81 protein-coding genes, 1 tRNA gene and 5 pseudogenes are annotated in these 94,789 nt (G+C 62.3%); 50 read left to right on the plus strand and 37 right to left on the minus strand.

Going from position 1 to position 94,789, the window contains the following annotated elements:
* Nucleotides 1-48: 48 nt before the first annotated feature.
* From coaE to X751_RS139130, 4 genes and pseudogenes are all read right to left on the minus strand, one after another.
* Nucleotides 49-633 carry a dephospho-CoA kinase gene (gene coaE / locus X751_RS1000000166110; protein ID WP_084558319.1) on the minus strand — a complete coding sequence of 195 codons (585 nt, stop codon included), beginning with the start codon at nucleotides 631-633 and terminating at the stop codon, nucleotides 49-51.
* Nucleotides 634-669: 36 nt separating this feature from the next.
* Nucleotides 670-1,488 (minus strand): annotated as a pseudogene (locus X751_RS0134100) (shikimate dehydrogenase); the annotation flags it as partial.
* Nucleotides 1,481-2,080 (minus strand): Maf-like protein, encoded by a 600-nt coding sequence (locus X751_RS139135; RefSeq protein WP_023745902.1) that lies wholly within the window; start codon nucleotides 2,078-2,080, stop codon nucleotides 1,481-1,483. The pseudogene X751_RS0134100 and the gene X751_RS139135, both read right to left, overlap by 8 nt.
* 58 nt (nucleotides 2,081-2,138) lie before the next feature.
* On the minus strand, nucleotides 2,139-2,960 hold the full coding sequence (locus X751_RS139130; RefSeq protein ID WP_023726727.1) for a pyruvate, water dikinase regulatory protein: 822 nt from the start codon (nucleotides 2,958-2,960) through the stop codon (nucleotides 2,139-2,141).
* Between the two features lie 400 nt (nucleotides 2,961-3,360).
* Between X751_RS139130 and hemE the strand changes: the two genes are divergently transcribed.
* The 4 genes from hemE (at nucleotide 3,361) to X751_RS139110 (ending at nucleotide 7,563) form a co-directional block, all read left to right on the plus strand.
* Complete coding sequence (gene hemE, locus X751_RS139125; protein ID WP_023745903.1) at nucleotides 3,361-4,392, plus strand: uroporphyrinogen decarboxylase; 1,032 nt, start codon at nucleotides 3,361-3,363, stop codon at nucleotides 4,390-4,392.
* Nucleotides 4,392-4,934 carry a protoporphyrinogen oxidase HemJ gene (gene hemJ / locus X751_RS139120; RefSeq protein ID WP_023745904.1) on the plus strand — a complete coding sequence of 181 codons (543 nt, stop codon included), beginning with the start codon at nucleotides 4,392-4,394 and terminating at the stop codon, nucleotides 4,932-4,934. The genes hemE and hemJ overlap by 1 nt, the downstream gene beginning before the upstream one ends.
* Nucleotides 4,935-5,097: 163 nt before the next feature.
* Nucleotides 5,098-6,363, plus strand: coding sequence for a transcription termination factor Rho (rho, locus tag X751_RS139115; RefSeq protein WP_023672113.1), 1,266 nt, complete (start codon nucleotides 5,098-5,100; stop codon nucleotides 6,361-6,363).
* 273 nt (nucleotides 6,364-6,636) lie between these two features.
* Complete coding sequence (locus tag X751_RS139110) at nucleotides 6,637-7,563, plus strand: EamA family transporter (RefSeq protein WP_023745905.1); 927 nt, start codon at nucleotides 6,637-6,639, stop codon at nucleotides 7,561-7,563.
* A gap of 342 nt (nucleotides 7,564-7,905) precedes the next feature.
* Here the strand turns inward: X751_RS139110 and X751_RS1000000168645 are convergent, their stop codons facing one another.
* On the minus strand, nucleotides 7,906-7,974 hold the full coding sequence (locus tag X751_RS1000000168645) for a DUF255 domain-containing protein (RefSeq protein WP_084026271.1): 69 nt from the start codon (nucleotides 7,972-7,974) through the stop codon (nucleotides 7,906-7,908).
* A 59-nt stretch (nucleotides 7,975-8,033) separates the two neighbouring features.
* On the opposite strand from X751_RS1000000168645, the gene mnmE reads away from it, so the two are divergent.
* From mnmE to X751_RS139085, 5 genes are all read left to right on the plus strand, one after another.
* The gene (gene mnmE, locus X751_RS139105) at nucleotides 8,034-9,356 is read left to right on the plus strand and encodes a tRNA uridine-5-carboxymethylaminomethyl(34) synthesis GTPase MnmE (RefSeq protein ID WP_023702447.1); all 1,323 of its coding nucleotides are present in this window, start codon (nucleotides 8,034-8,036) and stop codon (nucleotides 9,354-9,356) included.
* Nucleotides 9,357-9,777: 421 nt separating this feature from the next.
* A complete protein-coding gene (mnmG, locus tag X751_RS139100; protein WP_023702448.1) occupies nucleotides 9,778-11,652 on the plus strand; it encodes a tRNA uridine-5-carboxymethylaminomethyl(34) synthesis enzyme MnmG in 1,875 nt (624 codons plus the stop codon).
* Nucleotides 11,649-12,281, plus strand: coding sequence for a 16S rRNA (guanine(527)-N(7))-methyltransferase RsmG (gene rsmG / locus X751_RS139095; protein ID WP_023702449.1), 633 nt, complete (start codon nucleotides 11,649-11,651; stop codon nucleotides 12,279-12,281). The genes mnmG and rsmG overlap by 4 nt, the downstream gene beginning before the upstream one ends.
* Nucleotides 12,282-12,346: 65 nt before the next feature.
* The gene (locus X751_RS139090; RefSeq protein ID WP_023672118.1) at nucleotides 12,347-13,144 is read left to right on the plus strand and encodes a ParA family protein; all 798 of its coding nucleotides are present in this window, start codon (nucleotides 12,347-12,349) and stop codon (nucleotides 13,142-13,144) included.
* A gap of 61 nt (nucleotides 13,145-13,205) precedes the next feature.
* Complete coding sequence (locus tag X751_RS139085) at nucleotides 13,206-14,096, plus strand: ParB/RepB/Spo0J family partition protein (protein WP_023692912.1); 891 nt, start codon at nucleotides 13,206-13,208, stop codon at nucleotides 14,094-14,096.
* A 271-nt stretch (nucleotides 14,097-14,367) separates the two neighbouring features.
* On the opposite strand, the gene holA is transcribed toward X751_RS139085, so the two are convergent.
* Nucleotides 14,368-15,411, minus strand: a complete 1,044-nt coding sequence (holA, locus tag X751_RS139080) for a DNA polymerase III subunit delta (protein WP_023706774.1) — start codon at nucleotides 15,409-15,411, stop codon at nucleotides 14,368-14,370.
* 790 nt (nucleotides 15,412-16,201) lie between these two features.
* On the opposite strand from holA, the gene X751_RS139075 reads away from it, so the two are divergent.
* From X751_RS139075 to X751_RS139055, 5 genes are all read left to right on the plus strand, one after another.
* Entirely contained in the window at nucleotides 16,202-17,434 is a 1,233-nt protein-coding gene (locus X751_RS139075) for a 3-methyl-2-oxobutanoate dehydrogenase (2-methylpropanoyl-transferring) subunit alpha (RefSeq protein WP_023672172.1), read from the plus strand.
* Between the two features lie 2 nt (nucleotides 17,435-17,436).
* Entirely contained in the window at nucleotides 17,437-18,450 is a 1,014-nt protein-coding gene (locus X751_RS139070; RefSeq protein WP_023745906.1) for an alpha-ketoacid dehydrogenase subunit beta, read from the plus strand.
* Nucleotides 18,451-18,452: 2 nt separating this feature from the next.
* Entirely contained in the window at nucleotides 18,453-19,856 is a 1,404-nt protein-coding gene (locus X751_RS139065; RefSeq protein ID WP_023745907.1) for a dihydrolipoamide acetyltransferase family protein, read from the plus strand.
* Nucleotides 19,857-20,091: 235 nt separating this feature from the next.
* Complete coding sequence (lpdA, locus tag X751_RS139060; RefSeq protein WP_023710314.1) at nucleotides 20,092-21,480, plus strand: dihydrolipoyl dehydrogenase; 1,389 nt, start codon at nucleotides 20,092-20,094, stop codon at nucleotides 21,478-21,480.
* Between the two features lie 206 nt (nucleotides 21,481-21,686).
* Nucleotides 21,687-22,553 carry a glycosyltransferase gene (locus tag X751_RS139055; RefSeq protein ID WP_023702534.1) on the plus strand — a complete coding sequence of 289 codons (867 nt, stop codon included), beginning with the start codon at nucleotides 21,687-21,689 and terminating at the stop codon, nucleotides 22,551-22,553.
* Between the two features lie 161 nt (nucleotides 22,554-22,714).
* Here X751_RS139055 and X751_RS139050 read toward each other — a convergent pair whose 3' ends face one another.
* On the minus strand, nucleotides 22,715-23,818 hold the full coding sequence (locus tag X751_RS139050; protein WP_023745908.1) for a saccharopine dehydrogenase family protein: 1,104 nt from the start codon (nucleotides 23,816-23,818) through the stop codon (nucleotides 22,715-22,717).
* A gap of 150 nt (nucleotides 23,819-23,968) precedes the next feature.
* On the opposite strand from X751_RS139050, the gene X751_RS139045 reads away from it, so the two are divergent.
* Entirely contained in the window at nucleotides 23,969-24,397 is a 429-nt protein-coding gene (locus tag X751_RS139045; RefSeq protein WP_023672167.1) for an Lrp/AsnC family transcriptional regulator, read from the plus strand.
* A 178-nt stretch (nucleotides 24,398-24,575) separates the two neighbouring features.
* On the opposite strand, the gene X751_RS139040 is transcribed toward X751_RS139045, so the two are convergent.
* The 5 genes from X751_RS139040 to X751_RS139020 all read right to left on the minus strand — a co-directional run bounded on the left by X751_RS139040 (nucleotide 24,576) and on the right by X751_RS139020 (nucleotide 30,997).
* Nucleotides 24,576-26,609: an aldo/keto reductase gene (locus X751_RS139040; RefSeq protein ID WP_023698108.1), complete on the minus strand. Its 2,034-nt coding sequence runs from the start codon at nucleotides 26,607-26,609 to the stop codon at nucleotides 24,576-24,578.
* Between the two features lie 29 nt (nucleotides 26,610-26,638).
* Nucleotides 26,639-27,718, minus strand: coding sequence for a sn-glycerol-3-phosphate ABC transporter ATP-binding protein UgpC (gene ugpC, locus X751_RS139035; protein WP_023745909.1), 1,080 nt, complete (start codon nucleotides 27,716-27,718; stop codon nucleotides 26,639-26,641).
* Nucleotides 27,719-27,731: 13 nt separating this feature from the next.
* On the minus strand, nucleotides 27,732-28,568 hold the full coding sequence (locus X751_RS139030) for a carbohydrate ABC transporter permease (protein ID WP_023745910.1): 837 nt from the start codon (nucleotides 28,566-28,568) through the stop codon (nucleotides 27,732-27,734).
* A gap of 13 nt (nucleotides 28,569-28,581) precedes the next feature.
* Complete coding sequence (locus X751_RS139025) at nucleotides 28,582-29,442, minus strand: sugar ABC transporter permease (protein ID WP_023745911.1); 861 nt, start codon at nucleotides 29,440-29,442, stop codon at nucleotides 28,582-28,584.
* A gap of 286 nt (nucleotides 29,443-29,728) precedes the next feature.
* The gene (locus X751_RS139020) at nucleotides 29,729-30,997 is read right to left on the minus strand and encodes an ABC transporter substrate-binding protein (RefSeq protein WP_023685055.1); all 1,269 of its coding nucleotides are present in this window, start codon (nucleotides 30,995-30,997) and stop codon (nucleotides 29,729-29,731) included.
* Between the two features lie 106 nt (nucleotides 30,998-31,103).
* Here X751_RS139020 and X751_RS139015 point away from each other — a divergent pair, with 106 nt between their 5' ends.
* Nucleotides 31,104-31,973, plus strand: a complete 870-nt coding sequence (locus X751_RS139015; protein ID WP_023672161.1) for a helix-turn-helix domain-containing protein — start codon at nucleotides 31,104-31,106, stop codon at nucleotides 31,971-31,973.
* A 192-nt stretch (nucleotides 31,974-32,165) separates the two neighbouring features.
* On the opposite strand, the pseudogene X751_RS01000000164170 reads toward X751_RS139015, so the two are convergent.
* The 3 genes and pseudogenes from X751_RS01000000164170 to X751_RS1000000168650 all read right to left on the minus strand — a co-directional run.
* Nucleotides 32,166-33,630, minus strand: a pseudogene (locus X751_RS01000000164170) (ATP-binding protein).
* A gap of 56 nt (nucleotides 33,631-33,686) precedes the next feature.
* Nucleotides 33,687-34,358 (minus strand): winged helix-turn-helix domain-containing protein, encoded by a 672-nt coding sequence (locus tag X751_RS139010; RefSeq protein WP_023672160.1) that lies wholly within the window; start codon nucleotides 34,356-34,358, stop codon nucleotides 33,687-33,689.
* 120 nt (nucleotides 34,359-34,478) lie between these two features.
* Nucleotides 34,479-34,848, minus strand: a pseudogene (locus X751_RS1000000168650) (hypothetical protein); the annotation flags it as partial.
* A gap of 56 nt (nucleotides 34,849-34,904) precedes the next feature.
* Here X751_RS1000000168650 and X751_RS139000 point away from each other — a divergent pair.
* A complete protein-coding gene (locus X751_RS139000; protein WP_023687613.1) occupies nucleotides 34,905-35,537 on the plus strand; it encodes an isoprenylcysteine carboxylmethyltransferase family protein in 633 nt (210 codons plus the stop codon).
* Here the strand turns inward: X751_RS139000 and X751_RS138995 are convergent.
* Together X751_RS138995 and X751_RS138990 are read right to left on the minus strand one after the other, a co-directional pair.
* Complete coding sequence (locus tag X751_RS138995; RefSeq protein WP_023672157.1) at nucleotides 35,531-35,746, minus strand: hypothetical protein; 216 nt, start codon at nucleotides 35,744-35,746, stop codon at nucleotides 35,531-35,533. The two genes, X751_RS139000 and X751_RS138995, sit on opposite strands and share 7 nt — an antisense overlap.
* A complete protein-coding gene (locus X751_RS138990; RefSeq protein WP_023745913.1) occupies nucleotides 35,743-36,498 on the minus strand; it encodes a COG4280 domain-containing protein in 756 nt (251 codons plus the stop codon). Before X751_RS138990 ends, X751_RS138995 begins: the two co-directional genes overlap by 4 nt.
* A 137-nt stretch (nucleotides 36,499-36,635) precedes the next feature.
* Between X751_RS138990 and X751_RS1000000167160 the strand changes: the two are divergent.
* Both X751_RS1000000167160 and X751_RS138985 read left to right on the plus strand, forming a co-directional pair.
* A pseudogene (locus X751_RS1000000167160) lies at nucleotides 36,636-36,743 on the plus strand (ABC transporter permease); the annotation flags it as partial.
* A gap of 90 nt (nucleotides 36,744-36,833) precedes the next feature.
* Nucleotides 36,834-37,835 carry a LacI family DNA-binding transcriptional regulator gene (locus X751_RS138985; protein ID WP_023745914.1) on the plus strand — a complete coding sequence of 334 codons (1,002 nt, stop codon included), beginning with the start codon at nucleotides 36,834-36,836 and terminating at the stop codon, nucleotides 37,833-37,835.
* A gap of 6 nt (nucleotides 37,836-37,841) precedes the next feature.
* Here the strand turns inward: X751_RS138985 and X751_RS138980 are convergent, their stop codons facing one another.
* Together X751_RS138980 and rocF are read right to left on the minus strand one after the other, a co-directional pair.
* The gene (locus X751_RS138980) at nucleotides 37,842-38,903 is read right to left on the minus strand and encodes an ornithine cyclodeaminase (RefSeq protein ID WP_023745915.1); all 1,062 of its coding nucleotides are present in this window, start codon (nucleotides 38,901-38,903) and stop codon (nucleotides 37,842-37,844) included.
* Nucleotides 38,900-39,835 (minus strand): arginase, encoded by a 936-nt coding sequence (gene rocF, locus X751_RS138975; RefSeq protein WP_023745916.1) that lies wholly within the window; start codon nucleotides 39,833-39,835, stop codon nucleotides 38,900-38,902. Before rocF ends, X751_RS138980 begins: the two co-directional genes overlap by 4 nt.
* A 146-nt stretch (nucleotides 39,836-39,981) precedes the next feature.
* Between rocF and X751_RS138970 the strand changes: the two genes are divergently transcribed.
* The 4 genes from X751_RS138970 (at nucleotide 39,982) to X751_RS138955 (ending at nucleotide 44,618) form a co-directional block, all read left to right on the plus strand.
* The gene (locus X751_RS138970; protein WP_023745917.1) at nucleotides 39,982-40,422 is read left to right on the plus strand and encodes an Lrp/AsnC family transcriptional regulator; all 441 of its coding nucleotides are present in this window, start codon (nucleotides 39,982-39,984) and stop codon (nucleotides 40,420-40,422) included.
* Nucleotides 40,423-41,012: 590 nt separating this feature from the next.
* Nucleotides 41,013-42,227 carry a glycosyltransferase family protein gene (locus X751_RS138965; protein WP_023745918.1) on the plus strand — a complete coding sequence of 405 codons (1,215 nt, stop codon included), beginning with the start codon at nucleotides 41,013-41,015 and terminating at the stop codon, nucleotides 42,225-42,227.
* A 1-nt stretch (nucleotide 42,228) separates the two neighbouring features.
* Nucleotides 42,229-43,473 (plus strand): glycosyltransferase, encoded by a 1,245-nt coding sequence (locus tag X751_RS138960; protein ID WP_023698114.1) that lies wholly within the window; start codon nucleotides 42,229-42,231, stop codon nucleotides 43,471-43,473.
* Nucleotides 43,470-44,618 carry a glycosyltransferase family protein gene (locus X751_RS138955; protein WP_023745919.1) on the plus strand — a complete coding sequence of 383 codons (1,149 nt, stop codon included), beginning with the start codon at nucleotides 43,470-43,472 and terminating at the stop codon, nucleotides 44,616-44,618. The genes X751_RS138960 and X751_RS138955 overlap by 4 nt, the downstream gene beginning before the upstream one ends.
* On the opposite strand, the gene X751_RS138950 is transcribed toward X751_RS138955, so the two are convergent.
* Nucleotides 44,596-45,267: a class I SAM-dependent methyltransferase gene (locus tag X751_RS138950; RefSeq protein WP_084558320.1), complete on the minus strand. Its 672-nt coding sequence runs from the start codon at nucleotides 45,265-45,267 to the stop codon at nucleotides 44,596-44,598. The genes X751_RS138955 and X751_RS138950 overlap by 23 nt on opposite strands.
* Nucleotides 45,268-45,533: 266 nt before the next feature.
* Here X751_RS138950 and X751_RS138945 point away from each other — a divergent pair, with 266 nt between their 5' ends.
* From X751_RS138945 to X751_RS138935, 3 genes are all read left to right on the plus strand, one after another.
* Nucleotides 45,534-48,248, plus strand: coding sequence for an ABC transporter ATP-binding protein (locus tag X751_RS138945; RefSeq protein WP_023706793.1), 2,715 nt, complete (start codon nucleotides 45,534-45,536; stop codon nucleotides 48,246-48,248).
* A gap of 34 nt (nucleotides 48,249-48,282) precedes the next feature.
* Entirely contained in the window at nucleotides 48,283-48,750 is a 468-nt protein-coding gene (locus tag X751_RS138940) for a cyclic nucleotide-binding domain-containing protein (RefSeq protein ID WP_023672144.1), read from the plus strand.
* Nucleotides 48,751-48,861: 111 nt separating this feature from the next.
* Nucleotides 48,862-49,716 carry an MBL fold metallo-hydrolase gene (locus tag X751_RS138935; protein WP_023692895.1) on the plus strand — a complete coding sequence of 285 codons (855 nt, stop codon included), beginning with the start codon at nucleotides 48,862-48,864 and terminating at the stop codon, nucleotides 49,714-49,716.
* A gap of 1 nt (nucleotide 49,717) precedes the next feature.
* On the opposite strand, the gene X751_RS138930 is transcribed toward X751_RS138935, so the two are convergent.
* Nucleotides 49,718-50,476 carry a polysaccharide deacetylase family protein gene (locus X751_RS138930; RefSeq protein WP_023685073.1) on the minus strand — a complete coding sequence of 253 codons (759 nt, stop codon included), beginning with the start codon at nucleotides 50,474-50,476 and terminating at the stop codon, nucleotides 49,718-49,720.
* Nucleotides 50,473-51,561: a glycosyltransferase family 4 protein gene (locus X751_RS138925; RefSeq protein ID WP_023685074.1), complete on the minus strand. Its 1,089-nt coding sequence runs from the start codon at nucleotides 51,559-51,561 to the stop codon at nucleotides 50,473-50,475. The genes X751_RS138930 and X751_RS138925 overlap by 4 nt, the downstream gene beginning before the upstream one ends.
* Before the next feature lie 74 nt (nucleotides 51,562-51,635).
* Here X751_RS138925 and X751_RS138920 point away from each other — a divergent pair, with 74 nt between their 5' ends.
* The 7 genes from X751_RS138920 (at nucleotide 51,636) to X751_RS138890 (ending at nucleotide 61,206) form a co-directional block, all read left to right on the plus strand.
* On the plus strand, nucleotides 51,636-52,814 hold the full coding sequence (locus X751_RS138920; RefSeq protein WP_031196755.1) for a DUF3095 domain-containing protein: 1,179 nt from the start codon (nucleotides 51,636-51,638) through the stop codon (nucleotides 52,812-52,814).
* A 303-nt stretch (nucleotides 52,815-53,117) separates the two neighbouring features.
* On the plus strand, nucleotides 53,118-54,458 hold the full coding sequence (locus X751_RS138915; protein ID WP_023672139.1) for an adenylate/guanylate cyclase domain-containing protein: 1,341 nt from the start codon (nucleotides 53,118-53,120) through the stop codon (nucleotides 54,456-54,458).
* A 151-nt stretch (nucleotides 54,459-54,609) separates the two neighbouring features.
* Nucleotides 54,610-56,505 carry an ABC transporter ATP-binding protein gene (locus tag X751_RS138910; protein ID WP_023745921.1) on the plus strand — a complete coding sequence of 632 codons (1,896 nt, stop codon included), beginning with the start codon at nucleotides 54,610-54,612 and terminating at the stop codon, nucleotides 56,503-56,505.
* Nucleotides 56,502-58,400: an ABC transporter substrate-binding protein gene (locus tag X751_RS138905; RefSeq protein ID WP_023740137.1), complete on the plus strand. Its 1,899-nt coding sequence runs from the start codon at nucleotides 56,502-56,504 to the stop codon at nucleotides 58,398-58,400. The genes X751_RS138910 and X751_RS138905 overlap by 4 nt, the downstream gene beginning before the upstream one ends.
* A 2-nt stretch (nucleotides 58,401-58,402) precedes the next feature.
* Nucleotides 58,403-59,401: an ABC transporter permease gene (locus tag X751_RS138900; RefSeq protein ID WP_023672136.1), complete on the plus strand. Its 999-nt coding sequence runs from the start codon at nucleotides 58,403-58,405 to the stop codon at nucleotides 59,399-59,401.
* Nucleotides 59,398-60,579, plus strand: coding sequence for an ABC transporter permease (locus X751_RS138895; RefSeq protein WP_031193182.1), 1,182 nt, complete (start codon nucleotides 59,398-59,400; stop codon nucleotides 60,577-60,579). Before X751_RS138900 ends, X751_RS138895 begins: the two co-directional genes overlap by 4 nt.
* A gap of 147 nt (nucleotides 60,580-60,726) precedes the next feature.
* A complete protein-coding gene (locus X751_RS138890; protein ID WP_023672134.1) occupies nucleotides 60,727-61,206 on the plus strand; it encodes a class I SAM-dependent methyltransferase in 480 nt (159 codons plus the stop codon).
* A gap of 15 nt (nucleotides 61,207-61,221) precedes the next feature.
* Here the strand turns inward: X751_RS138890 and X751_RS138885 are convergent, their stop codons facing one another.
* Nucleotides 61,222-62,637, minus strand: coding sequence for an adenylate/guanylate cyclase domain-containing protein (locus tag X751_RS138885; protein ID WP_023685078.1), 1,416 nt, complete (start codon nucleotides 62,635-62,637; stop codon nucleotides 61,222-61,224).
* A 301-nt stretch (nucleotides 62,638-62,938) separates the two neighbouring features.
* Between X751_RS138885 and X751_RS138880 the strand changes: the two genes are divergently transcribed.
* The 3 genes from X751_RS138880 (at nucleotide 62,939) to X751_RS138870 (ending at nucleotide 65,788) form a co-directional block, all read left to right on the plus strand.
* Nucleotides 62,939-63,760: a hypothetical protein gene (locus X751_RS138880; protein WP_023745922.1), complete on the plus strand. Its 822-nt coding sequence runs from the start codon at nucleotides 62,939-62,941 to the stop codon at nucleotides 63,758-63,760.
* Nucleotides 63,761-63,896: 136 nt separating this feature from the next.
* A complete protein-coding gene (locus X751_RS138875; protein WP_023672131.1) occupies nucleotides 63,897-64,415 on the plus strand; it encodes a GNAT family N-acetyltransferase in 519 nt (172 codons plus the stop codon).
* Nucleotides 64,415-65,788 carry a hypothetical protein gene (locus tag X751_RS138870; RefSeq protein ID WP_031193181.1) on the plus strand — a complete coding sequence of 458 codons (1,374 nt, stop codon included), beginning with the start codon at nucleotides 64,415-64,417 and terminating at the stop codon, nucleotides 65,786-65,788. Before X751_RS138875 ends, X751_RS138870 begins: the two co-directional genes overlap by 1 nt.
* Before the next feature lie 20 nt (nucleotides 65,789-65,808).
* On the opposite strand, the gene X751_RS138865 is transcribed toward X751_RS138870, so the two are convergent.
* Nucleotides 65,809-67,572: an adenylate/guanylate cyclase domain-containing protein gene (locus tag X751_RS138865; protein ID WP_023745924.1), complete on the minus strand. Its 1,764-nt coding sequence runs from the start codon at nucleotides 67,570-67,572 to the stop codon at nucleotides 65,809-65,811.
* 290 nt (nucleotides 67,573-67,862) lie between these two features.
* On the opposite strand from X751_RS138865, the gene X751_RS138860 reads away from it, so the two are divergent.
* Entirely contained in the window at nucleotides 67,863-71,147 is a 3,285-nt protein-coding gene (locus X751_RS138860; RefSeq protein ID WP_023745925.1) for an adenylate/guanylate cyclase domain-containing protein, read from the plus strand.
* A gap of 19 nt (nucleotides 71,148-71,166) precedes the next feature.
* Nucleotides 71,167-71,847 carry a redoxin domain-containing protein gene (locus X751_RS138855; protein ID WP_023672127.1) on the plus strand — a complete coding sequence of 227 codons (681 nt, stop codon included), beginning with the start codon at nucleotides 71,167-71,169 and terminating at the stop codon, nucleotides 71,845-71,847.
* Nucleotides 71,848-71,867: 20 nt separating this feature from the next.
* On the opposite strand, the gene X751_RS1000000164855 is transcribed toward X751_RS138855, so the two are convergent.
* Entirely contained in the window at nucleotides 71,868-73,877 is a 2,010-nt protein-coding gene (locus X751_RS1000000164855) for an SAM-dependent methyltransferase (RefSeq protein WP_245265824.1), read from the minus strand.
* Between the two features lie 471 nt (nucleotides 73,878-74,348).
* On the opposite strand from X751_RS1000000164855, the gene X751_RS138850 reads away from it, so the two are divergent.
* The 3 genes from X751_RS138850 (at nucleotide 74,349) to X751_RS138840 (ending at nucleotide 75,628) form a co-directional block, all read left to right on the plus strand.
* Complete coding sequence (locus X751_RS138850; protein WP_023745927.1) at nucleotides 74,349-74,675, plus strand: hypothetical protein; 327 nt, start codon at nucleotides 74,349-74,351, stop codon at nucleotides 74,673-74,675.
* A gap of 73 nt (nucleotides 74,676-74,748) precedes the next feature.
* The gene (locus X751_RS138845; protein ID WP_023745928.1) at nucleotides 74,749-75,405 is read left to right on the plus strand and encodes a hypothetical protein; all 657 of its coding nucleotides are present in this window, start codon (nucleotides 74,749-74,751) and stop codon (nucleotides 75,403-75,405) included.
* Between the two features lie 13 nt (nucleotides 75,406-75,418).
* Nucleotides 75,419-75,628 carry a hypothetical protein gene (locus X751_RS138840; protein WP_023745929.1) on the plus strand — a complete coding sequence of 70 codons (210 nt, stop codon included), beginning with the start codon at nucleotides 75,419-75,421 and terminating at the stop codon, nucleotides 75,626-75,628.
* Here X751_RS138840 and X751_RS138835 read toward each other — a convergent pair.
* Complete coding sequence (locus tag X751_RS138835; RefSeq protein ID WP_023745930.1) at nucleotides 75,621-76,745, minus strand: acyltransferase; 1,125 nt, start codon at nucleotides 76,743-76,745, stop codon at nucleotides 75,621-75,623. The two genes, X751_RS138840 and X751_RS138835, sit on opposite strands and share 8 nt — an antisense overlap.
* Nucleotides 76,746-77,011: 266 nt before the next feature.
* The gene (locus X751_RS1000000168080) at nucleotides 77,012-77,341 is read right to left on the minus strand and encodes a hypothetical protein (protein ID WP_023745931.1); all 330 of its coding nucleotides are present in this window, start codon (nucleotides 77,339-77,341) and stop codon (nucleotides 77,012-77,014) included.
* Nucleotides 77,342-77,469: 128 nt separating this feature from the next.
* Between X751_RS1000000168080 and X751_RS1000000164860 the strand changes: the two genes are divergently transcribed.
* Both X751_RS1000000164860 and X751_RS1000000168085 read left to right on the plus strand, forming a co-directional pair.
* Nucleotides 77,470-78,066 (plus strand): Stf0 family sulfotransferase, encoded by a 597-nt coding sequence (locus X751_RS1000000164860; protein ID WP_023745932.1) that lies wholly within the window; start codon nucleotides 77,470-77,472, stop codon nucleotides 78,064-78,066.
* 118 nt (nucleotides 78,067-78,184) lie between these two features.
* A complete protein-coding gene (locus tag X751_RS1000000168085) occupies nucleotides 78,185-78,382 on the plus strand; it encodes a hypothetical protein (protein WP_245265825.1) in 198 nt (65 codons plus the stop codon).
* 461 nt (nucleotides 78,383-78,843) lie between these two features.
* Here the strand turns inward: X751_RS1000000168085 and X751_RS138830 are convergent, their stop codons facing one another.
* From X751_RS138830 to X751_RS138815, 5 genes and pseudogenes are all read right to left on the minus strand, one after another.
* Nucleotides 78,844-79,098, minus strand: a complete 255-nt coding sequence (locus tag X751_RS138830; protein ID WP_245265826.1) for a hypothetical protein — start codon at nucleotides 79,096-79,098, stop codon at nucleotides 78,844-78,846.
* Nucleotides 79,099-79,447: 349 nt separating this feature from the next.
* Nucleotides 79,448-80,304 (minus strand): annotated as a pseudogene (locus X751_RS01000000164185) (ATP-dependent DNA ligase).
* A 196-nt stretch (nucleotides 80,305-80,500) separates the two neighbouring features.
* On the minus strand, nucleotides 80,501-81,022 hold the full coding sequence (locus X751_RS138825) for a MerR family transcriptional regulator (RefSeq protein ID WP_023745936.1): 522 nt from the start codon (nucleotides 81,020-81,022) through the stop codon (nucleotides 80,501-80,503).
* A gap of 290 nt (nucleotides 81,023-81,312) precedes the next feature.
* Nucleotides 81,313-83,034, minus strand: a complete 1,722-nt coding sequence (locus tag X751_RS138820) for an ATP-binding protein (protein ID WP_023745937.1) — start codon at nucleotides 83,032-83,034, stop codon at nucleotides 81,313-81,315.
* 280 nt (nucleotides 83,035-83,314) lie between these two features.
* Nucleotides 83,315-83,389, minus strand: a tRNA-Gly gene (locus tag X751_RS138815).
* 218 nt (nucleotides 83,390-83,607) lie between these two features.
* On the opposite strand from X751_RS138815, the gene X751_RS138810 reads away from it, so the two are divergent.
* From X751_RS138810 to X751_RS138795, 4 genes are all read left to right on the plus strand, one after another.
* Entirely contained in the window at nucleotides 83,608-84,105 is a 498-nt protein-coding gene (locus X751_RS138810; RefSeq protein ID WP_023710270.1) for a prolyl-tRNA synthetase associated domain-containing protein, read from the plus strand.
* Between the two features lie 80 nt (nucleotides 84,106-84,185).
* Nucleotides 84,186-85,193: a thioredoxin gene (trxA, locus tag X751_RS138805; RefSeq protein ID WP_023745938.1), complete on the plus strand. Its 1,008-nt coding sequence runs from the start codon at nucleotides 84,186-84,188 to the stop codon at nucleotides 85,191-85,193.
* Between the two features lie 110 nt (nucleotides 85,194-85,303).
* Nucleotides 85,304-85,975, plus strand: coding sequence for an LON peptidase substrate-binding domain-containing protein (locus X751_RS138800; protein ID WP_023745939.1), 672 nt, complete (start codon nucleotides 85,304-85,306; stop codon nucleotides 85,973-85,975).
* 30 nt (nucleotides 85,976-86,005) lie between these two features.
* Nucleotides 86,006-86,248: a Trm112 family protein gene (locus X751_RS138795; RefSeq protein WP_023672122.1), complete on the plus strand. Its 243-nt coding sequence runs from the start codon at nucleotides 86,006-86,008 to the stop codon at nucleotides 86,246-86,248.
* A gap of 119 nt (nucleotides 86,249-86,367) precedes the next feature.
* On the opposite strand, the gene X751_RS138790 is transcribed toward X751_RS138795, so the two are convergent.
* From X751_RS138790 to X751_RS1000000168090, 3 genes are read right to left on the minus strand one after another with little or no spacing between them, the layout of a single operon-like run.
* Nucleotides 86,368-89,640, minus strand: a complete 3,273-nt coding sequence (locus X751_RS138790) for an error-prone DNA polymerase (protein ID WP_023745940.1) — start codon at nucleotides 89,638-89,640, stop codon at nucleotides 86,368-86,370.
* Nucleotides 89,637-91,115, minus strand: a complete 1,479-nt coding sequence (locus tag X751_RS138785; RefSeq protein ID WP_023745941.1) for a DUF6504 family protein — start codon at nucleotides 91,113-91,115, stop codon at nucleotides 89,637-89,639. The genes X751_RS138790 and X751_RS138785 overlap by 4 nt, the downstream gene beginning before the upstream one ends.
* Nucleotides 91,057-92,109 carry a hypothetical protein gene (locus X751_RS1000000168090; protein WP_023745942.1) on the minus strand — a complete coding sequence of 351 codons (1,053 nt, stop codon included), beginning with the start codon at nucleotides 92,107-92,109 and terminating at the stop codon, nucleotides 91,057-91,059. The genes X751_RS138785 and X751_RS1000000168090 overlap by 59 nt, the downstream gene beginning before the upstream one ends.
* 229 nt (nucleotides 92,110-92,338) lie before the next feature.
* On the opposite strand from X751_RS1000000168090, the gene X751_RS138775 reads away from it, so the two are divergent.
* The 3 genes from X751_RS138775 (at nucleotide 92,339) to X751_RS138765 (ending at nucleotide 93,438) form a co-directional block, all read left to right on the plus strand.
* On the plus strand, nucleotides 92,339-92,761 hold the full coding sequence (locus X751_RS138775; protein ID WP_023673918.1) for a metallopeptidase family protein: 423 nt from the start codon (nucleotides 92,339-92,341) through the stop codon (nucleotides 92,759-92,761).
* 65 nt (nucleotides 92,762-92,826) lie between these two features.
* Complete coding sequence (locus X751_RS138770) at nucleotides 92,827-93,147, plus strand: type II toxin-antitoxin system RelE/ParE family toxin (protein WP_023673919.1); 321 nt, start codon at nucleotides 92,827-92,829, stop codon at nucleotides 93,145-93,147.
* 9 nt (nucleotides 93,148-93,156) lie between these two features.
* The gene (locus X751_RS138765) at nucleotides 93,157-93,438 is read left to right on the plus strand and encodes an XRE family transcriptional regulator (RefSeq protein ID WP_023673920.1); all 282 of its coding nucleotides are present in this window, start codon (nucleotides 93,157-93,159) and stop codon (nucleotides 93,436-93,438) included.
* A 30-nt stretch (nucleotides 93,439-93,468) separates the two neighbouring features.
* Here the strand turns inward: X751_RS138765 and X751_RS138760 are convergent, their stop codons facing one another.
* Nucleotides 93,469-93,675, minus strand: coding sequence for a DUF1737 domain-containing protein (locus X751_RS138760; protein ID WP_023673921.1), 207 nt, complete (start codon nucleotides 93,673-93,675; stop codon nucleotides 93,469-93,471).
* A 39-nt stretch (nucleotides 93,676-93,714) separates the two neighbouring features.
* Nucleotides 93,715-94,596, minus strand: coding sequence for a CoA ester lyase (locus X751_RS138755; protein ID WP_023745943.1), 882 nt, complete (start codon nucleotides 94,594-94,596; stop codon nucleotides 93,715-93,717).
* Nucleotides 94,597-94,789: the final 193 nt, after the last annotated feature.

Here is a 94,789-nt window from a genome sequence, read left to right on the forward strand (position 1 = left end):
CAGGAGCCTGATGGGCGCGACTTATCCCCCAGGAGTTAGCAGGCGAGTTCAGCGCCCTGAGAGCTCGGCAATGATCGCGCCGACCGCGGTGCGGGCGGCGTCCATGCCTTCACCGGTGTCGATGACGAAATCGGCCTGCCGGCGTTTTTCGGCATCGGGCACCTGCTTGGCCAGGATGGCCGCCAGCTTTTCCTCGCTCATGTCAGGACGCGCCAGCACACGGGCGCGCTGGATATCGGCCGGCGCGGTGACGACGACGACCTTGTCGACACGGTTGCGGCCGCCGGTTTCGAACAGCAGCGGAATGTCGAGCACAACGAGCGGCGCGGCGGCGGCGCGGTGCCTTGCCAGAAAGGCGTCGGCATCGGCCCGCACCAGCGGATGAACGATCGCCTCCAATGTCTTCAGCGCGGCGGCGTTGCCGATCACCCGTGCACCCAGTTTTGTACGGTCGACCACGCCGGACACGGTTGTGCCGGGAAAGGCCGCTTCGACGAGAGGTGCTGCCTTGCCGGCATAGAGGCGATGCACGGTCTCGTCGGAATCATGCACCGGCACGCCGGCGTCGACGAACATCTTCGCCGTCGTCGACTTGCCCATGCCGATCGATCCGGTGAGGCCAAGCACGATCATCATTTGGCGCCCATCATTTGCGACCTTTCGTTTGGCGAGGATGTCGGCGACGATCATCTGCCGCAGTTCGGCAGTGATCTCCGGCCTCTTGCCGAACCAGCGTTCGAATCCGGGCACAGCCTGGTGCAACAGCATGCCGAGCCCGTCGACCGTCTTCAAATTTCTCGCGCGAGCAGCGGCAAGCAGCGGTGTTTCCAGCGGCACATAGACGATGTCGGCGACGATGGCGTGAGCTGGCAGGCAGGCCGGATCGGCGGCCAGCGTCTCATCGCCGTGCATGCCGAGCGCCGTGGTGTTGATCAGCAAGCCGGCATCGCCAAGCAAGTCGCCGACCGCGCCATGCGCCGAGACGCCGGCGCCGAAGCGGCCGGCGAGTTCCTGCGCCCGCGCCAAGGTGCGGTTGACGATGCGGATATCGTTGATGCCGCGCACTTTAAGCGCGTGGATGACCGCGCGCGACGCGCCACCGGCGCCGAGCACCACGGCCGGACTATTCCTGTCCCAACCCGGGGCATGCTCGTCGAGGTTGCCGGCAAAGCCGATCCAGTCCGAATTGCCGCCCCACAGCACGCCGTCGTCCAGCCACAGCATGTTGACCGCGCCGATCATCTCCGCCGCCTCGTCGCGGCGCTCGACCCGGGCGAAGGCGACTTCCTTGTGCGGGATGGTGACGTTGCCGCCCTGATAGCCATTGGCCTGGAGGGAAGAGAGGAACTCGGGAAAATCGGCCGGCGCGACATCGATCGCATGATAGCTGCCGTCGATGCCGTATGTGTTCAGCCAATAGCCGTGGATCTTCGGCGAGCGCGAATGCGCGATCGGATGGCCGGTGACGAAAGCTTTTTTCTCAACCATCGATGGCTCCGAGCGCACGCAATTCCGCCAGCACCGGTAACAGCGGCAGGCCGACAATGGTGAAATAATCGCCTTCGATCTTTTCGAACAGCTGGATGCCTTCGCCCTCGATCTGGTAGGCGCCGACGCTCGACAACGCCTTGGCGCCGACGCGGGCCAGGTGCCGGCCGACGAAGGCCGGATCGAGCTTGCGCATGGTAAGGCTGGCGATGCCGACATGGCGCCACAGCACCTTGCCGTTGCGGCAGAGCACGGCGGCGCTGTTCAGCTGATGCGTCTTGCCTGACAGCGCCAACAGATGGCGGCGGGCGCCTTCCATGTCGGCCGGCTTGTGGAACACTTCATCTCCCAGTGACAAAGTCTGGTCGCAGCCGAGCACCAGGGCGCCCGGTCTGCGTTCGCTGACCTCGGTCGCCTTGGCTTCGGCGAGTATCAGGGCGACATCTTCCGGCGACACACCGCTGTCCTGCAACGGCGCCTCGAGCGCACGCTCGTCGACATCGGCAGGCAGCGCTTCGATGCCGAGCCCGGCATTGATGAGCATTGCTTTGCGGAACGGGCTGCCGGAGGCGAGGATGATTTTTTCGGTCATGGGTTCTGGGCCTGGTCGATAGTGGTTGATTGGGGCAGGAGGTCGCGTTGCCATCCCATCATCTATTCTTCCCCCGCAGGGCAACAATGGCTGCCGCGGTCTCTTCGATCGAGCGGCGGCTGACGTCTATCATCGGCCAATTGTGGCGGGTGCAGATCTGGCGGGCATAGGCGAGCTCTTCGGCGATCGAGGCACGGTCGACATAATCGGTCGCTTCGTAGGTGCTGCTGTTGCCGAGCACGCGGTTCTGCCGGACATGCGAGATGCGTTCGGCGGTGGCGATCAGCCCGACGATCAGCGGCTTGGTGGCAGCGACCAGGCTTTCGGGCACCGGCACGCCGAGCACGATCGGGATGTTGGCGGTCTTGATACCGCGGTTGGCGAGATAGATGCTGGTCGGCGTCTTCGATGTCCTGGAAATGCCGATCAGCACCACATCCGCGTCGTCCATATTGAGCGGCAGCTGGCCGTCATCATGCTCCATGGTGAAATTGAGTGCGTCGATACGGTGGAAATAATCGGCGTCGAGCACATGCTGGGCGCCGACGCGGCGGCCGGCCGGCGTGCCGAGATAGGACTGGAAGACGGTGAGGACCGGCTCCAGCACCGAAACACAGGGCAGCCCCATGGCGGCGCAGCGCTCGTCAATACCGCGCGCCAGCTTCTGGTCGACGACGGTGTAGAGGATGATGCCCGGTTCCTCTTCTATGTCCTCGAAGACTTTCGCCACCTGCTTTTCGGTGCGGATGAGCGGATAGATATGCTCGATGGCGCGCGCATCCTTGTATTGCGCCGAGGCGGCTCGGCCGGCCGCCAGCAGCGTCTCGCCGGTGGCGTCGGAAATCAGGTGCAGGTGAAAGAAGCTCTGGGGTTTGTTCACAGGGGGCGCCTCAGGCTGTGGGCTTGTGTGGATAAACCGGGGCCGCAAAGGCGACCGGCTGGAGGCGACTGTATCAGAAGGCCAGTTGTCCACAATTCGATGCGCTGTCAGCTTCACTGTGCGGTTGGGGACAAATCTGGGGACGGGCGTTTTTGCCAGCGCTTCATCCACAGAGGCGGTTTTTCAGCGGCTACGTCAAACCATTGACTCCAGTGATGGAATCCTGGTCATCCACACTCTTTGCCAATCCCGCGGAAGAAACACGCGACAAAATGCTGGCTGGCCTTTTCCAGGGCAAAGCGGGACAGGTGACAACCACCGATACCAACAGACTCTTAGAATCAGAAGATTCTAGAAATAGACTATTTAATTATAGAGAAGGCAGGGAAGAGAGCGCTCAATGCCCGAGAACCGCATCGTGCTGGACGTGCTGAGAGGCGAGGCAGTGTTTCCGCCGCCGCTCTGGATGATGCGCCAGGCCGGGCGCTATCTGCCGGAGTACCGCGAGACCAGAAAGCGGGCCGGGTCCTTTCTCGATCTTTGCTACAATCCTGATCTGGCCGTCGAAGTGACGCTGCAGCCGATCGAGCGCTTCGGCTTCGATGCCTCGATCCTGTTCTCGGACATTCTGGTCGTGCCGAATGCGCTGGGACGCGATGTCCGCTTCGAGGAGGGCCGCGGGCCGCTGCTGACGCCAATCACTGCAGCTGAGATTTCGGCTCTCAACAGTGAAACGTTTCACGTGAATCTCGAACCGGTCTACGAGACGGTTCGCCGGCTGCGGGCAAGATTGCCTGACGAGACCACGCTGATCGGCTTCTGCGGCGCGCCATGGACGGTGGCGACCTACATGATCGCTGGCCACGGCACACCCGACCAAGCGCCGGCGCGGCTGTTTGCCTATCGCGAACCGACGGCCTTCAAGCATCTCCTGAAAGTGCTCGCCGATCACTCCGCGGCCTATTTGATCCGCCAGATCGAAGCCGGTGCCGACGTGGTGCAGATTTTCGATTCCTGGTCCGGCGTGCTTGATGATGCGTCTTTCGATCAGTTCTGCGTGCAACCGGTGGCGGAGATCGTCAGGCAGGTTCGTGCGGTTCATCGCGATGTTCCGATCATAGGCTTTCCCAAGGGCGCCGGCGCCCGCTACGAGACCTATCGTGAGAAGACCGGGGTGACGGGGCTGGGGATCGACTGGACCGTGCCCCTGTCGGCTGCGAACGAACTGCAGCATTCAGGGGCGGTCCAGGGCAATCTCGATCCCTTGCGGCTCGTGGCTGGCGGCAAAGCCCTGTCGGACGGCGTCGATGCGATCCTCAAGGCGCTGAGCGACGGACCGCTGATCTTCAATCTCGGCCATGGCATCACGCCGGAGACGCCGGTGGCACATGTCGAGGCGATGGTGAAGCAGGTGCGGAGCGCGACACGCTGATGGCTCAATCGGATAATACGCGCGGCAACGGCACTCGTGGGGCGATGATGCGGATGACCATCGGCATCGGAGTGCTGGTTGTTCTCACCGCACTTTTGTTTTTCTTTGCGCCTGAGGGTTTCTATCCCTGGGCGAAGGCAATCCATATCCTGGCCGTCATCTCCTGGATGGCCGGCATGCTCTATCTGCCGCGATTGCTGGTCTACCACGCCGACGCCGAGAAGGGGTCCGTCCAGTCGGAGACCTTCAAGGTGATGGAGCGGCGTCTGCTGCGCGGCATCATCAATCCGGCGATGATCGTCACCTGGGTGTTCGGGCTTTGGCTTGCCTGGAAAGTGTTTGGCTTTCACGGCGGCTGGCTGCACGCCAAGATAGGCTTGGTGCTGTTGCTGTCGGGCGTGCATGGCTATCTGGCCGGTGCTGTCAGGAAATTCGCCGAGGACCGCAATGAAAAACCGGCGCGGCACTGGCGAATCGTCAACGAGATCCCCACATTGCTGATGATCGCCATCGTCATCCTGGTTGTCGTCAAGCCGTTCTAGGCCCATTTCGGTCGACAAAACGCAGCTTGCTCTTTCCCCCGACCGACGATAAAAGACGGGTCTTCCTTCCCGTCATGCGCCGCCCTTGATTGCTTTCGGCCGCGCCCGGCATTTATCGCATCCAGCCGATATATTTTCCCCAAAGCAGATTCAGAGTCCGTCTATGCAAGAAATGAAACTCGCAGAGTTCAAGAACAAGAAGCCGCCAGAGCTGATCGCCTATGCCGAATCGCTCGAAGTGGAAAACGCCAGCGTCATGCGCAAGCAGGAGTTGATGTTTGCCATCCTGAAGAAACTGGCCGCCCAGGACGTCGAGATCATCGGCGACGGCGTGGTCGAGTTGCTGCAGGACGGTTTCGGCTTCCTGCGCTCAGCCAACGCCAATTATCTGCCAGGTCCCGACGATATCTACATCTCGCCCTCGCAGATCCGCCGCTTCTCCTTGAAGACCGGCGATACCGTCGAAGGGCCGATCCGCAGCCCAAAAGAGGGCGAGCGCTATTTCGCCCTTCTCAAGGTCAACACGATCAATTTCGACGATCCCGAAAAGATCCGTCACAAGATCCATTTCGACAATCTGACGCCGCTCTATCCGACCAAGCGGCTGAAGATGGAGATCGACAATCCGACCGGCAAGGACATCTCGTCGCGCGTGATCGACCTGGTGGCGCCGATCGGCAAGGGACAGCGCGCGCTCATCAACGCGCAGCCGCGTACCGGCAAAACGGTGCTGATGCAGAATATCGCCCACTCGATCACGGCCAATCATCCGGAATGCTATCTGATCGTACTTCTGATCGACGAACGGCCAGAAGAAGTGACCGACATGCAGCGTTCGGTGAAGGGCGAGGTCGTGTCCTCGACCTTTGACGAACCGGCGGTGCGCCACGTCCAGGTCGCCGAAATGGTCATCGAAAAGGCCAAGCGCCTGGTCGAGCATGGCCGCGACGTCGTTATTCTGCTCGATTCGATCACCCGCCTCGGCCGTGCCTACAACACCGTTGTGCCGTCCTCCGGCAAGGTGCTGACCGGCGGTGTCGACGCCAACGCGCTGCAGCGGCCGAAGCGCTTCTTCGGCGCGGCCCGCAACATCGAGGAAGGCGGCTCGCTGACCATCATCGCCACCGCGCTGATCGACACCGGCAGCCGCATGGACGAAGTCATCTTCGAAGAGTTCAAGGGCACCGGCAACTGCGAAATCCAGCTCGACCGCAAGGTCGCCGACAAGCGCATCTACCCGGCCATGGACATTTTGAAGTCCGGCACCCGCAAGGAAGACCTGCTGGTCTCCAAGCAGGATCTGCAGAAGATCTTCGTCCTGCGCCGCATCCTGGCGCCGATGGGAACCACGGATGCGATCGAGTTCCTGATCGACAAGCTGAAGCAGACCAAGACCAACGCCGATTTCTTCGATTCGATGAACACGTAAGCTTCTCGTCGGACCATCGGTTCGCATTGAAGCCCCGTTCCGGGAACTGGGACGGGGCTTTTTGCTGGGCGGGTCGCATTCCCGATATCGAACGGCCGCTTGCGGCAGCGTGGGGCACCGCCTTTATGCGAATACTCACGCATGTCGCTCAAGTGACCCCGTGACCCCGGTTTTGAGAGAACGACATGCATAAAAACAAAGACCTAAAGCGTGTCGCCTGAGTCCGTTCAAATGCGACGCGCTTTCGGTGTTTCGGGGCTGGGAACGTGCGACGTGAAGAAAACCATTCCGACCCTGATCGGCTTCTCGGCCATTCTGACATGGTCGTTCCTGGCGCTGCTTTCGACTGCGGCTGGACCGATTCCGCCCTTTCAGCTGGCGGCGATGACGTTTCTGCTTGGCGGGTTGGTCGGCGCGTCGAGCTGGCTTGTCCGTCCGGCGGCGATCAAGCCGCTGCGCCAGCCGTGGCAGGTCTGGGCGCTCGGCACAGCGGGGCTGTGCATCTATCACTGCGCCTATTTCTTCGCCATCCAGTCGGCGCCGCCGGTCGAGGTCAGCCTGATCGCCTATCTCTGGCCGTTGCTGATCGTCGTCTTTGCCGCCTTCCTGCCTGGAGAAAAGCTTAGGGGCCACCACATCGCCGGCGTCGTGCTCGGCCTTGCCGGCGCCATTGTGGTGATCACCAAGGGCGGCACGATCGGACTGGCCAATGGTGTGATGAAGGGGCATGTCATCGCGCTGTTCTGCGCTTTCATCTGGGCCGGCTATTCGGTTTTATCGCGCCGCTTTGGCAAGGTGCCGACCGATGTGGTCGTCGGTTACTGCTTCATCACTGCTGCGGTCGCCTTGGTGCTGCACCTCACCCTTGAGACCACCGTCTGGCCACAGACGGCGACGGAGTGGAGCGCCATCGTCATCTTGGGCGTAATACCGCTAGGCGCCGGCTTTTACGCCTGGGACTATGGCTGCAAGCACGGGGACATCATGATCCTCGGCGCCCTCTCCTATGCCGCGCCCCTCTTCTCGGTCATCGTGCTTCTGCTGGCAGGCTTTGGTGTGTTTCACTGGTCGGTGGCTGTTGCTTGCATCCTGATCACGGTCGGAGCGGTGGTCGCGGCCAAGGATTTGCTGTTCGGGCCGCGGTCGCCATCCATTGATGCGACGCCGCTTCCTTCGGCGTTGGACGGAAACACCGGTTGACCTGCCGTCGCAATAGCGGCTCGGTTCCTACGGATCCGGCGCCACGGGCAGGATAGCCGGCGCATAGCTCCGGTCTGCCGGTTGGCGGCCGGATGCCACTGGCCAATGTTCGATCGATTCGCATGCGTTCCGATCGGGGCGGCAATATCGGCGTGACGCGGGTCGGGATTCTGATTCGCAGCCGGAACGAAGCTTGCCTGTCGGGGGCGAAGGATCCAGCTTCACGGCTCGGGGCCAGGCACAAGCGTTAACGATGCGGCCTGCGTAGGGCTTGCTGGCCCGCCCAGAACTGCTTGGCGTCGGAATTAGGACCCGCCTGCTCGCACATGGATGACAAGGCGGCTATACAGATTTGGTAATGTCCGGCCGCTCCTCGCGATCGACCTTGATATTGACGAACAGCCGGTTCATGACGGCCGCATACTGTGGGATTGTTGACCGGACAGCTAGGCGACCGGTGAGACGGGCAAATGATTTCAGGCGATTCGATTGTTGCGCTGTCCAGCGGCCGCCTGCCTGCCGGCATCGCTGTCATCCGCATCTCCGGACCAAGAACTCGATTCGCTGTCGAAACGGTTGCCGACGGCATGATCAAGGACCGGGTTGCGACCCTGCGCAAGCTCCGAACAGTGGACGGGTCGCTTATCGACAACGGCCTGGTGCTGTTTTTTCCGGGGCCGAACAGTTTTACCGGCGAGGATGTCGCCGAGTTCCACGTCCATGGCGGCCGCGCCGTCGCCAGCAAGATGCTGGAGATCATTGCCGGGTTTGACGGCGTGCGTCATGCGGAACCTGGTGAATTTACGCGCCGGGCTCTTCTCAACGGCAAGCTGGATCTGGTCGAGACGGAGGCGTTGGCCGATCTGGTCAACGCCGAAACCGAAGCGCAGCGGCGCTTTGCCGTGCAGAATGCCGAAGGAGTGCAAAGCGAACTCTATCTTGGCTGGCGCCGTCGGCTGATCCATGCACGGGCGATGATCGAGGCGGAAATCGACTTCGCCGACGAAGACGACGTGCCCGGTTCGGTTTCGGACACGGTTTGGTCCGATGTGCGCGCAATGGTGGGCGAGATCGGCCGGCATGTCGATGGCTTCCATGCCGCCGAGATCATCCGTGACGGGTTTGAGGTTGTCATCCTCGGTGCACCGAACGCCGGCAAATCCAGCCTGTTCAACGCGCTGGCCAGGCGTGAGGCGGCGATTGTTACCGACGAGCCCGGCACGACGCGGGACTTGCTCGAAGTGGTGCTGGATCTCCACGGAGTGCGGGTCAGGGTAACCGACACCGCGGGCCTGCGCGAGTCGCCCGGCAAGATCGAAGCGATCGGTATCGAAAAGGCGCGGGCCAAGGCGCACACGGCTGACCTGGTGCTGTTGCTGGAAGATCTGGCGGACCCTACTGCGATCGGCAACATGCCTGTTGACGCACCGGCTTTGAGAATCGGCACCAAGGTCGATCTCTTGAAAGGTTCGCCGCGATTGGAGGCGTATGATGCGTTGATCTCGACGGTGGACGGCACTGGGTTGGCTGAACTCCTGGCCGAGATCGGCAGGCGCGCCGCGGCTGCTATCGGCGATGCCGGTGACATCCTGCCGTCTCGGTTGCGGCATGTGGAGCTGCTCAATGAGACCAGGCGCTTTCTGATCTCGGCTTTGTCGGGGCAAGAGCGCGGCCAGGAGCTGCGGGCGGAGGAGCTGCGTCTTGCGGCGGACCGGCTCGGCCGGATTGTCGGCGCGGTGGATGTCGAGGACCTGCTGGACGTAATCTTTTCGCAGTTTTGCATTGGAAAGTGACTCACGTGAAACAGGGGGGCGCGCCGTGTGAGTGACTCACGTGAAACACAGGGGGCCGCCCTAGTGCGTGTTTCACGTGAAATGAGGAGTTTGGCAAAACGGCAAGTGCCGAAGGCCGGCCCCGCCCCTCATTGTCCTCCCGGGCATTTCTCACGTGCAGTGACGGGGAGAAAGATACTGTTATCCGGGATTTCGCCGAAGCGCGCCAGCGCTTGAGCTCCTCCTTGTTCACCGGGAGAAGATGCCGGCAGGCAGATGAGGGGCAGCGCCAGCCGAGGTAATTGTCGCCGCTTCCCTGACTCACGTGAAACACTCTGCGGCTTTCAGCACTCCGTTCCCCGTGAACGAATCAACCTGCAATCCTTGACAGCGTCCTCTCGTGGGGACATGTGTCGGGAAATCTCTGAATCTGGAAGGGACAATGATCGATCACTATGATGTGGTTGTGGTGGGCGGTGGCCATGCCGGGTGCGAGGCTGCGAGCGCTGCCGCGCGCGCCGGTGCCAGGACCGCGCTGATCACGCTGCGCTTCGACACGATCGGTGTCATGTCCTGCAATCCGGCGATCGGCGGCCTCGGGAAGGGCCATCTGGTGCGTGAGATCGACGCCATGGACGGGCTGATGGGCCGCATCGCCGATGCTGCCGGCATCCAATTCCGCCTGCTTAATCGCCGCAAAGGCCCTGCCGTGCGCGGGCCGCGCACGCAGGCCGACCGCAAGCTTTACCGGCTGGCCATGCAGGAAGCGATTCGGCAGCAGAACGGTCTCGACGTCGTCGAAGGCGAAGTCTTGGATTTCGAGATCGAAGAAGGACGGATCGCCGCTGTGCTCCTGGCCGACGGGCGCCGGTTGGCGTGCGGTGCAGTCGTCCTGACCACCGGCACTTTTCTTCGCGGCCTCATCCACATTGGCGACAGGAAGATTGTCGCCGGGCGGATGAACGAGCAGGCGAGCCTTGGCCTGTCGGCGACGATGAGCCGCGCCGGTTTCGCGCTTGGACGGCTGAAGACCGGCACGCCGCCGCGGCTCGATGGCCGCACCATCGACTGGGCGTCGCTGGAAAGCCAGGCGGCCGACGAACATCCAGTGCCGTTCTCGCTGCTCACCGACACAATCAAGAATCCGCAAATCCATTGCGGCATCACGCGTACGACACCGGCGACGCACGAGCTGATCCGCGCCAATCTCGGCCGCTCCGCCATGTATTCCGGCTCGATAGAGGGGGTCGGACCACGCTATTGCCCGTCGATCGAAGACAAGATCGTCAAGTTCGGCGATCGCGAAGGCCACCAGATTTTCCTCGAGCCGGAAGGGTTGGACGACGACACGGTCTACCCCAATGGCATTTCGACCTCCCTGCCCGAGGATGTGCAACTCGACATTCTCAAAACTATACCCGGGCTATTGCGGGCGACCATGCTGCAGCCCGGCTACGCCATCGAATACGACCATGTCGATCCGCGCGAGTTGGAGCCGACGCTTGAGGCCAAACGTATTGCGGGGCTTTTCCTAGCCGGTCAGATCAACGGCACCACCGGTTATGAAGAAGCCGGAGCGCAGGGCCTGCTCGCCGGGCTCAACGCCGCGCGCAAGGCGGCGGCCGACGACCAAATCGTGCTCAGCCGCACCGAAGCCTACATCGGTGTGATGGTGGACGACCTCACCAGCCGCGGCATTGCCGAGCCCTACCGCATGTTCACTTCGCGGGCGGAGTTTCGCCTATCGCTGCGCGCCGACAATGCCGATGAAAGGCTTACGCCTCTGGCAAATCGGCTTGGTATCGTGTCGCCGGAGCGGATGCAGCGGTTCAATCAAGTCACACAGGATCTTGATAGGGCGCGCGAACTCGCAGTTGCGACGACGATGACGCCCAACGAAGCGGCGCGGCATGGGCTGGAGATCAACAGGGACGGCGTGCGCCGCTCCGCTTATGAATTGCTCGCTCATCCCGGCGTCGATATAGCCTGGCTGGCCCGTGTTGCGCCGGCCTTTGGCGCAATCGACGTCAAAACCGCTGAGCGGCTCGAAACGGAAGCGAAATATTCGGTTTACCTTGATCGCCAGCAGGCGGATGTCGGACAGATCCGCCGCGAGGAAAGCCGGCTGATCCCGGCGTCGGTGGATTTCGCCGATGTTCCTGGCCTGTCCAATGAGCTGAAGCAGAAGATGCTAACGCGTCAGCCACGGTCGATCGCTGACGCGCAGCGTATGGAAGGCATGACGCCGGCGGCGCTGGCCATCATCGTCGCGCACGTCCGCAACGCCGAATCGGCCGCCCAAAGGGCCGTTGCGTGAGCGCTGCCTCATGGGCGAGCCTGCAAGAGGCCGCGGGACCGGTTTCACGTGAAACATTCGATCGGTTGGTGACGTTCGAACAGTTGTTCCTGAAATGGAACCGCAGCATCAATCTGGCCGCGCCGTCGACGCTGGACGATGTCTGGGGCCGCCATATTCTGGACAGCGCGCAGCTGGCCCGAATCGCCCCCCAGGCCAAACGCTGGGCCGATCTCGGTTCGGGCGGCGGTTTTCCGGGCCTGGTAATGGCCTTCCTGCTGGGCGAGCGTGACGGCGCGTCGATCGATCTGGTCGAGAGCAACCGCAAGAAAGCATCGTTTTTGCAGGCGGTCATTGGCCAGTTCGGTTTGCCGGCACGGGTCGTCGCCCGGCGCATCGACGACAGCTATGCGCTTGTTTCCGCACCGGAAATCATCACGGCGCGGGCGCTTGCCCCGCTGCCGGCGCTGCTCGATCTGTCGGCGCCGTGGTTGACCAAGGGATCGCGGGCGCTGTTCCACAAAGGCCGGGATTACCGCTCCGAGGTGGAAGAAAGCACTCACCGCTGGGCTTTCGATCTGGTAGAACATCCGAGCATGACCGACGCCCATGGCGTCATCCTCGAAGTGACCGATCTGCGGACGGCGTAAGCTCTCCTTCGCAACCTTGGCGACGCAATGAATACCTGGCCCACATGAATACCTGGCACGGACCCATGAAAACCGGACCTCGCATCATCACCGTCGCCAACCAGAAGGGCGGCGTCGGCAAGACTACCACCGCCATCAATCTGGCCACGGCGCTGGCCGCGATCGGCGAAAAGGTGCTGATCGTCGATCTCGACCCGCAAGGCAATGCCTCGACGGGTCTCGGTATCGACCGCAAGGACCGCACCGTCTCCTCCTACGATGTGCTGACCGGCGAACTCGGCCTGGAAGAGGCCGCCATTCCAACGGCGGTGCCCGGCCTGTCGATCGTGCCGTCGACGCTCGATCTGCTCGGCATCGAGATGGAAATCGCCTCGGCGCCGGATCGCGTGCTTAAGCTGCGCAACGCGCTGCGCGCCGCCACCGAGCGCGGTGCGCCGTTCGGCTATGTGCTGATCGACTGCCCGCCCTCGCTCAACCTTTTGACTTTGAATTCAATGGCGGCAGCCGATTCTGTTCTTGTGCCGCTGCAGTGCGAGTTCTTCGCGCTGGAAGGGCTAAGCCAACTCCTGGAAACGGTGGAGCAGGTGCGCCGTTCGATCAATCCGGACTTGATCATCCAGGGCATCGTGCTGACCATGTATGACGGCCGCAACAACCTCGCCAACCAGGTGGTGCAGGACGTGCGGGCACATATGGGCGACAAGGTCTACGAGACCATCATTCCTAGGAATGTGCGAGTGTCCGAGGCGCCCTCCTATGGCAAGCCGGCGATCCTCTATGACCTGAAATGCTCCGGCAGCCAAGCCTATCTGCAATTGGCATCCGAAGTGATCCGCCGCGAGCGAAAATTGCGCGCTGCATGATTAGGCAGGGTCGATAAACAAAGCGATCCGGCACCGAAACGATCAAGAATCTGGAATTGAGATGAGCGAAGACCTTTCGAGAAAGAGACTGGGGCGTGGACTGGCGGCGCTGATCGGGGAGATCGACCGCCCGGTGGCAGCGGCCGAAAAGCCAGGCCTGAATGCCGACGGCAAGGTGCCGATCGAGTTTCTGAGCCCGAACCCGAAAAACCCGCGCCGGCATTTCGGCGACGCCGATCTGACGGATCTCGCGCAATCGATCCGCGAACATGGCGTCGTGCAGCCGGTAGTGGCGCGGCCTTCGCCGACGCAGGCCGGGCGCTACGAGATCATCGCCGGCGAGCGCCGCTGGCGGGCGGCGCAGCGCGCCGGGCTGACCGAGATCCCGATCATCGTGCGCGACGTCAACGACCGCACAGCGCTGGAACTGGCGATCATAGAAAACGTCCAGCGCACCGATCTCAACCCGGTCGAGGAGGCGCTCGGCTACCAGCAGTTGATCGACGACCACGGCTACACACAGGCCGACCTCGGCAATGTCATCGGCAAGAGCCGCAGCCACGTCGCCAACACGCTCAGGCTGTTGAAGCTGCCCGACGTAATCCGCGACATGCTGGTCGACGGCGTGCTGTCGGCCGGCCATGCCCGGACGCTGGTGACGGCGCAGGATCCCGCCGGGCTAGCCAAGCAGATCGTCGAAGAAGGGCTTTCGGTGCGCCAGGCTGAGGCGCTGGCGCAGATGCCGGCGGGCGGCACGCCGCCCAAGGCAAAACCAGCACACGGCGCATCGGGCAAGGATGCCGACACGCTGGCGCTGGAAAGGCTGATGACCAACACGATCGGCATGATCGTGACCATCGAGCACAAGGGCAAAGGCGGCGCGATCCGCGTGGACTACCGCAGTCTGGAGCAGCTCGACGAGCTATGCCGGCGGTTGAAGGATGAGCGGTAGAGGGTTGGGGCTGCGCCATATTTAGCCGGCGAATGAAGTTCTGGCTTAGGATGAAGAAAGGGCTTGGCGGTTGCCGGCCCTTCTTTTTTATTGGCGATTGCCGAAGGGATCGAACTGCTGATCTCCCCCCTGGGGGAGATGGCCGGCAGGCCAGAAGGGGTCGTCTCCCATCAAGCGCCGACCTCGTTTGTCGTTGCGAAAGGCGCCAGCGCTCCACGCGCCGCGACCCCCTCTGTCGCCTTTGGCGACATCTCCCCCTCAAGGGGAGAGATCACCGCTGCGCCAGCCTCGCGCTCTCCACCGCAATGCCGAGCAGCGCCTGCCGCGCCAGCGCTTCCGACAAATCCGGCCTGCGCCTGGTCTGCAGCACGGCCGATTGCAGCCGGTTCAGCGCGCGGCTGAGCGCCTCGACGTTCCAGCGCTCCAGCGCCTTCTCCACCAGCTTGCGCCGCGAGAAAAACACCGGCGGACGGGCGCCGGCCACTGCCGAGGCGGCGTTGCGGCCGGCGGTGTCCATCTGGCCGCGCATGACCTGAAGCTGCTGCAGCTGCCGCATCGCCGAGGACAGTACCAGGAAAGGATGGCCGCCGGACAGGCAGTGGCGGGTGAAGGCGGTGTCGAAGTCACCGATCCTGCCCTCCAGCACAGCATCGACCGCGTCGTCGAAGGAGGCGCCGGAGACGTCGCCGGACATCGCCCTTACGTCGTCGAGGCTGATGTCCTTCTGGCCGTGGGCATAAAGCACCAGTTTTTCGATCTCACCGCGTGAGGCCAACCGGTCGCCGCCGAGATTGCGGCGCAGCGCCTGGCGTGCGTCGAGCGCCATCGACATGCCGGCCTTGCGCAACTCGTCGTCGATGACGCTGTCGATGTCGCGGGCTTCATCGGCGTAGCAAGGCAGCGCCATGGCGGTGTCGGCGGCCTCGACGATCGCGCGCAGTCCGACGCCCTTTTTCAGGTCGCCGGCCTCGATGAGAATGATGGCGTCGCGCGCGGGCTCCGCGGTCAGCGCCTTGACGTCGTCGGCCAGGGCCTTCTGGCCGCTGGCATTTCGCACCCACAGAAGCCGCCGGTCGGAGAACATCGGCACGGTGCGGGCTTCGTCGAGCAGCCGGCCCTGGTCGCGATCGACCTCCGCGCCATCGAGCCGGACGACTGAGAACGGATCGTCGAGCGACAGGCCGGTTTTCGCGGCAAAGGCTTTGGCCCGCTCGGCGACCAAGCCGCGGTCGGGACCGTAAAGCAGGACGATCGATATGCGCGCGTCAGGCTTCGCCAGCCACGAATCGACCTCGTATCCTTTTTTCTGCGCCATGGAGGGTGGTTAGCATGATGCGGTCGCTGAGTGAACGTTCTCCAAAGCGTTCGAGACCTTGGCGCCCTTCCTCTCCCTCCGGAGGGGGGAGAGGTGGCTCGGCGAAGCCGAGACGGAGTGGGGGAACCACCTGGCAATCGCCGCGAACGGACAAAGGAAGGGCACTATCTCAAGCGTTGCCTAGCGCCCAAGGGTCGACCCCCACTCCGTCGAGCTTCGCTCGACACCTCTCCCCCGATCGACGGGGGAGAGGAAAGCGCCAGTTCNCTCCGGCGGACAAGAAAACTGTCACCCATGCTATCGGTCCATTCTGTTACCTATCTATCCGGTTCGGACAGGGGCTCCTTTCCTCTCCCTCCGGAGGGGGGAGAGGTGGCTCGGCGAAGCCGAGACGGAGTGGGGGAACCACCTGGCAATCGCCGCGAACGGACAAAGGAACGGCACTGAGCGCATTGCTCGCTTGCGCTCAAGGGTCGACCCCCCACTCCGTCGAGCTTCGCTCGACACCTCTCCCCCGATCGACGGGGGAGAGGAAAGCGCCAGTTCGCCGACCTTGGTGCTTCATCCCTCCCGGAAGCCGTGAAGTGACTATCTGCTGGAAATCCTGCAAAACTTTGCGCCTAATTGCGCGCCGCTCCCCAACATCGACAAGAAATTTCGCCGACATATCTGCATCTTGCGGTCGCCTGCCGGCCGTGACGCCGGATGGGTTGCGGCGCCCCATGAATTGGCGCTGTGCCGGGCGCGCGGATGTGCAAATATCACCGCAGCAAATGGGAGGACCATGGTCATGACCGATGCTGGGATGTTGCGGTTTCATGTGCCGGAGCCGGAAGTGCGGCCGGGCGGAACGCCCGACTTCTCCAACGTGCCTATCCCCAAGGCGGGCTCGGTGCCGCGACCGGACATCGATGTCGATCCGCGCACAATCCGCGACATGGCGTTTTCCATCATCCGTGTGCTCAACCGCACCGGTGAGGCGGTCGGGCCGTGGGCCGGGCTGCTCACCGACGAGGAGCTGCTCGAGGGGTTGCGCCACATGATGACGCTGCGCAGCTTCGATGCGCGCATGCAGATGGCGCAGCGCCAGGGCAAGACCTCGTTCTACATGCAGCATCTGGGCGAAGAGGCGGTGAGCTGCGCTTTCCGCAAGGCGCTGGCGCCAGGCGACATGAATTTCCCGACCTATCGGCAAGCCGGCCTGCTCATCGCCGACGGCTATCCGATGGTCACGATGATGAACCAGATCTATTCCAACGAGGCCGATCCGCTCAAAGGGCGGCAGCTGCCGATCATGTATTCGTCGAAGGAGCATGGCTTCTTCTCGATCTCCGGCAATCTGGCGACGCAATACATCCAGGCGGTCGGCTGGGCGATGGCTTCCGCTATCAGCAACGATTCGAAAATCGCGGCGGCGTGGATCGGCGACGGCTCGACGGCCGAATCCGATTTCCATTCCGCACTGGTGTTCGCCTCGACGTACAAGGCGCCGGTCATCCTCAACGTCGTCAACAACCAGTGGGCGATCTCGACGTTTCAAGGCATTGCGCGTGGCGGCTCCGGCACCTTTGCCGCGCGCGGCCTCGGCTTCGGTATTCCGGCGTTGCGCGTCGACGGCAACGACTATCTCGCCGTTCATGCCGTGGCCAAATGGGCCGCGGAGCGGGCGCGGCAGAACCTCGGGCCGACGCTGATCGAATATGTCACCTACCGTGCCGGCGCGCATTCGAGCTCGGACGATCCGTCGGCCTACCGGCCGAAAACCGAATCCGACGCCTGGCCGCTCGGTGATCCGGTGATGCGGCTGAAGAACCATCTGATCCTGCGCGGGGTCTGGTCGGATGAGCGCCATGCCCAGGCGGAAGCCGAAATCCTCGACACGGTGATCGCGGCGCAGAAGGAAGCTGAAGGCCACGGCACGCTGCATGCCGGCGGCAAGCCGTCGACGCGCGAGATGTTCGAGGGCGTGTTTGCCGAGATGCCGCCGCATCTCAGGCGCCAGCGCCAGCAGGCGGGAGTCTGACCATGCCGAGACGGACCATGATCGAGGCGATCCGCGACGCCATGGACGTGTCGATGGCGCGCGACGAACGCGTCATCGTCTATGGCGAGGATGTCGGCTTCTTCGGGGGTGTCTTCCGCTGCACGGCAGGCCTGCAAGCGAAGTACGGCAAGAGCCGCTGCTTCGATGCGCCGATCAACGAATCCGGTATTGTCGGCTCGGCCATCGGCATGGCCGCCTACGGGCTGAAGCCATGCGTGGAAATTCAGTTTGCCGACTACATGTACCCGGCGTACGACCAGCTGACGCAGGAAGCAGCACGCCTGCGCTACCGCTCGAACGGCGATTTCACCTGCCCGATCGTTGTCCGCATGCCGACCGGCGGCGGCATCTTTGGCGGCCAGACGCACAGCCAGAGCCCGGAAGCGCTGTTCACCCATGTGTCGGGGCTGAAGACGGTGGTGCCGTCCAATCCGCACGACGCCAAGGGACTGCTGATCGCGGCGATCGAGGATCCCGATCCGGTGATTTTTCTGGAGCCGAAGCGGCTCTATAACGGACCGTTCGATGGCCATCACGACCGACCGGTGACGCCATGGTCGAAGCATGAACTGGGCGAGGTCGCCGACGGCCATTACACGGTGCCGCTCGGCACGGCGGCGATCCGCCGGGCGGGCTCGGCCGTCACCGTGCTCGCCTACGGCACCATGGTCTATGTCGCGCAGGCGGCTGTGGAAGAAACCGGCATCGATGCCGAGATCATCGATTTGCGGACCCTGCTGCCGCTCGATCTCGACGCGATAGTCGCTTCGGTGAAGAAGACCGGACGCTGCGTCGTCGTGCACGAGGCGACACTGACCTCCGGCTTCGGCGCCGAGCTGTCGGCGCTGGTGCAGGAAAATTGTTTCTACCATCTGGAAGCGCCGGTGGCGCGCGTCACCGGTTGGGACACGCCCTACCCGCATGCGCAGGAATGGGACTATTTCCCGGGGCCGGCCCGTGTCGGCCGCGCGCTTCTCGAAACCATGGGAGCCTAGGGATGGGCGAACACATCATCAAGCTGCCGGATGTCGGCGAAGGCGTCGCCGAGGCCGAACTTGTGGAGTGGCACGTCAAGGTCGGCGACCTCGTGCGCGAGGACTCGGTGCTTGCCGCCGTGATGACCGACAAGGCGACGGTGGAAATACCTTCGCCGGTCGATGGCGAGATCCTGTGGCTGGGCGCGGAGATCGGCGACACGGTGGCGATCGGCTCGCCGATCGTGCGGCTGAAAGTGGCGGGGGAGGGCAATGTCGGCGAAGGCTCGAAATCGTCAGAGGTCACGGCGGCACCGACCCCCACCCCTGCCGGGGCGAGCCACGGGTCTCGCCCGTCCTCCGGACCCCCACAAGAGGGAGGCGTTTCGGCCACGAAATCCGACGCCAAGTCGCCACCACCTGCACCAGCAGCCAAAAGCGCACGGGCAGCTGAGACTGAATCCCCCTCCCCCTTGTGGGGAGGGGCCAGGGGTGGGGGTACTGCGCCGACATCTAAAGGTGCGGCACCCACCGGCGCGCCGCGCCCGGAGGGCGAAAAGCCCCTGGCGTCGCCCGCCATCCGGCTCAGGGCGAAGGAGGCGGGGATCGATCTGCGCCAGGTGTCGGGTACCGGCCCTGCCGGCCGCATCAGCCACGAAGATATCGAGGCATTCCTGGCACGCGGACCGCAGGTAGCGAAGGCGTCGGGTCTGGCGCGCAATGACAGCGTCGAGGATATCAAGGTCATCGGACTGCGGCGCAAGATCGCCGAAAAAATGTCGCTGGCGAAGTCACGCATCCCGCACATCACCTATGTCGAGGAGATCGACGTCACAGCACTCGAGGAGTTGCGCGCGGCGCTCAACAAGGAAAAGCGCAAGGGTGTGGAGAGGCCGAAGCTGACGCTGCTGCCGTTCCTGATGCGGGCGATGGTCAAGGCGATTGCCGACCAGCCCAACATCAACGCGCTGTTCGACGACGAGGCCGGCATCATCCATCAGCATGGCGGCGTCCATATCGGCATTGCCGCGCAGACGCCGTCGGGCCTGGTGGTGCCGGTGGTCAAGCACGCCGAGGCGCGCGACCTCTGGGATTGCGCGGCCGAGCTCAACCGCCTGGCCGAAGCGGCGAAGTCCGGCACGGCCAGCCGCGACGAGCTGTCGGGATCGACCATCACCATTACCTCGCTCGGCGCCATGGGCGGCGTGGCGACGACGCCGGTCATCAATCATCCTGAGGTGGCGATCGTCGGCGTCAACAAGATGATGGTGCGGCCGGTCTGGGACGGCACCAAGTTCATCCCGCGCAAGATGATGAACCTGTCGTCGAGCTTCGATCACCGGGTGGTCGACGGCTGGGATGCGGCGGTGTTTGTGCAGCGGATCAAGGCGCTGATTGAGACGCCAGCGCTGATATTTGTGGATTGAGGGGCGGAACGACCGAGATGACGGCGGGACAGCGCCCCCCTCTGCCTTACCAGCCATCTCCCCCACAAGGGGGGAGATTGGACGTCACGCAGGGTTTCGCCAATCTCCATCGTTGCAGGAATGAGCGAAGCGAAGAAGCTGCTGATCTCCCCCCTCGTGGGGGAGATGTCCGGCAGGACAGAGGGGGGCGCGAAGGATCGCGACGGAACATTCCCTCGCATCAAAGGGTCACGCCATGAAAGAAATCTCCTGCAAGCTGCTGGTCATCGGCGCCGGGCCCGGCGGCTACGTCTGCGCTATCCGTGCCGGCCAGCTCGGCATCGATACGGTGATCGTTGAAGCCGGCAAACCGGGCGGCACCTGTCTCAATGTCGGCTGCATCCCGTCCAAGGCGATGATCCATGCGGCGGAAGAGTTCGAGAAGGTCGCGCATATGGCCGGCGGCAGCAGTCCGCTCGGCATCTCGGTAGCAGCGCCCGTGCTCGATCTCGGCAAGACGGTTGCGTGGAAGGACGGCATTGTTAGCCGGCTGACCGGGGGCGTTGCCGGGCTACTGAAGAAGGCCAAGGTCAAGACCGTCTATGGCTGGGCGACGTTCCGCGACGGCAAGACCGTCGCGGTCGAGACCGAGACCGGCACCCAGATCATCCGCGCCGAAACGGTTGTGATCGCCACCGGCTCGGCGACGGTGGAACTGCCGTTCCTGCCGTTCGGCGGCCCGGTGATTTCATCCACAGAAGCGCTGGCTCTCGGCGAGGTGCCGAAAAAGCTCGCCGTGGTCGGCGGCGGCTATATCGGGCTGGAACTCGGCATGGCGTTCGCCAAAATGGGCGCCGCGGTGACCGTGGTCGAGGCGCTGCCGCGCGTGCTGGCGCAGTATGATGCGGAACTGACCCGGCCGGTGGTGAAACGGCTGGCCCAGATCGGCGTCGAGGTGATGCTTGGCGCCAAGGCCAAGGGGGTCAAGGGCGACGCGCTGCTGGTCGAGACCGCGGACGGCAAGAGCACCAAAATCGCGGCAGACAAGATCCTGGTCACGGTCGGCCGCAAGCCGGTGACGGAGGGCTGGGGCCTCGATCAGATCGATCTCGACGTGGCCGGCAAGTTCATCAAGATCGACGACCAGTGCCGCAGCTCGATGCGCGGCATCTATGCCATTGGCGACGTCACCGGCGAGCCGATGCTGGCGCACCGGGCGATGGCGCAAGGCGAAATGGTGGCCGAGATCGTCGCCGGCCACAAGCGCAGCTGGGACAAGCGCTCGATCCCGGCCGTCTGCTTCACCGATCCGGAGCTGGTGACGGCAGGGCTAACGCCGGAGGAGGCGAAGGCTTCAGGCGAAATCAAGATCGGCCAGTTCCCCTTCGCCGCCAACGGCCGGGCGATGACGAAACTCGGCGAGGACGGGTTTGTTCGTGTTGTCGCCCGCGCGGACAACCATCTGGTGCTGGGCATCCAGGCGGTCGGGCAAGGCGTGTCGGAACTGGCGGCGGCGTTCGGCCTGGCGCTGGAAATGGGCGCGCGGCTGGAGGATATCGCCGGGACCATCCATGCGCATCCGACGCAAGGCGAAGGCTTCCAGGAAGCGGCGCTGAAGGCGCTGGGCCACGCGCTGCATATTTGAAGTGCGCTTACCCTCCCCCTTGTGGGGAGGGTCGATCCGCGTAGCGGAGCGGGGTGGGGGTCCTCGCCGACCGTCAGCGCTCACCCCCACCCCGTCTCGCCATCTCCGCTTCGCTCCGACCGCGAGCCGACCCTCCCCACAAGGGGGAGGGTGGCCGCCCAGCCGTTGGTTGTCGCAGATCAGCGGAATGTACTAAGTGTCGGTCCATGGACACCGGCCTGAAGAAATACATCGCCATACGCTACAACATCGCCGCTGGCTTCAAGCCAAGCCAGTGGGACGGAAAGGGCCGCGCCAATCTCGACCCGGTCTGGCTGGTCGAGCGCCTGGCGTTGTTCGACACCTATTGCGCGTCGTCGCTCGAAGGCCAGTCGCTGAAGGATTTTACCGTCCTTGTGGCGTTCGATGCCGATACGCACGAGAACTATATTCGCACCGTGTGCAGCTGCGTGGCCGGTGTCGACGTCAGGCCGATCCTTGTCGAGGCCGGCGACGATTACAACAATCGCTTCAATGCTTTCGTCCACGACGACAGCGATGCCGAGTATGTCTCGCTAACGCGGCTCGACAGCGACGACGCGCTGGCGCCGACCTTCATGGAGCGCGTCGACCACTACGCGCGCCGGGAGATCGAAAAGCGTGTGGTGGACCTGCAGCCGCTCTACATTGCCTTTCCGGACGGCCAGAATTTCGAGACGGCAAGCGGACGCTACACGCACCACGACTATGTCACGTCGGCGTTCGGCACGCTGGTCGAAAGGAGATCGCCGGCGATGAGCGGCGTCTACAGCGAGCACCACGCAAAAATGGCGACGCGCTTCAACACCGTCGTGGCGGCATCGAAGGGCGCGCAATGGTGCATCGTCATCCATGACAACAACGCCGCCAACGTGTTGAGGGGGAAGCCGGTCTCGGGGCCCTCCTTCACGGTGGGCCGACCGGGTGTCGAACCCAAGGTGCCAGCGCGAAGGCAAAGCGCGCCACGACAGGCGACGCAGCCCCGCATGGCGCCGCGGACCGCGGGCAACTTCATCCGGTTTCTGCTCGGACGACCGATGGCTCTGCGGAAGTAGCGGGCGCTTTACCCTCCCCCTTGTGGGGAGGGTCGATCGCGGAGCGGAGCAGGGTGGGGGTCCTCGCCAACCGTCGGCGCTCACCCCCCACCCCGTCTCGCCATCTCCGCTTCGCTCCGATTGCGCGCCGACCCTCCCCACAAGGGGGAGGGTGAAGTAGCTCAGCTCGCCAGCCGGCTCACCATCTCGTGCTGCGCATAAGCGCGCCCAAAACGATTGGCGAGAAACGCATCCAGCGCGATGTCTTCCTGCTTGACGAAACCGGTCGCCGGCAAGGTGCCGTCGGCCAGCATGTCGAGCACGGCGCAGATGCCTGAGGCAGTGGTGATCTGGATTGCGCTGCGCACCTGGCTGCCAATGCGCTGCGAATAGATCTTGTTGGCGTAGGTTTCCTGCAGCAGGCGGCCATTGCGGCGGCCCGAGACGGTGACGAAGACGATGACCACGTCCTGCAGCGTTGCCGGCAGGGCGCTCTCGAAAATGTCCTTCAGCACGTCGCGGCGGTGGCGCAGGCCGAGATCGTTGAGCAGCGCCTTCATGATCGCCGCGTGGCCGGAATAGCGGATGGTGCGGTAGTTCAGCGTGCGCACCTTGCCCTTCAGCGTCTCGGCCAGCGTGCCGAGACCGCCAGAGGTGTTGAAGGCCTCATAGGTGACGCCGTCGAGCGAGAACTCTTCGCGCTCCTCCAGCGGCGGCACCTCGATCAGCTCGCCCTCGACGATCGCCTCGCAGGGTTCGCAATATTCGTTGATGACGCCGTCGGTGCTCCAGGTCAGATTGTAGTTCAGCGCATTGGACGGGTATTGCGGCAGCGCGCCGACGCGCATGCGAACGCTTTCCAGCGTGTCGAAGCGGCTGGCGAGATCGTTGGCGACGATCGAGATGAAGCCCGGCGCCAGGCCACATTGCGGAATGAAGGCGCTGTTGCCCGACTTGGCCAGCTCCTTGACGCGGCGGGTCGAGACGACATCCTCGGTCAAATCGAGATAGTGCACGCCGGTGGCGGCGGCCGCTTCGGCGATGCGCGTGGTCAAATGGAAGGGGGCGGCGCTCAGCACGGCGAAGGCGCCGGCAAGGGCGGCCTCGAGTGCGCCCGGCGCTGCGATATCGAGCTCCAGCCCCTCGACGCCGGCGGGAAGTTCGGCCGCGGCAAGCTGCGCCGCCGCGCGGTCGATAACGGTGACGTGGTAGTCGCCGCTGTCGGCGAGCATGCCTGCAATGGTGGAGCCGATCTTGCCGGCGCCGACGACGATGATTTTCTTCATGACCTTGCCCCTCGTGAAAACTCTTTGGCCCAGACCGCCGCGCGGTGGACGCGATGCCTTCAAGAATCGCAGCTTGCCTGTCGAAAGGAAGCGTGGGATCGTTCGAAATGAACCCTGCAATTGAACGATACGCCGACGAGGTTCGTCGAAATGCTCAGTGACGCCGAACAAAAACTGCTTTCCCTGCTGCGCGCCAATGCCCGCGCGTCGACCACTGAGCTGGCGCGCCAGCTCGGCGTTTCGCGCACGACGGTGCAGAGCCGGATCGAGCGGCTGGAACAGCGCGGCATCATCACCGGCTATGGCGTGCGGATGGCGCCGGACTACGAGCAGGGGCTTGTGCGGGCGCATGTGCTGCTCACCGTCACGCCCAAGCTCGCCGACAAGGTGGTGCGGGCGCTGCAGGCGCTGCCGCCGGTACGGACGCTGCACTCGGTGAGCGGCAATTTCGACATGATCGTCATCGTCGACGCGCCGTCGATCAGGGATCTGGATGCGTTGCTGGACGAGATCGGGGCGATGGACGGGGTCGAGCGGACGTCGTCGTCGATTATTTTGTCGACACGGATCGATCGGTAGGTGGAACGCATGAGCTGCTAATCTCCCCCCTTGCGGGGGAGATGGCCGGCAGGCCAGAGGGGGTCGTTCGACTGGGCTCGGCCTACCTGCCGCTGCAGAAGGAGGTTAGCGCTCCACGCGAGGCGACCCCCTCTGTCGCCTTCGGCGACATCTCCCCCTCAAGGGGGGAGATTAGCTGCTAAGCCCGCCGCCTTTCCGGCCCGCTATCCAGCCACGCCACATCCTCCGCCGACAGCTTGATATCCAGCGCCTTCAAACTGTCCTCCAACTCGTCCAGCGTGCGCGGGCCGATCAACGGCACCGACGGAAAAGGCTGCGCCAGCACATAGGCGAGCGCGATGTGGATCGGACTTTTGCCCAGGCGCTGCGCCAGCTCGATGGCGCGGTCGCGGCGGCCGAAATTCTTCTCCGAATACCAGACCCGCACCAGCTCCTCATTGTCCTGCTTGTCGCGGCCGGCGCGGTCGGTGAAGAAGCCGCGGCCCTGGCTCGACCAGGCGAAGTTGGGCATCTGCCTTTTCGTCAGCCAGGATTTCCAGTCGTCGGTGGACGAGGTGATGCAGCCGGCCCAGATCGGCTCCAGCATCTCGGCCAGCGAGAAATTGTTGGAGAGCACGCCGGGCTTCTGCTTGCCGGTGCGCTCGGCATAGGCAATCGCCTCGTCCATGCGCGCCATCGTCCAGTTCGAGCCGCCGAACGGGCCACGGATGCGGCCGGCCTTGACCTCGGCGTCCATCGCATCGACGAATTCGCCGACCGGCACATCGGGGTTGTCGCGGTGCATGAAATAGAGGTCGACATGGTCGGTCTGCAGCCGGTCCAACGACTGGGCGAGCTGCTTGCCGATGACATCGGGATAACAGAGCGGCGAGTGCGCGCCCTTGGCGATGATCACCGACTGCTCGCGCACGCCGCGATTCCTGAGCCACTGGCCAAGCAGCGTTTCGGTGTAGCCGGCGCCGTAGACATAGCCGGTGTCGAACAGATTGCCGCCGGCCTCGAAGAAGGCGTCGAGCAGGATTGCGCCCGACGAGAAGGTGCGGAAATCCTCGAAGCCGAGCGCCACCACGGAGGCCGGCTTCGACAGGCCCGGAATCTTGCGCTTGCCGATGGCGGTGCCGCCGGTGCGCAGCGGCCGGCCCGAAAGGGTGTTGGTTCGCTTAGCCGGCTTTTCGATTTCATATTCGAGCCCTACGGCAGCGCGCCATTTGTCGAGCACACGCAGCGTGCCGAGACTGTCGGCCCAGCCCATGCCCGGCCAGGCGAATTCCTGTTTGCCGGCCAGGATCGCCTCGCCGGCGGCGTCGACCTCAAAGGAATAGAGATGGCGGGTTTCGTTGAGGCTGATGGTCTCGCGCGTGTCGTCGGCGAGAATTACATCGATCCGGCCAGGGCCGCCATCGCGGTTGCCGCCGCCGGCGAACCAGAAATCCGGCACCTCGATGCGGCCCTTGGTGCCGAGGATGCGCAGGACATTGTCCTGTTTGAGCGAGATGCTGCAGGATACCTCGGCAACGATTCCACCGGGAAAATGCAGCAGCGCCGAGGCCCATTCGTCGACGCCGGACTTGCCGAGATGGGCGGTGCCGACAACCTTGTCCGGCTCGGCGAAGGGTTTGCCTGTGGCAGCGCCCGCGATCAGCCGCACCATGGAGACGGGATAGCCGCCGACGTCGAGAATGCCGCCACCGGCGAGATCGTTGGCGTAGAGCCGGTGCTCGGGCATGAAGCCCGGCATGGCGAAGCCGAAGCTCGACTTGATCAGCCTGACATCGCCAATGACGCCCGACTGGATCACCTCGACCAGCTTCGCCGTCTGCGGGTGCAGGCGGTACATGAAGGCTTCGCCGAGGAAGGTGCCGGCCTTGCGCGCGGCATGGATCATGGCGTCGGCCTCGAAGGCGGTCAGCGCCAGCGGCTTTTCGCACAGCACATGCTTGCCGGCTTCCGCCGCCTTGATTCCCCATTCGGCATGGCCGGGATGCGGGATGGCGATATAGACGGCGTCGACCTCGGGGTCGGCGAGCAGCGCGTCGTAACCGTCGAGGATGCGGGCGCCGGGAAACGTCTCGGCCAGGCCTGCCTTGCCGGGATTGCGGGCGCCGAGCGCCACGATCGTGCCGGTGCGCGAGCCTGCCACGCCGCGGGCGAACGCTTTGGCGATGTCGCCGGGCCCAAGTATCCCCCAGCGGAGGGGCGCGGTTGCAGTCATGATCATTCTCCTTGCAAGGCTGGAAGCGCTCAGCGCAGCCGCTGGCCGTCTTCATCGAACAGATAGGATTTGCGGATGGACACGGTGATCTCCTGGGTGTCGGGGACCTTTGCCGCGTCGCGCTGGATCACCAGGTCTTCGCCATGGGCGGTCCTGGCATAGATGAAGCTGGTGCCGCCGAGATGCTCGACCACGTCGATGCCGACGGTGAGGTCGGCTTCGCCTTCGCCGCCATTGCCGAAATGTTCGGGCCGCACGCCGACAATGACCTTGGCTCCTGTTTCTGGCACGGCGCCGGTCAACGGTTGCATAATGCGGGTCTTTTCCTCGCCTACCAGCTCGACGGTGACGCTGCTCGTGTTGCGCCCGACGACGCGGCCCTTGATGAAATTCATCTTCGGCGAGCCTACAAAGCCGGCGACGAACTGGTTGTCGGGATTGTCGTAGAGATCGAGCGGCCGGCCGATCTGCTCGACATGGCCGCCGCGCAGCACGACGATCCGGTCGGCCAGCGTCATCGCTTCGGTCTGGTCGTGGGTGACATAGATCATCGTCGTGCCGAGCTCCTTGTGCAGGCGCGAGATCTCGACCCGCATCTGGACGCGCAGCTCGGCGTCGAGATTGCTCAACGGCTCGTCGAACAGGAAGACTTGCGGTTCGCGCACGATGGCGCGGCCAATGGCGACGCGCTGGCGCTGGCCGCCGGACAATTGCCTCGGCCGCCGCGCCATCAACTCTGTGATGCGCAGGATTTCGGAGGCCCGCTTCACCCGCCGCTCGGTGTCCTCCTTGGGGTTGCCGGTCATCCTGAGGCCAAAGCTCAGATTCTGCTCGACACTCATGTGCGGGTAGAGCGCGTAGGACTGGAACACCATGGCGATGCCGCGCTCGGCCGGCTCGACATCGTTCATCACCTTGCCGCCAATGGCGATCTCGCCGCCGCTGATATCCTCCAGCCCGGCGATCATCCTGAGCAGCGTCGATTTTCCACAACCCGACGGGCCTACGAAGACGACGAACTCGCCATCGGCGATATCGATGTTGGCGTCATGGATAATCTCATAGACGCCGAAGCGTTTTACGACATTGGTGAGGGTGACTGCCGCCATATCGCTGTTGTCCCTACTTGACGGCGCCGGCGGCGATGCCGGCGATGAAATGGCGCTGCAGCAGCACGAAGACGACCAGCATCGGTACGGTCAGCATGACGGCGCCGGCCATGATGCCCCCCCATGAGACCTTGGTCAGGCCGATCAGCGTGCCGAGCGCCACAGGGGCCGTCATCGCGCCGGGCTGGCTGTTGATCAAAAGCGGCCAGAGATAATTGTTCCACGAGGCGAGGAACAGAATGATGGCGAGCGCCGCCAGCATCGGCCGCGCCAGCGGCAAAGCGACGAACAGGAAGATACGCCATTCCTTGACGCCTTCGACTCGCGCGGCGTCGAAAAGGTCGGCCGGCATCATCGAGAAAGCCTGGCGCATGAACAGCACGCCCAGCGAATTGAACAAGGGTGGCACGATCAACGCAATCCAGGTGTTGGCGAGCTGGAAGTCGCGCGCCACCATGATGAATTGCGGGATCAGCACCACCGCATAGGGCAGCGTGATGGTGCCGAGGATGATCGCCACCACCGCGCCCTTGCCGAAGAACTGATAGCGGGCGAGCGCCCAGCCGGCCATCGAGGTCAGCAGCACCGAGAAGAAGGTGTAGGTCACCGCCACCGCCACCGAAATACCGATAGCGCCGATGAAATTGGTGTCGCGCTGCAGGTTGTTGAAATTGTCGACGAAATTGCCGTGCGGCAGAAGCTCGATGCCGGGGCTGAAAATGCCGTTATCGGGCATGGTCGAAAACACCACCATCATCCATAGCGGAAACAGCCAGATCACCGCCAGCGGCGTCAGGACCAGATGCAGCAGGACGCTGCGGCCGAGCCGGCGTTGCGAGAGCGAACTCATTTCGGCGCCCCTCTCATTTCGGCTCTCGTGTCAGCCACAGCTGCACCAGCGTGATGGCGATTGCCAAGCCCGCCATGGTGTAGGCGACGGCCGAGGCATAGCCGAAATTGAGCGAACGGAAGCCCTGGCGGTAAAGCAAGAGGCCGAGCGTCTCGGTGCCGCCGCCGGGACCGCCGCGCTCGGTGATCAGGAACGGTTCGGTGAAAAGCTGCATGGTGCCGATGATCGACAGCACGGCGCAAAACACGATGACCGGCTTGAGCAGCGGCAGCGTTATGTAGAAGAACTGCTTGAGCTTGCTGACGCGGTCGAGCGTCGCCGCCTCATAGACATCCTCGGGGATCGACTGCAGGCCGGCGAGCAGGATGATGGCGTTGTAGCCGGCCCAGCGCCAGGTCACCGCGATCATGATCAGCGCCATGGCCGGTGTGACGTTGGAGAACCAGTCGATCTTGGACAGGCCGACGCCGGCGAGCAATTTGTTGATGATGCCGAAATCGAGATTGAACATCAGCCGGAACACGGCGGAATAGGCGACCTCGCCGACCACCACCGGAGCGAAGAAGGCGAAGCGGTAGAGGCCACGTGCTTTCAGCAGCGGCGAGTTCAGCAGCACCGCCATGACGATCGCCAGCGAGATCATCACCGGCACCTGGATCACGAGGATGAGCAGCGTGTTCTTCAGCGCGTTGAAGAAAGCGGGGTCGCCGATCAGGCGGCCCCAGTTGAACGTCGGCGCAAAGCGCCAGGGCACCGTGCGCGTCGCCTGGAAGGAAATCATGAACGAGGAGATGATCGGCCACACCCAGAAGATGGCGAAGATCAGGAGGTAGGGCGTGAGGAAGCGATAGGCCGTGGCGTTCTGGTAGCGCATAGTTCCTCCTCCTTCCTCTTTCCCGGCTGATATCCGGCGTGTTGTTAGCCGGCGTCAATTATTAAGGCTTGGCGCCGCCCCTCATCCCCCTGCCGGGACCTTCTCCCCGTATAGTGACGGGGAGAAGGGGCTTGTTGGGACGCCGCCGGCGATTGGCGAAGTGTTGGGCGAGAGCGTCCCCCTCTCCGTCACTATACGGGGAGAGGATGCCGGCAGGCAGGTGAGGGGCAGCGCCAACGGTCCGGCAAATTGCCCTATATCTGGCCCGCCATAATCACCGCCTTGGTCACTTGATCGGCAGTCCCGTCGCCGAAGCGATCTGGCTGGCGGCGTCGTCGAGGGCGGCCTTGGCATCGGGATAGCCGCCGCCGAGATATTTGGTCTGCACGGCGCGCATGATGATTTCGGCGTCGCTCTGGAACGGCGTGCCGCGGCTCGGCACCACCTTGGGCAGCGTGGCGAGAATGTCCTTCCACACTGCCTGGCCGCCCCAATAGGGCAGGCCCTGCGAGACGTAGGGGTCGTCGAGGGCCGAGATCAGTGACGGCACCAGGCCGAAATCCCTGAGCATGGTGATCTGGCCTTCATTGGTCTCGAGCGTGTATTTCAGATAGGCGTAGGCGGCCTCCTTGTTCTTCGAGGCTGAGGTGATGGCGAGCGACGAGCCTCCGAGATTGGCGGCGCGCGGGCCGTCGGCGGTCAGGCTCGGCATCAGATAGACACCCCATTTGCCGTTTTCGCCGGCGGATTCGGTGCGGATGGTGCCCTCATACCAGCCGCCATAGACCTGGGTGGCGACGGTGCCGGCGGTGTTGTTGGTGATCTTGGTGCCCCAGTCGGCCGACGAGATGATGCCGGCGTCCTTCATGTCCTTGATCTTGGCCAGCGTGTCGACGCATTTCGGCTGGTTGACGGTGATCGACTGCCCATCGGCGGCGAAATAGCCGCAGCCCTGTTCGTTGGAAATCATGCGGAAGAATTCGGTGTCGCCGTTGAAATCGGCATTGGTCATGGTGACGCCGGGATTGGCGGCCTGGACCTTCTTGCCGGCGGCGATGAAATCGTCCCAGGTCTTGATCGAGGCCGGATCGACGCCGGCCTTCTCGTAGAAGTCGCGGCGGTAGAAGGCGGCGACTGGGCCGGAATCCCACGGCATGGCATAGGCCTTGTCGCCGACCTCCAATTCGGTGCGCTTGAAATCCGGGAATTTCTTCTGGTCGTCGGCGGTGTAGCCCAGCGTGTGCAAATCGACGAAGCAATCGGGGAACTGGCTCCAGTAGTTCTCGGCCTCGCCGTTTTCGATCGAGACGATATCGGGCAGGCCGACGCCGCCGGCCGCACAGCCGGCGATCGACTTGTCATAGGTCGGCTGGTTGCCGAGATCCTGAACGGTGACCTTGACGTCGGGATGCTGTTTGTTGAAGCCGGCCACCGTCGCCTTCAGCGACGAAGCGGCGATATTCCAGCTCCAGATCGTGATTTCGCCGGACTGCGCCAAAGCCGGGGTTGAGCCCAGGCCAAGCGCCAGCGCGGCACAGATCAGTGTCGTGCGCATTGAAATCCTCCCATTTCATTTGCTCTCTCTTCGCGAGCATGGCTAGACTAGGCGGCGCGGAAGGCTTGTCCCTGACAACGGGAATAAAAGATGGGCGGAAAGTAAGATGCCGGAACGGCCGTTTTACCAGCCTGGCGCCAGCAGCGTCGAAGGCCTGCCGATGGCTTTGCAGATGTTTCACAACCATCCGCTGGTGATGCTGAAGCCGCACTGGCATGCCCAGGTCGAGGTCAATTTCATCGTCCGCGGCAGCGTGCATTACCGCATGAACGAGCACGAGATCTCGCTGTCGGCCGGCGACATGTGCCTGTTCTGGGGCGGGCTGCCGCACCAGATGGACGATCTCTCCGACGACGCCATCTATGCCGGCGCGCATCTGCCGCTGGTGCATTTCTTCCGCCTGCATCTGCCGACGGATGTCCGCCACAGGCTGATGACCGGCGCCACGCTGGTGACATCGGCGACCGACCAGGCCGACCATCACAATTTCGAGCGCTGGAACCGCTATTTCCGCTCGGGCGATGCGGCGATAACCGAGCACGCCGTGAACGAGCTGCTGCTGCGGTTGGAGCGGGTGCGCTTCGAGCCCTACCGGCTGGTGCCGGAAACCGCCATCGGCCAGGAACCCGGCGGCCCGTTCGACCAGCAATCGTTGCGCAATGTCGGTCGCATGTGCGACTTCATCGCCGAGAATTTCCTCTACGACATAGACTGCGTCGACATCGCGGCGGCGGCCGACATCCATCCCAAATACGCCATGAGCATTTTCAAGAAATCGACCGGCATGACGCTCAACGAATATATGAATCTGCTGCGGCTGAGCTACGCGCAGGCGCTGCTGATGCATGAAGACGCCAATGTGCTGCGCGTCGCCATGGATTCAGGCTTCGGCTCGCTCAGCGCCTTCAACAAATCCTTCCGCAAGCTGGCAGGGATGTCGCCCTCGGATTTTCGCCGGGGTGCGGTGGGCCGATAGGTTCAACGGTCATCTTGATCAACCCGCAGCCGTTCCGGGTGGAAACATGTGCAAGGCTAATCGCGACCGCCTTTGTCGGATGCGATCATCAACTTGGAGAAAGTTGTCAGCGACTTGGCGTTTCATGAGCGCCTTCCCCCACTCCGTCGCTGCTTCGCTCGACGGAGTGGGGTCGACCTGGCTCTGGCGTTGTCATTTCAAGCCGGGACCGGTGCCCTCCGCCCGAGGAAACCCGACAATTACCGCCAGCCCAGGCCGGCGATCCTCCAGCGCAATCGTTGCACCATGCAGGTCGGCGATGGCCCGCACAAGGCTGAGGCCCAGGCCGCTGCCGGGCGTGGTGCGGCTGGAGTCCAGCCGGTAGAGCCGCTGGAACACTTTTTCGCGCTCCTGCGCCGGGATGCCGGGGCCATTGTCGGCGACCTCAGCCAGAATGCGGTCGCCTTGCCGCCNCTTTTTCGCGCTCCTGCGCCGGGATGCCGGGGCCATTGTCGGCGACCTCAGCCAGAATGCGGTCGCCTTGCCGCCGCACCGATAGAAGGATCGCCGTGCCATCGGGGCAATGCCGCAGCGCGTTCTCAACCAGATTGGCAAACAATTGCGTCAGCAGGTCGCGGTCGCCGTGGACCAGGCATGGGGTGCCGTGGACGATCGTGGCCGACAGCGACTTGCCGTCATCCTCGGCGACACCGGCGTAGATTTCGGCAATGGCATCGATGACGCCGGTGAGGTCGAGATCGACAAAGCGCGACTTGCGGGCGCCGGCCTCGATCTGGGCAATACGCAACAGCGCATCGAAAGTATCGTTGATCTGCAGGCTTTCCCCACGTGCCTCCGCCAGCTCATCGGCAACGGCCTCACCCCGCGCGGTCCTGTCGGCCGCAGCTTCCAAAATCATCTGCAGCCGGTTGAGCGGCGTCTTCAGATCATGCGCGATGTCGGCGCTGACCTGGCGCATGCCGTCCACCAGCGCCGCCAGCCGCTCCAGCGCGGCGTTGACCTGGCGCGAGACGCCGTCAATGTCGTCGCCATTGCCGAGCAGTGGAATGCGGGCGTCGAGCCGGCCGTTGGAGACATCGTCCATGGTGGTGGCAATGCCGTCGAGGCGACGCTGCACACGCGACGCCAGCAAGGCGCCGCCAGCCACCGCCAGCCCTGAAATGATCAGGGTGGCCCAGCCGAAGCTCATCAAAACGATGTTTTCCAACTCCCTTATCTCAGACAGCGAGAAGGCGACGGTCAGGCTGTTCGGCCCGACCGAGCCGGACCAGGCGCGGTACATGGTGCCGGGCGTCACATCGGGCAGGGACGCTGCAAAATCCGAAAAGCCATCGGGAAGGTCGGCGGCGGTGAAATTCCCGGCCAGGCGATTGCCGGCGGGATCGGTGAGCGAGAACAGCTGTTCCTTGCTCGGGCTGAGCGCGGCGTGGCTGTCGACTGCCGAAACCAGATCCTCCCGGTCGTTTCCGGCATAGGTCACCGCCACGACCGAATAGGTCTCCTTGACCGACTGGTCGAGCTGCTCGGCAAGATCCGCGCTCATCAGCTGGTAGACGATGGCGCCTGACAGGATGAAGGCGAGCACGAACAGCAAGGCGAAGGTCAGGGCCAGCCGAAACGGCGTGCTGCGCAGCAGGCGAGAGCCTGTCTCAGTCATAGTGCGTTTCAGTCATGGCAAGCTTCAGTCATGGCAAGTTTCTGTCATGCCGCGCCTCAGTCGTGAACACTGTAGCCAGTGTTGCGCACGGTGTGGATCAACGCGGTTTCGAACGGCCTGTCGATCTTGGCGCGCAGCCGGCTGATATGGGTTTCGACGACGCTGGTCTTGGGGTCGAAGTGAAAATCCCAGACCCGTTCCAGAAGCATGGTGCGGGTGATGACGCGGCCCTCGCCGCGCATCAGCACTTCGAGCAGGCTGAATTCGCGCGGCTGCAGGTCGATCGCCTGGCCCTGCCTGGTGACGCGGCGCTGGATCAGGTCCATTTCGAGGTCTGCGATGCGCAGCGTCGTCTTCAGCTCCTGCACCGCAGGGCGACGGCCGAGCGCGTTGATGCGGGCGAGCAGTTCGGAAAAGGCGAATGGCTTGACGAGATAGTCGTCGCCGCCGGCCTCGAGCCCTTCAACCCTGTCGTCGACGCCGCCGACCGAGGTCAGAAAGATCGCCGGCGTGCGCACGCCCGCCGCCCGCACCGCCTTGATCATCGACAGGCCGTCGAGGCCGGGCAGCATGCGGTCGACGACGATCACGTCATAGGCGTCGCGTGTCGCGGCAAACAGCGCGTCATGCCCGTCGCGCAGCAGATCGCAGACATGCCCGGCTTCGCTCAGACCCTTGACGACATAGTCTGCGGTCCTGGGGTCATCCTCAACAAGGAGAAGTCGCATCTCTGTTCCGGTCTGTTGCCGAGGCTTTGCCAGAGCGGCATGCTAGCACCGGCGGCGGTCCGTTCCTAGAATATCCGCCGGCGCCTGGTCGCTCGTGGTCGTTGCACATGTCCATAAGTGTCATCCGACCGGATCGCGCGCAGGGACAAGCATCCTGCGCAGCACGGCGTCTTTCAGAATAAAATGATGGAAGAGTGCCGCACCGGAATGAATGCAGATCAGAACGATGAATACCGGCTTTGCCCAAGTATGGACATCGCCCAAGGCAATCGTGGTGGTTTGCAGACGGACGCCCAAATTGTCGACCAGATTGTCGGTGATCAAGGTGCCGACGACGCTGATCAGCACCACCGCCAGCCAATAGGCATGGCACATAACGCTTCTGCGCGAATTGCAGCGCCAGCGCGACGACAAGGATGCCGGTCATGATCAGCGAGGTGACGGTCAGTCCGAAGCCAAGATTGACGGCCAGATAGTCGGCCGCCGTCTCGCTAGTGGGTGGCGAGACACCGGCGCTATGAGCCCTGCCGGGGTGCAGGAACTATGATGAGCTACGCTCCCCCCAAGCCGGCAGCGAAGGCGTTCGACCAGCACAAGCGCCTGCTCGTCATACAAGTGGCGGCAGCCCTCGCCGTCATGCTGTTGCTGTTCACCAAGCCCTTTCTCGTCGAAGGCTCGGACGGGCACGGATACATTGAGGCGCTGGGCATCGGCTTCGTGCTGGTCTGCTTCCTTGGCCGTCTGTGGAGCATTCTCTATGTCGGCGGAAGGAAGAACGACGAGCTGGTCACCATCGGCCCGTTCTCGATGAGCCGGAACCCGCTCTACTTCTTTTCCACGGTCGGCGCGGCGGGCGTCGGGTTGATGTACGGCTCGGTGCTGGTGGCGGCGGCGCTGGCTCTGGTGAGCTACCTGGTGTTCCGGGTGACGGTGCGCAAGGAAGCCGAGTTCCTGTTTGGAAAGTTCGGCCCCGCCTACAGCGTCTATGCCGAACGCACGCCGCCTTTCTGGCCGAACCCGCTGCTGTTTCACGATCAAGCCGAACGCCGGTTCTCGACAAAGGCGTTGCGGCGGACATTCACGGACGGGCTCTATTTCCTGGCGCTGTTCCCGGCCATCGAGACGATTGAGCAGTTGCGGATCAGCGGCATGCTGCCGGTGTTTTTCACCCTCTACTGACCGGAGCGCCGTGCCGCGCGGCGCACGCTGTAGAGCAGGATGACGAGGCAGCCGGGCAGAAGCAGGACGCCGCCGGCAAGCGGCGGCAACGCCAGCAGCTTCACTGCCGCGGCAATCGCTACGATCAACAGCAGCGCCAGCGTCGCAAGGCTGCCGTCGTCGATGAACATGCCGACGAGCTCCTTTAGAATGAGGCGGACGACGTTCATCGAGCAACTCCTTGTGCAGCCTTGGGGTAGCTGGCGCGCAACCAGCGCACCATGGCGAAGCACGCGACGGCGATGATTGCGAAGATGGCCAGCAGCGCCAGATCGGCGCCCGGCCAGTGGGTGCCCAGGCCTTCGCCGGTCCAGAAAATGCCGAAGCTTGTCAACATCAGGCCGACGGCGAATTTGAGCGCGTTTTCCGGCACCCGCGCCAGCGGCCTGTGCACCGCAAGGCCGATGATCGTTACCAGGACGAAGGCTGCCAACGCGCCAAGGCTGGCATAGAAGGTCTGTGCATGCGCGGCGCCGACGGCAATGACGATGAACACCACCTCGACACCTTCGAGCAGCACCGCCTTGAAGGCCGCGAGCCCGGCCAGATAATCGGCGCGGCGGTCATTGGCCTGCTGCTGCAAAGCGGCGGTTTCCCTTGAAAAGGCCGCGTCCTCGTCATGCAGGGCGATGACGCCGACACTGCGCAAAATGGCCTTTCTCAACCAGCGCATGCCAAACAGGACTAGGAGCACGCCGACGACGAACTGCAGCACCGCAATGGGAATCAGCGCCAGCAGCGGTCCGAAGGCCAGCACCAGAGCCGCCAGCACCGCCAGCGCCAGCGCCGCGCCTGTCAGCGCTGGCCGCCAGCTGCGGGTGACGCCTACCGCCAGCACGATTGTGAAGGCCTCGACCACTTCGACGAAGGAGGCAAGGAACGAGGCGGTCACGGTGGAAAGTATGGGCGTCAGGCCGTTCATGAAGGTTTCCTGTCTGCGGGAATCACTAGCCTGAGAAGGATACAGCGCTCCGGCGGAAGGGAGAACGCGCCGGCATCGTCGCCATGGTCTATCTGTTGCGTCAACATCGGTGGCCCGGTCGCCGGCGTCGCTACGAGCTGCTCGGCGTCGGCGACAATTTCAAGCCGATCGTGCTAGGCCTTGTCATTGTGCTCGCCGTCATTCTGGATGCCTATCGGGAAAAGCTGTTGAGGGTGATCCGATAAAGCGCGTCGCGCTTTTTGGTTTTTGTTTTATGGATGTCATTTTCCCAGATCCGCCGGACACTCCGGGCGACATGCACTAGGGGACAAGAAATGACGACGATTGCCGATGTCGCGCGCCATGCCGGAGTGTCGGTCGCAACCGTCTCGCATGTGATGAACCGCACGCGCCATGTCGAGCCGGAGACGGCCGAGCGCGTGCATTCTGCCATCGCCGCCTTGCGCTACAGCCCGAACACGCTGGCGCGCAGCCTTAGGCGCGGCGAGACCAAGACCATCGGCCTGCTGCTGCCGGACAATTCCAACCCGTTCTTCGCCGGCGTGGCGCGCCAGATCGAGGATGCCGGCTTCCTTGCCGGCTATACGGTGATCTTGTGCAACTCCGACGGCAGCGCCGAGAAGGAGGAGCGCTATCTCCAGGTGCTGATGGCCAAGCAGATCGACGGGCTGATCTTCGCCGGCTCGTCGGATCATGCGCGGGTGTTCTCCAGCCTTCTGCCCGGCGTGCCGGCGGTGCTGATCGACCGCGAGATCCATTCGGTCAATGTCGATTCCGTTCTGGTCGATCACGATCATGGCGGCTATCTCGCCGGCCGCTATCTGGCCGGGCTCGGCCACGAGAAGATCGGCGTCATCGGCGGCCCGCGCGATTCCAGCTCCAGCCCGGCCCGCCTGCGCGGCTTCGCCAGGGCGCTGCAGGAAGCCGGCCTCGACCTGCCGGTGGCCTCGGTGGTGGATTCCGACTATCACTTCGCCGGCGGCCGCACGGCGATGGAGCGGCTGATGGCGCAGGCGCCTGGGATCACGGCGCTGTTTGCCTGCAACGATCTGATGGCCATGGGCGCGCTAACGGTGCTGCACGGGCGCGGACTGCGGGTCCCCGACTACATATCGATGATCGGCTTCGACGACATCCCCTATGCCGTCACCACCTGGCCGCCGCTGACGACGATCGCACAGCCGGTCGAGAAGATCGGCACCCGCGCCGTCAGCCTGCTGCTCGAGCGGGTTGCCGAGCCGGCGGCGCATTCGCGCCGCGAAGTGCTCACTCCTGTGCTCGTCGAGCGGGAGAGCTGCGCGCCGTTGCGCGGCTGAAGCCCCTCAGGCGGCGGCCGGCTGCAGCGCTGCCCTGAGCAGCATGCCGAAGAGGTCGCGCGGCTCGTCGGGATCGGCGAGCAGGTCGAGCTCCTCGTAGAGGCCGGTGGCCTGAAGCTGGTCTCTGATATAGCGCAGCGCGGAAAAATCCTCGGTGGCGAAGCCGACGGAATCGAACAGGGTGATCTGTTCCGCCGTCTTGCGGCCTTCCGCCTTGCCGGTCATCACCTGCCACAACTCGGTCACCGGATGGTCGGCGTGGAGCTGCTGGATTTCGCCCTCGATGCGCGTCTGCGGCGGGAACTCGACGAAGATGTCGGAGCGCAAAAGGATGTCGCGGTGCAGTTCCGTCTTGCCGGGGCAGTCGCCGCCGACCGCGTTGATGTGCACGCCGGAGCCGACCATGTTGTCGGTGAGGATGGTGGCGCACTGCTTGTCGGCGGTCACCGTGGTGATGATGTCGACGCCTTCGACAGCATCCTGGCCCGTTGTGCAGATGGTGATGTCAAAGCCCTTGCCGGCGAGGTTGCGGGCGCATTTCTCGGAAGCCGAGCGGTCGATGTCGTAGAGCCGCAGCCGGTCGATGCCGAGCAGCGCTTTGAAGGCGACAGCCTGGAATTCGGACTGGGCGCCATTGCCGATGATGGCCATCGAGCGCGCGCCTTTCGGCGCCAGATATTTGGCCGCGACCGCGGAGGTGGCCGCGGTGCGCAGCGCCGTCAGGATCGTCATTTCGGTCAGCAGCATCGGATAGCCGGAACCGACATCGGCGAGCACGCCGAAGGCGGTGACGGTCTGGCGCCCCTCGCGCATGTTCTTGGGATGGCCGTTGACATATTTGAAGCCGTATAGCCGGCCGTCGCTGGTCGGCATCAGTTCGATGACGCCGTCATGGCTGTGCGAGGCGATGCGCGGCGTCTTGTCGAACAGCTCCCAGCGGCGAAAATCCTCCTCGATATAGGCGGCGAGTTCGGTGAGGAACCGCTCGACGCCGATGGTCAGCACCAGCTTCATCATGCGGTCGACGCTGACGAAGGGGACGATGGCAAGGCGGGAAGGCTGGGTCATGCAATGCTTCCGGAATGGCTGCGGGTCGGGCGGTCCATGATGCGCCGGCCCATCAGGCTGGCGGCGAGGTCGACAATCAGCGTGGCGGTGCGGCCGCGCTCGTCGAGGAACGGGTTGAGCTCGACCAGATCAAGGCTGGAGACCAGGCCGCTGTCGGACAGCATCTCCATCACCAGATGCGCCTCGCGGAAGGTGGCGCCGCCGGGCACGGTGGTGCCGACGGCCGGCGCGATGGAGGGGTCGAGGAAGTCGACGTCGAGGCTGACATGCAGCAGGCCGTTTGCCTTTTCGACGATGGTCAGGAAGGCGCGCAGCAAAGGTGCGACGCCGTGCTCGTCAATGGTGCGCATGTCGTGCACGGTAACCCCCGCTTCGCTCAGCGCCCGGCGCTCCGCCGGATCGACGCTGCGCAGGCCCATGACGCAGATGTGGGCAGGGTCGACGGCGACAGGCAGGTCCGGGAAATAACCGTTGAAGCCCGGTCGGCCGCTGGCATAGGCGAGCGGCACGCCGTGCAGATTGCCGCTGACGGTGGTATCGAGCGTGTGGAAATCCGGATGCGCGTCGAGCCACAGCACGAAGAGCGGCCGGCCGCGTTCGGCGGCGCGGCGGGCTATGCCCGACACCGTGCCGGCCGATATCGCGTGGTCGCCGCCAAGGAAGATCGGCATGGCGTCCCGCGAAGCCGCATAGGCGGTCTCGGCAATTGCCGCCGTCCAGGCGGAAATCTCCGGCAGGGCCTTCAGCGCGAGATTGCCATGGACGATAGCGCGCACTGCGGCCGGTTGCACCGCGCCCCAGTCCTCGACCTCGTGGCCGAGTTCCGACAACACCGAGACAAGCCCGGCCGTGCGCAGCGCGCTCGGCCCCATCTCGCATCCCATCCTGCCGGCGCCGTCCTGCACCGGCGCGCCAACGATCCTGCAGCGCATGGTTCTTGTTGTCCTTGTAAATTGATTGGGCGATTGATGCGTGGAATGAACCATCTCGGCCTGGCAGTATGAACAGGCGAAATTGGCATTTCGAGAAGAATGATTTATCATTCCGATAAGTCAGTTTGGTCAAAGTGGATAGAATCATGGACTTGCTCGATGAAAGGCTGGTCACGCTGCTCAGGCATGATGCCCGGCGCAGCATCTCCGATCTCGCGGTCGATCTCGGGGTGTCGCGCGCCACGGTCAGGGCGCGCATGGAGCGGCTGGAAAAGTCGGGTGAGATCATCGGCTACACGGTGGTGCTGCGCGCCGACGCGGTCGACCAGCGGATACGCGGCGTGATGATGATCGAGATCGAGGGCCATGCCGCCGACCGCGTGGTCCGGGCGCTCGGCGGCCTCGCCGAGGTTTCGACCATTCACACCACCAATGGCCGCTGGGACCTGGTGGTCGAACTCGGAACGGCGTCGCTCACCGATTTCGACGCGGTGCTTAGGCGGATACGGCTCATCCCGGGGATAACCGGCAGCGAGACAAGTCTGCTGCTGGCAACGCCGAGGACGACAAGGGCAAGGTTGGCGTAGCCGTCCTTCCGGCCGGCGTGTTCACGCAAAGCTTTGTGACGGATCTGGCGAATGGGTCGCCTGGCTGACGAATCTCATTGGGGCCGCAGCTATCCTCCACATGACGGAGCAAGCCGGATGACGCGAGATTGCACCAGCTTGAACGGTGCAAGGACCGGACGCTTGCCACAGGCCAAGGCTGATGGCAGGATAAAAGGCCGCAACGTGCGGCCTCTGGCGGCCGTTGTGTTTCGATGGATTATGAAGCATTTTCCCAAGGTGCGGGTTCTCCTCACAATGTGCGGCAGCCTCGTTTCGCCTTGGTCGCCCTTGATTTTTCGCAATGTGCGCTTTGCCTGCCTCAGGCCGCAGGGCATTTAATTCCACGGGGTCAAGCCTCATGACAGAGATTTGTGCTCGGGCCGTCTATCGTCGGCGAAGACAAGGCATGGCGCCACAATCAGCGCCCCCTGGCATTCGTGACCAGGTGAAGAATGCCGTTGCGTACCTCTCGCCCCCATGTTTCAAAACAGGTCGATAGACCCGCGAGAATGGTTTCGAAGCCTGCGGGGTTGCCCACGGTCCGGCGAGAATTCTAAAAGACGTTCACAATGACACAGCACGCAAAAGACGCACGAATTCTCATGTACAGCCACGACACGTTCGGGCTCGGCCATTTGCAGCGTTGCCGAACGATCGCTCATTCGCTGGTCGGGGATTTCCGCGGACTTCAGGTGCTAATCATTTCGGGCGCCACCATCGCCGGCGCCTTCGACTACCGCGCCCGCGTCGACTTCGTGAAGATCCCCAGCGTCATCAAGCTGCGCAACGGCGAATACACCTCGCTGGAAAAGGACATCGATCTGCACGAGACGCTAAGGATGCGGCAGTCGATTATCCGCCACACGGCCGAGAGCTTCCGGCCGGATATCTTCATCGTCGACAAGGAACCGCTGGGGCTGCGCGGTGAGATCGAGGATACGCTGTCCTACCTCAAGACGCGGGGCACCACGCTCGTGCTTGGCCTGCGCGAGGTGATGGACGCGCCGCATTTGCTCGAAGCGGAGTGGGCACGCAGGGATGTGATTCGTAAGATCGGCCTGTTCTACGACAAGGTCTGGGTCTATGGCCCGCCGGATTTCTACGATCCGTTGACCGGCCTGGACGTGCCGCCGGCGGTCAGGGCAAAGATGAAGTTCGTCGGTTTCCTGCAACGGAGCCTGCAGCAGAACCAGTTGCCCGGCCACCGGCCCGAGGGCGACTATATCCTGGTTACCACCGGTGGCGGCGGTGACGGCGCCGACCTGATCCACAACGTCATCGAGGCCTATCAGCAGGATCCGCGATTGCAGCACCGGGCGCTGATCGTGCTTGGGCCCTACATGCCGGCGCGCAAGCGCAACAAGCTGGTCCGGAAGGGGGCCAAGATCCCCTATGTCAAGATCATCGAATTCGACAACCGGATGGAAGAGCTGATTGCCGGCGCCAAGGCGGTGGTGGCGATGGGCGGTTACAACACCTATTGCGAGATACTGTCTTTCGACAAGCCGGCGCTGATCGTGCCGCGCGTCACGCCGCGCGAGGAACAGCTGATCCGGGCACGGCGCGCAGCCGAACTCGGCCTCATCGAGATGCTTTTGCCCGAGGAGGCCGAGGATGCCCAGCGGTTTGCCGATGCGCTGCAGGTTTTGCCGGGCCGGCCGCGCCCATCGCAGAGCAATGCGCATCTGACGCTGGAAGGGCTGCCTCATATTTCCGAAATCGTCGCGGAACTGCTCGACCGGCGGGCCGGCCATCACCTTTCGGTCATTGAAGGCATGAACTGAGTTGCAACACCGCAAGATCGTCGTGGTTCTGAAGGGCTACCCGCGGCTGTCGGAAACCTTCATCGCGCAGGAGCTGCTCGGTCTGGAGCGTGCGGGGTTCGACCTGATACTTTTCGCGCTCAGGCGGCCGACCGACGCAAAACGTCATCCCGTGCATGACGAGATCAAGGCCCCCGTCCATTATCTGCCGGAATATCTGCACAGAGAGCCGCTGCGCGTGCTTCGGTCGCTGTTTGCCTGTCTGCCGCGGCCTGGCTTCTGGCGCGCGCTCAAATCGCTCGCTGCCGATATCCGCCGCGACTTTACCCGCAATCGCGCGCGGCGCTTCGGGCAAGCGCTGGTGCTGGCGGCCGAATGGCCGCAAGATGCCGGATGGCTGCATGCCCATTTCGCGCACACGCCGGCATCGGTGACGCGCTATGCCAGCCAGCTTCGTGGCTTGCCCTGGAGCTGCTCAGCCCATGCCAAGGACATCTGGACGTCGGCGGACTGGGATCTGGCCGGCAAGCTTTCCTCGGCGCGCTGGACGGTCACGTGCACGAAAACCGGCTTCGACCATCTGAAAAAACTCGCCAACGGCAGTTCGTCCGTGCATCTGAGCTATCATGGGCTCGACCTTGACCGCTTCGGCAGTTTCGGCGAGGCGCGAAAACAGCGTGACGGCTCGGCGCCGGCCGAACCTGTCATCATCCTGAGTGTCGGACGCGCCGTTGAAAAGAAAGGCTATGATACGTTGCTGGAGGCTCTTGCCCTCTTGCCTGGCGATCTGGCGTGGTGTTTCGAGCATATCGGTGGCGGCGAGGAACTGAAACGGCTGAAGGCGCTGGCGCAAAGGCTCGGACTGGAGGGGCGCGTCTCCTGGAAAGGCGCGCTGGCGCAGGAGGAGGTGCTTGAGCACTACCGCAGCGCCGACATCTTCGCTTTGGCCTGCAGGATCACCGCGGATGGCGACCGGGACGGCCTGCCGAATGTTCTGGTGGAGGCGGCCAGCCAGCGGCTTGCCTGCGTGTCGACCGATATTTCCGGCGTGCCGGAGCTTTTATCGTCGGATGAAACCGGGCTGCTGATTCCCTCGGAAAACCCGACTGCCCTGGCACAGGCGCTGGAGCGCCTGATCCGCGATCCCGTCCTGCGCGCCCGCCTCGGCGACGCCGCGGAGCGGCGCGTGCGAAGCAATTTCGACCATGTGGCAGGCATTGGACAGCTCAAGGAACTGTTCGAGCGGGAGTGGCGGGCCGCCGAATGAAGCGGCTGCGCGCTTTCTTCTATGTTCAGCACCTGCTCGGCATCGGCCATCTCGCGCGCGCCAGCCGCATTGCGGCGGCTCTGGTCGATGACGGGTTCGACGTCACCGTCGTGACCGGCGGAGCGCCGATCGCGGGATTTCCGGGATCGGGTGTAAAATCCGTGACCCTGCCGCCTGTCACCTCCGGTGACGAAGGATTTTCCGGACTTGTCGACCTGCAGGGCAAAGCCATCGACGATGATTTCAAGAGGCGGCGCTCAGAGATGCTGCTGCAGGCTTTCCGGGATTACAGGCCCGACATCGTCATTATCGAGGCGTTTCCCTTTGGACGCCGGCAGATGCGTTTCGAACTCTTGCCACTGATCGAGGCCATCGAAGCGACATCGCCCAGACCGCTGCTGGCGGCGTCCGTCCGCGACATCCTTCAGGAGCGCGTGAAGCCGAGCCGAAACGAAGAAACGGTCGATCTCGTCAACAGGCATTTCGATCTTGTCATGGTCCATGGCGATCCGGCTTTCGCAACCATCGACAAGACATTTCCGCTGGCTGGGGCGATCAGGGCCGAGGTCGCCTACACCGGGCTCGTTGCTGCGCCGCCGGCGCAAGCGGCCTCAGAGCGCTTCGACGTTCTGGTGTCGGTTGGCGGCGGGGCGGCCGGAAAGAGCCTTGTCAGATCCACCGTCGCGGCGGCGCGAAATGCCGACAACGCCTGGACATGGTGTTTGATCACCGGCCCAAACCTGCCGAAGGACGAGTTTGACGCGATTTCACGCGATGCCTCCCCACGCCTGTCCATCTTCCGGTTCCGCGAGGATTTCGCCAGCCTGCTGACCGGCGCCCGCCTGTCGGTCTCGCAGGCGGGTTACAACACGGTCTGCGATGTCATGCGCGCGGGGTGTCGCTCGCTGCTCGTTCCATTTGCAGCCGGCGGGGAAACCGAGCAGACGCGTCGCGCTCTGATGCTCGAAGAGCTCGGTCTTGCAACGGTGCTGACGGAACAGGACCTGACGCCTGAAGGTCTGGCGCATGCGATCGAGCAGGCGCTTGCGGGACCGCCGCCAGCCGCGCATCGTCTCGATCTGGAAGGGGCGCGGCGCTCGGCGCAAATCCTGCGCGAGCGCTTCAAACAGTTCCAATCAGCATGAAGCGTGTATAATTTTTTGTCGGCAATTCGCCGGAGAACCTGATCTGCCGCAGCGCCGCCATGGCTTCGAAGGCTGCAAGTGACGCCACGCAGTTGATGTGCGTCGGCTCGCTGAAATAGTCGTTCGACTGCAGCAGGACATTCGTGCCCCGCGGAAGCAGGGCAAGCCAGGCGCTGAGATCGGCGATGTGTTCGCAGCTCGTATTGACCACCAGGTCGGGTCGGACGGCGCCATAGTCGAGTGCGTACATATCTGCCGTCAGTGCTTGAAACCGCTCGCCGGCTTGCCGGTTGAGTGTCCGGGCGACCGCGCCGACTTCGGGATCGATGTCGATGCTGTCGATCGCCCCGATGTCGAAGCGGGCGTCGTTGAAAAGCATCGCCGGCAATACGCCGTACCATCCACCCAGAACCCATATGCGTTCGAACCGGCCGCCGTCGCTTTCGAACAGCCTGTCAAGCGCCCACATCTTGCAGGCGACCTGCTTGTGGTTGAAGGCATTGGCGATATCGGCCTGCGGATGCTTGGCGATGACGCGCGCCAGCCCGGTCACGAGAGGGTGGTCGACATAGGCGGCAATTCCCCGCGTGAGGTCCAGGGCTTGCTCATGCCCATCCATGCCGGCATTGCGTGGTTGCGTGACATCCATCATATTCGTCTTCTATGTTGGGATTTCGGGCGACACAACGCAATCTTGCCTCATGCAAGGCTGTTCGACTTGCGGACGCGACTGTGCCGCAAGCCGTTTCGCCATTGCCCGGAGGCGGCCGATTGCATTTGTCCGGACCATCGGCGCCCATCCGCCTGGCGCGCAGCTGCCGCTTCGAGGTCTTCGGTGGCGGCGAAGACATGGCCGATACACCATTCGCCAGCAGGTGCCTTTACATTCCGCATCCTTCAAACTGACAATCGCATATGGAAACCAGCCTAGCCCGCTATATCTGGACGCACACCAGGAAGCAGCAGCTCTGGATATTGATGATCGTCGTGCTTTCGATGGTCCCGTATTTCATGTCGTTCGACCTGCCGAAGCTGATCGTCAACGGCCCGATCCAGGGCAAGGGGTTCGAGCAACCGGGCGCGACCCTGCCATTCATGCGGTTGCACTATAACCTGCCGTTCATCGGCGAGGTCCAGTTCTTCTCCGGTTTTCAACTGGACCGCACGTCGACGCTGCTTGCGCTCAGCCTTGTTTTCCTCTTGCTGGTCGTCATCAACGGCTTGTTCAAGCTCTACATCAACACTTACAAGGGCCGGCTCGGCGAACGCATGCTGCGGCGTATTCGTTTCGATCTGGTCGATCGTGTGCTGCGGTTTCCGCCGGTTTACTTCAAGCGGGTGAAATCCGCCGAAGTGGCGACCATGGTGAAGGACGAGGTGGAGCCGCTGGGCGGCTTCATTGGCGATGCCTTCCTGCAGCCGGTGCTGCTCGGCGGCCAGGCGCTGACGGCCATGCTGTTCATCATGGTCCAGAACGTCTGGCTCGGAATGATAGCGGTCGTGATCGTGGCGATCCAAATCGTGCTTATCCCGCGAATGCGGCGGCGGCTGCTCGTGCTCGGGCGCCAGCGGCAGTTGACGGCGCGCGCGCTTTCAGGCCGGGTTGGCGAAATCGTCGACGGCATCGGCGCGGTTCACGTCCACGATACGTCGAACTACGAGCGCGCCGACATAGCAGCCCGGCTCGGGCTCATCTTCAAAATCCGCTTCGATCTTTACCAATGGAAATTCATGGTAAAGTTCCTCAACAATTTTCTCGCGCAGCTCACGCCCTTTCTGTTTTACATGATCGGTGGCTATCTGGTCATCCAGGGGAGGTTGGATGTCGGCCAGCTCGTGGCCGTGATCGGCGCTTACAAGGACTTGCCCGGACCGATGAAGGAACTGATCGACTGGGATCAGGACCGGCAGGATGTCCAGGTCAAATATCAGCAGGTCGTCGAACAGTTCACCGTCGAGAATATCATCGCGCCGGAAATCGGAGCACTGACGGTCGACGATCCCGATCCGATGACCAAGCCGCTGTCGGCGGTCAGCCTGTCGATAGCCGACGATGGCGGCGCAATGCTCCTCAATCGCATCTCGCTCGAGGTCAAGCCGGGTGAGACGGTGGCGCTGGTCAGCACCGCAACAGGGGGAGCGGAGGCGCTTGCGGAAGCCTTTGCGCGGCTGACCTGGCCGGACAGCGGAAGGATCGTTTCGGGCTCCGATGACTTGCTTGATCTCCCCGAAGCCGTGACCGGCCGGCGCATGTCCTACGCTTCGTCGGATGTTTTCCTGTTCCAGGCAAGCCTGCGCGACAATTTGCTCTACGGTTTGAAGCATGCGCCGCTGACATCGGTGACATATGACGGCGCAGCGGCGGACCAGCACCGTTGGAATATCGACGAGGCGCGCCGGTCGGGCAATCCGGATCTCGATATCCGCAGCGACTGGATCAACTATGCCTCCGCCGGCGCCACCGGCCCGCACGACCTCTTCGAAGCCGTGCGCCGGGTGCTCGACGCGGTTCTTCTGTCGCGCGACATTCTGGATCTTGGCTTGCGCTCTTCGGCCGACCTCAAGCGCCACACGAAGCTTGCCGAGCGGATCGTCGAATTGCGTGCGGCGCTGCGAACCCGGTTGGAGGAAGAAGGCCTGAGCGCGCTGGTGGTTCCTTTTGAACCGGGCGCCTACAACAAGGAAGCGACGATCGGCCAGAACCTGCTCTTCGGCGCCGCGGCCGGCCCCGAACTGGCTCACAAGGCACTGGCGTCCAATCCCTATTTTGCTTCCGTGCTGAAGCAAGCCGGCCTCGACCGCACGCTCTACGAAATGGGCATGGAGATCGCCGAACAGGCGATCGAGCTGTTTGCCGACCTGCCGCCCGAACACCAGTTCTTCCAGCAGCTCGCCTTCATGAGCGCCGAGGAGATACCCGCCTACGAAACCTTGCTGCAACGGCTCAAGAATCGCCCCTACGATGCGGTTTCGGAGAACGACCGCGCCATGATGGTCACCTTAAGCTTTGCCTATATCGAGCCCCGGCATCGCTTCGGCCTGTTGACCGACGAGCTGATGAGCAAGATCATCGCTGCACGCAACCAGTTCTATGAAAACCTGCCGGCCGAGCTGGAGAAAGCTGTCGAACGGTTTGATCCTGCCAAATACATCGCCGCGGCCACCGTCATGGACAACGTCCTGTTCGGGCGTGTCGGCAACAACCATCCCGACGCGCCGGACCGTATTCGCTCCATCGTCTATGATATTCTTGACGAACTGGGACTTTATGCCGAGCTTCTGGATGTCGGCCTGGACTTCAACGTCGGCGCCGCCGGCAGGCGGCTGACCGGCGGACAGCGACAGAAGCTCGATGTTGCCCGCGCCTTGCTCAAGCGTCCCGATTTCCTCATTCTCAATCGGCCGCTGTCGGCGCTCGACCAGCGCGTGCAGGACAAAGTGTTGCGGAATGTGCTCGACGAAGCCAGACGCGACGGCCATTCGCCGGCAATTGTGTGGGTGGTGACGAATCCGGCAATGGCGGCGATGTTCGATCGGGTTGTGGTCTTTGACTCAGGCCAATTGGTGGAAGACGGAACACACGAGACACTCTTGGCGGGAAACGGTATCTTCAAGGAACTTGTGTCATAGTCTGGCAAACGCGAATTCAGGAAGGTTTGCGACAATGCTGCTCAAGGATGAAGTTGGAATGCTGCAACGCGTTCCCTTGTTCTCTGGCATCGAGCCGACAAAGCTCAAGCTGCTCGCGTTCACGTCCGATCGCGTGAACTACAGTGCCGGCCAGATTCTTTTCCGGCAGGGCGACGAGGCAGACGCCGCCTATGTCATCCTTTCGGGCAGCGCGGATATTCTGGTCGATTCCGACAATGGGCCGATCAAAGTTGCTGAATTGCTGCCAAATTCGATCGTTGGCGAGATTGCCATATTGTGCAACAGCTCCCGTACTGCCACCGTCAAAGCGGCAAGTGAGCTGGAGGCCTTGAGAATCCGCAAGGACCATTTCCTGAGGCTTATGAAGGAGTTTCCCGAAATGACCATCGAGATATTGCGGGTTCTTGCCGATAGGCTAAGCAGTACGACCGCGGACCTGATCGACGCACGAACGGCCGAGAGCGATTCACAGTTGCACTGAAGCGGCGAGCCGCTCTGTTTCTTTGTTTTGATGCAGTTTCCGGAACCGTGTCACACCTTTCCTGGAACGACTCTGGCAGCAGTTGGTTGGCTACGATGGGCGAAAGGGTGCATGGACGACGATTTCTTCCTTGTCAGGTTTTGGGGCGTGCGCGGCAGCATTGCGGTGTCGGGGCCAGAATTTGCTCGCTATGGCGGCAACACGATCTGCATCGAGATGCAATGCGGCAAGCATACGCTTCTGTTCGACGCGGGCTCCGGCTTGCGGCCTGCCGGCAGGACGCTTCGGGCGGCGGGCGTCACCGATTTCGACCTGTTTTTCACCCATTGCCATTACGATCACATCATCGGGCTGCCGGCTTTCAAGCCTATTTATGAACGAGGCATCAAAGTTACGCTTTGGTCCGGGCATCTGGCTGGACGCATGACGACGCGGCAGATGGTCGATGAATTCATTCGGCCGCCATGGTTTCCGGTGACACTCGGTGTCTGCAAGGCGAGCCTCGACTGCCGCGATTTCGCATCCGGAGACCTGCTTCGGCCACGCGAAGGAGTTGTTGTACGAACCGGTAGTCTTACCCATCCGGGCGGCTGCATCGGCTACCGGGTCGAATGGGGGGGCCGCGTCGTGGCGGTCATCACAGACACCGAGCACGAGCCGGGCAAACTCGACCAGGCGGTGCTCGGCCTGATCAGAGATGCCGACCTCGTCATTTACGACTGCACCTACACCGAGGAGGAAATGGAGCGCTACCGCGGCAACGGGCACTCGACATGGCAACAGGGCGTCAAGCTCTGCGAGGCGGCCGGCGCGCGCGGGCTTGCGCTGTTTCACCACGATCCGGCACGCACCGACGATGAGCTGGACGAGATGGAGAAACTGGCCAAGGACAGGTTTGCCGGCGCTTTTGCGGCGCGGGATGGCCAGACGCTCACATTCCCAACTTCAGTGAACAAAAAGCGCTGAGCTATTTTCCGGCGCTGCGTTCGGTCAATGTGCTGATCGGAAGCCATGCGCAGGCTTCGGTCCGCGCGGTGATCGTGAACAGCCGTTCGAGGAAAAGCCATGCCGATTCATCATGGACGAGATGGTGGGTGAGCAGGCCGACCGGTTCGCCGCCGTCGAATGCACGCTGCAATTGCGCGACGATGGCCTGAACCAACAGACCATGATCGCGGCAGCCGCGCGTGCCATGCCAATCCATGATGTCGACATTGCTGTTGATGACCGCCAAGGAAGCCGGCCTTGGCGGCCCGAACACCGACAATGCCGCAAATCCTATCGATCCGAGGTCGGGTACCAGGCCGGCGTCGATCCGGTTCCAGGGCGGCACCAGCATCGGAACCGCACGTGCGCCGTGCAGGCCGGTTACACGCGACAGCCCGCCGGCCAGCTCATCCAGCACCACCTCGCGTGGCCGATGCGCGCCGAGCTCCTGCTTTTTTTGACCCTCGGGCGCATGATTTCGGTGCGCCCAGCCATGAATGGCGACCGTGGCATGCGGCGCGGCGTCAAGCCGGACGACAAGCTTCCCGTCGGTCTGGGCCGGAATGACGGCCAGAGTGACCGGAACCGCGAAGTCACCGGTGAGGTCGAGCAACCGATCGAGCGCCGGCGTCGGATCCACGGCGTCGTCGTCGCGCAGCCAGAACTCTGCCTTGCGGCCCCACCGTTGCCGATGCGCCAGCTCGTCAACCAGAGGCTGCCAAATCGGGTCGGACGTCATGACAACGGGATCATCTTGAGAAGTTCCGCCAGACGGGCCTTTGCAGCACCGAGAGAGCGTTCTTCGAGAACGAAACGTCTGGCCTCTGCAGCCATGATGGTTCTTTCGTCATTATTGGCCAGAAGCCTTGCGATGGCCGAAGCGAACGCCCCCACATCGCCCGGCGGGGTGAGAAACCCGGTCTGGCCATGCCGCACGACCTCCGGCACGCCGGCAATGTCCTGAGCCACCACCGGAAGGCCGGCGGCCTGTGCTTCAAGATAGGCAATGCCATAGGCCTCGCCGTAACCCGGCCAGACGTAGATTCCCCCGCGATAAAGGACATCCGGCACGGCGGCAGGCTCGATGGCGCCAAGCCATTCGATACGGTCGGCGGGCAAGCCGGCGAATTGCGCCTTTACCTCGTCACGGGCAGGTCCGTCCCCGACGACCGATAGCGTCCAGGGGAGATGGCCGATCAACCCGAGCGCCTGCGCCAGCATGCGATAGCTCAAGACCTTGTCGCCCGGGCGCATCATGGCGACGGTCACGAGGCGCGTCGGATAATCCAGTACCGGCATTTCGTGGAATGCCGATGTGTCGATGAAGGGTGAAAGCATACCGAGAGCGGCGTGGGGGACAGCATCCGCCAGCCCCTGGCGATCCCTTTGCGTGAAGCAGATGTTCAGCGCCGCCTGTTCGATGGCTCGCGCGACCAATGCTTGGCTATCGGCCCACGAACCGGCGTTGCGCCGTTCGGAATAGGAGGCTTCGGCCGTCACATAGGGGACGGCAAAGGCCAACGCCAGCTCGGGCCCGATCAGGTCGGGCGCCTTGTAGTAGGGATGATAGGAGAACCAGAGATCGGGCTTGCCGTCACGGTCCCAAAGCCTTGTCAGTCGCGCGGCTTCGTCCCGGGCCTCGATCATGAGCGCATCGAAACTTTTCGGTTCCGGCTGGCGTAGATAGAAGCGCAACTCCGATGCCAGTTCGACGCTATGCCCGCCATGCTGCAGCGCCTGGACCAGCATCCGTGCCATCTGGCGGTCGCCGGAGACAACGGGATGATTGGGCGACTTCAGCGGGGCGTAGAAGGCAATTCGCATCGCGCGATCCTATCATCGCAAAGCCTGCCCAAGTCAATTTCGAGGCATGATCGACTTCACCTTCAAGCGCAGGAATGTGCTATCTGATGCTTATGGAAACAGCAGTCGCGTCCGACCCGTTCGTCGCTTCTTTGCCGGTCTTCGCAAAGTTCGAAAGCGTTGCCGATATCGACAACTATCGGCCTCTCCCCGATGGCTGGGCGCTGGCCACCGCCGACATCGTCGGCTCGACCAAGGCGATCGAGGCCGGGCGCTACAAAACCGTCAATATGGCCGGCGCCAGCGTCATTTCGGCGCTGCTCAATGCACTGGGCCGGCAAGATCTTCCCTTCGTCTTCGGCGGCGACGGCGCGCTCGTGGCGTTTCCCGGCTCGGCGCTGGAGATCGCCCGTAACGCGCTGGCTTCTGTCCAGAGATGGGTGGCGGACGAACTGGACCTGACCTTGCGTGCCGCAATCGTGCCGATAAAGGACATAAGAGCGCAAGGCCTCGACGTTCGCGTGGCGAGGTTCCAGGCCTCCGAAGCAGCCTTCTATGCCATGTTCGCCGGCGGCGGCGGCAGTTGGGCGGAAGCCGAAATGAAAGCCGGGCGCTACCGCGTCGACCCCGCCCCGGCCGGCGCGCGGCCGGATCTGACCGGCCTCTCCTGCCGCTGGAACCCGATCGAAGCCCGGCATGGCGAAATTGTCTCGATCATAGCCGTGCCGGGGGCATCGCGCGACTTGCGTGGTTTCCAGTTTCTGGCTTCCGACATCATCGCCCTTGCCGGCAGGCAGGAGCGCGATGGCCACCCGGTGCCGGTGGACGGTCCGGCCTATAGTCTCTTGCCCGCCGGTCTCGATGTCGAGGCACGGGCCACGGCGCCGCCGGGGCGGCGGTGGCTGGCCAAGCTGTGGGTGATCTTCCTGATGACGCTTACGGCCGTCACCGACAAATTGGGCTGGACGATCGGCGGTTTCGACCCGAAGGTCTACAAGCGCGAGGTGGCCAGCAATTCGGATTTCCGCAAGTTCGACGACGGCTTGAAGATGACCATCGACGTCGACGCGGATGTGTTGCAGCGGATCGAGAACCGGCTGAAACAGGCGGAAGAGGCCGGCATCTGCAACTATGGCCTACACCGCCAGAAGTCGGCCTTGATGACATGCCTCGTCATCTCGCCGCTGCAGCGCGATCATGTTCACTTCATCGATGGCGCCGCCGGCGGCTATGCAATGGCTGCCGCAAGCCTGAAGGCGAAGGCGCCGGTCTGACGACGGCTTGGGGAAATCGATTTTCCGCAATGCGCCTCGGCCATGGTTCTTGAGACCCGGCGAGCCCGACGGTGCCTGAGCCGACCAATTTTTTGCGCGATGTCAGGATCGGGATTGCACTTCGCCGGCAGCCTCGCCACATAGTGTCGCAGGTGATTTGTGCGGTCGACGTCTGCTTGCTTCCTGCAAGGACAGTCATTTGGGATATTCTTCGCCGGCTTCTGCCCCCGAAGCCGGCTTCATTGACTTCGAGAATTTGCGGATCAAAGGAGATGGCTCGTCTTCGACGGGTTTCGAGATAGCATGAGCACAGCGCAAGCAGAAATTTCCAACATTCTCATGGATAAGGTTGCCGATTGGCTGACCCAATCGGCGTTGGCGGGCGACGACCTGGAAACATTGGTCAAGGGTTTTTGTGAACGGCTGGCTGCTGCCGGCCTGCCGCTGAAGCGGGTGCATTTGAGCTTTTCGATGCTGCATCCGCTTTATGACGCGCTCGGTTTCACCTGGATTCGCGGCCAAGGCCTGGAAGTGGAAGGCTTCCGGAGTGAGAACGGCGTCCATTCCGACAGATTCCTGACCAGCCCATACTACCATCTGCTCAGCAACAAGCTCGACCATCTGCGGCGCCGGCTCGACCCGTCGGTGCGGTCGGAGTTTCCTGTTTTCGATGAGCTCAGGCTTATGGGCGTCACCGATTACATGGCTTTCGTCCATCCCTTCAACGGCGATACAAGTCAGGGCATGTTGGGGTCCTGGTCCACCGACAGTGCTTCAGGCTTCAGCGACAGCATGATTTCGGCGCTGCTGCGGATCCAGAACCATCTCGCTATAGCAAGCAAGATGGCGGTGCTCACCAAGCTCGCCGACAACATGATGACCACGTATCTCGGCGGTGACGCCGGCAGGCGCGTGCTGGACGGCCAGATCAAGCGCGGCGAGGGCGATACAATCCGGGCCGCGCTGGTGATGGGCGATATGCGCGGGTCGACAAGGCTCGCCGAAACCTCCGGCCGCGAAGTCTATATCGATACGCTGAACCAGTTTTTCGATGCCATCGCAGCACCTTTCAATCGCAAAGGCGGGCAGATCATGAGTTTCCTGGGGGATGGATTCATTGCCGTCTACCCCTGCGAAAGGCACCGCGCGCAGTCAGAGATCGCCTGCCAGGCTGCTCTTGCGGCTGCGCACAAGGCCAGCATGCGCATGATGGAGCTCAATCTGCGCAGAAAAGAGCAAGGACTGGGCGATATAAAATTTGGTATCGGCCTGCATGTCGGCAATGTGATGTTCGGCAATGTCGGGCTTACCGACCGACTCACATTCTCCGTCTTCGGCTCGGCTGTAAACGAGGTCCAGCGTCTCCAGACCCTCACCAAGAAATATCCGCACAGCGTTCTCGCCAGCAAGGACTTCGCCGGTTATTGCGGGGCCAACAGTTGGCTGACGCTCGGCGAGGAGGAACTGGCGGGCAGCAAGCAGAAGCTGACGGTGCTTTCACCCGATCTGTCGGGTGCTCTCGCACTCGATGAAGACGCTGCGCTGCAGCCGTTTCACGATCGGATATCGGACGCCGAGCAGGTCATGCTGCTTCATCGCGATGCCGCGCGGCTGTCGGCGGGCGACCGGAGGAAGCTCCAGTAGTCACCACCATCCGATCTGGACGCCCTGGTATGCTGTCCGGCCGCCGGTCGCCGGGGAATTCGTTTCGAATCCAAGTTGCTCTGCGCTGACAATGCGCTAGTCTTGCTTTTTGGGGCCGGTCGGGAGGCGCCAGATTGGGGCTGGTGTGGGAATGGATGCAGGCGTTGATCTGCTGCGGATCGAAGATGTTGGCATCTCTTTTGCCATTGTCGGGGGACCGTTGCATGCCGTCAGGCGGGCAAATCTTCGCGTCCTGCCCGGCAAGGTCACCGCACTTGTCGGTGAGTCCGGTTCCGGAAAATCGGTTCTCAGCCAGGCGGTGATGGGCATCTTGCCGAACACGGCCCATGTTCGCGGCCGTATCCTGTTTTCCGATCCCAAAAAGCCCGGCACGACGCAGGATATCCTGCAGATGCCGCGAGACGGACCCGAAATCCGGGCGTTGAGAGGCAGCCGCATCGGCAAGATCTTTCAGGAGCCGATGACATCGCTGTCGCCGCTGCACACGATCGGCAACCAGGTCAGCGAATCCCTGCAGATTCATACGCACATGGACCGGACGGAGCGCAAGGCACGGACCGAGGAAATGCTCGGCCTCGTCGGGTTTCCCAATCCCAAGCGCGCCTACGACATGTATCCGTTCGAACTTTCGGGAGGATTGCGGCAACGCGCTATGATCGCCATGGCGCTTATCTGCCGGCCCGCTCTGTTGATCGCCGATGAGCCGACAACGGCGTTGGACGTCACCATCCAGGCGCAAATCCTGCAATTGCTTCGTGGACTCCAGACCAAGCTCAACATGGCAATGCTGCTGATCACACACGACCTCGGCGTGGTTGCCAATGTCGCCGACGAGGTGGTCGTCATGTACCATGGCGAGATCATGGAAGCGGGCCCTGTGGAGGCAATATTCCGCCGGCCAGGCCACCCTTACCTGAAGGGCCTCATGGCAGCCGTTCCGCATTTCGACCTGAAGCCTGGCGAAAGGCTGAAGGCGCTCCGCGAGGTGCCGGTGAATGTCGGGACCCTGCTGGGCAAGCAGACGGCGCCGGAAGCGAAAGGGCCGGACGACATTCTGCTGTCGGTCAGGGATCTGAAAAAGGTCTACACCATCCGCAACTCCGGATGGTTCAGCGGGAGCAATCAAACCTCTGTTCGCGCCGTGGACGGCGTGAGCTTCGACATCAGGCGGGGTGAGTGCCTGGGCCTGGTTGGCGAAAGCGGCTGCGGCAAAACCACCGTCAGCAAGATCCTGATGCGGGCCGTCACCCCTACCGGCGGCTCCGTGATCTTCAACGGCCGCGACGGACCGATCGACGTCCTGGAAGCAGAGGGAGACGCCCTGCGCTTGCTGCGGGCGAAACTCCAGATGGTCTTCCAGGATCCGGTTTCGTCGCTTTCGCCTCGCATGACAGTGGAAAACATCTTGAGCGAGCCGCTGGAAATCCATCAACGTGGCAATGCCGCGTCCCGGCTAGCCACAGTCAAGAGCCTGATGCAGGCAATCGGGCTCGATCCGCGCTTCATCCAGCGTTATCCCCACAGCTTCTCCGGCGGGCAGCGTCAGCGTATCGGCATTGCGCGCGCGTTGGCGCTGGGGCCTGAGCTGCTGATCTGCGACGAGCCGGTTTCGGCGCTCGATGTCTCCGTGCAGGCGCAGATCCTGAACCTTCTGAAGGACCTGCAGAAGGAACTGGGCCTGACCTACCTGTTCATATCCCACAATCTTGCGGTGGTGGACTACATGGCGGACCGCATCGCTGTGATGTGCGGCGGGCGTATCGTCGAGCTTGCACCGCGCGAAATTCTGCTCAGGAAACCGATCCACCCCTACACGCGCTCACTGCTCGCCGCAGTCCCCTTCCCTGATCTCGACCGGCCGATGGATTTCAAGATGCTGAACCTCGGCGGCGCTTCCGACACCAGCGCATGGGGACCGCAATTCCACGACGAGGGTGAGGAGGATACGCTGTCGCCGATCGATCTTGGCGGCGGCCACCTCGTGCTGGCCCGACGTTCGGCCGATATCAGCGAGCTACGCCATTGATCAGTCGTCGCACCGTCCTTGGACTGATGGCTTCGGCACTTCTTCCGGGCACGGCGCGTGCCGGAGATCTGGAGCCGGATTTTCTTCAGCCGCAGCTGACGGCCAAGGCGTTGCCGGCACTCGCTGAGCGCTTGCCCAAGAGCCCGCGCGCGTTGAACCTCGCTGCGATGGGCCGGCAGCCCGGCCAGTATGGCGGCACGCTGCGTACGATCATCGGCAGCCAGAAAGATATCCGGATGATGACGATCTACGGGTATTCCCGGCTGGTCGGTTATGACGAAAAACTTAACTTGCATGCCGACATTCTCGAAAGTTTCGACGTAGCGGATGATCGCATCTTCACTTTCAAGATACGGGAAGGCCATAAATGGTCCGACGGCAGCCTGCTGACGCCGGAGGATTTTCGCTATTGCTGGGAAGATGTCTGGCTGAACGATGAGCTTTCGCAAGGGGGGCTCGCCCCGACCCTGCTGGCGGACGGCCAGCCGCCGCGCTTCGAGATCGTCGATCCGCTGACGGTGCGCTACAGTTGGGACGCGCCCAATCCCGACTTCCTGCCCAAGCTCGCTGCTGCCGCGCCGATATCGCTCGTTCTGCCGGCCGCCTATCTCAAGCAGTTCCACAAGAAATACCAGGATCCATTCCGGCTCGCCGGCCTGATGAAGGAGAACCGGGCCAAGAAATGGACGCTCCTGCATATCCGCATGTCGCGGCAGTATCGCCCAGAGAACCCGGAATTGCCGACGCTCGATCCCTGGCGGAACCGGACCAAGCCGCCAGCCGAGCAGTTTATCTTCGAGCGCAACCCGTTCTTTCATCGAATAGACGAGAATGGCCGGCAACTGCCCTATGTCGACCAGATCATCATGAATGTCAGCTCGTCGGCGATCATCTCGGCCAAGACCGGTGCGGGGGAGAGCGACCTGCAATGCATGGGAATTGACTTCAGCGATTACTCCTTCCTGAAGGATGCGGAGAAGCGCTACCCGGTGAAGATGCATCTATGGAAACGCACTCAGGGCTCGCGGCTGGCGCTGCTGCCCAATCTGAATTGTGCCGACCCGGTGTGGCGTGCCCTTTTGAGAGACGTGCGCGTGCGCCGCGCACTTTCGCTTGCTGTAGACAGGCGTGAGATCAACATGGCCGTGTTCTATGGATTGGCGCAGGAAAGTGCCGATACGGTGTTGCCGGAGAGCCCGCTCTACCGGCCGGAATACGCGAAAGCCTGGATCGCCCATGATCCCGACAAGGCCAATGCCCTGCTAGACGAGGTCGGGCTTCAGGCCCGTGACGATGACGGCGTGCGGATGCTTCCGGATGGACGCTCTGCGCAGATCATCGTGGAAACGGCCGGCGAAAGCACGCTGGAAACCGACGCGCTCGAACTTATCACCGATCACTGGCGCAAGATCGGCATCGCTTTGTTCATCCGGACTTCGCAGCGCGACATCTTCCGCAGCCGCGCGCTTGGCGGCCAGATCATGATGTCGATGTGGTCGGGCATCGACAATGGCGTGCCGACCGCCGACATGAATCCGTACCAACTGGCCCCCACCATCGACGACCAATTGCAGTGGCCGCTCTGGGGTGCTCACTATCTGTCCCATGGCAAGATGGGTGAGGCGCCCGATCTTCCTGAAGTGGTCGAGTTGATGGCTTTGCTCAAGCGATGGAACGGATCGACCGAAGCCAGCGAGCGCGCCGAAATCTGGAACTCCATGCTGTCGATCTACACCGATCAGGTGTTTTCAATAGGCACGGTGAACGCAACGCATCAGCCGATTCTGGTATCCTCGCGGCTGCGCAACCTGCCTGACAAGGCACTTTTCGGCTATGACCCGACCTCCTATTTCGGTGTCTACATGCCGGACACATTCTGGCTTGGAGGCTCCTGAGCGTGCTTCGATATCTTGTCTGGCGCATCGCCGTGATGGTTCCAACGCTGCTGGTCATATCGGCGCTGGTGTTCACCATCATCGAACTTCCACCGGGCGATTATTTCGACAGCTATGTCGCTGAGCTTCGGGCCCAGGGCGAAGCGGTGGATTCCGACCGCATCCAGATGATGCGCAAGGAATATGGTTTCGACCAGCCGCCGGTCATTCGCTACTTCTACTGGGTGGGCGGGATGCTGCACGGCGATTTCGGCTATTCCTTCGAATATGAGCTGCCGGTTCGCGACGTCGTCGGCGACCGAATGTGGCTGACCGTGCTGGTTTCCTTCGTCACGATCATCTTCACCTGGCTCATCGCCTTTCCGATCGGCATGTACTCCGCCACGCATCAATACAGCTGGGGCGACTACGGCCTGACTTTCTTCGGCCTTCTCGGCCTTGCCATTCCGAATTTCATGCTGGCGCTGATCCTGATGTATTTCGCCAACATCTGGTTCGGCACGTCCATCGGCCACCTCATGGACCAGCAATATCTCGGCGAGCCGATGAGCTGGGCCAAGGCGAAGTCGATCCTCGCCCATCTCTGGATCCCGGTCCTGATCATCGGCACCGGCGGCACGGCGAGCATGATCCGGCGGCTGCGCGCCAATCTGCTCGACGAACTGCACAAGCAATATGTCGTTACGGCGCGCGCCAAGGGCCTGCATCCGTTCAAGGCGCTGGTCAAATATCCGCTGCGCATGGCGCTCAACTTCTTCATTTCCGACATCGGCTCGATCCTGCCGGCCATCATCTCCGGCGCTGAGATCACGGCTATCGTTCTGTCTTTGGAAACGACCGGGCCGATGCTGATCAAGGCGCTGCAAAGCCAGGATATGTATCTGGCAGGGTCATTCCTGATGTTCCTTGCCTTCCTGACGGTTATCGGCGTGCTGATTTCCGACCTGGCGCTGGCGCTGCTTGATCCACGAATTCGTTTGCAGGGTGGCAGCACCAAATGAAGCAGGACTCGCCGCTGCCCGCTCCGGGTGCTCCACTGCAACACTACATTTCCGGCGCGCCTTTCGACCTGCAGTCGGTCGAGGCGATGACGCCGGAGCAATCGAAGGTCTTTCAGGCATCGCAGTTGCGGCTGATGTGGTGGAAATTCCGCAAACACCGGCTTGCGCTTATATCCGGCATATTCCTGGCAGTGCTGTATTTAGGGATACTGATCTGCGAGTTCCTGGCGCCCTACAATCTGCACTCGCGCAACATGGACTACATCTATGCGCCGCCGCAGCACGTGCACCTGTTCCACAATGGCGAGTTCGTCGGGCCGTTCGTCTATGGCCGCCAGATGACGCTGGATATGGACACGCTCAAGCGGAACTACATCGAGAACCACGACGACGTTCAACGGCTCCGTTTCTTCTGCAAGGGCGACACTTATCGGTTCTGGGGCCTGATCGAAGGTGACAGGCATTTTGTCTGTCCTGCCGAAAACGGGCAGCTGTTTCTGGCCGGCACCGACAGGCTGGGGCGCGACGTGCTCTCGCGCATGATCTATGGCGCACGCATTTCACTGACTATCGGCCTCGTCGGCATCAGTTTCAGCTTCCTGCTCGGCATCGTCATCGGCGGACTGGCCGGCTATCACGGCGGTATCTTCGACTTGATCGTCCAACGGATAATCGAAGTCCTGCAATCGATTCCCAGCATTCCGCTATGGCTGGCCCTGGCGGCGATCATGCCGATAACGTGGAGTCCGATCCTGATCTATTTCGGCATCACCGTCATCCTCGGGCTGCTCGACTGGACCGGACTGGCGCGAGCCGTGCGTTCAAAGCTTCTGGCCTTGCGCGAGGAGGATTACGTTCTGGCCGCGCAGTTGATGGGCGCGGGGAGCAGCCGCATCATCAGGCGGCATCTCATTCCCGGCTTCATGTCGCATCTGATCGCGACGGCGACGCTCTCCATCCCTGGCATGATCCTGGGCGAAACGGCGCTGAGCTTCCTCGGGCTCGGCTTGAGGGCGCCGATAACCAGCTGGGGCATCCTGCTCACCGAGGCGCGCAGCGTCAGCGTGATCGCGTTCTATCCATGGCTGCTTTTGCCGATGCTGCCCGTCATCCTCGTCATCATGGCGTTCAACTTCCTCGGCGACGGCTTGCGGGACGCCGCAGACCCCTACAAGTGATATCGCTGTTCCACCGCCCGGCCTGCCGAACACTCCACCCGGTATGACGCTTGTCGGCGGCCGGTTGCGTTATTGCAGGGTTCGTCGTTCGCCTTTATATGCAGCAAGCCTCGATCGGGGCTGCTGGTTCAGGACACACAATCGCATATGAGTCGCCTCGATAATTTCATCAGCAGGATGACCGCGCAGCGCGACATTCTCAATCGAATCTGCCCCGAGGTGGCGAAGATGGAGGGGCTTGTGCTTGAGCTCGGCCTCGGCAATGGCCGGACATTCCACCATCTGCGCGAGCTTCTGCCCGGGCGCCGGATCGTGGTGTTCGACCGCGAAGTTGGCGCGCACACTAGCTCAATTCCCGAAGCTGAAAACCTCGTGCTCGGCGAAATACGCGAGACGGGCCGCAAGTTCATTGGCATCGAAGCCGCCCTTGTTCATGCCGACATTGGCACCGGCTATGACGATCGCGATGCAGTGACCGCTACCTGGCTTCCCGATCTGATTGCGAGCCTGCTTCGCGTCGGCGGCTTCGCGGTCAGTGGCACGCCGCTCGATCACCCGCTGCTGCAACACCTCCCGGCGCCCACTTCGGAGCCCGCCGACCGTTATTTCCTCTGCAAGCGCGTGTGAGCGGTAGAGAACTCTTCAGGGGATCGTATAAACCGCAATCTCCCGCTCGATGCCGCGCAGCGAGACCTCGTGCGGCACGGGCGTCAGCGCGTTCCTGTGCAACAGATCGGCGGTGAGATTATCGTCGACCACCGCACGCGTGGCGAAGATCGCCTGTGCGTTGGCGAGGTTCTGGACCCGCGAAGCAATGTTGACCGTCTGGCCGAAATAATCCTGCCGCTCGTTCATGGACACGGCTATGCAGGGGCCGGCATGAACACCGATCTTGAGCAGAAGGTCCTCGCGCCCGCTTTTGTCATTGAGCGCCCGCATGGCGTCGCGCATCCGCAGCGCCGCGGCAATCGCACGGTCAGGCGTCGCGAAGGTCGCCATCACCGCATCGCCGATCGTCTTCACAACCGCGCCTGCCTCCGCCGCGACGATCTCGTGCAGAACCTGGAAATGCTCGCGCACGAGATCGAAGGCTGAAAGATCGCCCACCCGTTCGTAAAGCTCGGTCGATCCGCGCAGATCGGTGAACAGGAAGGTCAGGCTGGTGATCTTCAGGCGCTGGTTGATGTCGAGCGTATCCGTGCGATAGAGATCCCGGAACGTCTGGTTGGTGAGCAGGCGCTTGGCGGTCACGAAGGGCCGGCGCTTGCCCAGGAAATCATGCAATACCGGGCAGGCGATGAAGACCGTCGGCAGCACGCGCGTGTCGGTCCTGTTTTCCAGCGAAATGCGCAATGGGCCGGGTTGCATCTCCAGCGTCTGGCTCTGGACATGGTCGCGGTCGAAGGCCAGAGAGAGGTTTCGCCGCTCTTTTGCCGGTTCGCCCTTCGCGTCGATGAACTGGGCCGAATGCGTGACCGGCTCGAAGACGATGATGAATTGGGGCGGAAGCTGGATGTGCAGAACCGCCTTTTCACCGGGCGCAAGCTCGATATCTTCCAGCGAGAACGCTTCCATCTTTTCCGCCAGATCCTCGTCCGGCAGATCGGCCCCGGACGCCCAGTAGATCTGGCGGTAATATTCCACCAACGGCAGTTCGTGTGGATTGTGGGCGGCAATCCTGCGCACGCGGGGACTGACGGTGAATGTCACCTCGACCATCTCGTCGAGGGTCGGCGAATAGCCCTGGGAGCACAGCGCGCAGGTGTATTCGTCCTTCTGCATGGTTTTCAGCGTGGCGTTGGTGTCGAGCACGCCGCCACAGCCGGGGCACAGAACATTCCAGGAAATGTCGAAGATGCCCACCCGCGCCGCATGGAGAAAGGCGCTTATGGTGCGTTCCTCGTCGAGGCCATGCTTGCTGGCGAAGGCGAGCGCATTGATGCGGCAAAGTTCGCGGTCCTTGCCCTCGGCGATGGTTTGCCGGATTGCGTCGATTGCCTGCGGATCGACATCGGTCGATTGCCGCAGAAGCGAGAACAGATCCTGAGCTTCGGTCATCGTGCAGGCTCCGGAAATTGCGCCGCTAGAGCATGATGCCGAAAAGTGTGAAGCGGTTTTCGGACGACATCATGCTCTATTTCCTGATTTAGAGGCGGATTCAGATTTCAGGTCGGACAGACCTGAAATCATCCGGCTCTAGGCGTGTTGGCCGGACCGATCTTCGACCCGAACGCTCCATCATACTGCGAAACGGACCGTACGGCCATTCGAATGGACAAGCCTGGTGACAGGTCAATTTCCATTTGTTGAATTCCAAACTATGATAGCCCATGGGGCATTCATCTCTGGGGTTTTCTCCATGCCGACACGCGACAACCCGCCATTTCCGGCGGCCCTTCGCCTTTTCTCGGCGGGGGTCATCATCGTCCTGATCGTTGGGGCCGGCCTGTTTTTCGCGCCTGCGCTGGTCAAGCCGCGCTGGCCCTGGGCCGTCACGCCGTTCAATGCCCGCTTCCTCGGCGGCTTCTACACCGCCGAAATGGCAGTGATGGCGGTGCTGCTGGTCTGGAATCGCTGGTCGCCCGGCAGGCTTGTGCTGGTCATGGCCTTCATCTTCACCGTCATCGTGTCGGCGGCTTCGTTCATCAACCTTGGCTATTTCAACTTCGAGCGCAAAGCCCCCTGGCTATGGTTTCTGGTCTATCTTGCGTCGGCCGCTGTATCCGCGCTGTTCCTGTGGCGGGCAAGGGCCCGCCCTTCTGCAAAAGGCGTGATCTTAAACCCCGCATGGCGCGCCTACCTACCGGTGGAGATGGCGATCCTCGGGCTCTACGGCGTCGGCCTGTTGCTGTTTCCCCTGACATTCGGTGGCTTCTGGCCGTGGCCGATCGATGCCTTCCACGCCCAGGTCTACAGCGCCATCTTCCTGGCGGGTGCAGGCGGCACCTATCTCGTCTGGAGAAGTGCGCCGCGCGAGGAACTGCTGGTGCTCGGCCTGGCGCAGTTTCTGGTTGGCCTGCTTGCTGTTCTTGGCCTCTTCATCACCGACGCCGCCGTGCACCGGATCGACTGGACGGCGGCCGGGACATTGTGCTGGCTCGCCCTTTTCGGCTGGATCGGCATCAGCGGTATCCTCAAACTCTGCGCCGCCCACCGGCATTTTGCCGCGCAATCGGCATAGGTCGCAGAGACGGCTGGATTTTCAGGTGACGTCCGGTGCATCGTGCCGGGCATATTGCCTCTGTCCTTTGTTCTGACGCAATTCCGGACGGAAAACCGCTCACACTTTTCCTGGAATTGCTGTAGCCGGAAAAGCCATGACCAGCACGCCACCCCTAGAGAAAATCCAGCCGCAGCTCCGGGCCGTCCGGCCAAGCGATGCCGAGGCGCTTTGCGCTATCTTCAATATGCCGGGCTTCCGCTGGGGCACACTCAGGATGCCATTCGAGATGGTGGAGCAGGTGGAGCGGCGCATCGCCAAGTCCGGCCCGGAAACCACCTGGATCGTTGCCGAGTCGGACGGCAAGGTTGTCGGCCATGGCAGCCTGGTCGCGCAGGGTTCGCCGCGCCGCTCGCATATCGGCGAGATCAATATCGGCCTTGACGATGGTTTTGTCGGCAGAGGCATCGGCTCTGCCATCCTAGGCGCGCTGCTTGACGTGGCCGACAATTGGCGCGCCCTTAAGCGGGTCGAGTTGACTGTCTATGCCGACAACGAACCGGCCATCCGTCTCTACACAAGCCATGGCTTCGAGGTCGAAGGCCGGCATGTGAAGGCCGGTTTTACCGACGGGCAGTACCACGACCTCCTGAGCATGGCCCGGCTGCGGTTCTGATGACCACCGTCCCTGCCCTTGCCCCTCCGGTGGACATTTTGGCCGTGCTGTCGCTGCTCTGCCCCGAGGTCGTGCGTGACATCGAGCAGAACTGGAATGCACCGGTTTCCGATTATGCCCGCCATCTGTGGCGGCCGGTGGCAAGGCCTGGATCGGCCCCGTCGATTGCTGCCCGCTCGATCCTGCGCGACGTCCTGCAGCAGCGCCTCGGTGCGATCATGCAGCCTGAAGCGATCGGCAAGGCCCTCGACGAATTCGACCACAGACCGGTTATCCAGTCCGGCCTGCACTGCCTGCTTCTGATGGATCGCATCACCTTCGATGCCCTGCTGCTTGCCTGGCTCGGCGCGGTCGAAAACAGGCTGTCGGCTTTTTTCGGCTTCATGGGAACGACCATGACCATGGAGACAACCGGCCGGGAGGGGCCGGGATGGCTCGATGTCGGCGACGACAAGGTCAATTTGTTTGGCATGGGGCGCCACAAACTGTGCCGCAAAAGCGCCTGCGCGGCCGGTCCCGTCGCCCTCAACGGGCGCGCGCTCGAAACGGTGGGCAATGAGACGGATGCCAGAAGCTGGCTGGGCACGCTGCTTGCCAGCCAGGACAAGGTGTTTGCAACCGCCGCCGATGCGCTGACAGAACTCAACGAGGATCTGGTCGCCGATTGGGATCGTTCCGGCATGGCTCGGCCGGTTTTCATCGATGATAGGCTGGCCGCGACTGTCGTGTCGCGGCATCTGGAAGATGAAGGCAGCCTTCTTTCCAGGCTGCTCCTCGAGCCCGCAAGGCGCCGGCGTCTCGACCATGCCTTGCAAGAAGCCGCATCTGGCCCATTTGGCAGGTTCCTGCCCAATGCCACGGACTATTTCTGGGGCATCCGCGAGCAGCGCGTGCGCAAGCTCGTCCTCGAGAAGGGGCGGCTGATCGAGCCTGACAGGCCGCATGGTCTTTCCATCCCGTTCGAGCGGCCGCATCTCCAGCAGGCACTGCTGGACGGCCTGCTTTTGCCGGACTTGTTCCTGATGTTCCTTGCCCTTGCCATATTGCCGCGCGTGCGGGTTGTGGGCGGCCTGAGACAGATTGGCTATGTCGCGCTTTTCCACTCGATCCTGCTGGCTGCGCTGGATGAAAACGCGCCAGAAGAGCGCGATCTGGCCGCCGAGCTGCAGGTTCGGGAAAATGCCTGGGGCATGCGGGTCATCGATGAAAAGATCTCGGTCCGCGAGCAGCTTGCCGGCCTGCCGGAAGGGGCGCTCTTCCCGGACCTGCTGCGGCAATACCGGTTGCGGACATTTGCCGAGACGACCGACGACCTGAAACCGGTTCGCGAAAACGCCCGATGGTGCAAGATCGGCCGGGCCTCAGGCCTCTGATCCGGCCGGGCTTTAGCCCGTCATTGCACCAAGCCGGCCTTGCGGAGCCCCTCGACCATCAGTTCGAAATCGGCAGGGTTCTTGTAAGGCAAGACCTTGCGACGATGTTCCAGCGAATAGGCGGGATTAACGCGAAGCAGGTCCTGCCATGCCGCATGGGCCTCCTCCAAACGGCCCAGATGGCCGTAGCATGCGGCCAGAAGCGCACGCGAGACGTCGGTGACAGCGTTGCGAGCCAGCCGTTGCAGCAAGAGGTCGACGGCCTCTTCGTACCTTCCCAGTTGAAACGATGCCAAAGCCTGGAAGTGCAGAAGCACATCCGGGAAGTATGGATTCAAGGTCTTTCCCCGGGCGAAACTCTCTAGCGCCTCCGCGGATCTACCCGAATAATACAGCGCCTCGCCGCGGGCGACGTGCGCTTCGGCGAAGTTCGGATTGAGAGCTATCGCGCGCTCGACCTCGCCGATGGCTTCATCGTGCCGCCGTGTGTAAAGCTTGGCCGATGCCAGCGCCCAGTGCGCCCAGGGATCGCTGTCATCCAGCGTTACCGCTCGCGTTGCTGCCTCTTCCGATTGCGCCATCGAGTCCGACGCACCCCACCTGTTGAGGTAATCGAGCCCGTACGTGAGGGCTAGGAAAGCGTGGGCAGAGGCAAATTTCGGGTCCAGTTCGATGGCCCGCTGCAAGAGCTCGCGGGCCGCGACGTTCGTGTCCTTCGTCAGCCGGTGCCACAGCTCTCGGCCCCGCAGGAAACAGTCATACGCCTCCGGGTTGCGCTGGTGTTCGGGTGCCAGCCGCAGACGGTCATCCTCGGTCAGATTGAGCGCCAGCGCACCGACGATGTGCTGCGTCACGTCATCCTGCACGGCGAATATGTCGGTCAGATCGCGATCGAACCGCTCCGCCCAAAGATGGCCGCCTGAAATTGCATCGATGAGCTGCGCGGTGATGCGTACCTTGTTCCCCGACTTGCGTACGCTGCCTTCAAGGACATAGCGCACGCCGAGCTTCGTGCCGACATCCTGCACATGGACGTTCTGGCCCTTGAAGATGAAGGACGAATTGCGAGCGATGACGAAGAGCTGTGACAGTTTGGACAGCGCCGTGATGATGTCTTCGGAGATGCCGTCGGCGAAGTAGTCCTGTTCGGCATCACCGCTCATATTGGCGAACGGCAGCACGGCGATCGACAGTTTCGGCGGCGCTGCCGCAGCCGGAGGGCTCGTCGCGGTTTGCGAGGTCGCGGCCGCCTTGGCCCCGGCGCCGACTTGCAGCGAATAGACCCGGATCGGCTCGGCGATGTTCTTGAGCTGTGTGCTGCCGAGATCGCTGACCGAGAGGTCAAGCCTGGCCTTGACCTGGCGATAGGCATCCTCGGACAGGCAGATGGCGCCGGGCGCCGCAACGCCCTCCAGACGCGAGGCGATGTTGACGCCGTCACCCATCAGATCGCCATCGCTCTCTTCGACCACATCGCCCAGATGGATGCCGATCCTGAACTCGATGCGGCGCTCCTGCGGTACGCCGGCATTGCGCTCAACCATACCGTTTTGAATCTCAACGGCGCAGCGCACGGCATCGACCACACTGCGAAACTCAACCAGTGCCCCATCTCCGGTACGCTTGATAACCCGCCCGTGGTGCACTGCAATGATCGGATCGATCAGGTCGCTGCGCAGTGCCCGCAACCGCGCCAAGGTACGATCTTCGTCCGCGCTCGCGAGCCGGCTGTATCCGACCACATCTGCAGCCAGGATTGCGGCCAGCTTACGGTTCTCGCTCATGGGTCGCCTCCTCATCTCCATCATAGCAGGAAGACGGCGGGACGAGGGAATTTTCGCAAATCACGGCCACGCGGCCGCCCGTATCGGCAGTGCTCCACCGCCGAACCCAGACCGATGCCCATTTGCGCTGCCGCTTGCCGGTTGACGACTATCGGTTCATCCTTGTGAATACCCCGGCCGTGACGAGCGTGGCGAGATCACGCGTCATGGCCCAAGGTCAAAGAGATAGAGCATGATGTCGTCCGAAAACCGCTTCACACTCTTCGGCATCATGCTCTGGTGAGGTGTCCATGAACTGCTCGGGCTGCGGTTTCGAGATCGAGGGCGGTTACGCCTTCTGTCCGAAGTGTGGCCGCCGCCAGCCCGTGCCATGCGCCAGTTGCGGCTACGCCTGCGCACCTGATTTCGAATTCTGTCCTAAATGTGGGGCAAGCGTCGGTGCGTCCGCAAAAGCTGCCGAACGGCCTGCTCCGACACCAAGCCGCACCATTGCGCAGCCCTCTCGAGCTCCGTCGCCGAACATCGAAAGCGAAGAGGGGCCGCATTCCGTCTCCGACGCCGATCGACGAACGGTAACGGTGCTGTTCGCCGATCTCTGCGGCTTCACGACACTCAGCGAGCAGCTCGACCCCGAGGTCATGCAGGCGCTGCAGAACGAACTGTTCAAGGAATTGACGGCGGCCGTGCAAGGCTTTGGTGGTTTCGTCGACAAATTCATCGGCGACGCTCTGCTCGCCTTGTTCGGTGCGCCGGTCGCGCATGAGGACGATCCGGAACGTGCGCTTCGAGCCGCTCTCGACATGATCGCCCGGACGGCGCGGCTCGGTGAAAGCACCCGCCACTCCGGCTCGCCGCTGCTGCTCCACATAGGCATAAACACGGGTCCGGTCGTTACTGGCGGATTGGGCATCGGCACCGCCAAATCTTATTCGGTGACCGGCGACACGGTGAATACGGCGCAACGCCTGCAATCGCTGGCTGCACCGGGTGAGGTGCTGGTGGGCGAACTCACGCACAGGCTGACCCGGCATGCCTTCTCGTACGAGTCGCTGGGCGATGTCGTGTTTCGCGGCAAGGCTGGCAGTGTGCTCGTCCACCGACTGGATGCACCGCTTGCGGCGCCGCGTGCAGCGCGCGGGCTCGAGGCGCTCGGCCTCAGTGCGCCCATAATAGGTCGTGATGCGGAGCTCAACAGAATGCTGGCGAGCCTTGACTTGGCGTGCGGCGGCTCGGCCCAGCTTGTCCGCATCGTCGGCGAAGCCGGTATCGGGAAGTCGCGGTTGGTGAAGGAGTTCGTCGCCCGCGTCGGCGACGAGGATCGTTTTCGCAACGTCGCCGTGCGGCAGGCCACGTGCTCACCGCTGGGTGAACAATCATTTGGCGCCTTGGGTGCAGTGGTGCGCAGCGCTGCCGGGATGATGCAAAACGACAATGGGGACGAAATGCGGGGCAAGCTCGCAGCCTTGCTTGCCGATCTCGGCCTGCAGGGCGAGGAGGCGAAGCGGCTGATGCCTTTGCTCTACCATGTGCTTGGCCTCGGCGACCCCCATGCCACCTTGCAGCATGTCGAGCCCGAGCAGCTGCGGCGGCAAATTCTCTACGCGGTCCGCACAATCATGGAATGGCGGCTTGCGTTGTCGCCGCTGTTGATTGTCGTCGAAGACCTGCACTGGGCCGACTCCGTCTCGCTCGAGGCACTGCGTTTCGTGATGGACAGACTGGAACGCACGCGGCTGATGTTGCTGGTCACGCATCGTCCGGCGTCGGACAACGACCAACTCGACTCAAGTCGGGTCAGCCACACAGCGCTCAGGCTTTCGCCGCTCGACAGCGATGACGGACGCCGCCTGGTGGCGGCGCTTTTCGGCGATAACTGGGTAAACGCCGCAAGAGGGCTTCTCGACCAGATCCTCGAGCGCGCGGGCGGCAACCCGCTTTTCTTGGAGGAGATCGTTCGCGGCCTTATCGATCGCGGTGTATTGGTGCGCGAGGGCCAGCAATGGCGGACCGTGGCAGGCGAAGTCGCAACCGGCATCCCCGCCACGATCCAGGCAATGTTGCTTGCTCGCGTCGACCGGCTGCCGCAAGGGGTGCGCCGGTTGGCCCAGGAAGCCGCGGTAATCGGCCCGCGCTTCGATGCCACGCTTCTGAAAGCCGTGGCAGCCGACCCCGGCCGACTGGAAGCGGGCTGCGAACTGCTTTGCGATGCGGAAATCATCGAGGAAGTTGCCGGATCAGGCTCGGTCTCGTCGCAAAGCTACCGCTTTACACAAACATTGCTGCAGGACGTGATCTACCAGAATCTGCTCCTGCAACGCCGGACCGACATCCACGGCCGGGTAGGTGCCGCCCTGGAGCAACTGTGCGGCGACAAGCCGGAACGGTTCGAGGATCTGGCCGTGCTCGGTCACCATTTCGCTCAGAGCGCCGAGCGGGAGAGGGGCGCGCATTACCTGCAGGCGGCGGGAGATCGCGCTCGCATGATATACGCCAATGACGACGCCCTTCGTTTCTACGAGCGAGCACTGACTGCGTTGGGCGCGATCGGGCAAACACCGCTCAAACTGGCAATTGCAGAGCGCATTGCCGATTTGAGCGGCCCGGCAGGCCGCCGCGAGATTGCACACCGCCACTACGAGGCGGTGCTGCAGGCCTATCGCGAGTCAGCCGATCGTGTCGCGGCGGCGCGCGTTTTGCGCAAGATCGGTCGGCTGTTTTGGGACGTGGGCAAGCGGGACGACGCGGAATCGCGCTACGCTGAAGCGGCAGCGCTCCTCGATGGAGCGGATGCCCCGATCGAGCAGGCGCATCTCTGGCAAGAACGTGGCCGACAGGCGTTCCGCAGCGGAGATCACACTCTCGCGGCAAAATGGGCAGACGCGGCGCTGGATTGCGTACGCTCTCTGACAACGGAACATGTCTCCGATGATGCCACCCTCGTGACCGCCGAGGCACTTAATACCAAGGCTGTTGCGCTGGCTCGCCTTGGGCGAAACCATGAAGCCGTGCGTGAGGTTGAGCGCAGCATTGAATTGGCCGAAGCCGCCGGTCTGCTGGGCGCGGCCTGCCGCGGCTACACCAATCTCGGGGTGCTCTACACGACCATCGATCCGGCGAAGGCGATGGAGGTCTGTCGGCGCGGTCTTGAAGTGGCGCGCCGTATTGGCGATTTGGGTTTCCAGGCGCGCCTCCTCGCCAATCTGGCGGTAGCTTGTTGTACTTTCACGGATCGCTGTCCAACGGAGGGCGTGCCTGCTGCCGAGAAGGCCATCGAGATTGACCGGGCGCTCGACCAGCGCGAGCACCTGCCAGTGCCGTTGATCGTGCTTGGGCAGATCCACCAGTGCAACGGCCATCCGGAACTGGCGATCGGCTTGTTCCACGAAGCACTGGAGGTAGCCCGCGAAACGGGCGAGCCCCAACTTCTGTTTCCGTGCTATGATGGACTCGCAACGCTTAATCTCGACCTCGACAATCTGGCCGAGGCCGAACGCTTCTTTTCCCTGGCGCAGGGTATATGCGCCCAGCACGGGCTCGACCCGGAAGCGCTTGTGGTGCTGCCTTTTCTCGACTAGCCGGGATAGGGGGTTGGACATGTCCGCGCCTAGTGGATTGATACCGCTTCAACCGGGCGACCGGGCGCCGAACCTGATACTCGACGCCATTACCCAGGAAGGCAAGATTGCGCTTGACGACTTTCGCGGGCAAAAACCGGTGCTGGTCGGCCTGTTTCGAGGTCTGCATTGTGCGTTTTGCCGGCGCCACATCGCCGCTCAGGCGCGTCTCGATCCGGAGCTGCGCGAAAAGGGCGTGGAGAGCCTGACGGTGGTCAACACGCCGATCGAACGGGCGCGGCTCTATTTCCGCTACCATCCAATGCCGAACCTGCTTGCGGCGTCGGACCCGGAACGCGCTTCACATCGTGCTTTTGGACTGCCCAATCTCGAATTCACCGAGAACGAGACGAACTGGCCGTACAAGGTCGCGATGGCAGCGGCACAGGACATGCGGGTCGACATACCTGGCGAATTGCCCGGTCCCATGGATCCGATGACAGCCGCCGCAATCCTCGACAAGAAGGACCACTACGAACTGACCGAAGCCGACGAGCAGATGATGGCCACGGGACACGGACAACTGGTTGGTCAGTTCCTGCTGGACCGGCAGGGGATCGTCCGCTGGAGCTTCACGGAGGTCCCGGAGGGTGGGCGATACATGTTTGGCGCCCCAAACCCGAAGGAGCTGATGTCAGCCGTGTCGCAAGTCGCCCAATAATGAACTGACAAGTTCACCGTTTATCCGAGCACGGCCTCGACAGTGGCGACAAAGTCATCGAGCGAGCGGTCGCCGCGAATCTCGATGCGCGGAAGGTCGATGAGATCGCTATGGAGGTCCGCCGGCCCGTGCCTGCGGCCGAAGCCTACTCGATAGCCGCACTCCCTAGCCAGCCGGCCAAGCCGTCGGTCGGTGACGGAGAAGGGGGCCGCGAACGCCCTGGTTGGCCGGCCGGTCCAGCGTTCGATGAACAGACGAGAGCGCAGGAGCTCGGCGGCCAGGTCAGCGCTCGACAGACCATCTATGGCGCGATGCGTCGCCATGTGGCTGCCGAAGAAGGCGCCTTCGGCAGCGAGGCGTCGCACCGTCCCGGCGCCCATAAGCGGCGTCGGCGGACCGATGTCGGTGTCCCACTTTGCACTTTCGCCCACCAGGTCCGTCACCAGGAACACTTCCGCGTTCAGGTCGTTGGCGCGCAAGATCGGCCAGGCATGGTCGGCGAAGTTCTGGAAGCCGTCATCGAAGGTGATGAGCACCGGGCGGCCGACGAAAGGCTGACGGTTGGCGATGGATGCTTCCAGCTGCTCGGAGCCAATGGCGTGAAAGCCATTGGCGCGCAGCCATCCCATCTGGCTGGCGAATGCGGCGGGCGTGAGCCGAAAGCGAGCGAGCGCGGCCGGACCTTCATCGGCAACGCCGTGATACATGAGGACAGGGATATGCTGGCGCTGCTCGTTACGTGCGACGTCGCGGCGCAAGGCTCGCGCCCCACCCCAGACGATATTTCGCGCGACGCCGATTTCGATGGGCGCGCGGATCGGCACATGATCGATCACCGGGTCCGTCGCCACATCGCCCGGCGATAGGCGGCGGAAGCGGTCTATGCGGTAGAGCTCGGTCTGGATCGATTGCTCGAGCACCAGGCCTTCGGTCGCTGCCAGCGTCTCGGAGATCGCCTGGGCACCGAATGTGTTCCAGTCGAAGCCCGTCTTTTCGACATTGTCACGCAGCACGAATGCGTGTGCGCTGATGAAACTACCGCCAGGCGCCAACGCCTCGGCAAATTTCTTGGCGATGCGCCGCAACTCGGCGAGATCGTCCAGATAGTAGAGCACCTCCGAACAGAAGATCAGATCCATCTCACCCGGCAGCGTGTCGGCAGCGAAATCGAGTACGCCGAACTCGACATTCGCCTGATTGTTGCATCGGGCGCGGGCTCGCTCGATGGCTATGGCGGAGATGTCGGTTGCGGTCAGATGGCCCACGCGCGGCGCCAGCTGCCGCGTGAAATGGCCCTCCGCACAGGCCAGCTCAAGCGCCCGGCCGATGGGACCGGCAGGCAGGATCTCGATCTGCCGCTCATATTTTTCCTGCTCATAGAGCGAGCTGTAGTTCCAGGGATCCTCGGTCGCGAAATAGCTGTTCCAGAACGCCGTGCGATCCTTGTCGTGCTTGTCCGCGACCCGTGCGCGGCGCGGCGTAACAGGCTCTGACGGTTCAGCGCTCGACCGAACCAGGTCATGCGCCTGTGCGGCCAATTGCGCGAGTTTGCCGAAGTGGCTGTCCTGATCGGGCTCGCTTCCCGCCATGGCAAACGATACCTCGGCTGCAGGCGTGTTTGACGTGGTCGCGCCGGCGCCCTTTTGCGGTCCAGGCGATCCTCCCGCAAGCCGCTCAGCAGGCACTACATCCAGGATCAATTCAATCCAATGATCGCTCGTCACCGTCCCGAGTGCACCGAACTGCACGACAGCCTCGATCCGGCCATCCAGCATCAGATGGGCATAGATCTGATCGATGCCTTCCGGCAGTTCGGTCGCGGTCGGATTGCGAGCGTCGACGCGAATTCCGAGCGTTCGCGCCAGCCTGCGCGGCGTGGCAAGATCGTCGGGTTCGAGAAGCATTTGCTCAAGCTGGTACTGGACGCGGCGAGCCGCTGCGGGATTGTCCCAGTCCTTGCCGAGTTCGATGATCAATGCGGTGGTTGCGCTGCCGAAGCTGTCCCACCGGGCAGCCAGTTGCCCCGGCACCGAAAGGCTTCCTGCCACAAGGCCATCGAAGATTACCTTGGCAATCTCATGCGCCCACTTGCGTCCCGCCGGGAGTGCGCGCAGGGGCTGCGGGTCGATCAAGCGCGAGCCTGAGCCACATTCGGACGCGGCGTTCCGCAACGCCAGCCAAGCAAGCGCTTCGGATGCGGTGCCGCCGTTCGCCGAACTGGAAACCAAGGGATTATGCGCCACGCCGTACTACCCGCGCCTGGTTTTGAGGGAGAACAAGTGTCCCGCAACGCGCTTACATCGCCGGTCTGGAAAAAGCAAAAGGCGCCCCGAAAGGCGCCTCTTCATCGCTTGATTCCCCCTGAAGGAAACTGGAGCGGGTGAAGCGATTCGAACGCTCGACCCCAACCTTGGCAACCCTTGATTCTACGACACTTCTCGTCACAACCCGTAACCTATTCAGCCAGAAAATGATTGTCCAAAGCCGATAGGGGCATTTGCATGAATGAAGTCGAGGATGAATTTGACGATGATGAGGCTGTGCGCGCCGAGATAATCCGACGCGTTCGGGTGGAGGGCGTCAAGGTCGCATACGAGAGCGCGCTGGAGATTTGCCGCGACAAAACACAGACGGCCGTTGCAAGGGCGTCGTCGCAACGGACTCTCCTTCAAATTGGGGGTATGCTCGACCGAGCGGACCGCAACGCGGGCGTCGTGAAAGATCCGGCAGAGATGGATGGCACCGAATTGGAGAAAGCCACCCAGGACCTCATGCGCAGACAGCGCCGCCCAGCGGCAGTTAAGCCAGCCGGCGGCGCCTTCGATTAGTCACTACTCGACAGGCGCGCTCCACTCAACCGGGCAGGCGATCCTGCTTAAGAACACCGACAACATCGCCGCCATGACCGTGGGTGGGGTCAACGTCGCCCCGCTCCTTTTTTTGGATTCGACAGACAACACCTGGGTGGCGGCTGGTGGGAAATCGAAGGCGGTTTTCTTTGGCAATTCGGACTTTGAGAAACAACTTGCGATTCTATCGACCGACAACGCCGTCAACAATTTCGAATTCTCCGGCGCCGTCGCCGGGCAGTCGCCGCTGTTGTGGATGAAGGGTTCAGATACCGATGTCGGGTCCAGCTTCGGCACAAAGGGAGTCGGCGTCCATTCGTTCTATACGAACGGCGCCAGCTTCGCCAAACAGGTTGAAATCGGCCATGTCGCTTCGCCGACAAGCTTCCTTTCGCTCAAGGGAGCAGCGGCGGCCGGGCATCCGATCATCCAGCCGAGCGGCACGGAAACCAATCCCAGCATCATCGTGCAGGGCAAAGGCACGGGCGGTGTGAAGATCAATGATGGCGCGGCCGCCACCAAGTTCGAGGTCAACACCACCGGCATCGGCTTCTTCGGCACTGCGCCTGCCGCACGGGGCGCTGTCGCCCTACCCACCGGCACAATCCAGCGCACCACCTACGCAACCTCGACCGTGACGCTGGCTCAGCTTGCCGGCGTCGTGATGGCCATGATCGCCGATGATCGTGCCATGGGCCTACGCAGCTAAGGAGACGACAAGAATGGTTACGCTGAACTTCACCGACACCGATCTAATTCTACTCGAACTAGCTCTCCAGGAACTACCTGAAAAGGCACGCAACGCGCTTGGGACAAGGATCAATCAGCAGATCATCGCCCAGCGGGAGGCCCTTGCCAAGGCGGCCGAAGATGAGCCCAAGAGCCCCGAGAAACGAGAAGGGCGAGAACGGACTGCCTCGCGAGCTAGATGACCGGCCTCGCAGCGACAACGCGGCGATCCGCCCAGGCGTCAACTTTTCGACGCAGATAGCGATTTGACGGCATCTCGATGTACCTGTTCAGCGCTACTGAACCGACCAAGACAATGCAGAGGTAGGCCGGCACATCCGACGGGGTTGCAAAGCCAATAGCCATTGCCTTGTCCTGCACCATGAGGTGTAGGAGATATATCGCGAAAGATGCCTCGCCCAGAATGATCAGAGGGCGTACCGAGAGCGCCTGTGAAAGGCGGCCTCGCCCGATTGCCAGCACGAAAATTAGCGGAGTGAAAAAGACCGCACCCATGGCATTCTGCATCCACAGTGCAGGGATTCCACCAACATGAAGGAAGTTCGCGATCGACCCAGCGATCTGCTCGTTCCGCAAAAAGTAGGCTCCTGCAAACAGGAGGCACAGAACCTCCCATACTGTGGCGGCGCGCGGTCCAATTTGCCACTCGCGCGATATAAACATTCGACAGGCGAGTATGCCTGCTGCAAAAAGCACGAAAAACGATCCCGGATGCATCCTGACAATCCCAGCGGCGGTCGTTCCAGGCAGGTCCAATGGTGCACTAAGTACTGGCACTGCAAATGCCCAAGACAAGGTCAACGTTGTAACTAGCAATGTAATTGCCACAATCCAGCGACTGGACATGATCGTTAGGAGTGGGAAAGTCAGATAAAAAAACAACTCCAAAGACAGTGTCCAAGCGACGGGGTTCCCATTAAACGAATATGTGTAATCTCCAAACCAAGCCTGCAAGAGAAACACCGAGGCCCAGAGTTTGTGAATGTCATGGAATGGGTTTGAGGCGTCGTAGACTAGCAGATAGAAAAGCCCGAGCATTGCGATGTGTAGCGGCCAGATACGGGCCACGCGGTATGCGACTATCTTGATCGCATGATCAAACCCATCGATCCGCCGGTATGTGTACGCGAGGATGAACCCTGAGAGCACAAAGAACAGGTTCACTCCGATGCCAAACATCAATCCGGTGTCTTGGGGCCCGGGCAGCCCCCAGTTATTATGAAGATGAAAAACAACGATCGCCGCAGCGGCGAAAAAGCGCATCGCCGTAAGCGGCGCCAGATTTTGCCGCTGTTCCATTCTATAACCCCCCCGGTCAAATAATCGATATTTAGACCGCCAAAGCCACAAGTATCGTTATTTAGCTCATTCTAATGTATAGCATGGATTCCTTTCAAGTCAGGAAGCATGCTGCACCTGCTCAGAACGGATCGATACATGTGCGTATGTTGCCGAATTGCACCGGAAAACCTAGGCTCACCTTCCCAATTGGTTTTGAGGCTAACGAGAAGCTCCAAGTCGGCAGGCCGGATTTAGCTTGACGGCTTCTCACTTGGCTGCGCCGCTCATTCCATTGGATGAACTGCGCCTTGTTGCCCGTGATCATCTCGATCGATTTCAGCAGTGGCATGGACGTCAAGAAGCGCGCGGTATTGCTCGTAGTGGTACGCCAGGAGCACGAGAAGCGTGATCTTGATCTGCGGCTTGCACCGGTTGCAGTCAAACTTCAGCTTCTGCGGGTCGACGCCGCCGCCGTAGACCATCATGAGATCGGCGGATCGGCAGTAGCGGACGTTGCCGCAGCTGCATTCGGCTTTCACAAGCATGTTGTGCCGGGTCGCCTTGCCCAGCGTGTCGATCGGATCGTGCGCCATAGCGGACAAAATGAGGAACATATTCCTGTCAAGTCAAGACGGATGGAGCTATTTACTTCGCCAAGGGCCGGCAGGACGACTGACGACGGTTTTGCAACCCTGAAGTGGCAAGGTGGACTCGGCGGTGATACCGTAGTTATTTGTCGTCCATGCTGATCAGCCCGCCCACAGGTTGGAAACCTCCCGGCAGGACGCTTATCATTGCGACCTTGCAGCGATCCGGTAGCACGCTTCTTAGCGAAAAGATGCGCAGCACGGGGGTGCTGGGAGATCCGAAAGAATACTTCAACCGAGAAGAGAAGACCCCGACGGTTGAGCGTTGCACCCGTATTGCCGCCAGCGCCACGCCAAACGGAGTAGCAGCTACCAAACTGTTCCCGTCCCATTTCTATGAGCTAAGCAGGGATATCAGGCTTACGGAGTGGTTTCCTGACCCGGGGTGGATATACCTTGAAAGGCGCGATCGGCTCGGCCAGGCAATTTCCTGGGCAAAAGCATCGCAGGATGGTGCTTGGACCAGCAAGACTGCTGCCGTGAAGAAGGCCGAGTACTCGGCGTATGGCATCGACTTCGCCCTTGCCCAGATTGCCATCGGCACCGGTCGCTGGAATTCGTTTTTTGCTAGGGCCGGGATCGAACCACTCCGCCTGTTCTACGAAGACAGCTTGACGATTTCGACAGCGTTAGCCCGCACATCGGCCTTCTGGCGGGGTTGGATGCTCCCGTGCCTCGTGGGGGCAAGCTGAGTCTCAGACGGCAGCGAAACGAGCAAAGCGATGAATGGCGGCGGCGGTTTCTTGCCGAGTGCGACCCGGATGACTTCGACAGGCCGATTGTGCGGCTTCGTAAGCGCAGAAGGTCCAAATGGATATTCTGGAGGAAATGGTTCCGCGGCTAGAGCATTTCACCCGTGCGACGCCGCGTTACCTCCAAAACCAATTCAAATACGCTTTCGACCTCGCCGTTGATTTCGTCGGCAGGGATGCCGGCCTTCTCGGCTGCGGTCATCCGTTGATCTGCCAGGTCGCTGGCAGCGATCGGATCTCCCCCGCGCCACAATAGGCAGTTGCTCGGCAACCCACTTGTCGAGAAACCTTACGCCACTGTGTGCTCACTTTGTTCGGCGCTCGGGCGCGCATTAACCACCTCCAAAGATGTGATGCACCCTAAAGATCGCGCTAGGCGTTGTGCAGATATGGAAAATCATCAACACAGATTTTACTGCCACATGGAAGCCAAGGGAACCTGGGGTGTTTGGGACTGCCTCGCCAATAGGCCTGCCAGGCTAGGAGGTGGTGAACTCCGCGGATGCACTGCTCAAAGGGCAGAAGCCGCAGAGCACGTCCTCACCAGGATTTACAAAAGCGGACTTGATGCAGTCGCCCTCCGGATCGCTGGAATTGTCCGTTAGCCATCAGTGCGGGCCGAGCGCGGCAAGGGTCAGGGACATAACTAGGGCGAGCACGATAAGCGTTGTGAGAACCCCGACGACAATCCAAAACCGTTTCGATTTCGGCATGGTGTCACCCGCCCTCGCCGCCGCCAGCGCGGTTCTTCATCGCCTCAAGGATGACCTCGAATAGGCTGCCAACCTCTTCGCTGACCTCGTCGGAACTGATGCCCTCACGGTCGGCCGCCTTCATTGCCTGGTCGGCAAGATCGCTGATCGCCACGGGATCATCCATGTCGTCAATCAAGACGTTGGGCAGGTGCTCTGCCATCCATTTGTCGAGAAAATTGACGCCGCGTGTGCTCATAGCGGCATAAGGTCGAATCACGCGGTTAGGTTCCGGTAGGAAGCCCGTTGAGCAATCCCCATCAATTGAGGAATAAGGCGGGGTTCATTGGACTCGGCCGCGAACTTCAATCGCCGAGACAGCCTTCAAAGCAATTTCGTGAGCCAGACCGACCAGGCAATCGATCTCGTACATGGCATCGATGTGCCCGCGATCACGGACTGACCGTCGCAAGAGGTGCAGCGCGTCTCGCGTTTCACACAAAGTGGTTCGAAGGGAAAGTGGCATGTTGAGCCCGCCTTATTAGGCTCAACAACCTCGCGCACTGTCTGTTCCGTACAATCGCGCTTAAATTGCAATCAGGATGATCTGGCCAGCAGCGACTTTGCGACTATTCTTCCTCCCGGAAATCTTGCAACGAAGCGTGTCGCAAATCTTCCTCACCCCGCAAGTGCTTCACGCGGCCGATAAGCCCGGGCTTAACCCACTGCGTCGCCGGCCGCTTCATCCCCTTCGGCGCCGGCCCGGCGTGCTCCTGCACGCGCTTCCACAGCCGCTCCCGGATTGCGCCGCGGGAGTTGATGAACGCTGAGCCGACATACTGGCCGGTCTCCCGGTCGGCCATCAGCGCAAAGGCCGGCTTGCCGGGTCCCGCTCGACACCGAGCAAATCGTATTCTTCCACCATGTAGCTTTTGACCTTCAGCCAGGCAGTCGACCGGCCGCTGCGGTATTTGCTGTCGCGGCGCTTCGAAACCATGCCCTCGATGCCGGCTTCGTCGATCAGATGGAAGATGGCTTTGGCATCGCCAGGCAGCGCCTGGCTGAACTGAATGCGGTCATCAGGCAGGATGATGCCTTCAAGAACTTCGCGTCGGTCTTCGAGATCCATGTCCCGCAGATCGTGACCGTTAAGGTGAAGCAGATCGAAGGCGACGAAATACAGGTCGTGCTGGCGGCGGGTAATGGCCGTGCGCAGGGCTTGGTAGTCCGACAAGCCGGCTTCGTTGAGCACGACAATCTCGCCATCGATGATGGCATTCTCAACCCCGAGCCGTTTCGCTGCTCCGGCCAGATCGCTGTATTTCGCCGTCCAGTTGTGGCCGTTGCGCGTGAAGATGCGCACGTCGTGATCGATGATGACCTGGCTGCGGTAGCCGTCGAACTCGACCTCGTGAATCCATTCGTCGCCTTCGGGAGGCTTCTCGACAAGGGTCGGCAGCAAAGGCTCGACGAATTTTAAACGCATGAACTCACCCGCAACCCGGTGATTCAATTAGCTTGCGCTGAAATGGTTCGAAACCTTTGCGCGATGGAAAATGAAACGGTCGAGTGTGACCGTCGGCCTCGGCATAGCGGGGCCGAAGTCGATGGGCTCAAGGCAGAATCCAAGTGGTAACGGCGCGATCGGAACCCAGATAACGAACAAGCGGAGCGTCAGTTAGCTATCGCCTGGTAGCCCTCGGAGATGGACCGGTTGCATATTCGAGTTCGTAGTGGCCGAGCTCAAACCGCTTTCGTTTGGAAGGGCTGATCTCGTTTTTGACACTTCGAGATGCCCCTTCAATATCAAGAACAAACGCAAATGCCAGTTGCCCCTTGTTTGTAATCTCGGTCAGGGTTCCGTTGGCGTTGTGGTAGAATATCTCTAGCCCGTCGGTCGAGACGAAGGAAAGGGGCGACTTTTGGTCGGCCATACTCCACATATTACTTTCGCGCAGAAGCTGAATGGCAGGTTTAATGCGTCGGATCTCGATCCCCGACAGAGAAAAGTTATTAAGTAGACGCGCAATGACCAAATCTCGATACGAATAATAACGGACGACACCCCTTCGGCCAACTGTCGCATGGGAGGCTGTGAGGTAGTTTTCCCGCGCCAGATAGTTGACCATATGGAGGCTTAGCCCCGAGATCGCCGCTACCTCTCGGGCCGTGAATCCGTTGAGGACTTTACGGGGCGTGGGCACCTGTGAAAAACCTTGTTAACAAAATTGAAGTTATAGCTTACTTCAATTATACTGATTTGCAAAGGATACCCCTTCGGTACTGGCGACTACACCCACTGATCTGTTGACAACCTCGCTGGAGAAAAGCGCGCCGGAAGAACTGGCACGGCAGCGTACAATCGCAGCCTTGGCGGCATTACGAAGCGATGATCTCGAGCGCGTAGTGGTCATGGTCGTAGCGCTAGCGAACGAACGGCGATAGTGTCTCGCTTGTTTGGCGGCCTGAAGCAAGCATCGTTCATATGTGCGGTTCAGCTCTTGAGCGCACTTTCAAGCAAATCACGCAAGTCGTCTGCCATTTGGCCTGATAAGACTGCTGGAACAATCAATGAGTAGCTCTGCCCCGTCTTCAGGCCTGCCTTGTGCGCCACCTTTCGTATCGCGTTTCGCAGATCTTTTCCGAGAACCACATACTGTTTTCCGTGCTCGGCGGCCTCGACTTCAACCTCAGAGTCGCCGAATTGCGGTAGATTGCCCTTTTTGTTAAACTTGTTTGCAGCGTCGTTGCGCTTGCGTCGACGTGTTTCTAGCGCAACGTTATTTGCCGCAGCTTCCGCGACTGCATCTTCAAGTAACTGCCGGGCGGTTTCTTCCGAGATGCCGAAGTGCGAAGCGATCGCCGATTCATTGGTCCAGTACGCCTCCATGTCGGAATACTTGGTGAACCAGACGACATGGCCCTTGTCGGAATAGGGGCCGCCAAGAGCGGCTAACTCTCCGGGCATTAAGAAGTCACGATCGCGATGTATAACAACCTTAAGACTACCAGCGGTGATCTCAATAAAATCCTTGATGACCTCTGCTTCCGGCACTTTTCCTGATCCGCGCACAGGCCAAACGGCCACCGCACGGTCCAGATGGGGCCATTGAGACAAAATTGTCCTTATCATCCCGGCATCTTCATCCTCGGTCAGCATAAGGATCTTCCGATCCAATAGACCCCAGCCCATTAGCCGCCGGCCTTCGGTGTCGCCGCCATCCTGCACCTTCCCTTCCTTCATCCAAATGACCCGCGCATCGCTTGGAAGGGCACGAACCACTGATGGGCTATGGGTCGTCAGAACAACTTGTGTGTCCGTCCTCTGAGAAGCTGCCACCAATACTGGTACGAGCCGCTCTTGAGCTGTGGGATGCAGATGGGCGTCAGGCTCATCCACCAGCAACAGCGCCGGTCGAAAGTAAAGCAGATAGGCAAATATCTGGATGACCTGTAGAAAGCCAACACCGGCGAGTTCAAGTGGCCTCCATTTCTTTTCCGACGCTTGCATGTCAGCCGTTGTAAAGCGAGCCGAGATGGTAGAGTCCCTTTTGTCCAAGAACGTCACATCGAGCGAGAGTTTCCCCATTACTTGCGATACATACTCTTCAAGCAGCATCAGGCCATTCTTGCCGTCTATTGCGGTGCCTTTTAGGAGGAGGAGGACGTTGCGTAAGACCGTATTTGCGTCGCCAGCTGCTGCCAAGCGTTGAACGATTGCTCGACTTCGCTTTTCTTCGCTGAGAGGAATGCCGGCCAAGCCGGGGATGTATGCACTAAATTCCCGAGAAGGGTCTCGAAGGTTGCTGATGAACGCATTGCCGCTGGGGATATGGACCAGGATACCCGCGTTACGAGCTGACTTGATCCAAAGCTCTGCCGTCACCTCAGAGCCATCATCCATGATAGCTACTACGCCCATATCAAGCTGGGGCGTACCTGTCTTATTCCCGTACTCCGACGAGTGACCAGCATTTCGGTAGTCGGGGGATGGCATATATGTGGCATTTTTTTCGGAAAGCGTGACCCCGTCTGACGACTTTGACCGAGCCTCAATCCGACGGTTCCTCCCCGACTGAAACATCCAGTGCATGGCCTGCAGCACGGAGCTTTTGCCGGAGCCATTCGCACCAACAATGACATTGAAGTCTACAAGATTGACCTTCGTCGAACTGATGGCTTTGAAATTGCCGATGTCGATGGATTTGATTCTCACTTATTGCGCCTCCGCCCCAATCGGTAAGGATAGAGCGAGTGGCGATCAATCAGTCAACTGCAGCCCAGCATTCATGGTAAAGTTGTGACCGTTTGGATTGAATATACTGCGCGTCCGGCAACACACTAATCCCCACTGCGCCGGATCCGCGAAAAACTGGTAACCCGCATGTAACCCTGGTATTCCAAGCCGCTTGCCACAAGCGCGATTCAGTCGGCCCTAAAAACGAAAAAGCCGCGGCGAACCGCGGCTTTTCGATGCCTGATTTCCCGGAGGAAACTGGAGCGGGTGAAGCGATTCGAACGCTCGACCCCAACCTTGGCAAGGTTGTGCTCTACCCCTGAGCTACACCCGCTCACACGGCCCTCGGGGCCGCAAGCCGGGCCTATATGGCTGAAGAGCGCGGCGATTGCAACAAGGAAATGACGGGCTTTTTAGCCGCGCCAAATTCGCCTGGCCGAACCTTGTCGGCCACGCGGGTGGTTCATCGACTTCCCGCATGACGGTCTTGTCTCGGCGGCATCATTGGCCGTAAACGGCTTTGCCGCGCGCCGATACAGGGGAAGACCACCAATGCCGAAGACCGAAGCCGAGCTTTTCGCCTTTCTTGCCGATCTCGGCATATCAGTGTCGACCGTGCGCCATCCGCCGCTCTATACGGTGGCCGATTCGCAGTCGCTGCGCGGCGAGATACCGGGCGGGCACACGAAAAATCTGTTTCTCAAGGACAAGAAGGACAATTTCTTCCTGGTCAGCGTCGGCGAGGAGGCGGTGGTCGACCTGAAGCAGATCCACACGATCATCGGCGCCGCCGGCCGGGTGTCGTTCGGCAAGCCGGAGATGCTGATGGAGCTGCTCGGTGTCATTCCGGGCGCGGTCACCGTGTTCGGGCTGATCAACGACACCGAAAGACGGGTCAAGGTGGTGCTCGACCAGGATTTGATGGCACATGCGACAGTCAACGCGCATCCGCTGACCAATGAGGCGACGACGTCGATCGCGTCCGCCGACCTCATCAGATTCGTCGAGGCAACCGGACATGATGCTGCTATCTTGAAAGTCTCGGCTTGATCGCCACATGGATGGCGAAAACTGACCTCTAGTTAAGGACGTCGCGCTGCTCCGCTGGGCGCGACCGGAAGGGCGACGAGATGAGCGACAACAACAATCCGTTTGGCGGCCAATTCGGCGGCAATTCGGGCCAATACACCACTTCCGTGCGATATGGCGGCGCCGAGCCGGCCAAGTCGGCACTTGGCCCGACACCCGGCGCAGCACCTGCCGCTGGTGAGCTGATCAAGGACACCACGACCGCCACTTTCGCCGCCGACGTCATCCAGGAATCGCGCAAACAGCCGGTACTGGTCGATTTCTGGGCGCCGTGGTGCGGGCCCTGCAAGCAGCTCACGCCGCTTCTGGAAAAGGCGATCAAGGCCGCCGGCGGCAAGGTCAAGCTGGTCAAGATGAACATTGACGATCATCCCTCGATCGCCGGCCAGCTCGGCATCCAATCGATCCCGGCGGTCATCGCCTTCAAGGACGGCCAGCCTGTCGACGGCTTCATGGGCGCCATCCCCGAGAGCCAGATTGCCGAGTTCATCACCAAGGTCGGCGGCAAGGGCAATGGCGCGCCGCCCGTCGCCGAAGCACTGGCCGCGGCGGCGGAAGCGCATGCGGCGGGCGATGCGCAGACCGCAGCCGACATTTACGACGCCATCCTGGCGCAGGCGCCGGAGACGATCGAGGCGATTGCCGGGCTGGGCGAGCTTCTGTTCGAGGACGGCGACAGCGACGGCGCCGAGGCGCTGCTGGCAACGGCGCCGGAGGCCAAGAAGAATGCGCCGGCACTTGCCGCGCTGCGTGCCAAGATGACGCTGGCTGCGGAAGCGGCAGCACTTGGCAATCCAGCTGAATTCGAGCAGCGACTGGCCGCCAATCCCGGCGACCACCAGGCGCGTTTCGACCTCGCCATGATCCAGAACGCCAAGGGCGAGCGCCATGCGGCGGCCGACAATCTTCTGGCGATTATAAAAGCCGACCGGACGTGGAACGAGGACGGCGCCAGGGCGCAGCTGCTGAAACTGTTCGAGGCCTGGGGCATGACCGACGAGGCGACGCTGGCGGCACGGCGCAAATTGTCGTCGCTGCTGTTTTCCTGAGCCGTTTGCCGGCCAAATTGCCGGGGCGTGGCTGTCGGGCCTTGCGGTCGGCGGCCGCCGCGCCAGATTAGGCCGATAACATCGCGCGCGAGCGGGTCGGAGGAGTGAAGGTGCAGGTCGGAAACGCATTTTACCGGGTCGGCAAGGATCTGCCGGCAACCATTCCGGTGTTTCCGCTTGCCGGCGCGCTGCTGCTGCCGGGCGGGCGCATGCCGCTCAACATTTTCGAGCCGCGCTATCTGCAGATGGTGGATGAGGCGATCGCCGGCGCGCGGCTGATCGGCATCGTCCAGCCCAGCCTCAATGGCGCGTTGCGCGCCGACGGCGAGCCGGAACTGTGCAATGTCGGCTGCGCCGGGCGCATCATCTCGATGGCCGAGAGCGGCGACGGCCGATATCTGATTTCGCTGCAGGGCGTCTGCCGTTTCCGCATCACCAGCGAATTGCCGGTGAAGACGCCGTTCCGGCAATGCAAGCTGGCGCCGTTCCTCACCGATCTCACCGAAGACCAGGCGGCAAGCGAGATCGACCGGCCGGCGCTGTTGAAAGCGTTTCGCGCCTATCTGCAGGCCAACGATCTCGAAGCCGATTGGGAAAGCGTCAGCCGCGCCGAGAATACCATGCTGGTCAATGCGCTGTCGATGATGTCGCCCTACGGACCGGCCGAGAAACAGGCGCTGCTGGAGGCGCCCGACCTGAAAGCCCGCGCGGAGACGCTGATCGCGATCACCGAAATGGCGCTGGCGCGCGAGAATGAGGACTTTGGTTCCAGCCTGCAATAAGGGCTGAGCCGATGGCTGAAGGGGGATCCAATGGCTGCGGATGGGCGTGACGGCAAGTCGGTCAATGTCGATCCAAAATTGCTGGAGCTGCTGGCCTGCCCGCTGACCAAGGGGCCGCTGGCCTGGGACCCGGTGCGCGGCGAGTTGATCTCGCGGCTTGCCAAGCTCGCTTATCCCGTGCGCGACGGCATCCCGATCATGCTGCCCTCGGAGGCGCGGACTATTTCGGCGGAAGACGTGCTGTCGCCGCCGCGATTGGGTGGGCCGGGCTGAAGGGCCAGGGGTGGTTCAAACGGACCTCAGCCTAAGAAGCCATTCTGTTGGCGATCCTTGCGCCCCCCTCTGCCCTTGCCGGCATTAATGTCATGGGCTCCCGACCGCCCTGCACTTGCCTACTGAAAATTCCGCCCCTTGGGCATGACCCTTTCAGCTTTGTCCGAGAGGGTGGCAATGTCGGGCCGGGCAGCCGGCGTCATCTCTTCCAGCAGCACCGTCAGCCACGGCGTCAAATCCTCGATCTTCTCGGCGACGATGTGGATGACGTCGGATTCCGACTGCAGCTTGCCGGTGACCTTGACGAAGCGCGCGCCCATGACGATGGGCCGGAAACGGGTAAAGGTCCGCTCCCAGAAAATGACGTTGGCGACGGCCTTGTCGTCTTCCAGCGTCAGGAAGATCGCATTGCCCTTGCCGGGCCGCTGCCGCACCAGCACCAGGCCGGCGACCGAGACCCGCCTGCCGTCGCGCACCGAGCCGAGATTGGCATTGGGAATGACGCCGGCGCGGTCGAGCCGCTCGCGCAGGAAGGCGACCGGATGCGCCTTCAGCGACAGGCCGAGCGCGCGGTAGTCGTGGATGACGTGCTCGCCGAGCGGCATTGTCGGCAGTTTTGTCTCGGGCTCGAGTTCGCGCAGCCGGATCGCCGGCTGGTCGAACAGCGGCAGCCGTTCGGCGGCGCTCTTGCCATCCAGCGCGCGCACCGCCCACAAGGCTTCACGACGGTCGAGGCCGAGCGAGCGGAAGGCGTCAGCCTGCGCCAGTCTTTCGATTTCGCCGACATTGAGGCCCGAGCGCAGCCAGACATCCCTGACGCTTGTATAGCCGGCGCCGCGCCGCGCGGTGAAAGCTTCCATACGCTTCTCGGCCAAGCCCTTGATCTGACGGAAGCCAAGCCGGACGGCGCACCGGGTCTTGATGACACCGCGCATTTCGGCATGGCGCGCAAGGATGCGGCCCGGATCGAATTGGGCTTTCTCCAGGGTGCAGTCCCAGTCGGAAAAATTGACGTCGACGTCGCGGATATCGACGCCATGGTCGCGCGCGTCGCGCACCAGCTGGGCCGGCTGGTAAAACCCCATCGGCTGCGAATTCAGGATCGCGGCGCAGAACACGTCGGGATAAAAGGTCTTGAACCAGCAGGAGGCATAGACGAGCAAAGCGAAGGAGGCGGCGTGGCTTTCGGGAAAGCCGTATTCGCCGAAGCCTTCGATCTGCTTGAAGCAGCGCTCGGCGAAGTCCTTGGTGTATCCCTTGCCGACCATGCCGTCGATCATGCGCTGGCGGTAATTGCCGATGGTGCCGGTGCGCTTGAAGGTGGCCATGGCGCGGCGTAGTTCGTCCGCCTCGCCCGGCCTGAAGCCGCCGGCGACGATGGCGATCTTCATCGCCTGTTCCTGGAACAACGGCACGCCCAGCGTCTTGCCCAGGATTTCTTCCAGTTCCGGCTTGGGGTACTCAGGCATTTCCTTTTTCTGCCGGCGGCGCAGATAGGGATGCACCATATCACCCTGGATCGGACCGGGCCGCACGATCGCCACCTCGATGACCAGGTCGTAGAATTCGCGCGGGCGTAGACGCGGCAGCATAGACATCTGCGCGCGCGATTCGATCTGGAAGACGCCGAGCGTGTCGGCGCGGCAGATCATGTCGTACACGTCGTTCTCTTCCGGCGGCAGGGTGGCCAGCACATAGGGTCGGCCGTAATCATCCCGGGCCTTCGGATAATAGTCGGTGAGCAAGGTGAAGGCGCGTTTGAGGCAGGTCAGCATGCCGAGCGCCAGAATATCCACCTTCAGGATCTTCACCGCGTCGAGATCGTCCTTATCCCACTCGACCATCTTGCGCGCCTCCATCGCCGTCTTGACGATGGGGACGATCTCGTCGAGCCGGTCGCGGGTAATGACGAAGCCGCCGACATGCTGCGACAGGTGCCGGGGAAAGCCCATGATCTCGTTGGCGTGGGCGATCACGCGACGGGTCGAGGTCTCGTTGCGGTCGAGGCCGCCGGCATGCGCCTCCTTCTCGCCGAGCTCCGAGGTCGACCAGCCCCAGATCGAACTGGAGAGCGCACTGCGGACATCGTCCGACAGGCCCATGGCCTTGGCCACCTCGCGCAGCGCCGAGCGGCCGCGATAGCTGATGACGGCGGCAGCCAGCGCGGTGCGCTTGGCGCTGTATTTGGAGTAGATGTACTGGATCACCTCCTCACGCCGCTCATGCTCGAAATCGACGTCGATGTCGGGCGGCTCGTTGCGCTCCTCGGAAATGAAGCGCTCGAACAACGTGTCGATGCGCTCGGGGCCGACCTCGGTGATGCCGATGCAGTAGCAGACGATCGAGTTGGCGGCCGAGCCTCTGCCCTGGCACAGAATGCCCTCATTGCGGGCGAACTGGACGATGTCGTAAACGGTCAGGAAATAGCGCGCATAATTCAGACGCTCGATCAGAGCGAGCTCCTCACTGATGCGCTGCAAGACGGAAGCGGGGACGCCCGCCGGATAGCGCGTGGCGGCCCCCTCCCTGGCCAGACGCTCTAGCTCGGCCTGCGGCCCAAGCCCTGATTGCGTCGGCTCGTCGGGATAATTGTACTGGAGGTCGCTGAGCGAGAAGGTCAGTTCGCCGGCAAAGCGCAGCGTCTCGGCCAGCGCCCGTGGATGGCGGCGGAAGAGACGGGCCATTTCCAGCGGCGGCTTCAGATGGCGCTCGGCGTTGGCCGTCAATTCCAGCCCGACCTCGGCGACCGGCAAATTGAGGCGGATGGCGGTGAGCACATCTTGCAGCGAGCGGCGCTCGGCGCTGTGATAAAGCACGTCGTTGGTCGCCATCAGCGGCACGCCGGCGATGTCCGCCATGCCCGCCGCCTGCTCGATGCGGAAACGGTCATTGCCGCGATAATCCGGCGCCATGCCTAGCCGCAAATTAGCGCCGAAACGGTCTTTCAGTTGACGGACCAATGCCAGGGGATCGTCGGCATTCGCCGAGAGATCCGGCAGCACCGCCAGCGACAGCAGGTCGCCCCATTCGAGCAGGTCGCTGCGCTGGAGAAGGGTCGCGCCCTTCTCGTTTTCATCGCGCAAATTGGCTTGCGTCAGCATGCGGCAGAGATGGCCCCAGCCCTTGCGGTTCTGCGGATAGGCGAGAATGTCCGGCGTGCCGTCGCCGAACACCAGGCGGCAACCGGGGTGATAGGCGAGCTTCTCGACCTTGGCCTGCTGCCAGGCGCGCACGACGCCGGCCACCGTGTTGCGGTCTGCCAGTCCGATCGAGGAAAAGCCGAGGAATTTGGCCGCCACCACCAGCTCCTCCGGCTTGGAGGCGCCGCGCAGGAAGGAGAAGTTCGACTGGATGCCGAATTCCGCATAGGGGATGACGGTCAGCGCGTTCATGCGAAGACTCCATGCATGAACCAGCGCGGCGGCACCTGCGGGTTGCCATAGAGGCCTTGCCGGTAGAGCCAGTAGCGGCGGCCGTCGGCATCCTCGATCCGGAAATAGTCACGCGTCGATGTGAGCGGATCGCTTGACGTTTCACGCCACCATTCCGGCGCGATGCGTTCCGGCCCCTCGGCGCGCGCGACCCGGTAGAGCGCGCGGCGCCAGCGGAAATTCATCGGCGGACCCTCAGGCATTTCGGTGGCCGGCACCTCGATCGGCTCGGGCGAACGGAACAGCCGGATCGGCCGTTCCGGCGGGAAGATGGTTGCGCGCGGCGCGTCTTTCGAGCCCGGCTTCCTGAGCGGTGGTTTGCGTTGTGGCGCTTCCGAGAACGGGATGGTGGCGATGGCGCGCTCCGGCAGATGGCTCTCGAGGGCGACCGGTTTCAGCACCGCACTGTCGCCGAGCCTGGCGCGGATGCGGTCGGCAAAGAGTGCCATGTCGGCGCCGTCATCCTCGGTCTCGCCGGTCAAATCGGCCTGCTGCATGTCGAAGCCGGCGGCCGCCAGCACCGAAAGCCGCACCAGGTCGAAGCCGTAGCCGGCATCGATGTCCTGTTCGAGCGCGGCCAGCCGCTCATGGAACAGGCGCTGGATAAGCTTGGGTTCGCGCAACGGTCGCGAGGTACCGACAGCGATGCGGCTGACGGCGCCGTCGACGCGAAACAAAAGCAGCGCCAGCATCCTTGCGCCCTCGCCGCGGCGTTCGAGATCGGCCTTCAGCGTCACCGCCAGCAAGAGCACCAGCCGTTCGATCTCGGCGGTCAGCACGACCGGCTCGGCCAGGTGGCGTTCGACCGAAAGCGGGGCCACGGGCAGGCGCGGCGATACCGCCTCGTCGAGGCGGCCGAGCGCCTGGTCGAGCCGCAACAGCAAGGTCGCGCCGAAGCGACGGGCGAGCGGCGCGCGCGGCGCTGCCATGACCGCGCCGGCGGTCCGCAGGCCGACGCTTTCCAAGCTGGCGCGGATATCGGCCTCGATGCGCAGTGCCGCCAGCGGCAAGGGGGCGAGCAGCGCTTCCTCCTCGCCGGAGACAACGATGCGGTTGCCGCAGAAGCGCGCCGCCGCCCAGGCTGCACCCGGCGTCGCGGCCAACCCGGCGCGGACATCGAAACCCTGCTGGAAAAACCGCGCAAGGATGTCGTCCAGCATGGCGCGCTCGCCGCCGAACAGATGCGTGCAGCCGGTGACGTCGAGATAAAGGCCATCAGTACCGTCGAGCGCCACCAGCGGCGTATAGCGATCGCACCAGTCGGCGAGGCCTTCGAGCAGCCGGCGATCGGCGTCCGGATCGGCCTCGACGATGTCGATCGAGGGATGCATGGCGCGCGCATCGGCAATGCCCATGCCAGGCTTCAGATGCAGCGCCTCAGCCCGCTCGTCGAGGGCCGATATGCGCTGGGCGTTGCGGTCGCGATGGCTGATCACGAGCGGTGGGTGAGATGGCGGCAGATGATCCGAAGGCCGGGAACGCCACGACCGTCCCAGGCGCTGGCGCAGGATCCGTTCTGCCGCCAGATGCGGGAACCACAGCGACAGAATTCTCTGCCCGTTTTTCGCGGGGCTTTCTTTCTTCGAATGCGTGTTCATCGGGGTTCCACTCCAGTGTGAATTGTCCAGGCAGAGCGGTGCGGCTCTTGCCGATGCTGACGGTGAAGGCAGGCCGGCCGATCGAGCCGGCGAGCGACCCGGCGATCGTCCGGCGGCTCGCCGCTGGTGCAGCCGACACGATGAGGCGCACCGGGGCGGCGGTCGGCTCGGCTTCGCCGGCCTGGCGCAGCAGGAACACCGGCCGGCCGGCGTTTTGGGCGCGCGCGTGCAGCCGGCGCGTCGCGGTGAGGTCGAGCCGCTGCGGGCTGCCACGGATTTCGAGGATGATTGCGGCGAGCGCCGTCATCTTCGCGGCCTCCTCGGCTACCCACAGCGCATCGGTGAGTTTCGGCGCCTCGGAAAACAGCAACTGCTCCGGTGCGATACCGAACATGCCCTGCACTCCCCTGGCATAGGGAAAGCCGGCCTCGCGAAAAATCTCCGACGTGCCGATCCACAGCACGGGCAAGGGCTGGCCCTTGAGGATCAGGCTGACCAGCGACAGCACAAAGCCGGCGACGGCCCCGGCATTGCGGGTCTCAAGGCCATGGATTTCGCTCAAGGCGGCTTTCGGAAGGCCGCCGCTCAGCGCCGCATCGAGGCGCTCGACGCCGGTGGCCAGGAAAGCATCCGGCGAAGCCACGGCAAGCCCGCGCCGGATGATGGTGACATCGGCATCGGGTTCAGGCGCGGCGTCGAGACCGCCGCCAGGACCCGCGCGCAGCCCCTCGCCAGCCGGCGCGGCCAGGCGCTCGGGCAGCGTTCCCTCGATCTTCGCGATCTGGCGGCGCAGGGCAAAAACAGTCTCCCGCGCCACGGCTGATGTCGCCATGACGGTCAATTTCTCTCACAACTGTTCCTGTTATGTTCCTATAGATTCCAGAGGGTGCCGGAAGAGTCAAGCGGAGTCAGAAGGAATTTATTCCTTGATCAAAGGTGACGAGGCCAACCTTGGACTTTGGTCGCAGCCATTCGGCGCAAAGAAACAGTCATTGGCCAGGTACCCGGTCCATTTGCCGAGTCCGGAGGGAAAGCCTATATGCCGGATCAAAGGACAAAGCATGGCCCGCATCTACAAGACCCGCACCTGGCACGATGAACTCTCGCCTTCGATCGAGGAGATCGAGTTTCTGGCGCTGGAGGCGTACGCACATCTGCCCGACGATTTTCGCAAGCTGACCGGCGAGATCGTCATCATGATCGCCGAATTCCCGACCGACGAGATCATGGACGATCTGTCGCTGGAGACACCGTTTGATCTGCTTGGCCTGTTCGAGGGCCGCGGCATCGCCGAGCGCTGGAACCCGCAGACCGGCGAAGGCCCGAACCGCATCACCCTCTACCGCCGCGCCATCCTCGACTATTGGGCCGAAAACGAAGAGACGCTGGGCGACATCGTCACCCACGTGCTGATCCACGAGATCGGCCACCATTTCGGCCTGTCGGACGACGATATGGAAAAGCTTGAAGAGGCGGCGGAGTAAGGCTGTGCGATATTCAGGTGGCGAGCCTGCTTGTGAAATTATACAAGTTTTGATATAAAGTCTGTATGCCGACCAAGCGACTGGAGTTTCTTGGAGATTCTCTTGCCAAGCTCCGGGCTTTTCCAGAGGCGGTGCGCAAGGAAACGGGCGTTCAACTGCACAAGGTTCAACTCGGATTTGAGCCAAGCGATTGGAAGCCGATGACGACGATAGGCCTAGGCGTACGGGAAATCCGTGTCCGAGACGATGCTGGCGCGTTCCGGGTGCTTTACGTCGCCAGCATAGGTGACGCCGTCTTTGTCTTGCACGCCTTCCAGAAGAAGACGCAACAGACGGCGAAACGAGACTTGGCTCTTGCCGCATCGCGGTTCAGGCAAATTCAGTGAGACATGCTCATGGAACGTCAAAGCTTTGAAAATGTCTGGGATGCGCTGGAAGACACCCCGGCTCAGTCCGCCAACATGACTATGCGCTCCAATTTGCTGATCGCGATCGAACAGCGGGTGCGGAGTTGGGACGTTACCCAAGCCGAAGCAGCCAACCGGCTCGGGATTACCCAGCCACGCCTTAGCGATCTTCTGCGGGGCAGGATCGCGAATTTTAGTCTGGACACCTTGATCAATCTGGCCACACAGGCCGGACTTACAGTGCGTCTTGATATTGCCGAGGCAGCCTAGCGCTGTCTTAGACAGGCTGGCAAAGCTCGCCTACCAATCACTCAGCTTCGTATCCGGCCCGTATTCCTGGCCGTCGATATCCTTCACCACCGCCTGGCCGCAGCGCATCGATTTGGTCTTCTTGTCATAGGCGTAGGTCGGTGAGCCGTACAGGTGCCAGCCCTTGTTCAGCGCCGCGGTGACCTTGTGGCAGAAGGTTGAATCGTCGGGGGCGGACAGAAAGCGGTAAAGTCTCATGGGTCAGATCCTGTCGTGAGTTCGTCTTTTCGGGGCGGATCATGCGCCGATGGCGGCGGCCTTCGCCAGCAGTTTTTCGGCTTGCACCAGGTGCAGCCGTTCGACCATCCTGCCATCCAGCGCAATCACGCCCTTGCCGGCATTTTCGGGCAAGGCGAAAGCCTCTTTCACCGCGTGCGCCTCGGCCAAGGCTTCGGGCGCGGGCGCAAAGGCGCGGTTGGCGGTTTCGATCTGGGCGGGGTGGATCAGCGTCTTGCCGTCGAACCCCATGGCGGCGGCTTCCGTGCATTCGCGCGCAAACGCGTCGAGGTCGCGAAAATCGTTGGAGACGCCGTCGAGTATGTCGATGCCGCCGGCTCGCGCCGCCAGCACCATCTGCATCAGCCAAGGCACGAGGTAGCGCCGATCAGGCGTCGCCAGAATGCCGGTTTCCTTGACCAGATCGTTCGTTCCGGCGACGAAACAATTTAGCCGCGAAGCGCGATCGCGGCCGAGTTCGGCAATGGCGCCGATATTGAGCATGGCCTTGGGCGTCTCGATCATCGCCCAGAGCTTGACGCTGTCGGGGGCAAAATTATCGTCGAGCACGTCGCCGACTTCGAGGATGTCACGCGGCGTGGCGACCTTGGACAACAGGATGCCGTCGGGAACGAATTTCGCCGCGGCCAGCAGGTCATCGTTGCCCCATTCGCTGGACAGCGCGTTGACGCGCACGATCATTTCGCAGCGGCGTTTCGGTCGGCTGGCGAAAATGCCGGCCAATTTGTCCCGCGCGGCGATCTTGTCTGAGGGCGCGACGGCGTCTTCGAGGTCGATGATCACGGCATCGCAGGCAAGCGTTGCGATCTTGGCCAGCGCCTTGTCGTTGGAGGCCGGGACGTAAAGCACCGAGCGGCGCGGGCAGTAGAGTTCGCTTGTCATGGCCGATCTATGCCGCGTGTGGGCGGGGGAGGCAAGCGTCCGACCGGTACCTGATGACGAGCCAACCGCGAAAGCTTGCGCTGCCCCGCCCGTCCCGCAGCAGTTGCGGAAGGGAGCCTTCCTCTCCCCCGTCGATCGGGGGAGAGGTGTCGAGCGAAGCTCGACGGAGTGGGGGGTCGACCCTTGAGCGCAA

It is taken from the genome of Mesorhizobium sp. LNJC394B00 (assembly GCF_000502555.1).
In the GTDB taxonomy this organism is placed as follows: Bacteria; Pseudomonadota; Alphaproteobacteria; order Rhizobiales; family Rhizobiaceae; genus Mesorhizobium.

Bases quoted from the DNA above. Each gene is read 5' to 3' on its own strand.
- coaE (WP_084558319.1), bottom strand. From the start codon at position 633: ATGATCGTGCTTGGCCTCACCGGATCGATCGGCATGGGCAAGTCGACG.
- X751_RS138915 (WP_023672139.1), top strand. From the start codon at position 53,118: ATGAGCACAGCGCAAGCAGAAATTTCCAACATTCTCATGGATAAGGTT.
- X751_RS139085 (WP_023692912.1), top strand. From the start codon at position 13,206: ATGAGCGAAGACCTTTCGAGAAAGAGACTGGGGCGTGGACTGGCGGCG.
- rocF (WP_023745916.1), bottom strand. From the start codon at position 39,835: ATGCGCTGCAGGATCGTTGGCGCGCCGGTGCAGGACGGCGCCGGCAGG.
- X751_RS138890 (WP_023672134.1), top strand. From the start codon at position 60,727: ATGAGTCGCCTCGATAATTTCATCAGCAGGATGACCGCGCAGCGCGAC.
- X751_RS138920 (WP_031196755.1), top strand. From the start codon at position 51,636: ATGTGCTATCTGATGCTTATGGAAACAGCAGTCGCGTCCGACCCGTTC.
- X751_RS1000000168080 (WP_023745931.1), bottom strand. From the start codon at position 77,341: ATGTTCCTCATTTTGTCCGCTATGGCGCACGATCCGATCGACACGCTG.
- X751_RS138865 (WP_023745924.1), bottom strand. From the start codon at position 67,572: ATGAGCGAGAACCGTAAGCTGGCCGCAATCCTGGCTGCAGATGTGGTC.
- X751_RS138850 (WP_023745927.1), top strand. From the start codon at position 74,349: ATGAATGAAGTCGAGGATGAATTTGACGATGATGAGGCTGTGCGCGCC.
- X751_RS139090 (WP_023672118.1), top strand. From the start codon at position 12,347: ATGAAAACCGGACCTCGCATCATCACCGTCGCCAACCAGAAGGGCGGC.
- X751_RS139015 (WP_023672161.1), top strand. From the start codon at position 31,104: ATGCCGGAACGGCCGTTTTACCAGCCTGGCGCCAGCAGCGTCGAAGGC.
- X751_RS139075 (WP_023672172.1), top strand. From the start codon at position 16,202: ATGACCGATGCTGGGATGTTGCGGTTTCATGTGCCGGAGCCGGAAGTG.
- X751_RS138790 (WP_023745940.1), bottom strand. From the start codon at position 89,640: ATGAACGCGCTGACCGTCATCCCCTATGCGGAATTCGGCATCCAGTCG.
- X751_RS138810 (WP_023710270.1), top strand. From the start codon at position 83,608: ATGCCGAAGACCGAAGCCGAGCTTTTCGCCTTTCTTGCCGATCTCGGC.
- X751_RS138980 (WP_023745915.1), bottom strand. From the start codon at position 38,903: ATGACCCAGCCTTCCCGCCTTGCCATCGTCCCCTTCGTCAGCGTCGAC.
- X751_RS138870 (WP_031193181.1), top strand. From the start codon at position 64,415: ATGACCACCGTCCCTGCCCTTGCCCCTCCGGTGGACATTTTGGCCGTG.
- X751_RS139000 (WP_023687613.1), top strand. From the start codon at position 34,905: ATGAGCTACGCTCCCCCCAAGCCGGCAGCGAAGGCGTTCGACCAGCAC.
- X751_RS138965 (WP_023745918.1), top strand. From the start codon at position 41,013: ATGACACAGCACGCAAAAGACGCACGAATTCTCATGTACAGCCACGAC.
- X751_RS1000000168090 (WP_023745942.1), bottom strand. From the start codon at position 92,109: ATGGCGACATCAGCCGTGGCGCGGGAGACTGTTTTTGCCCTGCGCCGC.
- X751_RS139020 (WP_023685055.1), bottom strand. From the start codon at position 30,997: ATGCGCACGACACTGATCTGTGCCGCGCTGGCGCTTGGCCTGGGCTCA.
- X751_RS138995 (WP_023672157.1), bottom strand. From the start codon at position 35,746: ATGAACGTCGTCCGCCTCATTCTAAAGGAGCTCGTCGGCATGTTCATC.
- rho (WP_023672113.1), top strand. From the start codon at position 5,098: ATGCAAGAAATGAAACTCGCAGAGTTCAAGAACAAGAAGCCGCCAGAG.
- X751_RS138845 (WP_023745928.1), top strand. From the start codon at position 74,749: ATGACCGTGGGTGGGGTCAACGTCGCCCCGCTCCTTTTTTTGGATTCG.
- X751_RS138885 (WP_023685078.1), bottom strand. From the start codon at position 62,637: ATGACCGAAGCTCAGGATCTGTTCTCGCTTCTGCGGCAATCGACCGAT.
- X751_RS138770 (WP_023673919.1), top strand. From the start codon at position 92,827: ATGCCGACCAAGCGACTGGAGTTTCTTGGAGATTCTCTTGCCAAGCTC.
- X751_RS138955 (WP_023745919.1), top strand. From the start codon at position 43,470: ATGAAGCGGCTGCGCGCTTTCTTCTATGTTCAGCACCTGCTCGGCATC.
- X751_RS138760 (WP_023673921.1), bottom strand. From the start codon at position 93,675: ATGAGACTTTACCGCTTTCTGTCCGCCCCCGACGATTCAACCTTCTGC.
- X751_RS138950 (WP_084558320.1), bottom strand. From the start codon at position 45,267: ATGGATGTCACGCAACCACGCAATGCCGGCATGGATGGGCATGAGCAA.
- X751_RS138795 (WP_023672122.1), top strand. From the start codon at position 86,006: ATGGCTGCGGATGGGCGTGACGGCAAGTCGGTCAATGTCGATCCAAAA.
- X751_RS138855 (WP_023672127.1), top strand. From the start codon at position 71,167: ATGTCCGCGCCTAGTGGATTGATACCGCTTCAACCGGGCGACCGGGCG.
- X751_RS138860 (WP_023745925.1), top strand. From the start codon at position 67,863: ATGAACTGCTCGGGCTGCGGTTTCGAGATCGAGGGCGGTTACGCCTTC.
- X751_RS139050 (WP_023745908.1), bottom strand. From the start codon at position 23,818: ATGAAGAAAATCATCGTCGTCGGCGCCGGCAAGATCGGCTCCACCATT.
- X751_RS138910 (WP_023745921.1), top strand. From the start codon at position 54,610: ATGGATGCAGGCGTTGATCTGCTGCGGATCGAAGATGTTGGCATCTCT.
- holA (WP_023706774.1), bottom strand. From the start codon at position 15,411: ATGGCGCAGAAAAAAGGATACGAGGTCGATTCGTGGCTGGCGAAGCCT.
- X751_RS138840 (WP_023745929.1), top strand. From the start codon at position 75,419: ATGGTTACGCTGAACTTCACCGACACCGATCTAATTCTACTCGAACTA.
- X751_RS139045 (WP_023672167.1), top strand. From the start codon at position 23,969: ATGCTCAGTGACGCCGAACAAAAACTGCTTTCCCTGCTGCGCGCCAAT.
- X751_RS139055 (WP_023702534.1), top strand. From the start codon at position 21,687: ATGGACACCGGCCTGAAGAAATACATCGCCATACGCTACAACATCGCC.
- X751_RS139070 (WP_023745906.1), top strand. From the start codon at position 17,437: ATGCCGAGACGGACCATGATCGAGGCGATCCGCGACGCCATGGACGTG.
- trxA (WP_023745938.1), top strand. From the start codon at position 84,186: ATGAGCGACAACAACAATCCGTTTGGCGGCCAATTCGGCGGCAATTCG.
- ugpC (WP_023745909.1), bottom strand. From the start codon at position 27,718: ATGGCGGCAGTCACCCTCACCAATGTCGTAAAACGCTTCGGCGTCTAT.
- X751_RS138940 (WP_023672144.1), top strand. From the start codon at position 48,283: ATGCTGCTCAAGGATGAAGTTGGAATGCTGCAACGCGTTCCCTTGTTC.
- X751_RS138880 (WP_023745922.1), top strand. From the start codon at position 62,939: ATGCCGACACGCGACAACCCGCCATTTCCGGCGGCCCTTCGCCTTTTC.
- hemE (WP_023745903.1), top strand. From the start codon at position 3,361: ATGCCCGAGAACCGCATCGTGCTGGACGTGCTGAGAGGCGAGGCAGTG.
- X751_RS139040 (WP_023698108.1), bottom strand. From the start codon at position 26,609: ATGACTGCAACCGCGCCCCTCCGCTGGGGGATACTTGGGCCCGGCGAC.
- X751_RS139065 (WP_023745907.1), top strand. From the start codon at position 18,453: ATGGGCGAACACATCATCAAGCTGCCGGATGTCGGCGAAGGCGTCGCC.
- X751_RS139030 (WP_023745910.1), bottom strand. From the start codon at position 28,568: ATGAGTTCGCTCTCGCAACGCCGGCTCGGCCGCAGCGTCCTGCTGCAT.
- mnmG (WP_023702448.1), top strand. From the start codon at position 9,778: ATGATCGATCACTATGATGTGGTTGTGGTGGGCGGTGGCCATGCCGGG.
- hemJ (WP_023745904.1), top strand. From the start codon at position 4,392: ATGGCTCAATCGGATAATACGCGCGGCAACGGCACTCGTGGGGCGATG.
- lpdA (WP_023710314.1), top strand. From the start codon at position 20,092: ATGAAAGAAATCTCCTGCAAGCTGCTGGTCATCGGCGCCGGGCCCGGC.
- X751_RS138930 (WP_023685073.1), bottom strand. From the start codon at position 50,476: ATGACGTCCGACCCGATTTGGCAGCCTCTGGTTGACGAGCTGGCGCAT.
- X751_RS1000000164860 (WP_023745932.1), top strand. From the start codon at position 77,470: ATGCTGATCAGCCCGCCCACAGGTTGGAAACCTCCCGGCAGGACGCTT.
- X751_RS139025 (WP_023745911.1), bottom strand. From the start codon at position 29,442: ATGCGCTACCAGAACGCCACGGCCTATCGCTTCCTCACGCCCTACCTC.
- X751_RS138765 (WP_023673920.1), top strand. From the start codon at position 93,157: ATGGAACGTCAAAGCTTTGAAAATGTCTGGGATGCGCTGGAAGACACC.
- X751_RS139135 (WP_023745902.1), bottom strand. From the start codon at position 2,080: ATGACCGAAAAAATCATCCTCGCCTCCGGCAGCCCGTTCCGCAAAGCA.
- X751_RS138935 (WP_023692895.1), top strand. From the start codon at position 48,862: ATGGACGACGATTTCTTCCTTGTCAGGTTTTGGGGCGTGCGCGGCAGC.
- X751_RS138775 (WP_023673918.1), top strand. From the start codon at position 92,339: ATGGCCCGCATCTACAAGACCCGCACCTGGCACGATGAACTCTCGCCT.
- X751_RS138945 (WP_023706793.1), top strand. From the start codon at position 45,534: ATGGAAACCAGCCTAGCCCGCTATATCTGGACGCACACCAGGAAGCAG.
- X751_RS138970 (WP_023745917.1), top strand. From the start codon at position 39,982: ATGGACTTGCTCGATGAAAGGCTGGTCACGCTGCTCAGGCATGATGCC.
- X751_RS138875 (WP_023672131.1), top strand. From the start codon at position 63,897: ATGACCAGCACGCCACCCCTAGAGAAAATCCAGCCGCAGCTCCGGGCC.
- X751_RS138755 (WP_023745943.1), bottom strand. From the start codon at position 94,596: ATGACAAGCGAACTCTACTGCCCGCGCCGCTCGGTGCTTTACGTCCCG.
- X751_RS138835 (WP_023745930.1), bottom strand. From the start codon at position 76,745: ATGGAACAGCGGCAAAATCTGGCGCCGCTTACGGCGATGCGCTTTTTC.
- X751_RS138985 (WP_023745914.1), top strand. From the start codon at position 36,834: ATGACGACGATTGCCGATGTCGCGCGCCATGCCGGAGTGTCGGTCGCA.
- X751_RS139010 (WP_023672160.1), bottom strand. From the start codon at position 34,358: ATGCGACTTCTCCTTGTTGAGGATGACCCCAGGACCGCAGACTATGTC.
- X751_RS1000000168085 (WP_245265825.1), top strand. From the start codon at position 78,185: ATGGATATTCTGGAGGAAATGGTTCCGCGGCTAGAGCATTTCACCCGT.
- X751_RS138925 (WP_023685074.1), bottom strand. From the start codon at position 51,561: ATGCGAATTGCCTTCTACGCCCCGCTGAAGTCGCCCAATCATCCCGTT.
- mnmE (WP_023702447.1), top strand. From the start codon at position 8,034: ATGATTTCAGGCGATTCGATTGTTGCGCTGTCCAGCGGCCGCCTGCCT.
- X751_RS138895 (WP_031193182.1), top strand. From the start codon at position 59,398: ATGAAGCAGGACTCGCCGCTGCCCGCTCCGGGTGCTCCACTGCAACAC.
- X751_RS138990 (WP_023745913.1), bottom strand. From the start codon at position 36,498: ATGAACGGCCTGACGCCCATACTTTCCACCGTGACCGCCTCGTTCCTT.